The sequence below is a fragment of the Tropicimonas sp. IMCC34011 genome, assembly GCF_003390865.1.
In the GTDB taxonomy this organism is placed as follows: Bacteria; Pseudomonadota; Alphaproteobacteria; order Rhodobacterales; family Rhodobacteraceae; genus Tropicimonas_B.
This window is the reverse complement of record NZ_QMEJ01000006.1, coordinates 167,085-251,138: the sequence shown is the minus strand read 5'-3', so window position 1 is coordinate 251,138 and position 84,054 is coordinate 167,085. Positions and strand designations below refer to the sequence as shown.

The window sequence follows — 84,054 nt, the reverse complement described above, 5'->3', positions numbered from 1 at the left end:
ACGCTCTGCCCACGGAACCGTCAGCGGGAAATCGGAAATGGCCGAGAACGGCTCGACGCCAGCATGCGGCGCTGCCGCGTGCTGGAAGCCCAAGTGAGTGGGTCTGCGTGGCAGAGGCGGCCCAAAGGAGACACTCAACTTTGTGGATGAGTGCTGCGGTCGGGGCCTGCAGAGCGGACCTTCGCTGCGCCGCAGTGCGAGGCGCCTGACCGCCCCTAGGGCGGCGTCGCTTCCGGCCCTTAGCTGCCGTTCGCCGGTTAGATCATCGCTGCGGCGCGGCTTCCCCGAGGCGGTCGCCCATGACCTGGTGCAGGATGCTGGGGGGCCAAGGTCCGCAGTGCGGACGAAGCCGCCGTTCGTACACGTGCCCGACCCGCTTAGTGAGCATTCGCCCCGGGTATCCCCGCCGATCTATTTGGAAGGATGAGTACCGAGCTGCGCCGAAGATCACGACACTTCGCCAATGTGCTCCGTCATCCAGCGAGCCTCCTCCATCGCGCTCCGCCCGAAGTGTCTTCGAAAGTCACGACTGAACTGGGAGGCACTCTGGTAGCCGACCATCGCCGCGACACTGGCAACGGAGCCGTGGTTGCGCGCGATCATCAGTCTTGCCTCGTGCAGGCGCATCGCCTTGATGTACCGGACCGGCGAGGTGCCCGTCAGCTGCTTGAAGTGGGCATGATAGGACGGGACGCTCATCCCGGCCTCGGTCGCCAGATCGGGCACCGCGAGGCTCGTGGTGAAACTTTGCCGGATCCGCCCCAAGCTTTCGAGAATTCGTCCCGCGGGGCCCCGTTGCCGCAGGGCGGCGCGGAGGGCACCACCCTGCGGCCCGACGAGCACGCGGTAATGCAGTTCCCTTAGCAGCCCCTGGCCCAGGATCGCCGCTTCCTGCGGATCCGCGAGTGCGGCCAGGGTCCGGCCCAGAAGCGCGTAAATCCGCGGGTCCATCGGGCTGGAGACGAGGCTCCGGGCCTGCGCTGGCGCCGCCCCTCCCACGGCGTCCAGAGCGACGGCGATCTCGGCGGCCAGCTGCAGGTCGAATTCGAGGTAGAGCGCCAGCAGCGGCCGTTCGGGATCGGCCTGCGAGGCCATACGGAACGGCACGGGAACCGAAACGGCGAGATAGTGATCCGCATCGTAGCGATAGACCGTCCCGCCCAGAAAGCCCTGCTTGGCGCCCTGCAGCACGAAGACCGCGCCGGGCCGATAGAGGACCGGCACATCCTCGAGAACGGCTTCCGAGCGCAGGATGCGCAGGCCTTGTAACGTCGTGCGGTTGTACCCCGCGCGGGGCGCGAGGGCTGCCGCTTGGGAGACGAGATCGTTGCAGTTCATAGGATCGGACAAAGATGAGAGAGGATCAGCCGTGTACGGCGGGTTCGATCGAGACAATCTGTCAATACATCGAAACACGCAAGCGAGGGCCTCCTCATGTCAGGCAAGACTTTCTTCATTACCGGCGCCAATTCGGGGTTCGGATATGCAATCGCCAGCGCAGCTTTGAAAGCCGGCCACAACGTGATCGGCACGGTCCGCTCCGATGCAGCGCGGGCCTCGCTCCTCGAACGCCTTCCCGACGTTCACCCGGTTCTTTGCGACGTCACCGATTTTGATCGTATCGACGCGGTGGTCAGCCGGACGGAGGCAGACTTCGGCCCGGTCGATGTCCTCGTGAACAATGCCGGTTATGGGCACGAGGGTGTGCTGGAGGAATCCCCCCTGTCCGAGTTGCAGCGCCAGTTCGACGTCAACGTCTTCGGAGCGGTCGCGGTGGCCAAGGCCTTTCTGCCCCGGTTTCGCCAGCGCCGAGCCGGTTTCATCCTTAACGTCACTTCGATGGGAGGTCTGATCACAATGCCCGGGATCGCCTATTACTGTGGTAGCAAGTTCGCGTTGCAGGGCATCTCCGAGGTCATGCGCAGCGAGATGGCGCCATTCGGGGTGCATGTAACGGCACTCTGCCCCGGCTCCTTCCGCACCGACTGGGCAGGTCGATCCATGGTTCGGAGCGAACGCTCCATCAGCGATTACGACAGCATCTTCGACCCGATCCGCCAAGCGCGGCAGGAAAAGCACGGCGCTCAGCTCGGCAACCCCGATAAGCTGGCCGAAGCTGTTCTCGGCCTCGTGATGTCGGACACTCCCCCGCCGCAGCTCCTGCTCGGCAGTGACGCACTCGGCCTGGTGCGCAAGCGGCTTCATGCGATGCTCCAGGAAATCGATGTCTGGGAAGCCGTCACCTGCTCGACAGACGGCTGACGGCACGCGACGGCCGACTCGCTACGGGCCCGGAGCCGCTCTGCCACTGGGCCCGACTTCGCCTTTCGAAGCACAAGGAAGATCGACTGGTGTGGGCCCTAAGCCAGCGTCGGTGCGCATGCCGCTGCGTGTCCGGTCTCGGATGGCGAACGGCGTAAGCCGTTCGCCAAGATTATCAGATGTCGACCGACCCGGCGATGCTCAGAGCATCCTCGAGTTCATGATCGTCCGGGTGAACCTACTGCTCGGATCGGTCATGCGGCAGCGCGATGACCGAGGTCACTACCTTGGCAAAGGCCTCCGTCCCTCCCGGCCCAAAGCTGACGTTCGCCAGACTGGCCATCGCTGCGGTGCAGCTTCACAAGACCGGCCATTCGTCCATCGCGCAGCATTTTCGGAGGGTGAAGGTCCGCTGAGCGGACGAAGCTGCCATTTCCCGCCGTTTAGGCAAGGATGGAAGCAGCCCCAAAGCTGCCGAACGCCCTGACGCACGACTCGGGCCACCGAAGATCTCAAGTATTACTCGCCAAGGATCACCCGGATAAGACCAGCGACATAGCTTATCCCAGGATCATTCACGTTCCTTTGGTGCCACGCGAGATGAAGAGGAAAGCCATCGACCGCGAGCGGCGGAGGGACCCCGATGAGGTTGTCGTTGCGCCGTTCCTCAAACGACTTGCGAGGCAACATGGCAAGTAAATTGGTCGACGAGAGTATATCCGGGACAAGTTGAAAGGACGGGACCACAAGGCCGACCTGACGGGACAGGCCCATCGCACGGAGGCTCTCGTCAAGGGGCGTGTACCGCTCGCCTCGCCCCGACACGACAACATGCGGCCACGCCAGCCAGCCATCGAGATCGAAGCTTTCGGCGACCGGGTGCTCTCGGCGCATGGCAACGATGTAGCTGGTCTCCAGCAACGTCTCCGTTTCGATAGTGTCGACCCGTCTGGCGAAGAGCGCGACGCCAAGCTCGGTATCTCCGGTCCTAAGCTCCCGCTCGAGTGCATCCGGTCCCAGCCAAGGCTTGAAAACAACCGAGATACCAGGCGCGGTTTGGCCGAGCTTCTCGAGCAGGGGGCGCGCCAGAAGAGCCGTCGGAGCGTCGGCGGCACTGATCCGCACGACCTGCACCAAGTCTGAAAGTTTGGGGATTTGCGGATCGAGCAACTGTTCCACCTGCGCCAGGATGTCACGGATCGGTCCGCGCAACCTCTCGGCCTTAGGGGTCGGTTTCATCTTACCCCGCCCCCGATCAAGAAGCGGGTCGTCGAACAAAGCGCGACAGCGTTGCAGCGCGCTTGAGACGGCTGGCTGCGAGAGGTTCAGCCGCTGCGCGGCACGGCTGACATGCGCTTCCTCCAAGAGTGCATCGAGGATCACGAGCAGGTTGAGGTCGACGGATCGCAAATTCATGAGGCAGATAATACACTATATCTTATATCTTTTTGAGTAATTTATTGTGGGGTGCCATCTTGGGATCAACGCCAACTCAAGAGGCAAGAATGTCCCGCACTATCATCCTCTTATTCCACCGAAACATCGCGAAGTCGTCCGCGAACCGAGCGCTGCGCGACCGCGCCGCCATGATCCCCAACGTCGAGGTCGTCGACGTCCAGAGCCTGTACTCAGACGGCGTCATCGACATGTTCACCGATGCCGGAGCCGAGGCGCAGCGCCTTCTCTCGGCCGACCGGATCGTCCTGCAATTCCCGGTGCAATGGTATTCGACTCCCGCGCTTCTCAAGTCATGGCAGGACAGCGTTCTGACACGGATGTTCTACATCTTCGCCGAAGAGGAAGGCGACCGCTTGACGGGTACCCCACTGATGATCGCGGCGACAGCGGGCAACATTTCCGGCGCCTATGGCCTGGGCGGGGCGAACCGCTTCACGATCGAAGAGATCTTTACCCCTCTCAGGGCCACCGCGCACCGCTGCGGCCTGCCCTGGCACGAGCCCTACGTCGTTTTCACCGCGGACAAGCTGGACGAAGCCGGCTTGGTGGAGGCCGCCGAGGGCTACGCAAATGCGATTGAAACTTTCATCGCGGCCACCCCGTCCGCGTCTGAACAAGAGGCGGAATGACGATGACCGGACACGATCACGACACCTTCATCGATCTTTCAGCCGGCACGCCGGCGCTCTTCACCCTGGCGGCGCGCGGCCTGCCGGTCCTGCTGGGATTGCAGTTCTTGCTTGCGGGACAGGCTTTGTTCGGCGGGATCGGATGGGGAACACACGCCAGCGTTGGCGGTCTTGTCATGCTGCCTGTGGCGGTTCTTTTCGGCTATTCAGTACTCGTGCCACGATTGCGAGGGTTCGCCTGGTGGGCAGGAGTCGTCCTGGTCCTGTATCTCGGGCAGGTCGCTCTCGCCGCCGCCGGACCGGCAGCACTTGCCTTTCATCCCTTGAACGCCGCGCTTCTGCTTGCAGCGTCGCTCATCTTCCTATTCAAGGTCGAACGGCGCAGGGGCCGACACCGCATCGCTGATTAACCCGGGAAGCACAGCATCAAGTACATGGTGAAGGGAAGAGCGGGCTACAGAGCGCGCTCCTCACGCACATCCACGTCGATGGCAGAACCCGTCCCGTGACCTGCCACATCTAGTGCTTCACGGTCATTCGTGATCGGTGCAGAATCGGTCACAATGGGCTCCTTGCGGACCTTCGCTGCGCCGCAGTGCGAGGCGCTTGGCCGCCCCTAGGGCGGCATCGCTCCCGGCCCTGAGCCGACCTTGGCCAGGTTGACCGTTGTCGCAGCGCGGCTTCCCCATACCGGACCTTCATGGCACTCCGCAGCATCGTCCTAGGCCCCGAGGTCCGCAGTGCGGACTTTCCTGCCGTTCACCAAGGTGTCGTGCCTCCAGGCTCGACAAAGCGACCGCTGACCTTTGCATCCAAGGCATATTCGAACGGAAGCCGCGCGCCTTCTTCGGGTGTCATCTCGCCATATCCTCCGGTTAGGTCGGTTTTGACGAAGCCGGGGCTCACCGAATTTACCGTAATGCCGGTGTCCTTCAGTTCCTCGTGGAGCTGGATCGTCAGCATGTTCAACGCCGCCTTGGACGCGTTGTAGCCGATGAAGCGTTGCGGGTAATACGGTGCGCCGGGATCGGCGTTCTCTGTTAGCGAGCCCATCGAGCTCGACATGTTTACGATCCGCGCATTCGGCGCGGCGCGTAGAAGGTGCAGCATGGTCTGCGTAACTGCCAGAGCTCCGATGAAGTTGACATCGATGACCCGGCGGACAGCCTCTATCGAGGCCTTGCCGGGTGCCGCATCGCCGACATCGAAGATGCCGGCGTTGTTGATGAGGATATCCAATCGGCCGAACCGCGCCTCGATCGTGGCCGCTGCGGCTGCGATGGTCTCTGCAGAGTCGAGGTCGAGGTGCAGGCCTTCGGCAGCAAACCCCGCCTCGGCCAGACCGGCCGCTGCCGCGTCGCCGCGCGCCTTGTCGCGGCTGCCAAGCAGCACATGAACGCCAGAGTTCGCCAGCTTGCGGGCGATCTCAAACCCGATTCCCTTGTTGGCGCCGGTTACGAGGGCGATACGTGAATGTGTCATAAGTCTTTCCTTCTTCTGACTTACCCTAGTTATATGAAGGAAAATTCATATTTTGGATTCGCATATGCCGCCGACCGTGACGAAAGCCCTGAAGCCCCGGAAAACACCGTCGCAATCGCGCTCCCGCGTGACTGTGGATGCGATTTTCGAGGCGACGATTCAGGTTCTGCTGTCACAGGGCATGGTGGGGCTGACGACCACCGGCGTGGCTGAACGCGCAGGCGTTTCGGTCGGCTCGATGTATCAGTATTTTCCCAACAAGCAGGCGCTCGTCTACGCGTTAAATGACCGCTTCCTCACGCGGCTTGCCGAGCGGGTCGAAGAGACCTGCGCCCGGATGCTGGGGCGCCCGATCGCTGAAGCAACCGACGCCCTGATCGATACATACTGGGCGGTTAAAACAGAGCGAGCCGAGCTGACCCAGGCGCTTTACCGCTCCGTGGCTGAGTTGGACAATGATGCGCTGATCTATGCCTTTGCCGCACGCGTGGACAGGGCGACGACAGACATGTTCCGCCATGCCCCCGACATCCCAGACGATGAGGTCGAGCAGACAAACTTGCTATTGACGACCGTGATCTACGGCTCCGTGCGCAACGCATTCGAGCGTGGGCTCGGTCCACAAGAGATCGCGGTGTTGAAAACCGGCCTCAAAGCAATGTGCCAAGATCACCTGCGAAGTATTGGAAGTTGATCGCGCCTGATTGAGAGCGTCCGCTTCAGGTCTCGGGTTCCAACGGCGAGCCTCAAGATTCCTCAAATGCGTGGGGCGACCACAATGGGCTCAAAGTAGACATGCGGCGCCGCAGGGCCAGGAGACTGGTCGCCCTTCGCGTGGCATTGCTCCCAGCCCAGAGCTGACCTTCACGCCAAGCTCAGCGGGTGACCGGTCCCGGCCCAAAGCTGCCGTTCGCCTCCGCTTTCTATGCCGCAGTGCGGTCCCCCGAACCAGCCATTCGCCGCAACCACGAGATCGAGACCAACGCGAACTCACACAATGCGGACAGAGCAGCCACTCATGAATCTGACAGCTAGGCGAAACTGAGCTGAGAGTGAAGCTAGTGACCAGTCAAGCAAATAGATCGTGCCTGTCTATCCGTAGTCGCCGATCCAACCAGGTGCTGGCCCACTCGGAAACGACCACTTGTAGCCTGTCTTTCTCGTCAAGCGGTCCAGTATTTTGAAAAGTCGTTCGTGCACATGAGCGTCTATAAAGGCAATAAGCTCCCTCCACTCATCTCTACCGCCTAAACACAACCCAATACTGATTTGCGGCCGCAGAAGGAAACCATCATCATTAAAAATTACTTCTATTTTAGTGCTTACCGTTTGATGAACGTCGTTGTGGGCATACCTTTTATGTCGAAGATCCATGATTTCGTCATGAACCGATTTCAAATGATTTGGTATATCAGACTTTGAAAGCTTTATGGCTCCATTGCCGCTCGCGAATAGGCGAGCATAGGTCACGATGAACGCCGTCGTGAGAACGTCTTGTTCCATCAATGTCGCTGGCGTAACCTCGGCGATGGAGGTTCTTAGGCGATGATAGATATAGCTGAGGCTTGATGTGGACGGTATGGCATTGATGAGCCTGATGAGCCCTTGGATATCCTTATCTCCAATTCGAAGCACATCCTCACCTTGCTGCTTACGAGCTTGGGCAGCATCGCGATATTCTTTCGGCAGATACTTAAGGAGTTCTTCCGTTACGTAAACGAACTCATCGTCTTCCCGTAGTTCGTATTGTTTTGGTGGCATTGCGATACACTCATCTTCGATGTAAGGGCGCAGTTCGTATATAGGATTAAAATATAATATACGCTATCTTTGAAAAAATGAAGTTAAGCTGCGGCCCTGAAGCAGAAGAATTAAAAACTGGCTGTTCGATGTTTTGTCAGAACTGGCTAGAAGGCCTCGAACCGGACCTGCGGCGGCGCAGCGGACAAGATGGCATGCCGCCACCGATCGTCGCTTCCGGCCCTGAGTCGACATTCGCACCAAGGCTAGCGGATGCCTGGTCCCCACCTCGGAGTGGCCGCTCGTCTGTGCCGGAAAAATCTTGAACGAAGTAAGGTGGAAAAACCGGGCATAGGACGACATGAGCAAGACAGAACTGCGATTCTCCTGTCCGTCAGTAGAGCCTGAATAGCTCAAATTGGAAGCCCACATGAGAATTTGCGAATTTGAGCTAAATCCTAAAAATTTTATCCGTGTTTCTTCGCCGCTCCGGGCCACGTCGTATTGCTTTCATAACCGCATCCGAGAAGGCGGATCATGGAGAGCCATTTGCGCTCCATTTCCTCCTCCTCCTTTCCACCCACCCCCAGGCATAAGGCTGTTGCTCTAATCCTGATCTAAAAGTGCTTCTTCGACACCGATTTCGGGGACATTAGACACATTATCCGAAAGCCAGGCTACAGTAAGAATGGGGGCAGACCTCATCTTATCTTTGGCTTGCCGATCTGAGACATCTATTTCGTTGAAGCGGCCAGATAGCTTTCGAAGGTGGGCGTAACATCCGATGTCAATCGCGAATGCTTGATACGTTCCCTCTTGGGATTTGTGGGTCAGCGCCGAGCCGCAATTGTGAATTATCCTATAGTCAAGGAGCCTGTACATTAGCCCACGAACTTGATCGTTTCTCTTGAGAACCTCTTCGCTGACGTTGAAAACATTCGTCTTTCGATCAAGGCAAAATTCCCTGATGAGGTATATTCCCTTTAAGAGGCCTTCTTGTTCGTAATCTTGCGAGTCTTGCTTCAGCTCCTCAATGCGCCTTTCAAAGTTAGACCTGCTACTGATGCGCACTTCATCCTTTCCAATTTTTCCACCGTCCCTCGTTGCTTGCGGCAGGATCTCAAGGAAGAGCGACATTACATCCCGCGGGACTCCCCCCCCTGCCATTACTAGGCGCGAAAACCCCTCACCTTTGAACAGGTCATTAACCTCACCTGCGCTCATGGAAGCCTGCTTTCCAAATCCCGTAAGAATATCGAGATTTCGTCTTCTGGTCTTCGCAAAGTCTCCGAAGTCATAGTCGATGCTTACTGGTTGAAAATCATGTCTTTCTTGTGCGCCGAAAGGTTGTCCGTTTCGATCGACATAAAGCGTGCTCGCATGCCTGAGGGTTGCGATCTTAAAAAACATCGGAAGGTCTTTGCATAGTCGATGCACGTAGTCGACTACAAACGCCTGGTGCACCCTGTCCAAATGGTAGAGATCATCTAGCTGAATAAATACAAACTTCACTTTACTAGAAATTTCAAAAAACTCTCGAATCTTCCGCTTGTACTCAGGGAGTTTTTTGTCCAAATCTTTTAGCTTGGATTGATGTTCTTCGAAGGTTTGCTCAACGCGCAATGAGGCTGTCGCAGAACGGTCAGATCTAATTCCCAAATTCAGCCCCTCATATTCACCGCTGGCACTGACCTCACGTCCCTTACTCTTTCCTCTCGCTGCCTCTACAGAAACTGATTTGGTCTGCTCGTCAGGCTGTTTATTAATTTTCTCGATATCAGCTATAACTTCACTTAAAATTTCGCGAAGTCTTTTCTTTCTCCCAAACCAGCCTGTGCAATTTTGCTTAAGCTCAAGAAATACAGATTCAAGTATTACCAGTAAAACATCAGGGAAACTATGCCGCTTGAAGTCCTCACAGTTTAGGTAGATAGTTTTCACATCTTCTGACGTCGCTTCGGCCGACTTAAACATTAACAGGGTTTTCCCGCAGCCTCGCCTAGCGAAGATTGTGTGATTCTGCTTGGCTTTCAGATCGAGAATAAAAGAATCTGTATCAACGTACTCGACGCTTTCGCTATTTCTTTGTATGCGCAAGTTCTCAGTGATGATCTCTCTTAGTTTTTGGCTTTTATCCTGCATTGCAACCCTGCCTTAACCTCACTGAGCAAAGATTACCTCCTTTAGTTGCGCGTGCAACCCTATCATTACTCAGTACTGCCTGTAGCACATGCGCCTAACCCCAGCTGTTTGGATGATCTCGACAGCCAGATTTGTCTTCGTTGCGTCGGGTGAGCGCGCGCCGAAGTCCGCTTTCTGCGCTTTGCGGTCATTGCTCCAGAACGCAGCGAACGGCCGCTAACCGCCCTTCCGCGACCTCCGTGCCTGGCGCGGCGAATGACGGCTTACCGCCCTTCCGGGACCTAAGTCGCGGCCGCAACTAAGGCCTGCTTCCCGCCCTACATGTCGATCAACCTCGCACCGAGTGGCCCAGCCTGGCCGAATGTTGGGTTCGTCGTCCGGACTTGGCTTCGCTCGGACGGCCGGACTGCGCTGCGACGCGGGCGAAGGCATCCAACAACACGTCCACAGGGAACAACCGCCACCTGTCGCCCAGCAGGTTCCGCTTGGACCGTCCCCCGTCACGCGACGAGGAGGGCCAGCAGACGGCAACCTCGCCCAGATGTGCCTCGGCCCTCCGCAAGCTTGACATGGCTGTGAGAGGAAAGCATGGCGAACCTGATGGAGGCATCCGTGCGTCAATCCTCCCATGCAGCCGTGATAGGCGACGATGCGCTACTCCCTGGGGGACAGATATCGGCGCAACTCTGCATCGGTTTCGGACACGAGGTAGCTGCCGGTCGTGTTCTTGATATCGGTCATCGCATTCATGCCGCGGCACCAATTGCGCGCCGGCCTTTGAAGGCGCGACGATCCTGCCCGGTCCCTGTCGGGCTCGAACCGGCTGCGGCAGAAGCCGGGCCAGCAACCTCGGCAGGTGCGCCGGTCATCCATGGTTCAGACCGTAGCGCATTGCCGCGATTGCCCCTTCGGCGCCGGTTCGCGGCATCGCGACACTGTGGGCAATGTTGGATGCGGTGGAGCGCAGAATGTCGCCAAGCGTCAGTCCGGGGCGCGATGAGAGGTAGAGGGGTTTCCCGGGCGGTTCGATCATGGGTCAGTCCTCCGGAGTGGCTGTGATGGGAGCCTTGGTCCTTGCGGCGCAGATGTCGTTGATGAGTGCACCGAGTTCTCCGCCCGCCTCGATCTAGGTGGGCGCGTGAAGCCGCTTCATCTTGGCCAGCTCCTTGAGCGCGGCGAGCTTGTCGTGGAGCTTGATCTTCACGCGGCGGACGTCTCGGGCGTCCTCCCCCCGACCGTCGGTAAAGTCCTCGACGGTTGCCTCGGAGAGGAGGGAGAGGTCAGCCCCGGGGCCGCTGAGGCCGATCATGGCATCGCCGTCAGAGGTGACGCGGACGAAGCTGCCCAGCGAGCCGAACGCGATCCTGGCGAGCTCGTGCAAGATGCGGTCGCCGCTGATCTCCAGCGTCTCGAAACGCTTCTCGGTGTGCTCGGAGATGAAGCCGGCGACTTCAACATTCTTCAACAATCGCTGTCCGGTCGAGTAGGCGGTTCTATCGCTGTAGCCGGCGCGGGTGGCGGCCTGCGTGGCGTTTCGATCCACGAGGTATTCGAGGGCAAACGCGTGCTGCTTGTCGTTCATTTCTGGATTCGGCTTCGGTGGCATCCGGCGCGGGCAATATGCAGCCGACTGCGCAACTTGAGCAAGAGGTCGATCAGGCGAATGCTCAATCGCTCGCGCGCCTGCGCTCCACTACTACGACTACCCTTATACATATGTGATACGTAAGGCAGGGTCCGCGGCCATATCCGCGGCGGTAGCCGTGGCCGGTGCCGTGGCTATATCCGCGGCTTATGCCCGACAACTAGATTACAACGACTTATCCGATTTTACCCCGCCCAAAGTTGCACAGCTTAGGTGAGTAAAAGATCGCGAGATAAAGTCGACTTAAAGTCGAGAACTTTGGGAAAGGGTAATCAAGCCGCTGATGGAAAGCCGTGCTGTGCGCCGACATTTCGCTCTATCGCTGCCGGGAGATGTGCGGTGACATCGGGTGTGCTATTGCTCAGTCTTGATCGGACAGCCCCGCTGCGCCTGCCGTCGTAACCCTGAGCGACTGACCCTGGAGGTACGAATGGCAGAATGGGATGCTGCCGGTCCCGTGGACACGACGATAAGATCGTGACCATGGATTGGAGTTTTCCGATGAAGAGACGAACGTTCAGCCGCGAGTTCAAGATCGAGGCTGTGAGGCTGGTGACCGATCGCGGCGTTGCCGTGGCGGAGGCCTGCCGGGATCTGAAGTTGTCGGAGAGCGTGCTGCGCCGTTGGATGCGCGAGTTCGAAGGCGCGCCGTCCGGCGCATTTCCGGGACATGGCCGACTGGGCCAGGAGCAAGCGGAGATCGCGGCGCTGCGGAAGGAGGTCGCCCGTCTCAAGGCGGAGCGTGACATCTTGAAAAAGGCGACCGTGTTCTTTGCGCGGGATGCGACATGAAGTTCGCCTTAGTCGCACGGCACCGCCATGTCTGGCCCGTCAGCTGGATCTGCGCCGCCCTGCACGTGTCCCGTTCCGGCTTCCACGCCTGGCTGAAGGCGCCGCCGAGCGCGCGTTCGACCGAGGACGAGCGCCTCGGCGCGGTCATGCGCCGGAGCTTCAAGGACAGCGACCGGACCTACGGCGCGCGCCGGATCTGGCGCGACGTTCTCGAGGAGGGGCTGCCCTGCGGCCTCCATCGCATCGAGCGTCTGATGAAGGAGAACGGGCTGCGCGCGCGGCCCCGCCGTCGGGGTCTGCCGAAGGACGACGGGCACGATCCGTCATCGCCGACAACCTGCTGGCGCGGGAGTTGCGGGCGGATCGCCCCAACCAGAAATGGCTGGCGGGCTTTACCTACATCTGGACCGCGGAAGGCTGGCTCTATGTCGCCGCGGTACTCGACCTGTTCTCCCGGCGCATTGTCGGCTGGTCGATGAAGGCCGAGCGGGACGCCACCTTGGTCATGGACACCCTGATGATGGCCGTCTGGCGCCGCGGAAAGGCTGTCGCTCTACTGCATCATTCCGATCAGGGCAGCCAATACAGCAGCGACCAGTTCCAGAGGCTTCTCGCCGACCACGGCATCACCTGCTCGATGAGCCGGGCGGGCAACGTGCGGGACAACTCCGCGATGGAAAGCTTCTTCTCCACGCTGAAGACCGAGCGCACCGCCCGCAAGGTCTACCGCAGCCGGGACGCCGCACGCAGCGACGTCTTCGATTACATCGAGCGCTTTTACAACCCGAAGCGCCGCCACTCGAAACTGGGCTATCTCAGCCCGATGGGGTTCGAGGAACGCTCGGTGCTACCTCAACCTTCTGTCCACGGGACCGGCAGCATCCCACGCCGCCGACGAACGCGCGGCGGCGATCTTCGAGCGGTCGGATCGGGAAGTGCAGGCACGGGAGCGAGCCGGAGATGACATGCTCGAGCGAACAGGCAATCCGAGCTCTGGTCGACATCGCTATCGAAAGGCTGGACCGGATGATCAGACTCAGAGCGAAATGGCTCGCAGCGCCTTCAGCTTCTCATCGAGAGTAGTCTCGCCATATCGCTCACGGTCCAACGTGTGGCCGTGTAGATCGCGGCGCACGCGATCGTCGATCCCGGCCTGGCGCAGCCGATCCTCGAACGAGTGTCGAAGCCCGTAGAGCGTGTGTTCAGCGCTCTCCATGAGGCCATGCTCGCGCAGGTACTTGTTCACGGTTGCCGTCAGGCCGGGCTTGTCGTGGTAGCGCGGAAAGCCCCGCGGACACATCCGGAACGCATCGAGGCTGACGCCGACGAGGGGGATGGTCCGGATCGCACTGGCGGACTTCACCTCCCGGCCGTCCTCTTCGATGCTGATATGGGGGATCTCCGCATCGAGCCTGATGGCGCCCGGCAGCAGGTTCGCACCTTCCGACGGTCGGTAGCCGGTGTTCACCATGCCCAAGAGAATGCAGCGTGCCTCCACGTTCAGACCGTCGAGCGCCCCCGGCTTCAGGAGCACGGCCCGGATATGCGCGACCGAGAAGGGCTTGCGCGTCTTGGCGCCCCGCTCCTTGAAGGCGTGGCCGCTGAGAAAGCTGAGGTCGATCCGCAACCGCTTTGCACTTTCAACGCGGCGCAGCACCTTGCTGAAATGGATGAAGTCCTTGTTCGCCGAATTGGAGGTCAGGCCATCGGCGACGAGCCGCTCTGCCCACCACTGCCGCCAATCGAGCATGTGATCGGAACCGAGCTCCTGAAGCGTGACAGTGCCGTTCACCGCCTCGAAATTGCGGAATGCCTTGAGGATCGGGTTCCGCCATCGCCGAAGCTGATCCTTCGACTTGCCCCGGTGATCTGGCTCCGCAAGCGGCCAGTATTGCGCAAGAGCATCGGCCACCGTCATCTCCGGCTGATCGACGAGACCAAGGGCGGCATCTGCCTCCCGTGCATCGAGGCGGCCCCTCGGGAACGCCTGCTCGACGCGGGCGACGATCTCCACCGCCGGCAGCCTGGCGACCTCGGCCGCATTCATGAAACGGTAACCGCGCTTGTCGGCGAGGGACCGGGCCGCGGCGAACCGTTCCTCGGCAACGTCCGTCTCGCCGGCGAGCTTCGCTTCCCATGCCTCGAGCATCTCGTTCCAGACCTGCTCGGCCTTTCGCCGGGCGATCGGGAGGGAATCCGTGTGCAGGCTCTTCTCGATAAGAGTGCGCGTCTCGATCGAGGAGAAGCGCGCCGGCACGCGGCGGATCAGCCTGTACCGGCCATTGCGCTGGAAGATGCCCGTCGTCATGGCGAAAGTTAACGCCTCCTCTGCACCCGAACGGCAACGAGCATCATCGCTCATGATTGGGCAAAATGTTAAGCAAAAAGTAACGCAGATCAACCCCGGCGACGGACTGCGAAACCCTCGACCTGACCTAATTTTTTTGGGAAAAAGGGCCTTGACCGATGATCGCTAAGGGGAAATTGGCGGAGGAGGTGGGATTCGAACCCACGGTACGCTTTCACGCACGACGGTTTTCAAGACCGTTGCAATCGACCACTCTGCCACTCCTCCGGGCGGCCTTGGGTAGCGCCGTCGGGGGCTTGGTGTAAAGGCGGTATGCGCGGCCTTGGGAGGCAGGCGCAGCTACGCTCTTTGCAGATGGGCGCTGAAGGGCTATGCTCGGCGCCAATATCGAGCGAAAGGCCGTCATAAGGCCATGCTGATGCGCGGGTAGGTCGCTTCCTGCGCAAGAGGGGCAGAGAATGGGCAGAGTTGCTTTGATCAGGGTAGCTGGCGTCTCGGCGCTCGCGCTTCTGGCCGCCGGATGCGGCGAGAAGGCCGAGACCGGACTGGACGGGACGACCGCCGCGGCGGAGCGGCCGGCATCCGGGCGCCTGGTCGAGCGGGACGTGGAAGCGCCGGAGATCTTCTCGGTGACCGAGGAGGGTCTCTGGGACGGGCGTCCGTCCCTGGGCGGCGTCTGGGTCGCGCATCCGGATGTCGACGATCCCGAACGGGTCATCATTCGCAACGAGGCCAACGGCAAGTTCGTGATCGGTGCCCTCTTCAAGCGCGAACGCGAGAATCCGGGGCCCCGGCTCCAGGTCAGTTCCGATGCGGCCTCCGCCATCGGCCTGATCGCGGGGGCCCCCCAACGACTGAACGTGACCGCGCTCCGCCGCCAGGACGAGGCCCCCGCCTCCGCAGGCGATGCGGTGGCTGCGATCCCGGAGCCCGGCGCCGTCGCGACCACGAGCCTCGATCTGCCGGACGCCGAGGCCGCCATCGAGCGCGCCGAAGGAACCACATCTGCCGTGCCCGGGAGCACCAGCGTCGCGGCGGCTCCGCAGCCTGCAGCCGAACCGGCCCGCACGCGGCGCAGCTGGAATCCCTTCCGCCGCAAGTCCGCGCCCGAGGCCGTCGCCGTCTCCGCTCCGGCGACGGTCCTGCCGGCGTCAGTGGCAGGGGCCGAGCCTGCCCCGGAGGCCGCCCGCCCGCCGCAGACGGCATCTGCTCCGGCAAGTGAGCTCGGCCGGCCCTACGTTCAGATCGGCATCTTCAGCGTGAAGGAAAACGCCGACAATACCGCCACCGCGATGCGCGCCAACGGGATGGTGCCTGACGTGCTGGAACAGCAGAGCCAGGGCGCGACCTTCTGGCGCGTCGTCGTCGGACCGGCGGCCAGCGAAACGGATCGCTCGGCCATTCTCGACAAAGTGAAAGATCTCGGGTTTACCGATGCCTACTATGTTTCGGGCTGACCGATTAGAGGAGCGCGCATGAAACAGATCCTCACCGCCCTCGCAGTGCTGGTCGTGGCTGCGCTGCCGGCCGCCGCCCAGTTCGACACCCGCGCCACCGCCGCCTGGATCTACGATCAGACGACGGACACCGTTCTGCTCGAGAAGAACTCGGACACCCCCCTTCCGCCGGCGTCCATGTCCAAGCTGATGACGCTGAACATGCTGTTCGAGGCGCTGCAGGACGGCCGTGTCACGCTCGATACGCGGTTCAACGTCTCGTCCCGCGCCAAGGACATGGGCGGCTCCTCGATGTTCCTGACCGAAGCCGATCGGCCGCAGGTCGAGGAGCTGATCAAGGGGATCGTCGTCCAGTCCGGCAACGATGCCTGCGTCGTCGTGGCCGAGGGGCTGGCGGGAACCGAGGAGAGTTTCGCCCGGCTGATGACCGAGCGGGCGCAGGCGCTGGGGATGGAGAATTCCACCTTCGCCAACGCCTCCGGATGGCCGAACCCGAACCAGCGGATGAGCATGGAGGATCTGGGCATCCTCGCGGACCGGATCATCAGCGAATTCCCCGAATATTACGGCTATTTCGGCATGGAGGAATGGGGCTTCGACGGCCGCGTTCCCACCAACCACCGCAACCGCAACCCGCTTCTGACCCTCGGGATCGGCGCGGACGGGCTCAAGACCGGGCACACCACCGAAGCGGGCTACGGCCTCGTCGGCTCCGCCGTCCAGGGCGACAGGCGCATCGTTTTCGTCATCACCGGGCTCGACAGCGAGGATGCACGGGCCGAGGAAGCCGAACGCGTGGTCAACTGGGCCTTCCGGCAATTCGTGCAGAAGACCGTGGTCGAAGGCGGATCCCGCCTGGCGACGGCGGATGTCTGGATGGGCAACGCGCAGCATGTCGGCCTCGTGGTGCCGGAGGACGTGGAGCTTCTGGTCCCGGCGCTCGTCCAGGGCGAGATGGAGGCGCATATCACTTACGAATCCCCGGTACATGCACCGGTGGAAGCCGGAGCGCGGCTCGGCACGCTGCATATTCAGCTGCCGGACATGGAGGCCCGCGAAGTGCCCCTCGTCGCCGAAGCGCCGGTGACGCGCGGCGGCTTCGTGCCGCGTGTGCGGACGGCCGCGATGGTGCTCTACGAGCGGATCCGCGAGGAAACCGCCTCGGCGCCCGAGCCGAGCGCCGAACTGGAGGCCGAACCGGCCAGCTGAGACAGGCGCGCCGCGGGGGAATGATGGAGACAGGACCAGGCGCGACGGGCGTCTTCATCACCTTCGAAGGGATCGACGGCTCCGGCAAATCGACCCAGGCCCGCCGCCTCCATGACAGCCTGACATCGCAGGGCCGGGACGCGATCCTGACGCGCGAGCCCGGCGGCTCTCCCGGCGCGGAACGGATCCGCCGCCTCCTCGTGGAGGGCGCGGCGGAGGATTGGTCCCCGATCTCGGAGCTCCTGCTGTTCAACGCCGCGCGGCGCGATCACCTCGAGCGCCTGATCCACCCCTCCCTCTCCCGCGGAGCCGTCGTCGTGTCGGACCGTTTCGCCGATTCGACGCGCGTCTATCAGGGTGCGGCGCGGGCCGACCTGCGGGCGCTGGCGGACCGGCTTCATGCCGACGTGATCGGCATCGAGCCGGACCTGACCTTCATCATCGATGCGGACCCCGGAACCGCCCTGTCCCGCGGCCTTGCACGCAACAGCGCGGAGGATCGCTTCGAGGGCCTCGGCCTCGCGTTCCAGGAGCGCCTGAGAGAAGGGTTTCTCGAGCTCGCCGCGGGCGCGCCGGAGCGCTGCGTCGTGGTCGACGGCAACCGCCCCGAGGACGAGATCGCCGCGGACATCGCCGCCCGTGTCGCCCGCCACCTCGGCTGAGGCGGTCGCTCCCTCACAGGACGACAGCGCTTTTCCCCGTGCGACGGCTCGGCGACATGCCCCGTCCGTCGAGCCGTCATCACATCTTGCGGGTCTCACGGGACCCGACGCCGCGCGCGCCCTTGCCCCCCGGCGCCAGTCGCCTAGGCTGCGCGGCATGGCCAGATCCCCCAGCGCAATCGCCCCCGACGACCAGAACGACTCCGACCGGATGGACGGCGCCCCGCATCCACGGGAGGCGGCGGAGGTCTTCGGTCACGACCTGGCCGAACGCGCCGTCCTCGACGCCTTCGGCTCGGGCCGGATGCACCACGCCTGGCTGATCACGGGGCCGCGCGGCATCGGCAAGGCGACGCTTGCCTGGCGGGTCGCGCGCTTTCTGCTGACCGCACCGGAGATGGAGGAGACCTCCCTCCTCGGCGCCGCCGCGCCACCTGACACGCTCGAAACGGACCCCGGCCACCCCGTCGCCCGCCGCATCGCCGCAGGCGGCGAGGGGCGGCTCGCGGTCCTTCGCCGTCCCTGGGCCGAGGGGGACAAGCAGCCGAAGCAGGAAATCCCGGTGGACGAGGTGCGCCGCCTGAAGCGTTTCTTCTCGCTCTCCGCGCCGGATGGCGGCCGCCGCGTGGTCATCGTGGACAGCGTGGACGATCTCAACAAGGCCGCGGCCAACGCCCTCCTGAAGCTGTTGGAGGAGCCGCCGGAGAACACCTTCCTGCTCCTCGTCTCACATCGCCCTGCGGGCCTTCTGCCCACCATCCGCTCCCGCTGCCGCATCCTGCGCCTTTCGCCTCTCGCACCGGGAGACCTTGGCCGCGCGCTGCGGCAGGCCGGGATCGGGGAGGAGACCGAAAGCGATGCGCTCGCGATCCTCGCCGCGGGCTCCGTCGGCGCGGCAATCCGGCTTGCGGGGGAGGATGGTGCGGCACTCTACGGTGAACTCGTCGGGCTTCTGTCGCAGGCGCCGGGCATGGACCGGACGCGCGCCATCCGGTTCGCCGAGAAGGCCGCCGCCCGGGGTGCGTCCGACCCCGCCGGGACGATCCTGGACCTGACCGAGATCCTGCTCGGCCGGCTCGCCCGCGCCGGCATCGATGGGCCGCCCCGCAGCGAGGCCGCCCCCGGCGAAGCGCGAACGCTGGCGAGACTTTCCCCCGGCTCCGGGGCCGCGCGGGCCTGGGCGGAACTGGCGCAGACCGCGCTCGACAAGGCGCGGGCCGGGCGGGCGGTCAACCTTGACCCGGCCGCCCTCGTCCTCGATATGCTCCTTGCCATCGACGGGACGGCCTCCTCCGTTCCCTCCCCTGCCCTCGACCCGAGTGCCGCATGACCTCCGAGACCTCTCTTCTGGTGGACAGCCACTGCCACCTCGACTTTCCCGATTTCGCGGATGAGCTGCCCGATGTCATCGCCCGCGCCCGCGCTGCCGGCATCGGACGCATGGTGACGATCTGCACCAAGCTGGAGAACGAGCCCCGCGTGCGCGCCATCGCCGAGGCGCATGACGGCGTCTTCTACGCCGCGGGCACCCATCCGATGAGCGCCGGCGAGGCTCCCATGGCCACCGCGGAGGAGCTGATCGCCCTTTCGGATCATCCCAAGTTCGTCGGCATCGGCGAAACCGGGCTCGACTATCACTACACCGCCGAGACGGCGGCACGGCAGCAGGAGAGCCTCAGGATCCATATCGAGGCGGCGCGGCAGACGGGCCTTCCGCTGATCATTCACGCCAGGGATGCCGACGAGGACATGGCCCGCATCCTCACAGAGGAACACCGCGCCGGCCCCTACCAGTGCGTCATGCACTGCTTCTCCTCGAGCGCCGAACTGGCGGAGGCCGCGCTCGCCCTCGGGTTCTACCTCTCCATCTCCGGCATCGCGGCCTTCCCGAAATCGGGCGCGATCCGGGACATCTTCGCCGCGGCGCCCCGGGACCGGCTCCTCGTCGAGACGGACAGCCCGTACCTCGCGCCGCCGCCCCATCGCGGCAAGCGCAACGAGCCGGCCTATGTCGCCCGCACCGCCGAGATCGTCGGCGAGGCTTTGGGGATGAGCCTGCCGGAGATCGCCGCGCAGACCTCCGCCAATTTCGACCGGCTCTTCTCCAAGGCGGCGGCATGAGCACGCTGCGCGCGACGATCCTGGGCTGCGGCTCGTCCGGCGGCGTCCCCCGCATCGGCGGGCATTGGGGCGACTGCGACCCGCAGAATCCAAAGAATGTCCGTCGCCGCTGCTCCATGCTTCTGGAGAAGGAGGGGCCGGAGGGAACCACGCGCGTCCTGATCGACGCCTCGCCGGATCTGCGATCGCAGCTTCTCTCCGCCGGGGTCGGCGCGCTCGACGGGGTCGTCTTCACCCATTCCCACGCGGACCACACCCACGGTCTCGACGATCTGCGGATGATCGTCATCAACATGCGCAAGCGTCTCCCGGTCTGGGCCGACGCGCCGACGCAGGCGGACCTCCTGCACCGCTTCGCCTACGCCTTCATTCAGCCCGAGGGCTCCGACTATCCGCCGATCCTCGAGATGAACGACATCGGGGAAGAACCGGTGGAGGTCCCTGGCGCTGGCGGAACGATCTCGCTGGCGCCCTTCCGCGTGCCCCATGGCAACATCACCGCGCTCGGCTTCCGCATGGGCACGCTGGCCTACCTGCCGGACATGGAGCGCCTGCCGGACGATGTGCTGCCTGCGCTGGAGGGGCTGGACTGCTTCGTGGTGGACGCGCTGCGCCGCACGCCCCACCCCTCCCATTCGCATCTGGAACAGACGCTGGGCTACATCGAGCGCCTCGCGCCCGCCCGGGCGGTCCTGACCAACATGCATGTCGATCTCGACTACGAGACCCTGCGCGGCGAAACACCGGACCACATCGAGCCCGCCTTCGACGGCATGGTCCTGAATGTCGAGGGCTGACATCCCCTCCGCGCATCAAGGGCGCCTGACATGGGAACGTTGATCGGGGTCGTCCTTCCGGTCTTTCTCGTCATCGGGTTCGGCTTCGCCGCGGCGCGCTTCGGCAAGATAAGCGAAGGGGCGGTGGACGGGCTGATGCGCTTCGCGCAGAACTTCGCCCTGCCCTGCCTGCTCTTCCGCGCGATCTCGGAACTGGACCTCGCGGCGGGCTTCAACCTTCCGCTTCTTGCCTCCTTCTATGCCGGTGCCCTCGCGGGCTTCGTCGTGGGCATTGCCGGCGCACGGATCCTCTTCCGCCGACCATGGGAAGATGCAGTCGCGATCGGCTTTCTGGGGATGTTCTCGAACTCTCTCCTCCTCGGCCTGCCGATCACCGAGCAGGCCTATGGCACGGGCGCGCTGACCGGGAACTTCGCGATCATCTCCGTCCACTCCCCCTTCTGCTACGCGGTCGGGATCACCGTCATGGAAGTGGTGCGCAACCGCGGGCAGTCGAAGCGCCTTCTGACGCTGCACGTGCTGCAGGGCATGGCGAGCAACGCCCTCATCATCGGGATCGCCTGCGGCCTTGTCGTCAATCTGTCCGGCATCCCGGTACCGACCGTGCTGTCAGAGGCGGTGGACCTGATGGCCCGCGCGGGGCTTCCCGCGGCGCTCTTCGCGCTCGGCGGCATCCTCATGCGGTACAAGCCCGAGGGGGACATGCTGACGATCTGCTTCGCCTGCTCCCTGTCGCTTCTCCTCCACCCGCTCATCACCTACGGGCTCGGCCGCTCCTTCGGACTGGATGTCGACGCTCTCCGCTCCGCCACCGTCACGGCCGCCATGGCCCCGGGGGTGAACACCTACATCTTCGCCAACATGTACGGCGTCGCCAAGCGCGTGGCGGCCTCCTCGGTGTTGATCGGAACCGCGCTCTGCGTGCTCACGGCGTGGTTCTGGCTGTCGGTCCTGCCCTAAGCCCGCGCTTCAGAGAACGCCCTTCCAGATGAGCACCGCAACCGCGGCACCGAAGAGCAGCAACAGATTGAAGGACAGCGCCGCGAGGACGTTCAGGATCAGGCCCTTCCGGCGGTCCCACGGATCGACGGAGCGCAGGTAGCGCCGCAGATCGGCCTCGGCCTGCCGGATGCGCACGGGATCCGCCTGTCGCGAAAGGCGGGGATGGGCCGACATGGCCTCCACCTCCGCGAGATAGGCCGCCTGCGCGCGCAGGCGCCGCGGGAGATGCCGCCCGCTGCGGCGGAGTTTGTCCCCGAGGCTGCCGCCCCGCATTCCGAGCCGCGCGCCCATCAGCGCCGCAAGGCTCGCATTCCTGTCAGTGATGCTCTTCTCAGCCATGGGAGCATGCTACCCAGCTCCCCGGCGCGCCGAAAGTGCCCGCTGGCCAGAGCCGCATCGGGGCGTTATCTCGGCAACATGCTGTCACTCACCCGCCTCGGCCCGGACCCCGCCTCCGACCCCCGCCCGCCGCTCCTGATCGTCCACGGTCTCTTCGGTTCCGCCCGGAACTGGGGCGCCGTCTCCCGCCGCATCGCCGAAAGCCGCCCCGTCGCTGCCGTGGACATGCGCAATCACGGCGACAGCTTCCACGCGCCGCGGAACGATTACGAGGCCATGGCGGAGGATCTGGCGGAGGTGATCGAGGAGCTCGGGGGCACCGCCGACGTGCTCGGCCACTCCATGGGCGGAAAGGCCGCGATGGTGCTTGCGCTCACGCGCCCGGAGCTGGTTTCCCGCCTGATCGTGGCGGACATCGCGCCCGTCGCCTACGACCATTCACAGGCCCACTACATCCACGCGATGAAAGGCTTGGACCTGACCGGCCTCTCGTCCCGCTCCGATGCCGACGCAAGGCTTGCCGAGACGATCGATGAGCCGGGCGTCCGGGCGTTCCTGCTGCAATCGCTGGACCTGCGCGCGGATCCCCCGGCATGGAAGCTCAATCTCGACGTGCTGGAAGCGGAGATGGACAAGATCACCGGCTGGCCCGGAACCGAAGGCCGGTTCGGGGGCCCGTCGCTCTTCCTGTCAGGCGAAAAATCGAACTACGTGACAGCCGAGGGACGGAGAAGGATCGAGGCGCAGTTCCCGGAAGCGCGCTTCGAGACGGTGGAGGGCGCGGGACACTGGGTCCACGCGGAGAAGCCGCGCGAGGTTCAGGCGGCGGTCGAGGCTTTCCTCAGCGAAAGCGATCCCGCCTGATCCGGCGCCAGTTCAGCAAATCCGCGATCTGCCATGCCAAGGCCGTGGCGCAGGCCAGCGTCGCCAGCATCGGCAACCATGCATCGAACCCGGTCTGTACGGCGGCCGCCGTCATGGCGCCGGTCGCAAGCGGCAGGATCAGTATGAAGAGGATGAGGGTCTTTCGCGTCATGGTGCCTGCCTCCGGCCTCGGGGCGGCCCGTTTCCCGGGCCGTTCTGATCGGACAAGGCGCGACACCTCCCCCTCGTTCCCCTCCGGGGGCCAGAGGACCCCGCCCTGTTGCAGCGGGGTCACGCATTCGGCGGGCGGCCCGCGTCCCTAGCTGCCTGCGGCGAGCCGCTCGAGTGCGGCCATCGCCTCTTCGTCCTCGGCGCCGTAGCTGATGGACCCGGCATAGTCGGCCTTCTCGTCGAGAAGGTAGATCATGCTCGAATGGTCCATCGTGTAGCCGCCATCCTCCAGCGGAACCTTGTTCCAGTAGACCCGCCAGGACCGCGCCATCTCCCAGACCTCCTCGGGCGTGCCCGAAATGCCGGTGACCCGGTCGGTCTGCGCGGTGAGGTATTCACTGAGGATCTCGGGCGTGTCGCGTTCGGGATCGATACTGACGAAGTAGAACTCGATACCGTCGGCATCCTCGCCCATCTGCTGCGTCCACCAGTCGATATCGGCGATCGTTGTCGGGCAGACCTCCGGGCAATGGGTGAAGCCGAAGAAGAGGGCGGACGGGTGGCCTTCGAGATCCGCCTCGGTGATCGTCGCGCCGTTATGATCGGTGAGCGTGAACGGGCCGCCGAGATTGGCGGGATGCCCGCCCGTTCCCCCCTGCCCTTGCCCCTGCCGCATGGCGAGAAAGCCCAGCGTGCCGCCGATCACGGCCACGGCGACTACGGTTGCGGCGATGGCCGAATAGACCGTCAGGCGATTGGTGCGCATTATCGTCTCCGTTCATCGATGGCCGTACGGCACCGATACGTGGTGTCTGTTCCATCCATAGGATCGCTCCGCAGACATGGACCGCTCCGCCCGCCGCGGAACCCGCCCGCGTGGACTGCGGGCGCGGCGGGGAGCGGAAGCGGCCCGGGGGGAACATCGAGCGGGCCTCGAAGAGGATGATCGATGGAGAGCATCGCCGCTTCTGTGGTCCGGATCAACGGCACGGCTTGCGGTGAGACGTCGCGGCGGGGTGGGCTGGGCTCAGATCCGCCCGGGAGGGTCCTGCCTCCACATCCGGGCGGTGGTCTTGTCCGTCTTGCGGAACAGGTGCCACAGGGCGCCGCCGATATGCGCGACGATGAGCAGAAGCAGCAGTTTCGTCGTCAGCATGTGAAGCCAGCCCAGGACCCCGGATTGCAGGAAGACCGCCAATGCGCCGAAGACGGGCAGCGACAGCAGGACGACGTAGAAGGCCCAGTGCACCGCGCGGCTCGCGATCTGGATCGGCCGCGGCTCCGTGGACGGAGCCGGCGGTACGCCGCGCGTCAGACGCTCGTAGAGGCGAAAGGCCATCACGATGAAAATGAGCGCGCCCATGAAGCCGTGCACGTAGATCGGCCCCAGTCCGGAGGGCGTCGCCTCTCCCTCGAGGAGCCCCCCGAACCAGCGGGCGACATCGTCACCCATCATGTATTGCATCAGCACGAACAGGACGATCATCCAGTGAGCGACCATTTGCTCGCGTGAATAGTGGTCGGGGTGGCCGGCCATGTGGCTCTCCTGCTGCAGGCACTTCTGACTGACGGAACGGCAGGCGGGCCAACCGGTTCCCGCAATCGCATGGAACCGGCCTTGGGGCCCGGAGTTGCCCGGCGCTATGATGAATTGGATCTACGAACACCAGGTTCTCGTCTCGGCCGGGACCAGCATCGTCACCGCCTTCATCTGGGTGGTGTACCTGCACGTCCTGGTCCTCGGCCAGCGGCGGCAGCGGCGCTCGGAAATCCTGATTTCCATCGGCGCGGGAACGGGTCTGAACGCGCGCTGCTTCATTTCGAATCTCGGGTTCGAGCCGATCTACATTCACGACCTCCTGCTGACGCTGGAGAACGGTCACGTCGAGACGTCGAACATCACGGACCGGTCGGAGCTGTCGGCAGAGGAATTGAATAACCCTGCCGAGGCGACCAACCAGGGCCCGCTGAAATCCGGCGATTTCATCGACATCGGCAGCTACGGTCAGCTTATCAATCGAGTCAGGGAGTTCGGTTCCGACAAGGAGATGGCGGGCGATCTGTCGAACGTCACTCTTACCGTCATCGCAGCCAACGCAGCCGAAGCCCAGCTCGTCGCGGCAAAGCGGACATTCCGCATCGAATGGAACGGCGAGACGGCCGTACTGCGCGCCGCCACACTGACGGCCCAGCAGATCCGCGGCTGGTTCGCCAAGCGCCGACTGCGCAAATTCCTGGAAGCGAGATTGTGATGGAACGTGAAGCAATTGGGGAACGCGGCAAGCCGTCTCGCGTTGTCCTGCCAATCACCACGGGAGACATCACATGCGCATGACCATTGTGGCCCTTCTCGGCCTCTTCGCCCTTTCCGCCTGCGAAACAGTCGGCGGTGCCGGCGAGGACATCCAGAGCGCCGGCCGGGCCGTCGAAGGCGCAGCTCAGGACGTCCAGAACGACCTCTGAGGCCGCCGACAGCGTCAGACGCGAAAAGCCCCGCCCCGGATCACCGGAGCGGGGCTTCTTGTATCTAATGCCAGTACGGCGTCAGGCGGCGCGCGGTCCTGCGGGAGCGCTCAGCCGTCCATCTTCAACGCGTTGATGAAGGCTTCCTGCGGGATCTCTACCTTGCCGAACTGCCGCATCTTCTTCTTGCCGGCCTTCTGCTTCTCCAGAAGCTTCTTCTTCCGGGTGGCGTCGCCGCCGTAGCACTTGGCCGTCACGTCCTTGCGCATGGCGGAGAGGGTCTCGCGGGCGATGACCCGACCTCCGATGGCCGCCTGGATCGGGATCTTGAACATGTGGCGCGGGATCAGCTCCTTGAGCTTCTCGCACATCGCACGGCCCCTGCCCTCGGCGCGGTCGCGGTGAACCATGATGGAGAGCGCGTCCACCGGCTCGTCATTCACCAGCACCTGCATCTTCACGAGGTTGTCCTCGCGGTAGCCCAGCATCTGGTAGTCGAAGGAGGCGTAGCCCTTGGTCACCGATTTCAGGCGATCGTAGAAGTCGAACACCACCTCGGCGAGCGGAAGGTCATAGACCACCATCGCCCGCGTCCCGGCATAGGTCAGATCCATCTGGATGCCGCGGCGGTCCTGGCAGAGCTTGAGCACGTCGCCGAGATACTCGTCCGGCACGAGAACCGTCGCCTTGATGCGCGGCTCCTCGATATGGTCGATCGTCGCCGGGTCCGGCATGTCTGCCGGATTGTGCAGTTCGGTCATCTCGCCGTCGCGGCTGTAGACGTGGAAGATGACGGAGGGCGCCGTGGTGATCAGCTCGATGTCGTACTCGCGCTCCAGCCGGTCCCGGATCACCTCGAGGTGCAGCAGACCGAGGAAGCCGCAGCGGAAGCCGAACCCGAGCGCGGCGGAGGTCTCCATCTCGTATGAGAAGGAGGCGTCATTGAGTGCAAGCTTCTCGATGGCGTCACGCATGTCGTCGAAGTCGTTCGTATCGACCGGGAAGAGGCCGCAGAACACCACCGGCACGGACGGCTTGAAGCCCGGCAGCGCGGTCTCGCATTGCCGCTTCTCCAGCGTGATCGTGTCGCCGACCCGCGTGTCCCGCACCTGCTTGATCGAGGCGTTGAGATAGCCGATCTCCCCCGGCCCGAGCGACGGAACCGAGGTCATGGCGGGGCGGTAGACGCCGACATCGTCGACGTCGTAGGTGCCGCCGGTCTTGATCATGCGGATGCGGTCGCCCTTCTTCAGGGTGCCGTCGATGATCCGCACGATGACGATGACGCCGAGATACTGGTCGTACTTCGAATCGACGAGCATCGCCTTCAGGGGCGCGTCGGGATCGCCGGCCGCAGGCGCCGGCAGGCGCTGCACGATGGCTTCGAGAACATCCGGAATGCCGAGGCCGGTCTTGGCCGAGATCTCCACCGCATCGTGCGCCTCGATGCCGATCACGTCCTCGATCTGCTCCTTCACGCGCTCGGGCTCCGACGCGGGCAGGTCGATCTTGTTGAGGACGGGGACGATCTCGTGGTTCGCGTCGATGGCCTGGTAGACATTGGCGAGGGTCTGCGCCTCGACGCCCTGGGTCGCGTCCACCACGAGAAGCGAGCCTTCGACGGCCTGCATCGATCGGGAGACCTCGTAGGCGAAGTCCACGTGTCCGGGTGTGTCGATCAGGTTGAGGACGTAGGTATGTCCGTCCTGCGCCGGATACTCGATGCGGACGGTGTTCGCCTTGATGGTGATCCCGCGCTCCCGCTCGATGTCCATCGCGTCGAGGAGCTGCTCCTTCATGTCGCGCTCGGCGACGGTTCCGGTCAGCTGGATCAGCCGGTCGGCCAGGGTGGATTTCCCGTGGTCGATATGGGCGACGATGGAGAAGTTGCGGATGCGCGAAAGCTCGGTCATCGCGTGGATATGCGGGCGTTTTGGCGCACGGTCAATGCCCTGCACATCCGGCCGCGGGACCTGCCGGGGGGCTTGCGGCGTTCGGCCTTGATACCGAAGCAGCACGGGAGCGGCCGATGGAGGAGTTGTGGAGCGCGGAGCGCGATTTCTGGCTGAGCGGCCAGAAGCATTACGCCGAGGCTATGTCCGAAGGCGCCGTGATGGTCTTTCCCGACCCGGTCGGCATTCTCACCGGCCGCGCCATCATCGAGGGGCTTCAGGCCGCGCCGCGCTGGTCCGAGATCGCGTTCTCGGAAGAATCGGCGCATGTGGAGGACGGCACCGCCGTTCTGGCCTACCGCGCCGAGGCAAGCCGGGAGGGGGGTGAGCCCTACCGCGCGCTCTGTACCTCCTGCTACCGCCGCTCGGAGGATCGCTGGTGCCTCGTCTCCCACCACCAGACCCCGGCGGATTAGGCGCTCAGCCCAGCATCGCGGGGATCAGGGACGCGACCATCAGGACTGCCATGGTCCGGTTGAAGAGCACCAGCCGCCGCCGGCTCGACAAAAGGCGCGTGGCCTGCTGCCCGATGACGGTCCACCCCGTGGTGGAGACGCAGCCCGCTATGGCGAAGATCAGCGCGATGCCGAGAAGCATGGGCAGGTCCTGCGCGCCGTAGGCCGCGACGACGGAGAGCGCGATGGCCCAGGCCTTGGGGTTCACCCACTGGAAGGCCGCCGCCTGGAAAAACGAGAGCGGCCGGCCCTTCTCGGCGCCCTCTTCCGGGGGAGCGGCGGTCGCAATCTTCCAGGCAAGATAAAGCAGGTAGGCGAAGGACACCGCCTTGAGGATCGCCGCCAGTGTCGGCAGCGCCTCGAACACCGCCGACAGCCCCAGCCCCATCGCCAGCACCATCAGCGGAAAGCCGAAAGCGACGCCGGCCATGTGCGGAAGCGTGCGCCGGAAGCCGAAATTGGCGCCCGAGGCGAGGAGCATCGTGTTGTTCGGCCCCGGTGTACAGGCGGAGGCCAGAGCGAACCCGAAGAGGGCAAGGAGGAGGTCGATTGGCATGCGCAATCTATGCCGCAACCCTCGTTACGGCACCAGAGGCTGCACATCGGCGCGAGCGATTAACGGAATCGTTGAAAATTGGCAGTATCTGGGGCACGACTATGGGCACGTTGATACGGCATCCCCGCGCAAAAGACGGGGGGCCCAACCGAACGAGGCGATGACATGAAGATTATCACGACAGCAGCGCTCTCGATGGCGCTGGCCCTGCCCCTTGCAACCACCATGCCCTCCGAGGCCGGTGCAAAGCAGATCGAGCGCGCCTGCATGACGGGCGAACGCCCCGGCTCCCGCCCGCTCTGCGGCTGCATCCAGCGTGTTGCGGACCAGATGCTGACCCGCGGCGATCAGCGGATGGCGTCCAAGTTCTTCAAGGACCCCCAGAAAGCGCAGGACACGCGTCAGTCCGGCCGGGCCGACCACAGCAGCTTCTGGCTTCGCTACAAGGCGTTCGGCAACACGGCCGCCTCCGTCTGCCGGAGCTGATACGCCCTTCGCGCGAATCACGCCGGTCGAATACGGGCGCGCCATTCCGCGTGACAGCGGGGCGCGCCTTTCGTCTTGCGTAAGGGCCTGACCGGCAGGACCGGTTGCCGACCCGCGAACCGGACGGGCCGTGCCGGGGCACGGCTGCGATCCCGGCACATGCCCTTGCGGAGCCGAAGCGCGGGCCGCAGCCCGCGGCTAATCAGAGGCTCGTGCAGATGTATTTCATCTCGAGGTAGTCCTCGATGCCGTGACGGCTGCCCTCGCGCCCGAGACCCGATTGCTTCACGCCGCCGAACGGGGCGACCTCGGTCGAGATGACGCCGGTATTCACGCCGACGATGCCGTATTCCAGTGCCTCCTGAACGCGGATGATCCGGGCATAATCGCGAGCATAGAAGTAGGCGGCGAGGCCGAAGATCGTGTCGTTGGCGAGGGCGATCGCCTCTTCCTCGGTCCTGAAACTGAAGATCGGCGCCAAGGGCCCGAAGGTCTCTTCCGTCGCGAAGGCCATGTCCTGCGTCGCGCCCGACAGGATCGTCGGCTGGAAGAACAGGTCGCCCTTCTCGTGGCCCGCGCCGCCCATGACGATCTCGGCCCCCTTGGACGTGGCATCCGCGATATGCGCCTTGACCTTGTCCACCGCCGCGCTGTCGATCAGCGGGCCGAAATCGGTGCCCTCCTCGAACCCGTCGCCGACCTTCATTTCCGAGAGCCGCGCCGCGAGCTTCTGCGAGAAGGCGTCGCGCACGCCTTCCTGGACATAGATCCGGTTGGCACAGACGCAGGTCTGGCCGTTGTTGCGGAACTTGCACATGATCGCGCCCTCGACCGCCGCATCCAGATCGGCGTCGTCGAAGACCAGGAACGGCGCGTTGCCGCCAAGCTCCATGGAACACTTCATCACCTGATCCGCCGCCTGCCGCAGCAGGATCCGGCCGACCTCGGTGGAGCCGGTGAAGGTCAGCTTGCGGACCGCGGGGTTCTCGCAGAACTCCTTGCCGATCTCGCTCGCGCTGTTCGACGGCAGCACGCTGAAAAGCCCCTTCGGCATTCCGGCCCGCTCGGCCAGGACCGCGATGGCCAGAGCCGAGAGCGGCGTCTGCGACGCGGGGCGCACGACGAATGCGCATCCCGCCGCGAGCGCGGGCCCGCACTTCCGGGTGATCATCGCGTTCGGGAAGTTCCAGGGCGTGATCGCCGCCGCGACGCCGATGGGCTGACGGATCACGGTGATCCGCTTGTCGGGCGCGTGGCCGGGGATCGTCTCGCCGTAGATCCGGCGCCCCTCTTCGGCGAACCACTCGATGAAGGACGCGCCGTAGGCGATTTCCCCCATCGATTCCTTGAGCGGCTTGCCCTGCTCGGCGGTCATGATCGCGGCGAGGTCGTCCTGCGCCGCCATCATGAGGTCGAACCACTTGCGCAGCACCTGGGCGCGATCCTTGGCGGTGCGCGCGGCCCATGCCGTCTGCGCCGCGTGGGCGGCGTCGATGGCGCGGGCGACGTCCGCGCGGGAGAGGTCGGCGACCTCGGCGATCGTTTCTCCCGTCGAGGGGTTGGTCACGGCGAACGTCTTGCCGCCCTCGGCGTCCGACCACTCCCCGGCGAGGAAGGCCTGCTCCCGCAAGAGGTCGGCATCGGACAGTCGGTTTTTCAGGGTGCTTGCAGCGTCGAGCATTCTTCGGCCCTCTCCAGGGGAAATCTTGGCAGGCAACCTAGCAGGGGACGTCCGCAATGCCAGCCGCCGCAGAAGGACCGGTCCGCTCCCCGCGTCAGGACAGATCGGACCAGCACGGCAGGGGATCGCCGGGGCGCGGGCGTGCGGCATGGACGCCCCGCGCAATGGCGCGGGCGAGGCAGGTCGCGGCGGCGTGGCCGAGGTCGAGCGCACCGATGACGGGATCTGGGAGCGACACCATCCCCGTCGCCGCGGCGAAGACCAGATCCCCGTCGAGCGGTGTATGGGAGGGGACGAGCGCGCGGGCCATGCCGTCATGCGCCGCGATGGCCATGCGCTGCGCCTGCGCCTGGGTGAGCTTCGCATCCGTCGCGACGATGGCGATCGTGGTGGAGGCGCCCTGCCCGCCGCCTGCCGCCCCGTCCGCCTTTGTCGCGGGGCGCGCCGCCGGATCCGAGGGGACCGCCGGCCCGAGCCCGCCGAACTCCCCGCCAATTTCCCAGGGTGCCGCGTAGAAGTGTCGCCCGCCATCCACGGTGGCGCTGCCCAGCGCGTTGACCGCGACCAGCGCCCCCACGGTCGCGCCCCAGGGCAGGACGAGGGAGGCGGAGCCGAGCCCGCCCATCGTTGTCGCCGTCATCGCGCCGAGCCCGGCGCCCTCGCGCCCGAGGTCGAACCTGGTCCCCGCCCCCTCGAGGGCAGCGCGGCCAAGGGCGGTATAGGGGCTCAGGGTCCAGTCCTTGTCCCCGCCATTCGCGAGGTCGAACAGGATCGCCGCGGGCACGATGGGCACGTGCTGCCCCGCCACCGCGAACCCCCGCCCTGCCGCACGCAATCCGGCCATGACGCCGCCCGCCGCATCGAGACCGAAGGCAGACCCGCCCGACAGGACCAGCGCGTCGACCTCCGTGACCAGCTTGTCCGGCGCCAGCAGGTCCGTCTCCCGCGTGCCGGGCGCGCCTCCCATGACGTGGACCGCCGCGGTGAAGGGCTGGTCGCCGGTGAGGACCGTGACGCCGGATTTCAGCGCGTCGTCCCCGGCATTGCCGACGAAGAGACCGCTCACGTCCGTGATGAGGTTGAGCGGCCCGGGCCGCGCCTTTGCGTTCATCCGGGGCGCCTCCGGCTGCCGGGGAAGGTACCGAGGCAGACGAGCCGGGCCGTTCCGTCCGGAAGAATGACAGAACCCCGTATCGCCTCGGGAAAGATCAGCACGAGCGCGGTGAAGAGCCCCATCGCATCCTCGATGGCCTCCGCCGTGGATACTTCGAATACATGGCGCAGGCGCGGTCCCGGATCGGCCTTGCAGATCACGTCCACCTCGCCGGGATCGATGCCGGGCATCGCATCGCCCAGATGCGCGAAGACAAGCGGCTGGCTGTCGAACTCGCCCATGTAAACCGTCACGTCCGCCGCCTGTCGCATAGCCTCAAAGGATCACCGGGACGACGCGGGCGCAAGGGGGCCGCGCAGCGGGGGAGCCGGGGCGGACGGACGTCACGTTCCCGGAGGCGTCTCTGGCGGACGTTTCGAGCGGCCGTCGACCGACAGCCGATCCCTCGGAAAGGACAGGCCGGACATCGCGAAGGAGATGAGATCGACGATCTTGCTCCGGAGCCCCTTCGGGCGGGGCTCGCCGCACTCGCTCGCATCCATTTCGGCGGCCTCCTCCGCCCCGTCCCCCGGCCCCTCGCTTCCGCCGGGCCGGGTCGCTTCGAGAAGGGACCGCGCGGCCTCGGCCTCCGCGTCCGGAACGAGGATCGGGATGGGCCCGAAGGCCATCGCGTTCATCGGCACGACCTGATGGAGGTTCAGGCCGGGGGTCAGAACGGTGAAGCCGGCACCTTCCAGCAGGGCGACGGCCATCGTGACCTCGAGCGGGTCATAGGCGGAGGCGACGCGCGCAAATCCGGTGAACCCTGACATTGCGAAGACTATCCTCAATCGGGGCGCCACCGGGAACGGTCCGTCCCGCAGCATCCTGAAAGGCAGATATAGACCGCACGCCCCGCTCTCCCAGCAGAGGGAACCCGCGCGCTACGGGCGGCGCAGCCGCGCCCCGTCTCCAAGTGCCGGTGCGGCGGCGAGCAGCTCCTGCGTGTAGGGATGCTGCGGATCGCCGAAGACGCGCTCCGCCGGACCTTCCTCCACGATCCGGCCCGATTTCATCACAACGACCCGGTCGGAGATCGCACGGACGACGGACAGGTCGTGCCCGATGAAGAGATAGGCGAGGCCGAGCTCGCCTTGCAGCCGCGCCAGAAGGTCCAGGATCTGCGCGCGGACGCGCACATCGAGGGCGGACACGGCCTCGTCCAGCACCACGAGCCGGGGCCTCGTCACGATGGCACGGGCGATGGCGATACGTTGCCGCTGGCCACCGGAGAATTCGTGCGGATACCGCCCGGCATCCTGCGGCGACAGGCCGACACGGGTCAGCACCTCTCGCACCCGCTCCATCCGCGCCTCCCCCGTCGGGGCATCCGGCACGAGGTGGAACGGCTCGGAGACCAGCCGGTGCACGCGCCAGCGGGGGTCGAAGCTGGCGAACGGATCCTGGAACACGATCTGAGCCCCGGCCCTGAGAGCGCCCGGGAAGGACGGGCCCATCGCCTGCCCGAAGAGCTCGATCCGTCCGGCGTCCAGTGGCTCGAGGCCGAGGATCGTGCGGGCGAGGGTCGACTTGCCGCAGCCGGATTCGCCGACGAGCCCCAGCGTCTCCCCCTCTGCCAGCGAGAACGAAACCCCGTCCACCGCACTCACCGGCGCACCGCGCCCGAAAAGCCCGCGGCGCGGGCCGGGGTAATGCCGCTCGGCACGATCGACGCGCAGGATCTCTCGTGTCGCCGCCGGGCCGGACCGGCGGGCCGGCGCATGGCCCGCCGCCTCCAGAAGCGCCTTCGTGTAGGGCTGGCGCGGCGCGCTCAGGACATCGGCGACCGGCCCGGCCTCCACGATCCGGCCGTCCTTCATCACGGCGACGTCGTCCGCAATGCGGGAGATCACCGCGAGGTCGTGGGAAATGAAGAGGCACCCCATCCCCTCTTCCCGCACGAGGCCGTACAAGAGATCGAGGATGCGCGCCTGCGTGGTCACGTCGAGGGCGGTGGTCGGCTCGTCCGCGATCAGCAGATCGGGACGAAGCGCGATGGCAAGGGCGATGCAGACCCGCTGGCGCTGGCCGCCAGACAGCTCGTGCGGGTAGCGCGAGAGGGGAAAGCGCTCCGGATCGAGGCCGACGCGGGCGAGCCGTTCGGCAGCGCGCTCCAGCGCTTCTCCGCGCCCCGCGCCGTGGATGCGCAGGGTCTCGGCAACCTGCCGGCCGATGGTCTGGACCGGGTTCAGGGCGGTCATCGGTTCCTGGAAGATCATCCCGACCTTCGCGCCGCGAACCCTGTTCAGCCGCCGCTCGGATGCTGTCACCAGATCCTCGCCGCCAAGCCGCACCGACCCCGCCAACCGCGCGTCTCCGGGCAGGAGCCGCATCACCGACAGCGCCGTCAGCGACTTGCCGGATCCGCTCTCGCCCACCAGCCCCAGCACCCTGCCCGGCTCCACCCTCAGCGACACGCCGGACAGGATCCGGGACGCACCGATATCGAGGTGTAACGCGTCGATCTCCAGCAGGCTCATAGCGCGTCCCGCCTCAGGCGCGGATCGAGCATGTCCCGCAATCCGTCCCCCATCAGGTTGAGGCCCAGGACCGTGAGGACGATGGCGAGGCCGGGCAGGACGGCGAGACGGGGATCGGCGTAGAAGTAGGTCTGCGCCTCGGCCAGCATCCGCCCCCAGGAGGGAACCGGCGGCTGCGCCCCGAGGCCGATATAGGACAAAGCCGCCTCGGCGAGGATGCCGAGGGAGAACTGGATGGTCGCCTGGACGATCAAGAGGTTCGCGATATTGGGCAGGATGTGCTCGGCGGAGATGCGCGCCGCGCCCTTGCCTGCCGCCCGCGCGGCCATGATGAAGTCCCGCGGCCAGATCGACAGCGCCCCACCCCGCGCCACGCGGGCGAAGACCGGGATGTTGAATATGCCGATGGCGATGATGGCGTTGATGGCGGAGGGGCCGAGGACGGCGGTGATCAGGATCGCGATGACGAGGGACGGAAACGCGAAGATCAGGTCGTTCCCCCGCATCACCACCTCGTCGAGGAGCCGCCCCCGTCCGGCAGCGGCGAGAAGCCCCAGCGGCACGCCGATCCCGGCTCCGATCCCCACCGCCACGAGCGCGACCGCGATGGAGGTCCGGGCGCCCGCCATCAGGAGCGAGAGGACGTCCCGCCCGAGGTGATCCGTTCCGAAAAGATACCCCCCGCCCGGCGCCTGCAGCTTTTGCGATACCGCGATCTGGGTCACGTCATGCGGCGTCCAGACGAAGGAGACGAGCGCGGCCAGTGCGAACACCGCCGTCAGCGCGGCGCCCACCCCAAGCTGGACCGGAACCCTCATGCCCGCCGCCTCAGCCGCGGATCGGCAAGAGCGTAGGCGAGGTCCACCGCGAACGTGACGAGGATGACGGAGAAGACGAGCAGCATGACCACGCTCTCGACCACGATCAGGTCCCGCTGGGTGATGCCCTGGAAGATCAGCCGCCCGAGGCCGGGAAGGTAGAAGACGTTCTCGATGATCACCGCGCCCGCCAGCAGGAAGGAGAACTGGAGCCCGACGATGGTGAGAACGGGGATCAGAGCGTTGCGCACCCCGTGGCGACGCACCGCCTGCCCCTCGCTCAGGCCCTTGGCGCGGGCGGTGCGGATGTAATCCTGCGACAGCGTCTCGATGAGCGCGGAGCGCATTACGCGGGCGAGGATGGAGGCCTGCGGAAGCGCAAGCGCGATGGCCGGGAGGGTCAGCGCCCGAAGTCCGGGCCATAGACCGCCCTCCCATCCCGGAAATCCGCCTGCCGGAAAGAGGGGGACAAGGATCGCGAAGGCGACGACGAGGAGCATGGCGAACCAGAAATTCGGCACCGCGATGCCGATCTGCGTCGCACCGATCACCGCCCAGTCCGCAGGGCGGCCCCGGCGGGACGCGGCGAGAATTCCGACGGGAAGCGCCACGAATGTGGAGAGCGCGAGGGCGTAGAGCGTCAGCGGGACGGACACCCACAAGCGCTGTGCCACCAGCTCCGCCACGGGCACGCGGTAGGTATAGGAGATGCCGAAGTCGCCCCGGACCATGCCGGACGCCCAGCCGAGATACCGCTCCACGATCCCGCCGCCGAGGCCCAGTTCCGCCCTCAGGGCCGCCGCCGCCTCGGGGGACGCGCCCATGCCCATCATGTAGGAGACCGGATCGCCGGGAATGACCTCGATCACGAGGAAGATGGCGATGCTCGCCGCAACGAGCGACAGCACCAGCGACAGCAGGCGTGAGGCGACGAAGCGCAGCATGGCCTCAGGCTAGCGCCGGAGCACGGCCGGGGCCATCCCGCCGGCATGGGTGCGGTCTCACGCCCCCTCGCTCTCACCGCCGGACGCCTTGGCCTTCTCCATCCTCGCTGCGAATTCCTTGCGCAGGGACTGGCGGACATTGGCCGCGCGCCAGCGGCGGTCGTCGTTCTCGGTCTCGATCTCCAGCGCGGGCACCTCGATCGGGCGGCCGAGCTCGTTCACCGCGACCATGGTGAAATAGCAGGAGTTGGTGTGCCGCCGCGTGCCTTCCCGGATGTTCTCCGCCTCGACGCGGATGCCGATCTCCATCGAGCTGCGGCCGGTATGGTTGACCGTGGCGCGGAAGGTGACGAGCTCGCCCACGAGGATCGGCTCCTTGAACGTCACCTGATCGACCGAGAGCGTCACGACATACTTGCCCGAGTACCGCGAGGCGCAGGAGAAGGCGACGCGGTCGAGAAGGTTTAGAAGCGCACCGCCATGCACCTTGCCGCTGAAATTCGCCATGTCCGGCGTCATCAGCTCCGTCATCTCCAGCGTCTTGTCGCGCGTCATCCGGATCCCCTTCACCTTTGCCCGGGAAACAGATCCGGACAGGCCGGCTTCGATTACAGGCCCCTCGCTCATTTTGAAAGTCCCGCCTGCAAGGGGTCCGTGGCGGCGCGCGTCCAGGGCGGGGGAGACGGCCCGGCCGCGGGAAGGAGTTGCCCGATGGCCGGCGGCCCCCTACGCTTCAGGCCCAGCCGGCCGCGATCCGAGCGCAGGAGCGGGGCCGTTTCCGAGGAACAGGGCCAATGACCATCGCGACGCGGCACGCTCCCCTGGTCGACACGGCGCCGATGCATGCACGGCAGCGGCCGGTCGAGGAGTTCTCCAGCACGATCCGCGAAATCTGCGGAAATTTCGGCATCGAGCCCAGCCTTCGGGGGCAAGGTCTCGTCGCCGGGACGGCCTCCCGCCTGCACCTGTCGCGGTTCGAGACCGCGGTGGTCTCGTGCGACGCCGAACGGGTGATACGGGACGCGCGGATGATCCGCGACGATCCCGGCGGGCACCTCTTCCTCATCGTGCAGGACAAGGGGATCTGCCGCATCCACCAATCGGGCAAGTCGCACCTGCTCGAGCCGGGAGACATGTTCCTCGTCGATTCCGCAGAGCCCTCCGATTTCGTCTATGCAGGTCAGCACGCCCGGCAGGTATCCCTCCACCTGCCGCGGGAGGAGATGCTGCATCGCTTCGGCCCGGCCTGCACCGGGGGGCTCGGGATCGACCGGGACGACCCCCTCTTCCTCGCCATGCGGGCGGTCCTCGCCAAGCTCTTCATGGAAGACGGCGTGGCGGCCCCGCATCTCGGCGAAGCGCTCCTCAGCCTTCTCGGTGCATACCTCCGCTGCATCGAGACCCAGACCGGCATGGCGGAGAAGCGCGAGGAGGCGGTGCTCTCCCGCGCGCTGGCGATCATGGAGCGGCGCTGTCACGATGCCGGCTTCGGCCCGGCCGAGCTCGCGGACGATCTCGCTGTCTCCCCCCGCACGCTGCAACGCCATTTCTCGGCTCTCGGCGAAACGGCGAGCGAGCGGCTGATGGCGATCCGGCTCGACATGGCGCGCGCCCGGCTCGAGGCGCCCGCCTCCCGCGGGGACAGCGTCTCGACCATCGCCTTTGAGGCAGGCTTCAACGATCTGTCCTACTTCTACCGCACGTTCCGCAAACGCTTCGGCGTCTCTCCGGGCGCGGTCAGGCCGCCCGTGTCGCCCTAGGCCATCTCATATGGCGCCGGAGTCCAAGACCAGACCCGTCGCCTCCCTAGACTGCTCCCCAGGAGGAGCCCGCATCGCGGCGGGCCCGATGCTTTGGGAGGAGCATGAATGCTGAGTTTCGAGCTGACCATCGACGGGAAGGCCCATGCCACCGGCGAGACCTTCGATGTGCTGAACCCCTCCACGGGTGAGGTCGCCGGACGTGCGCCGATTGCCGGCAAGGCGGAGCTGGATGCAGCCGTGGCCGCCGCCGAGCGGGCCTTCAAGACATGGTCGCAGACGGCCGATGACGAGCTGAAGGCAGCCTGCGAAGCGGTCACGGCGAAGATCGCGGAGCATGCCGATGAGCTGGCGCAGATCATCACGGCCGAGCAGGGCAAGCCGCTCAACGGCCTCGGCTCGCGCTGGGAAGTCGGCGGCGCGCAGGCCTGGGCGGGCTACACTGCCGGCCTCTCCCTGCCGATGAAGGTGCTTCAGGACAACAACGAGGGCCGCGTCGAGCTGCACCGCAAGCCCGTCGGCGTCGTCGGCTCGATCACGCCCTGGAACTTCCCGCTGATGATCGCGATCTGGCACGTCATCCCGGCGCTTCGGACCGGCAACACCGTCGTCATCAAGCCCTCGCCGCTGACGCCGCTGTCCACGCTCCGGCTGGTGCAGATCATGAACGAGGTGCTGCCCGCCGGCGTCGTCAACGTCGTCACGGGCGACGACGGGGCCGAGAACCTCGGCGGCCTGATGTCCGCCCATCCCGGCATCGCCAAGATCGTCTTCACCGGCTCCTGCGCCACCGGCCAGAAGGTCATGCGCTCCGCCGCGGAAACGATGAAGCGCCTGACGCTGGAACTCGGCGGCAACGATGCGGGCATTGTCCTGCCGGACGCCGACCCGGCGCAGATCGCCGAAGGCCTCTTCTGGGGCGGCTTCATCAACAACGGCCAGACCTGCGCCGCGATGAAGCGCCTCTACGTGCACGAGAGCATCCACGACGAGGTCTGCGCGGCCCTCGTGGAATTCGCGAAGACGATCCCGGTGGGGGACGGGATGGACGAGGGCTCCATCCTCGGTCCGGTCCAGAACCGGATGCAGCACGAGAAGCTCTCCCGCCTCGTCGCAGAGGCCAGCGAAAAGGGAGACGTGCTGCTCGGCGGCGCGCCCGGAGAGGGCCTGTTCTTTCCGCCCACCCTCATCGCCGGGCTGCAGAACGGCGATTCCCTCGTGGACGAGGAGCAGTTCGGCCCCGCCCTGCCCATCATCAAGTACAGCGACGTGGAGGACGCGATCGCGATGGCCAACGCCAATCCCGCCGGCCTCGGCGGCTCCGTCTGGTCGAGCGACATCGAGGCGGCCCGCAAGGTCGGCCAGCGCCTCGAATGCGGATCCGTCTGGATCAACAAGCATGGCATGGTCCAGCCGAACGCCCCCTTCGGCGGCGTGAAGGCCTCCGGCATCGGCGTCGAGTTCGGCGAGGAGGGACTCGAGGAATACACCAACATTCAAGTGCTGTTCAGCTGAACGGCTATAACAGGGAGACCGCAATGAGACTGAGATCACTTCTTGCCGGCAGCGCGGCGACGCTGCTGATCGGCGCGACCGGCGCCATCGCGCACCCGCTCGACGGCCTGTCGGGCGAGGAATACGGGCGGATAGGCGAGATCCTCCGCGATGCCGAGATCGCCACGGACGAGACGCTCTATCCGCTGATCGAACTGATCGAGCCGGAGAAATCGGCCGTCCTCGATTGGGAAGAGGGCGACGACCTCGCCCGCCGCGCGATGGTCCACATGAGCGCCCCGGACGGCGACGGGTTCGTCGAGGCGACCGTGAACCTCACCACCGGCGAGGTGGAAAACACCGAGCCCGTCACCGGACAGCCGATGATCCTGTTCCAGGAATTCGTCTCGGCGATGGAAGGCGCGCTCTCGCATCCGGACATGGTGACCGGCCTCGAGTCCCGCGGCCTGACGCCCGAGGATGTCTTCTGCCTGCCGCTCACCGCCGGCAACTTCTTCACCGGCGAGGAAGACGGCAACCGCCTGATGAAGGTGCCGTGCTACCTCAACCCCGAGGGCTCCAACTTCTACGCCAAGCCCGTGGAAGGCCTCTTCGCCGTGGTCGACCTGAACACCGGCGAAGCGATCCGCGTGGTCGACGAGGGCAACGTGCCGATCCCGGAGGATCCCTGGGGGTACACCGAAGAGGAGATCGCCGAGCGCATGGAGCTGCGCCCGGCCGGCAATCCCGCCAAGCTCTCCCAGGAGGGCGGGCCCAACTTCACCATGGACGGCAGTCAGGTCGAGTGGGACATGTGGCGCTTCCGTCACCGCATCGACAAGCGCCCCGGCCCGGTCCTGTCGCAGATCGAGGTGCGCGACGGCGACGAATGGCGCTCCGTGCTCTACCAGGCGCATCTCTCCGAGGTCTTCGTGCCCTACATGGACCCCACGTCCGGGATGTACTGGCGGACCTACATGGACAGCGGCGAATACGGCTTCGGCCTCTTCCTCACGCCGCTGACGCCGGGCGTCGATTGTCCCGAATACGCCACCTACATGCCGGCGCTCATCGCCGACGACATGGGCAACCCGCTGGAGATCCCGGACGCGATCTGCATCTTCGAGCGCAACATCGGCGATCCCGCCTGGCGGCATTACGAGGTCTTCGCCCAGACACCGGACCACCCGGTCCCCGCCGAGGGGCGCCCGGCCACCGAGCTCGTCTATCGCACCGCCTCCGAGGTCGGGAACTACGACTACCTGATCGACTACCGGTTCGAGCAGAACGGCCAGATGCGGATCATGATCGGCGCCACCGGCCTCGACGCGGTCAAAGGCGTTGCCACGGAGCACCTGGACGACGAGACCGCTGCCGAGGATACCGAATGGGGCACCCTCATCGCTCCGAACCTCGTGGCCTCCAACCATGACCACTACTTCAACTTCCGCCTAGATTTCGACATCGACCAGCCGGTGAACGAATTCGCCACGCTGGACATCGTGCCGGCGGAGATTTCCGCGGACAGCCCGCGTCGCTCGATGTGGGAAGTGCAGAAGTCGGTTCCGGCCTCGGAAATGGAAGCGCGCTATCGCATCAGCGCCATGAACAAGCGGTACTTCACGATCTACAACACCGATCGCGAGGGACCGCTGGGGCATATCCCGTCCTACATGATCCACCACGGCAGCATCGCCTACGGGCCGTACGACTTCGAGAACGATCCCCCGATGAAGCGCAACGCCTACATCGAGTACTCGGTCTGGAACACGGTCTACGATCCCGAGCAGCGCTATGCCGGCGGCAAGTTCGCCCTGCAGAGCGACGGCTCCGACACGCTGGCCGAGTGGGTGAAGGAGGACAAGCCGCTCGCGGGCGAGGACGTGGTGACGTGGTTCACCGCAGGCTTCCACCACATCCCGCGGCTGGAGGACTGGCCGGTGATGTCGACCGAATGGAAGCAGGTCCACATCATCCCGAACAACTTCTTCTCGCTGAACCCCGCGATCAACACCCGCAGGGACTGACGGAAGAGGCAGACCGGTGAGCGAGGGCGCGCGGGAAACACCCGCGCGCCCTTTGCCATTCCTGGGACCGGCGCGCCTCCTTCATCTTTCTAGAAATACCCCCGCCGGAGGCGGTCCCGGACCGAAAGAGGGGCGCGCCGGGCCGCACGGACTCCGCGCACCCGCCCTTGACAGCATCCGCCCCGTCCACGTCTTCTAAGTGAGTCCGATGCAAAGGGACCCTCGACATGCCGGAGCCGTGGCACGGGCGCCTGCGACCGCTCTTCGAAAACGCCCCGTCCCTAGCGTTTTTCGCACTGCTGCGGCAGACCGGGGACCTTCGGATCGCCGGGTGGTGCGGCGCCCTGCTCGCGGCAATCGTCTCGGCCGCCTACCTGTCGCGCCGGCTCCGGCCGCACCCGATCGTCCTTGGGATCAACCTCTACCTTATCGTGATCACGCCTCTTGCCGAAGGGATGCTGCTTCTCGGCCGGGACGCTCTGGCGGACAGCCTCGTTGCGCAGTCGCAATCTCTGGTCCTCGTCGCGATCTTCGCGACGGGCCTTGTCCTGACATTGCGTGAGGGCGGCGGCTTCGTCGGCGTCCCCGGGCCGGACGCCCGTCGCCGGTCGTTGATCCTGCTCGCCGTCAGCCTCGCCGGGATTGTCTGGACCTTCACGGCCGAGGCGACGCGCTTCGTCGAGACCGGCCTGCCGATCCTCGCCCTCTTCGCCACCCGCCACGTCCTCATCGCGCGCTCAGGCGGGCAAAGCGGGCTCCATGTCCTCGCCCTCGCAGCGCAAGGGCGGGAGCCGGAACCGGGGGCCTGACCCGTCAGATCGGCACGCTGCCCACGCTCGCGCCGCCGCAGACATAGAGCGTCTGCCCCGTCACGAAGCCGTTCAGCGGATCGCAGAAGAAGAGGAACGCGCGGGTCACGTCGTCCACGGTTCCGAGGCGCCCCACCGGGATGCGGCGGGCCAGATCGTCCTCCTGCTGGCTGCCCTTCTCGACGATACCCCAGAAGTTGTCCGTCAGGATCGGTCCCGGTGCGACCACGTTCACCGTGATCCCGTACGGCGCCAGTTCGAGAGCCCATGTCCGCGCCATGCCGATCATGCCGGCCTTGCTCGCGCCATAGGCCGTCCGCGTCGCGGCCCCGAGCGCCGCGCGGGAGGAGTTGAACATCACCCGCCCGAAGCCCCGCGCCTTCATCGCCGGCAGGAAGGCCTGTACGAGCGTGAGCGCGGAGCCGAGATGCAGCTGCGCAAGGCCGGTGATGTCGGACGGCTTCGCCTCCTCGACGAGGTTCGGCCAGATGACGCCGGCATTGTGGACGAGATGCGTGACCTCGTGCCGCGCCGCGATGTCCGCCGCCGCGCGCTCCACCGCCTCGGGATCGAGAAGGTCGCATTCGACATGCTCGAGCCCCTCCATCTCCGTCTCCGGCGCATTGCGTGCGACGGAGATCACCTTGTAGCCCTCTTTCAGGAGCCGCTTCGCGAGATCGGCGCCGATCCCCTTGTTTCCGCCCGTGATGACGGCCGTGTACCCGGTCATGCGCTGTCCTTCTCGATGAGCGCCAGCACCCTCAGGGGGCTGCCGGTGCCGTTCCTGATCTTGAGAGGTGCGGCCATGAGGACCGCGCCGGTCGGCGGCAGACGGTCCAGCCCCTTGAGGCACTGCAGACCGTACTTGCCGGCACCGTGGAGCGTGTGATGCGCCGGAAACGGCGGATCGTAATGGCTCCCCTGCCCGGCATCGGTGCCCACCGTCTCGGTGCCGAAGCCGCGGATGTTCCGCTCCTCGACGAGAAGGCGGATCGCGGCGGGGGTCGGCCCCGGCGAATGGGCGCCGTCCTCGCGCAGGTTGATGTAGGCCGCGCCCGTGCGCTTGGACCAGTCGGTACGCATCAGGACCCAGGCATCTTCGGGGATGCGGCCGTGCCGGGCCTCCCACGCCTCGATCACATCGGGGGTCAGTTCGTAGTCCTCGTCACCTGCCGCCCCCTCCGAGCAGTCGATCACGCAGACCGGCCCGACGAAGGCGGAGGGCGGGATCTCGTCCACGCTGCCGTGGGGGACGTTGCGGCCGGAAATCCAGTGGGACGGCGCATCGAAATGAGTGCCGGTATGCTCGGACATGGAGATGTCGTGCCATTTCCACGACGGCCCGCGGTGATCGTAGGCGGAGATCTCCTCCATCCGGAACCGCGCGCATTGGCCGAATTCTGGTGGCAACACGATGACCGGAAAGTCGGGATCGAGGGTGTGGGTCAGGTCCACCACCTCGACATCGCCGCCGGAGAGGGCAAGCGCCAGGTCCGCAAGCACGCTCATGTTGCGCCTCCTGTCAGTTCTCGTTCGAGGACCTTTGGGTTCTGCCTCCAGCGGTCGCGCAGGTCGCGGGCGACGTCGCCGCACCAGACCTCCTCGAGACCGTCCTGCAAGCCCTCGACCACCGAGCGGGCAATGGCGCCGCCGGTGACCTTGGGTGGCGGAACCGCCTGGTGCCAGTCGTCCTCGGTGGGACCGGCGAAGACGTTGAGGACCCTGAGCCCGCCCGGCCGAAGGTCCGCTCGGAGGGTTTGCGACAGCGACAGCGCCGCGGCATTCGCGGCGGAAAAGGTGCCGTAGGCGGGGTCGCTCGAGAGGGCGTGCGCCGACAGGATGTTGACCCAGGCGACGGCGCTGCGGACCCCGTCGCTCCCCCGTGCGCGCATCGCGGGCCCGAAGGCCTGCGCAAGCCGCATCAGCCCGAAATAGGCGACCTCCATCTCCTGCCGCGCGAAGCCGGGATCGCCGCCGAGGAGCCCGCCCGGCCGCACGAACCGGGCATTGTTGATCAGGATGTCCGTCTTGCCGCCGATCTCGCCGGCCAGGGTCTCCACCGAGGCGGTGTCGGTCACGTCGAGCGGCAGGAGCGTCACGCCCTCCATCGCCGCGAGCCGCTCCCGCCCCGGCCAGGGCCGCCAGCCTTCCGCCTCGCCCACCATGATCTCCGCCGCGCCGGCGGCGAGGAGCGCGCGGGCAAGCGCGGGCGCGGTGTCCTGACGGGCATCGGTGATGAGAATGCGCCGGTGCTTCGGGTCCGCCGTCAGCTCGCGGAGCTGGGGGTCGTCGGCCATGTTCGGGGTCTCCTCCATCGGCAGCGCCATCAGGACGCCTTGCCCGGCCCGGTCGAGCCGGCTTGTCAGCCGCACCCGCGCGCCCCGCTCGCAATCGCCATGGACATGCACGACGATCGAGGGCCCGGCATCGAGCCGCACCGTCCCCGTCCGCCACGGCACCCGGTCGCGGAAGTAGAGATTGGGCGAGGCGCGCACGACGGTATCGGCCAGAAGCGTGCCCACAGGATCGGTGTCCCTCCAGGGCAGGTCCACCGAGAGGCAGGCATGGCAGGCATCGCGCGGCGGGTACTGCACCCTGCCGCATTCCGCGCAGTGCTGGAGCGCGAAGCGCCCCTCGGCGGCCGCGGCGGTCAGGCCCATCGCGGCGCGGCTGCGCGCCTCTGGCGGCAGGGCGGGGACGCGGAGCGGCGTCTGCGGGTTCGTCTTCGAAGGGCGCGAGAGGGGATCGCTCATGCCGCGCCTCCATCCAGAACCGCCGCGCCGGAGCACAGGCCGCGGTCGTAGTTGATCATCCCGAAGCCCGAGACGAGGGCGCGCCGGGCGCCCGGAACCTGCGTCGGCCCCGCCTGCCCCGTCACCTGCCGGAGCGCCTCGACGAGGCCGATGAAGCCCCCTGCCGCGCCCGCCTGCCCTGCCGAGAGCTGCCCGCCGGAGGTGTTGTGCGGCAGATCGCCGGTCACGGTCAGGTCCCGCCCGCGCAGGAAGGCCGGCGCCGCGCCCTTGGCGCAGAAGCCGAGATCCTCGAATTGCATCATCGAGATCACCGGGTAGTCGTCGTAGGTCTGGACGAGATCCATGTCCTCGGGCCCCGCGCCGGCCATCTCCCAGAGCTCGGGCGCATCCATCGCCCAGCCCCCGCGGAGCTGCATCGGATCATCGGGGAATGCGTTGTGCCGCTCGATGGTGGCGGCGAGATGCGCATGGGGCAGCCCCCGGCGCTCCGCCTCCTCCTGCCGCATCACCAGAAGCCCCTCCGCTCCGGCGCAGGGCATCACGCAGTCGAAGAGCGCGATCGGATCGGCGATGGGGCGCGCGGCGAGATACGCCTCGAGGCTCAGCGGCTTTCGCATGATCGCCTGCGGGTAGCGCAGGGCGTTCTGCCGCTGCGCCACGCAGATCCGCCCGAAATCCTCGCGGGTCGCGCCGTACTCCTGCATGTAGCGGTCCGTCAGCAGCGCGAACATCGCGTTCGGCCCGCCGTAGCCATAGGGATAGGCCGCATCCATCGCGAAGCGGGAGAAGCTGGACAACAGCTTGCGGAAGCTGTCGATCTGGTTGGTGTCCCCCGCGATGCAGGCGACGATATCGGCGTCGCCCGCTTGGACCGCCCGCGCCGCCCGGCGCAGCGCCACCACGCCGCTCGCCCCGCCCATCGGGATGCTGTCGAGCCAGCGCGGGGTCAGCCCGAAATGCTGGGTGAGGCCGACGGGGGTGTCCGGAAACAACGTGAAGGAGGCGACCGAGAAGCCGTCGATCTCCTCCTTGGCGAGGCCCCCGGCGTCCAGCGTCCCCTTCAGGGCGCGGGCGAGCCAATGATGCGCCGTCTCGGTCGAGTAGCGGACGTACGGAACGCTGCAGGGCGCGGCGAGAACGACGCCGTCATAGGGCCGGCGCCGGCTCATGCCGTCTGCCGCTTCTTCAGGGCGCGGGTATCGGCGGTGGCGGGATCGGCGAGCAGCTCCGCGGCGAGGGATTTCAGCGCCGCCCGCTGGATCTTGTTGGTCGCGGTCAGGGGCAGCTCCTCCACGAAGGCGATGTAGCCCGGCACCTTGTAATAGGCGATCCGCTCCAGCGCCCAGGCGACGATCTCCTCCGCCCGCGCCCCGGATCCGCCCGCCGCCACGATGCAGGCGAAGACCTCGTCGCCCCTCACCTCGTCCGGCACGGCGGCCACGCCGACGGCGTCGATGCCGGGGTGCCGCATCAGCACCGATTCCACCTCCACGGCGGCGATGTTCTCGCCCGAGCGGCGGATGACGTTCTTCTTGCGGTCGACGAAGACCATGTCCCCCGACGGCTCCTGGCGGACGATGTCCCCGGTGTGGAACCAGCCGCCCTCCCAGACCGAGGCGGTCTCCCCGGGGTTCTTCCAGTAGCAGGTGAAGAAGCCGTGGCGGGGATCGGCGCCCGCGCGCCGCACCAGCAGCTCCCCCGGCGCGCCGGGATCGACCGGCGCTCCGTCCTCGCCCGCGATCAGCACCTCGAGATCCGGGCCGGGGCGCCCGAAACAGGCCTCCCCCACCCGGCGAGGCTCCCGGTTGGCCGCGATCACGGCGCCCGCTCCCGTTTCCGTCATCGCCCAGGCTTCCATCAGCGGAAAGCCGAAGCGGGCTTCGAACGGGGCGTGCAGCTTGGGATCGACGCCCGCGCCGAAGCCGAAGCGCACCTTGTGGTCCCGGTCCCCTGGCCCCTCCGGCGCGCCCATCAGCATGGACGGCATGACGCCGAGATAATGCAGGCAGGTGGCCTCGCTCTCGCGCACCGAGGCCCACCAGCTCCGGGGGTGGAACCGGTCGAGCGCGATCAGGCAGCCACCGACAGCCATCATCGCCATGAAGGAATAGGCCATCGCGTTCATGTGGAAGATCGGCAGCGGCGTCAGCATCCGCTCGCCCGCCCCGTCCACCTCGTCCCGCAAAGCGCAGACCCCGCCGGCCCCGGCATACCACCGGCCGGCCTCGAGGAAGTACGTGTTGGGCAGGACGCAGCCCTTGGGCCGGCCCGTGGTGCCCGAGGTATAGAGCATCGCCGCCTCGCGATCCTCGAGCGCACCGCCCGCGTCGAAGACAGGCGTCCCGCGCGGCGCCGGCAGCGGCTCTCCCGGGGAGGCCACGCCGAATGGCACACCCGCAGCCTCGCCCGCCGCCCGCAGCTCGTCCGCGCGGGAGGGGACCGCGATGGCGAGCGCCGGCTCCGCATGGGCGGCCATGTATTCGAGCTCCGCCGCGCGCAGATCGGGGTTCACCGGCACCACGGAGAGCCCCAGCGCGTTCAGCGCCAGCCAGTAGAGGAAGAAGTCCGGGCGGTTCTCGAGAAGCAGCATCACCCGCTGCCCGGCCCGATACCCCGCCGCCTCGAACGCCGCGCGTAAGTCCTCCACCCGCTCCGCCGCGGCGCGATACGTCATCTCCCCCGGCGCGATCCCGTAGATCCCGGCCGTCTCCGGCAGAACCTGCAGGACAGGCCGCTCCGCCCACCGCTCCGCCGCCGCCGAAAAAGCCGCCGAGACGCTCTTCCCCTCGACCGGCCTCATGGCAGGAGCTGGATATTGCCGAAGGGCGCATCGCAATTCAGAAGATCGACCCGCTTGCGCTCGATCCTGAGCGCGCCGTCTTCCAGAACGAGATGGTGCTGTGCGGTACAGGCCAGCATGAACTGCTCGTCCATCCGCGTCTCGACGTAGTGCATCTGCGTCTTGGTGACGTACCGCCCGGCCTCGTGATCCATCTCGTCCACGAAGGGGCGCTGGATCACGTGATGGCAGCGGCTCTTGGGCTTCTGGCTGAAGGTGCGGGCGCCGTTCAGCCGGTCGACCCGGAGGCGGAGCATGAACTGATCTTCGTACATCAGGGAAGTTTCGTGGATCGGATCCTCCTGCCTGTAGTCGAGCGGCATCCAGTAGATCCCGTCCTTGCACCAGAGCTTGAGCCACTCGTCGAACCGGCTCTCGTCCAGCATCCGGACCTCCTCGTAGAGAAAGTCGATCAGATCGTCCTTCGTGAGATTGCTCATTCCGCGGCCTCCAGGGCTTCGGGCATGCTGGCCGTCATGAACTTCACCCAGGCGTGGAACTGGTTTCGCATCTGCCGCTCGGTGGTGCCGTTCTCGACCGCTTCCTCCTCGAAGTTCTCCCCTTCCTCGAAGAGGCGCTGGATGTTCACCCATTCGAGCCCGTCGGCGGCGAGACCCTCCTGTGCGCGCTCGTACATCTCCAGATCGTCGTGGCCGACGATGGAGGTCGGCGCATTGATCATGCGGTTGTACATCGCCGTGCGCGCCACCAGCTCGTCCGGGGCATCGACGAGGCGGAAGATCCAGCTCTCGACCAGCGTTTTGTCCGGGCCGAGGGGGATGAAGTTCCGCAGCTGCTGGATCGGCCCCTTGATCATGATGTTGGGGAAGTAGACCGTGTTGTGCCGGTTCTCGCCGAGGATCTCCTTCGCACGCTCCTCCCCGTAGGCCTCAGTCATCTGCTCGAAATAGCCCGGGATCTCCGAGTAGTCCGAATGGATGGAATGGTGCACGCCGGTATGGCCATGGCCGTTCGGCCAGGTGCGGATGCCCATCTCCTCGAAGAATTCATAGGGGCTCATGAAGGGAGCGATGATCTGCATCGCGGGGGGCTTGGGCGTGCCCTCCGGCATGTCCATCTCTTCCCAGATCTGCACCGCGGTCCCGGCCGAGCTTTCGTGCGCAACCATCGGATGGCAGGTATCCGTCTGGTTCTCGACCAGCATCTTCCAATTGCAGCGATGCATGTAGCGCAGGGGCTGCCCGGCGACTTTGAGGCGCCCGGCGGGGGAGCGGTCCACCATGTTGTCGAAGGAGGAGAGGCTGTCGCCGAAGTACTCCTCGAACGAGATCCCCTCCTCGGCGAGCCGCGCGAAGACGAAGCCGCGATAGGTGTGAACGGCGCCGACCGCCTTCATGCCCTTCGCGCTTTCGGTCTGATCGAGACCGGTCCCGTTGTATCCCTTCTTCAGCGGGATCGCGAGAAGGCAGCCATCTGTCTTGAAGGACCAGGCATGGTAGGGGCAGCGGAAGAACTTGCCGGTGTTTCCCTGCCGGTCGATGGCGATCTTGGTGCCCTTGTGGGGGCACCGGTTGTACAGAACCTTCACCTCGCCATCCGAGTGGCGCACCATGATGACCGGCTGATCGCCGATCTGGGTGGTGTAGTAATCGCCCTTGTTCGGCACCTGGCTGTCATGGCCGACCCAGACCCAGGTATTCGCGAAGAGATGATCCATCTCGAGGCGGAAAACTTCGGGATCGATGTAGACGTCCCTGTGCACCTGATAGGGCGTGACGAGCCCTTCGACGGCGCTGCGGCTGGTGTAGCGTGTCATCGTGCGGTCCTCCTCAAAGATCCAGTTTCAGGCGGGCGGACCTGGCGCGGCTCACGCAGATCTGCATGACCTTGCCCCCGGCGCGCTCCTCTTCCGACAGAACGACGTCCCGGTGATCCGGCTCGCCCTCCAGAACGTCGGTCTGGCAGATGCCGCAATCGCCGCGCTGGCAATCGTAGATCAGGTCCTCGCCCTCCTCCTCCAGCACGTCGATGATGCTGCGACCGGGCGGAATGGTGTAGACCTTGCCGCTGGAGGCGATCTCGACCTCGAAGGCCGTGTCCCCCTCCTGATCCGCCGGCGCGTCGAACAGCTCGAAATGGATGCGCCCGGACGGAATTCCGGCGGCTTCGGCGGCGGAGCGGGCGGCCTCGATCATGGGCTTCGGGCCGCAGACGTAGAGATGCGCGCCATCCTCGGCCCCCTCGACGAGGCCGGAAAGATTCAGCGGCCCGCCGGCCTCGTCGTCGAAATGAAGGGAGACGCGGTCACCGTGGAGCTCTGCGAGCCGGTCCGTGAAGGCGGCGGCGCCCCGGTCCCGCATGGCGTAGTGCAAGCGGTACGGGCGGCCGGCGGACTTGAGCGCCGCGGCCATGGAGATCATCGGCGTGATCCCGATACCGCCCGCGATCAGCAGCGACGGCGCATCGTCCGTCGCAAGCGGAAAGTCGTTCATCGGAGCGCCGGCGGTGACGGTATCGCCCTCGCTGAGACCATGCATGTAGGACGAGCCGCCGGTGCTCTCCTCCTCGAGGCGAACCCCGAAGCGATAGCTTTTCGGTGCCGCGCATTCCCCCTCGAAGTCGATCAGGCTGTAGGACCGCGTCGTGCCGTCCGGCAGGTGAATTTCCATGTGCGCGCCGGCGTCATAGGGGGGCAGCGCGTCGCCGCCCGCAGAGACGAGGACAACCGAGCGGATACGCTCCGCCGGCGCGTCGATGCTCTCCACTTTCAGATCGATAGACGTCATTTCGCCTCCCGTTGCGACTGCTTCGTGGGCACTTCTGACTGGAAGCATGAAATATCATGCAATGATCCGTCAAGGTTCAAGCATGAAAAGATGCAAAAACATGTTTTCCTTGTCAGATCCGAAATCCGTCGCTTACGCTTGGGCAAAATATCGCAACAGGGAGCGAACAAAATGAACCGAATCATGAGCCACCTGACCCTGGGCGCCATCGCGCTCGCGGCCCTCACCGGAAGCGCTGCGGCGCAGGAAACGACGCTGCGCCTGTCGAACTGGCTGCCCGCTTCCCATGCCATCGTGAAGGACATCGTGATGCCTTGGGCCGAGCAGGTCGAGGAGGCGACGGACGGCCGCGTTGCGGTTCAGATCCTCGATGCCCCGCTCGGGCCCCCGCCCGCGCATTTCGACCTCGCCGCAACCGGTGCGTCGGACCTCACTTTCGGCGTTCACGGCTACACGCCGGGCCGGTTCGCCCTCACCGACATCGCCGAACTGCCGTTCCTCACGCCGAGCGCCGAGGCGCTGTCCGTCGGCCTCTGGCGGCTGCACGAGTCCATGCTGGCCGAGCAGAACGAGCATGCCGGGGTCAAGGTTCTCGGTCTCTGGGGGCACGGGCCGGGCCACCTGTTCACCACCGGCGGCGACGTGACCCCGCTGTCTGAACTGGAGGGCTCCAAGGTCCGTGTCGCGGGCGCCGTGACCAACCAGCTCGCGACGGAGATGGGCATGGTCCCGCTTCAGGCGCCCTCCCCGCAGACCTACGAGGTCCTGTCGGGCGGCGTCGCGGACAGCATCTTCTTCCCCTACGAGTCGATCCTGTTCTTCAACCTCGACTCGCTCATCGAAAAGGGCTTCCGGGTGCCCGGTGGGCTTTACAACGTGTCGTTCTTCTTCGTGATGAACGAAGGCAAGTGGGACAGCCTGTCCGAGGAGAATCAGGCCGCCATCGACAGCGTGTCGGGCGAGGCTCTGGCACGGATGGCCGGTCAGGCCTGGGATGCGGTGGATGCAGAGGGGCTCGCGGCGCTCGAGGGCAGTGTGGAGTTCCACGACGCCACGGACGAGGAGATGGAGGAGATCCGCGCCGAGGCGCAGGCGATCTACGACACCGTCCGCGAGAAGGTCGAAGCCAAGGGCGTGGACTTCGACGCCGCCCTGCAGATGCTCGAAAACGAGACCGCCAAGGTCGCGGCCGAATGAGCCTGTCCGAACCTGACGCAGGGCGCCGCGCGCGCGCCCTGCGCTCCAGCTTCCGCCGCATCACCGCCGTCCTGACCGGGGTGATGCTGCTGGCGCTGACCGGCGTGACCCTCGTCGACGTGCTCGGCCGCTACTTCTTCTCGAGCCCCCTTCCGGGCGCGACCGAGATGACCGAGCTTCTCGTGATGGCCGTGGTCTTCGCCGGACTGCCCGCGATCTGCCTCGATGACGGGCACATCACGGTGGACCTCTTCACCGCCAATCTCGGGGGACGGGCCGCCGCGATCCAGACCGCCGCCGCCCGCCTCGTCGGTGCCGTCATTCTCGCGCTCGTGGCCTGGCAGCTCTGGGAGCATGGCAGCCGCCTTGCCTCCTACGGCGAAACGACGATCTACCTGCGCTTCCCGCTCGGCCCGGTGGCCAAGGCCGCCAGTGTCCTGTGCGCCGCCTCTGCGCTCCTCCTTCTCGCCATGACCCTGCTGCGCCTGCCCAAGGGCACCTCCGAGGACATCTGACATGGATTGGCCGATCGGACTGGTCCTCCTTCTGGGCCTCATCTTCCTGGGCGTGCCCATCGCCTTCGCCCTCTCCGCCATCGGACTGATCGGGGTGATCTCCATCATCGGGCTCGACCCCGCGCTTGCGATGTTCGGGCAGGTCTATTTCGACAGCGGCCGGAGCTACACGCTCTCCGTCGTGCCGCTGTTCCTTCTGATGGGCAACTTCGTGGTGCAGTCCGGGATCGCGGGGGAACTCTACGACGCCGCGAATGCCTGGCTGAGGCACCGCAAGGGCGGGCTTGCCATGGCGACCATCGTGGCCTGCGGCGGCTTCTCGTCGGTCTGCGGCTCGTCGCTTGCCACCACGGCGACGATGGGCCGGATCAGCCTGCCGGCGATGCGGCGCTACGGCTACTCGGACCGGCTCGCCGCCGCCTCCGTCGCCGCCGGTGGCACGCTCGGCATCCTGATCCCGCCCTCGGTGATCCTCGTGATCTACGGGATCCTGACGCAGCAGGACATCGGCAAGCTCTTTCTCGCAGGGCTCATCCCCGGCCTGATCGGGATCCTGTTCTACATGGGCGCGGTGCGCCTGTCGCTCCTGATCCACCGCGAGACCATCGAGACGATGCCGAAGCTCTCCTTCGCCGACCGCCTGAAGGCGACGCGCGGCGTGGCCGGCGCGCTCATCCTCTTCGTCTGGGTTCTGGGCGGGATCTATCTGGGGGTGTTCACGGCGACGGAGGCGGCCGGCATGGGGGCCGGCGGCGCGATCCTGATCACGGCCCTGCGCGGGCAGCTCACGTGGAAGCTCACGCTCGCCACCCTCTTCGATACCGCCAAGACCACCGCCGTCATGTTCTTCATCCTGTTCGGCGCGCTCTACTTCCTGAACTACGTGAACCTCTCGGGCCTGACGACGGACCTCAGGGGCTGGATCATGGGGATGGATGTGGGGCGGATCGGCGTCATCCTGATGCTGATCGTGCTGTTCCTCGTGCTTGGCTGCCTTCTCGAAAGCCTGTCGATGATCCTGCTGACGGTGCCGGTCCTCTATCCGATCGTGGCCGATCTGGGGTTCGACCTGATCTGGTTCGGCATCTTCGTCGTCGTGGCGACGGAACTGAGCTACATCACGCCGCCCATCGGGATGAACGTCTTCGTCATGCGGATCGTGGCGCCGGACATCCCGCTCCAGCGGGTCTTCGCGGGGGTCCTGCCCTTCGTCTTCGTTGACATCCTGCGGCTCCTGCTGCTCATTGCGGTCCCCGCCCTTGTGCTGTTCGTGCCGAACTCGATGTAGATGGACCATCCAGACCAGACCGACGCTCTCGAAGAGGCCGCCATCGAGCGGCCTTTTCTGTCAAATTACCTGCTGTTCCTTCTCGCCTCCACGAGTGCGTCGGCGAGCGAGGAATTCCATGCGACCGTCCGCGCAAACGGGCTGCGCGTGCCTGAATGGCGCGTGCTCGCCTGCCTGCACGAGGAGGACGGCCAGATGGTCACGCGGCTCGCGCCGCTGGCGCTGGCGGAGCAGTCCCGCCTGACCCGCATCATCATGCAGATGGACGCGCGCGGCCTCGTCGAGCGGCGGAGCGACCCCGAGGATCGCCGCCGCGTCCGCATTTATCTGACCGACGAGGGACGCGCCCTCGCCGAAGACATGATCGCCCGCGCCCGCGACCACGAGGCCGAGCTGCTGAGCGTCCTGCCCGCCGGCAAGGGAGAGGAACTGCGCAAGCTCCTCAAGGAGGTTCACGCAAAGCTCACGGCGAGAGACTGACGCGCACCGCCGGACAGGAGGAGGGCCCGGCGGGATCAGTCCGCGTCCGCACGGCGTGCGATGACGCCCAGCGGGATGCGGGTGCGCTGCGAGCGTCGGCAGGTGGCCCGCCCACCCCGGGATCCGCGCGGAACTCCCCGCTCCGAAACCCGAAGCTTTAGAGCATCCCCGCCGCGCGTGGCAGCCAGAGCGACAGCGCCGGGAAGAATGTCAGCAGCATCAGCATGAAGATCAGGAGCGCCATGAAGAACCACGTCTCCCGGATCATCTCTCCGAGCGGAATCCCGTTCAGCGCCTTGATGATGAACAGCAGGATCCCGTAGGGTGGCGTGATCAGGCCGATCATCATGTTGAAGACGAGAACCACGCCGAGGTGATGCAGGTCGATCCCCATCGCGGCGGCGGTCGGGATGAACAGCGGCGTGACGACGAGCATGATGGTCGAGACGTCGAGCACGCAGCCCATCAGCAGGTACAGCAGATTCATCAGCAGCAGGAACTGCCAGGTCTCCATTTCGATGGACTGGAACAGCGAGAAGACCGCCTGCGGCACCTGCTCGACGGTGACGACATAGTTGAAGATGAACGCGCCGCACAGGACGATGGTGACGACGCAGGTCGTCTGCACCGTGTCCCGAACCACGCCCATCAGCTCGCGGAACCCGAGCACCCGGTAGGCGAAGGACGCAAGAAGTAGGGCGTAGAAGGCGGAGACGGCCGCGGCCTCGGTCGGCGTGAAGGCGCCCGAGTAGATGCCGCCGAGAAGGATCACCGGCATCAGGAGCGCCGGGAAGGCCCGGACGATGATCAGCGGGATCGCCTTGAGCGCGGTCGGCGCCTCGACGGGGAAACCGCGCACCTTGGCCATGATGGCGACGGCCACGCCGAGGATGACGCAGAAGAGAAGCGCCGGAACGACGCCGCCGAGGAAGAGAGCGCCGACGGAGGTCGATGAGATGAGGGCGTAGAACACCATCGGGATCGACGGCGGGAAGATCGGGCCGACCACGGCCGAGGCCGCCGTCATGGCGCCGGCGAACCCGCGGGGATAGCGGTTCTCCCTCATCATCATGTCGGTGATGATCTTGCCGACGCCCGCGGCATCGGAGATCGCCGAGCCGCTCATGCCGGAAAAGATGAGGGAAGTCAGGATGTTGACCTGGGCCAGACCGCCCGGAAGGCGGCCGACCATGGCGAGCGCGAAGTTCAGGAGCCGGTCCGAGATCTTGCCCGCGTTCATGATGTTCGCGGCGAAGATGAAGAGCGGCACGGCAAGCGCGACGAAATTGCCGAAGACACCGTTGAGCACGTTCTCCGCGGCCAGTCCGACGTCCCGGCCCGCCATGGCGAGGTAGAACACGCTGGAGACGATCATTGCCAGCCCGAAGGGCAGGCCCGTGATCGTGATGCCCACCATGATGACGAGCATGATGAGCAAGGCGTTATCGGCCAGGAACTCCATGGGGCGGTCTCCGGATCAGATTTCGTGGCGCCAGTGCGGGCCGAACAGCCGCGCGAGCCGGTACACCGCCTGGATGGTGAAGCCCACGAGGAAGAGGATGTAGCAGCCGTAGACGAGGTTCATCGGGATCCGGAGAACCGAACTGTCCCGCCGCGCCATGAAGGACAGGTAGTCCCACGTGTAGGGCACGAGCAGCACGAAGGCCGCGATGGCTGCGGCCAGCGAGATCATCGAGAAGATGCGTTTCGTCCGCTCGGACACGACATCGTAGACCACGTCGAAGGAGACGTGTTCGCGGACCGGAACGGTGAACGCGGCGGCCCAGAACACCGTCCAGATGAACGCGATCATCACGAACTCTTCCGTCCAGAGGAGCGGACTGTTCAGCGCGTAACGATAGAACACCTGGATGATGAATCCGCAGAAGGCGGAGAGGAACAGGACGATCCCCACCGCATCTGCGAAGAACTTGGCCCGCGCCCCCCAGACGTGGAGGGCGCGGCGCCCGTCCTTGGTCGCCGCGTCCGTCACCGATCAGTCCTCGGAGCCGGGGGCCAGCTCGTTGATCCGCTCGACCCAGCCCTCGGGCCAGTCGTTGGAGCGGTCGCTGTCCATGTAGACCTGCTGGACATGGGTGCGGAAGGCGTCCACGTCGGGCTCGGTGATGGTCAGACCCTCATCCTCGAAGAAGCCGACGAGACGCTCTTCCTCGCTGAGACGCTGCTCGTTGTTCCACGCGCAGGCGGCATCGCCGGCCTCTTCGACAGCGGCCTGCTGTTCCTCGGTGAGATCGTTCCACACCTCGTTGGAGATCACGAGGTTGATCGCGTCGACGAGGTGACCCGTCATCGTGATCTGCTCGGTCACCTCGTAGAACTTCGCGGCCTCGATGGTCGGAAGCGGATTGTCCTGCGCGTCGATCGTGCCGGTCTGAAGGCCGAGATAGACCTCGCCGAACGGCAGCGGCGTCGGGTTGGCGCCGAGCGACTGCCCCATGAAGAGCCATGCATCGGAGCTCGGCATCCGCAGCTTCAGGCCGGCCAGATCCTCCGGCGTCTCGATGTCCCGCGCGTTGCGCAGGTTGAGCTGGCGCGTGCCGAGGTAGCATTGGGACAGCAGCTGCATGTTCATCTCGTCGGAGACGGTGGCGCGGACCTCTTCGCCGATCTCGCTGTCCATTACCGCGGCGTAGTGTTCGGGGCTCCGGAACAGGTAGGGCGACGGGAAGAGACCGTATTGCGGCATCCGGTCGGCGATGAGCTGGAACGACAGGTAGGTCAGCTCGGCATTGCCGCGCTCGACGGCATCGACGTCGGCGCCCTGCCCGAAGAGCGAGCCCGAATCGTAGATCTGCACGTCGAACGCGCCGGGCATCGCGGCTTCGAGGTTCGACTTGAACTCGCCGAGAGCGCGGGTGTGGATGTCGCTCGGCACGCTCGGCACCGAAATCTTCAGCTCGATGGCGTCCTGCGCGGTGGCGGCGCCCGTCAGAGCGGTGGTGCCGACGAGTGCGGCAGCGGCGAAAGTCCTGATCATGTAAAACCTCCCTGGGGTCTTCTGAAGCACAACCCGACCATGCGGCGAGCCATGTCTGAAAGCGAGGATGACATTGCAAGACCCGGGAATTGATGTAAAGAGTGATTGTATCAGTTATACACTCACTTGATCAGCCAGTGAGCCGACGGCATGGGAGCCCCCGAGATGATTGACCAGACGGACCTGCGGGGCGTGATCGCTGCCTGCATCACGCCGGTGACCGAAGACTACCGGATCGACGTGGCCCGACTGGGATCCCACGCCGCGTCCATGCTGGACGGCGGTTGCAGCTTCGTGACTCTCTTCGGGACCACGGGCGAAGGCGCGTCGTTCTCCTCGGAGGAAAAGCTCGCCGCCCTGACGGGGCTGCGCGATGCCGGCCATGACATGCGCCGGCACGTGCCCGGCGTCATCGCCTCCTCGATCGACGAGGCCGCCAAGATGGTCGCCGGCATCGCAGCGCTCGGCTGCCGAGCCGCCCTCGTCCTGCCGCCCTTCTATTATGCTCCCGCGAGCGTCGAGGCCGTGGCCGACTTCTACCGGGCGGTCATCGAGCGGGCGGGATCGCCCGCGCTCGACATCGTGCTCTACAACATTCCCGCCTTCAGCGGCGTGGGCCTCACCCCCGATCACGTGGCGGCGATCCAGGGCGTCCTCGGCGGGCGCGTGGCCGGCCTGAAGGATTCCACGGGCGATCTGGACAACACGCTTGCGATCGTACGGGGTTTCCCAGATCTCTCCATCTTCACCGGTGATGACCGGATCCTGCCGGACGTCATCGCCGAGGGTGGCGCGGGCCTCATCGGCGGAACGCCGAACCTCTTCCCCGAAACCGGTCTCAAGCTCGCGTCGCCCTCCCCCGACGCCGCGGACCGGACCCTCGCCGCCCGTCGCATCGAGGCGATCGACGGCAATGGCGGCCTGACGGTCATCAAGAGTGTCCTCGCGCACATGAAGGGTGACGATGCCTACGCCCGGGTGGTACCACCCCTCGCAGCCACACCCGCGGACACGCTGGCATCCCTGCTCGGCGCCCTGACCGCATCCCCGGAGGAAGTACCCGTCGAATGAGTTCACCGTCCGCCCCTCTGCGCGGCAAGGCCGGCCCGCCCGGCACCAGCAGCGTCCGCACCGCGGGGTACCAGCGCTTTCTCGATGCCCTGAGGACCGGCGAGCTCAAGCCCGGTCAGATGGTGTCGCAGAAGGCGCTGTCGGAGAATCTCGACCTCTCGGTCGGGACGCTGCGGGAGCTTCTGCCGCGTCTCGAATCCGAGGGGCTCATCAAGGTCCTGAATCAGCGCGGCATCCTGATCCCGGCGATCGACCTGACGATGATCCGGGAGACCTTCCAGCTTCGCATGGCGCTGGAGCGCGAAGCCGCCGCACAGGCCGCCGACGACATGCCGCAGGAGGCGCTCGACGCCCATCGCGCCAGCCACGAGGCGATGATGGTGGCGATGCGCGAATGCCCGACGGAGGCAACGCTCGCCGAGGCGGAGGAGATCGACGCCGCGTTCCACGACGCCCTCATGGATGCGACGGGGAACGCTCTGCTGATCCGCACCTACGAGATGAACACGACGCGGATGCGGCTGATCAAGCTCTACCGCCATGCCCTCTCCGCGGCCTACATGCTGGATGCCTTCACCGATCATCTGGCCATCATCGACGCCATCGGCTCGCGCGACCGGGCCGCCGCCATGGCCGCGATGGAGAGCCATATCCAGAGCGCCCGGAGCCGGGCCGTTCACCTCTGACGTCAGTAGGTCCATGTCCGACGCCCCGTCCGCGCTCCGCGCGATCCGCCTCAGATGCGAGCATCTGAACCCGACGCTCGGCCTGAACAGCGCCCGCCCCCGCTTCACATGGTCCCTCGGCGGACAGGCCCTCGGTCAGAGCGCCTGTCGCCTCCTCATCGGCGAAGACCGGGACGCCGTCGCCTCCGGCCGGGCCGATCTGTGGGACAGCGGACGCCGCGAAATGTCCGGTCTCGGCGCCTCCTATGACGGGCCGCCCCTGCCCTCGGACAGGCATCTGTGGTGGAGCGTGCAGCTTTGGGACGAAGCGGGCCGCCCCGCCCCGATCCCCGATCCGGCCGAGCTCTTTACCGGGCTCTTCGCGGAGGATTGGCAGGCCGAGTGGATCGCCCGTCCCTTCGTCCCCGCCGCGGGCCGCCCGGTGCCGCAGGATGACGCGTACGACAACCGCTTCCAAGCCCGCCCCGTCGATTACCTGCGCCGCGAGCTGCACCTTCCGAACGCTCCGGTCCGAGCCACGGCCTACACGACGGCGCTCGGCCTCTACGAATTTTACGTCAACGGCACGCGCATCGGCTCCGACGTCCTCGCCCCCGGCTGGACCGATTACCACACGCGGGCCGAGTACCAGGTCCACGACGTGACCGGGCACCTGCGCGCGGGCGGGAACGCCCTGGGCGCGATCCTCGGCGAGGGATGGTACAGCGGCCGGGTCGGCCACAACCAGCGCCGTGCAGGCAACCATTACGGCGGTCGGCCCGCCTTTCTCTGCCAGATCCACCTGCATTACGCGGACGGAACACGTCAGGTCCTGCGCAGCGACGACGGCTGGACCTGCGCCCGCGGCCCCATCCTCTACAGCGACTTCCTCGCCGGCGAAGCCTTCGATGCCCGGAAAGAGATGTCCGGCTGGTCGGCTCCCGGATACGACGATGCGGACTGGCAGCCCGTCGAGACCGGTGATCCAGAACCCCGCGCGCCCGAGCTGAACGCCGCCCGCGCACAGCCCATCCGCGAGGTCGAACGGCTTGGGGCGCGGGAACTCGGTCCTTGCGGGTCCGAACGCATCTACGACCTCGGCCAGAACATCGCCGGCTATTGCGAACTCAAGATCACGGCGGAGCCCGGAACCCGCATCCGCCTGCGCCACGCCGAGCGCCTGACGGAAGACGGCGCGCTCTATACCGAGAACCTGCGCTACGCGGTCTCCGAGGACGTCTACATCGCCAGGGGCGGCGGCGAGGAGGTCTATACCCCCCGCTTCACCTTCCACGGCTTCCAGTATGTCGGCCTCACGGTCGAGAGCGGCGCCCTTCTTGCAGAGCCTGCCCTCACCGGCATCGCGCTGCAGACGGACATGCCCCGCACTGGAGAGATCGACACCGGCAACGCGCTTCTGAACAAGCTTCTGTCCAACATCTTCTGGAGTCAGCGGGACAACTTCATCGCCGTTCCCACCGATTGCCCGCAGCGGGACGAGCGGTATGGCTGGACGGCGGATGCGCAGGTCTTCTGGCGGACCGCCGGCTTCAACATGGAGACGACGGCTTTTGCGACGAAGTACTTGGAGGACTTGATCGACGGTCAGTCCCCCGAAGGCGCCTTCCCGGATGTCGCCCCGACGAAGCCGCTCAATCCCTATCGCCTGACACCGCAGCCGGGCGCGCCGGGCTGGGGGGACGGGCCGATCATCATCGCGTGGCACGACTATCTCAGAACGGGCCGGACGGACCTTCTTCACCGCGCCTGGGAGCCGTTCGTGGCGTGGATGGACTATATCGAGGCCGCCAACCCGGATGGCGTCCGCCTGAACCGGGTGAACAACAATTACGGCGACTGGCTGAATGTCGGCCCGCGCAGCGATCCCGCCCTCGTCGCGAGCGCCTACTGGGTCCACATCGCGGATCTGATGGGAAAGATCGCGGGCGTGCTCGGCCGCGACAGAACGCGCTGGCACCTGCTCGCCGCCCGCCTTCGCGCGTCGTTTCGCGGCGCCTTCGCGGATAGCGAGGGTCGCCTCTCGGGAGACACGCAGACCGCCTACCTCCTCGCGCTCGACTTCGGTCTCCTCGAGGACCGGTCCCCGGCCGTCGCCCGTCTCGGCCAGCTCTTAGAGGAGGCGGGCTGGCATCTGCAGACCGGCTTTCTCGGCGTGCGCCATGTCTGCCCGGTCGTCGCGGACGAGCTCTCGGAGCGCCGCGCGGTGGATCTGCTCCTCAAGGAGAGCTTTCCCTCCTGGGGCTTCTCGATCCGTCACGGCGCCACGACGACGTGGGAACGCTGGGATGGCTGGACGCCCGAGCGCGGCTTCCAGAGCGCCAGCATGAACTCGTTCAACCACTACTCCTTCGGCTCGGTCGGGGAGTGGATCTGGTCCCGCCTCGCCGGCATCGACTGGGATGAGGCGGCGCCGGGGTTCGCGTCCATCCGGATGCGCCCGATCTTCGACGAGCGCATCGGCCATCTCGCCGCCCGCTACGACGCGCCCTCCGGCAGGATCGAAAGCGCCTGGCAGATCGACGGTGCGACGGGGCGGTGGACCGTTTCGATACCGCCGGGGGCGACGGCCGCGATCACCCTGCCCCGCACCGCAACGGATCCGACCTTGGCAGGAGCACCCCTGCAGTCCGCCCCTCTCGGCCCCGGCGCGCATGTGATCGAGTTCGGTTACAAAGCGGACCAAGACTAACGCGGAGCAAGGGGCCGGCCCCGCGCTCGGTCTCGTCACGATCCATGAGGGCGCCCTGCGGCTCCGTCAGATCCCCCGGAAGATCTTCGACTCGCCGATGGTCTTTTCCAGCGCGGAGATCCGGTCGGCGCTGCTGTCCGAGAGCCGGCTCTGCACCTCGGCGATCAGCGCCTCGACGAGCAGGTTGATGGCGAGCGTCGAGTCCCAGCTCGACGGCACCTCGATCGCCGCGCGGAAACAGACCGAAGCATGCGGCTCGATGGGCGAGCCCCAGACATCGGTAAAGAGCACTATGCTCACGCCCTGCTCGACTGCAAAGCCGGCGAGCTTCTCCAGCTCCTTCTCGTAGCGACGGATATCGAAGATCACGAGCGCGGAATGGGGGCCCATGTCGAGCAGCGATTGCGGCCAGACGCTCGGGGAGCTGTCCATCAGGAAGACGCGCGGGCGAATGATCTGAAGGTGATTGAAGAGATAATGCGCGTTGGAGCGGGTGATCCGCCCGCCCATGATATGCAGCTCCCGCGCCGTGTCGGACAGGATTTCCGCCGCGCGGTCGAACTCCGCAAGGTCCAGACGCTCCAGCGTGCGGTTGATGTTGGCGGTGGCGCTGGCGACGAAGCGGGAGACGATGTGATCGCGCGGCGCATCGGGCGAGACCGGCTCCAGTTTGGCGAGCGGCTCCTTGATGCGCGCCGCGATATCCTCCCGGATCGCGTCCTGAAGGTCGCCGAACCCGTCGAAGCCGAGCTTGCGCGCAAGGCGGATGACGGTCGGCGTCGAGACCTGTGCGCTGTCCGCCAGCCGGGTGATCGATTGCAGGCCGGCGACCATGGCGCCGTCGATCAGAACGGCCGTGAGCTTCCGCTCCGACGCCGTCAGATCGACCTCCTTCTCCTTCAGAAGATCGCGGACCAGGGGGCGTTTGCTCAAGGGTGGCGTTCCTTCCGCTACAGCCGTCTCTTCGATGTACCCAAGGATACAGAATAAATCTTGACACAAGCCAGTCGGCTGTAATGATATTTTCACAAATGGCATGGACGGGACAAGAGAAATGGCCCGAGACGACTGGACAGCGGCACATGTGATCGGCCCCGAACGGCCGGCCGCCCTCGTCGTCGCCTGCGAACACGCCTCCTGCCACGTCCCCCCGGAGCTGTCGGATCTCGGTCTCGATGCCGGGGTCCTGCAATCCCACGTCGCCTGGGATATCGGCGCGGCGCCGGTGGCCCGTCTCCTGGGCGAGCTCCTAGACGCTCCCGTGGTCGAGGGCGCGATCTCTCGCCTCGTCTACGATTGCAACCGCCCGCTCTCGGCGCCCGATGCGATCCCCGCGCAGAGCGAGATCCACGCCGTTCCGGGCAACGCGTCCCTCGCTGAGGACGCGCGGCGGGAGCGCTTCGACCGGGTCCACACGCCCTACCACGACGCTCTGGCCGGCGTATGCAGCGCGCAGGAGGAGAAGACGGGGCGGACCGCGACGCTTCTGACGATCCACAGCTTCACGCCAATCTACAACGGCATGGCGCGCGAGCTGGATCTGGGCTTCCTCCACGATGCAACCCCGGACCTCGCCGAGGCCGCCTGCCGTGCTGAGACCGCGCGCGGCATCTGGCGCGCGGCGCTGAACGAGCCCTACTCGGCGGCGGACGGCGTGACCCATACCCTGAAGCTCCACGGCGAGGACAAAGGGCGCCCGGCCCTGATGATCGAGATCCGGAACGACCTCATCGCGGACGATGCGGCGGCGGAGCGGATGGCGCGGCATCTGACGGAGACGCTCAAGGAGCCGCTCGCCCGGACCGGTGCGGGAGAGGTCCGCGCATGAACCTCCTCCGTCTCTTCGTCGCGGCCGTCGACCGCATGAATTACGGCCTCGGCCGGCTGGTGATGTTCGGCATCTTCGCCCTGATGGGCGTGCTGATGTGGTCCACCGTGTCCAAGGTCTTCTTCATGCCGTCGCTCTGGACGCTGGAGATGGCGCAATTCATCATGATCGCCTACTTCGTCCTCGGCGGCCCCTACGCGATGCAGATGGGCACCCATGTGCGCATGGACCTGATCTACGGATCGCTCTCGCCGCGCAGGAAGGCCTGGACGGATGCCGTGACCGTCCTCGTCCTGATCGTCTATCTCGGGATCATGCTCTGGGGCGGGATCGACAGTACCCGCTATTCCTTCCAGTACGGCGGCGAACGCAGCCCCTCGGCTTGGCGCCCCTATCTGTGGCCGATCAAGGTCACGATCTGCGTCGGCATCGCGCTTTTGCTGCTTCAGGCGTTGAGCGAGCTTGCCAAGGACGTGTTGTTCCTGCGCACCGGACGCCCCCTCAGACACCAGGACGAGGAGCCGGGCGATGCCCTATGAGCTGATCGCCGCCCTCATGTTCTCCACGATGATGCTGATGCTCTTCACCGGGCAGCGCGTCTTCGGCGCCATCGGCTTCGTCGCCGTCATCGCTGCGGTACTCCTCTGGGGCGACCGGGGCGGCTACGACCTCGGCTTCTCCGCCATCATCAAGGTGATGCGGTGGTATCCGCTTCTGACGCTGCCGATGTTCATCTTCATGGGCTACGTGCTGTCCGAGTCGAAGATCGCCGACGATCTCTACCGCATGTTCCACGTCTGGACCGGCGGGACGCCCGGCGGCCTCGCGATGGGCACGATCGGCCTCATGGTGCTGATCTCCGCGATGAACGGGCTGTCGGTGGCCGGCATGGCCATCGGGGCGACCATCGCCCTGCCGGAACTCCTGAAACGCAACTACGACAAGCTGATGGTCACGGGGGTGATCCAGGCAGGCTCCTCCCTGGGTATCCTCGTGCCGCCATCCGTCGTCCTCGTCCTCTACGCGATGATCGCGCGGCAGCCGGTGGGTCAGCTCTGGCTCGCGGGCGCCCTTCCGGGACTGATGATGGCGGGGCTCTTCATCCTCTACATCTGGATCCGCTGCCGCATCACGCCGGAGCTCGGACCCACGCTGACCGAGGCGGAGCTGGCGGAGATCACGCGGGAGGAGAAGATCCGCCTCCTCTGGGCCGGGCTCCTGCCCGTCGCGATCTTCGCGGTGATGATGGTGCCGTTCGTCAACGGCTGGACCAGCCTCGTCGAGAGTTCCGCCATCGGCGCAATCGCCGCCTTCGTTGCCGCGGTTCTCAAGCGCCGGATGACGTGGACCGTCTTCGAGACGACGATCCGGCAGACCCTCGGCATCACCTGCATGTTCATGTGGATCATCACCGCCGCCCTCGCCTTCGGCGCCGTGTTCGACGGGCTGGGCGCGGTGCGGGCCATCGAATCCCTGTTCACCGAGCAGCTCGGCCTGAACCCGTGGATGATCCTCATCCTGATGCAGCTCAGCTTTCTCGTCATGGGCACGTTCCTCGACGACACGGCGATGCTGGTCATCGTGGCGCCGCTCTACGTGCCGCTCGTGGGCGAACTCGGCTTCGATCTGGTGTGGTACGGCGTGCTCTACACGATCACCTGCCAGATCGCCTACATGACGCCGCCCTTTGGCTACAATCTCTTCCTGATGCGCGCGATGGCCCCTCCGGAGATCGGCCTGCGGGACATCTACCGCTCCATCGTGCCCTTCGTCTTCGTCATGATCCTCGCGCTCGCGCTGGTGATGATCTTCCCAGAAATCGCTCTGTGGCTGCCGAGCAAGGTGTACGGTCTCTGAGCGACCAGACAGAGCCGGGAAAACCGGCCGTTTCCCCCCACCAAGGAGATACTTCAGATGACGACCACGAGACGCAAGTTCCTCCAGACCGCGGCCGTTGCCGGCCCCGCGACCCTCGCCGCGCCCTCCATCGCGCGGGCGCAGGAGCCGATCCGCTGGCGCTTCCAGACCTATGCCGGCGCCGCCCTCGGCGAACAGGTCACGAAGCCCATCATCGACTACATCAATGCCGCCTCGAACGGCGAGATGGAGATCGAGCTGTTCTATGCCGACCAGATCGTGCCCACGGGCGAACTCTTCCAGGCGCTTCAGCGCGGGACGATCGATGCCGTGCATTCCGATGACGACAGCATGGCCTCGCCGACCCCGCTCCGGGTCTTCGGCGGCTACTTCCCGTTCGCGACCAAGCACATCCTCGACGTGCCGGTGCTCTTCAACCAGTACGGTCTGAAGGAGATCTGGGACGAGGAGTATTCGAAGGTCGGCGTGAAGTGGCTCTCCGCCGCCGGACAGGATCCCTGTAACTTCAACACGACGCGGGAAATCACGTCGGTCTCCGATCTGGACGGGCTGAAGCTCTACACCTTCCCGACGGCCGGACGCTTCCTGTCCCGCTTCGGCGTGGTACCGGTGAACATCCCCTACGAGGACGCCGAGGTCGCCGTGCAGACGGGCGAGCTCGACGGCATGGCGTGGTCCGGCATCACCGAGGATTACACCGTCGGCTGGGCGGACGTGACCGACTACTTCCTGACCAACAACATCTCGGGCGCTTGGATCGGCTCCTTCTTCGTCAACCAGGAGCGCTGGTCGGAGCTGCCCGATCATCTCAAAGAGCTGGTCATGGCCGCGATCGAGGCCGGCCACACCTACCGCAACCAGTGGTATTGGGGCGGCGAGGCGCGGCTGAGGGCGACCGGCGAGAAGCTCGAGCTGCGCACCGTTCCGGCCGAGGAATGGGCCGAGGTCGAGAACGCGGCCAAGGAGTTCTGGGACGAGATCGCCCAGGAGGGCGAGGTGCACCAGAAGGTCGTCTCCATCTTCCGCGAGTACAACGACATCATCAACCAGGCCGGCCCCCCCTACACCAACGGCTGAGCCAGACCATGAGGGGGCGGCCTGGGTAGAACCGGGCCGCCCCTTCCCCCGCGCACGCACTCCAAGGATCGATCCAGATGCCCGGAAACCTGACGTTCGACGCCCTGAAGAAAAAGGCCGAGGCCGGGGAGATCGACACCGTCCTCGCCGCCATGGTGGACATGCAGGGGCGCCTGATGGGCAAGCGGTTCCACGTCTCGAACTTCATCGAGCACGCCCACGAGGAGACGCATTGCTGCAATTACCTCCTCGCCACCGACCTCGTCATGTCCACGCCGGAAGGCTACGCCTCGACGAGTTGGCGGACGGGATACGGCGACTACGTGCTGAAGCCGGACCTCTCGACGCTCCGTCTCGTGCCCTGGCTGGAGGGAACCGCGCTGGTCCTCGGTGACGTGCTCGATCACCACGATCACGCCCCCGTCCCCCATGCCCCGCGGGAGATGCTGAAAGCGCAGGTCGCGCGGCTCGCCGAAATGGGCCTCGATGCCGCGATGGCGACGGAGCTGGAGTTCTTCCTGTTCGAGGGCGATTACCGCACGCTCCAGAAGGACGGGTATCGCAACCTCGTCCCCTTCAACGGCTTCAACGAGGACTACAACCTCTTCCAGACGACCAAGGAGGAGGCCGTGATGCGGCCCCTTCGAAACCACCTCGTGGCCGCCGGCATCCCGGTTGAGAACACCAAGGGCGAGGCGGAGACCGGCCAGCAGGAGCTCAACATCCGCTACGCCTCCGCGCTCGATTGCGCGGACCATCACACCATCGCCAAGCAGGCGACGAAGGAGATCGCGTGGCAGAACGGCTGCTCCGCGAGTTTCCTGCCGAAATGGGCGCCGGACAAGGTCGGCTCCTCCAGCCACGTCCACCTGTCGCTCTGGAAAGACGGCGAGGCGGCGTTCTACGACGACGCGGACCCACACGGCATGTCGGAGCTGATGCGCATGTTCGTGGCGGGGCTTCTGGCCTACGCGCGGGACTACACCTTCTTCCTCGCGCCCTACGTCAACAGCTACAAGCGCTTCGCCCCCGGCACCTTCGCGCCCACCAAGGCCGTGTGGTCGGTGGACAACCGCACCGCCGCCTTCCGCCTCTGCGGCGAGGGAACCAAGGGGATCAGGATCGAGTGCCGCACCGGCGGGTCCGACATGAACCCCTATCTCGCGCAGGCCGCGCTGATCGCGGCCGGCATCCGCGGCATCGAGGAAAAGCTGACGCTCTCCCGCCCCTACGAGGGGGACGCATACGCGGAGGACGACGTGGAGGAGATCCCGCGCACCCTGCGCGATGCGATCGAGACCTTGCGGAACTCGACCATGTTGCGCGAAGCCTTCGGCGATGCCGTGGTCGACCACTACGTCCGCTGCGGAACATGGGAACAAGAAGAATACGACCGCGCCGTGACCGACTGGGAGCTCGCGCGCGGGTTCGAGGGAGCCTGACCAATGACGACCAAGCTGACATGCGTCTCGCCGATCGACGGATCGGTCCTTGCCGAACGCGAGACACTCTCGCCCGAGGCCGCACGAGATGCCGCCGCCCGCGCCCGCACCGCCCAGACGGAGTGGGCGGCACGGTCCATCGCCGAGCGCGCGGCCCTCGTGCGCGCGGGGATCGAGGCCGTGGGGGAGATGAACGACGAGATCGTCGAGGAGCTGGCGCGGATGATGGGCCGCCCGGTGCGCTACGGCGGCGAGTTCGGAGGCTTCCGTGAGCGCGGCAGCCACATGGCCGACATCGCCGAGGCGGCCCTTGCGGATATCGAGGTGGGGGACGACGACACCTCCCGCCGCTACATCCGCCGCCTGCCCTGGGGCGTCGTCCTTGTCGTCGCGCCCTGGAACTACCCTTGGATGACCGCGATCAATACCGTCGCGCCTGCCCTCATCGCCGGCAACACCGTGCTTCTGAAGCATGCGACGCAGACGCTTCTCGTGGGGGAGCGGATGGCACGGGCCTTCCACTCCGCCGGCATCCCGGAGGACGTGTTCCAGAACGTCTTCATGGACCACGATACGACCAGCGCCCTCATCTCCGCCCGCGCGGTGGACTTCGTGAACTTCACCGGATCCGTCGGTGGTGGCCAGGCGATGGAGAAGGCGGCTGCGGGGACCTTCACGCCCGTCTCGACCGAGCTCGGCGGCAAGGATCCGGGTTATGTCCGCAAGGATGCCGATCTGGATGCGGCGGTGGACGGGCTGATGGACGGCGCGATGTTCAATGCCGGCCAGTGCTGCTGCGGGATCGAACGCATCTACGTCCACGAAAGCCTCTATGACGCGTTCGTCGAGAAGGCGGTGACCTGGGCCAAGGCCCTGAAGCTCGGCGATCCGCTCGATCCCGAAACGACGATCGGCCCGATGGCGAACGTCCGCTTTGCCCGGACGGTGCGGGAGCAGATCGACAAGGCGGTGGCGGAGGGCGCGACGGCGCATCTCGAGACCTCGCCGGCGGACGATGGCGGCGCCTATCTCACGCCGCAGGTCCTGACCGGCGTCACCCACGACATGGACGTGATGCGGGAGGAGAGCTTCGGTCCCGTCGTCGGCATCATGCCGGTCAAGGATGACGATGAAGCGGTCCGGCTGATGAACGACAGCCGCTTCGGCCTCACCGCCAGCATCTGGACCCGTGACCTCGATCGCGCCGCCGAACTCGGCGACCGGATCGAGACCGGGACCGTCTTCATGAACCGCGCCGATTATCTCGACCCCGCCCTCTGCTGGACCGGCTGCAAGGATACCGGCCGCGGCGCGGGGCTCTCCATCCTCGGCATCCAGGCGCTCACCCGCCCCAAATCCTACCACCTGAAGAAGTCGTCCTGATGAGTCCTACCGCCAACTGGTCCTACCCCACCTCGATCCGCTTCGGCGCCGGCCGCATCTCCGAGCTGCCGGGCGCCTGCACGGCCGCCGGGATCACCCGCCCGCTTCTCGTCACCGACAAGGGGCTTGCAGGGCTCGAGATCACCGAGCGCGCTTTGGAGATCCTCGACACGGCGGGCCTCGGGCGCGCGATCTTCTCGGACGTCGATCCGAACCCGAACGAGAAGAACCTCGCGGCAGGCGTGAAGGCCTACCGCGACGGCGGACATGACGGCGTCATCGCTTTCGGTGGCGGCTCCGGCCTCGACCTTGGCAAGATGGTCGCCTTCATGGCCGGCCAGACCCGGCCCGTCTGGGATTTCGAGGATATCGGCGACTGGTGGACCCGCGCCGACGCGGACGCCATCGCGCCGAACATCGCCGTTCCCACCACCGCCGGGACCGGCTCGGAGGTGGGCCGCGCCAGCGTCATCACCAATTCGGTGACGCACGAGAAGAAGATCATCTTCCACCCCAAGGTCCTGCCGGCCGTCGTGATCGCGGACCCCGAGCTGACCGTTGGCATGCCGAAGGCGATCACCGCCGGGACCGGCCTCGACGCCTTCGCCCATTGCGTGGAGGCTTTCTCCTCCCCGCATTATCACCCGATGAGCCATGGCATCGCGCTCGAGGGGATGCGGCTCGTGATCGAGAACCTGCCGCGGGCCTACGACACGCCCGGCGACATCGAGGCGCGGGCGAACATGATGTCCGCCGCCGCGATGGGGGCCACGGCCTTCCAGAAGGGCCTCGGCGCGATCCATGCGATGAGCCATCCCGTCGGCGCCATCTGGGGCACCCACCACGGCACGACGAATGCCGTCTGCATGCCCGCCGTGCTGGAGCTGAACGCCCCGGTCATCGCCGAACGCTTCGACCGCGCCGCGGGATATCTCGGGATCGACGGCGGCTTCGACGGATTCCGCAAGTTTGTGGACGACTTCAACGCGCGCTTTGCCATTCCGGGGAAGCTGCGCGACCTCGGCGCGACGGGCGACCGCATCGACGATCTCGTCGCGATGGCCCTCCGCGATCCGTCCTGTGGCGGCAATCCGGTGGAGCTGACGGAGGCCAACATGCGGGCGCTGTTCGAGGCGACGATCTGACACCGCCCGGGACGGGAGCGCCGCTCCGTCAGACCCGCGCAGTATACCATATCAGACAAAAGGAGCGCCGCCCCATCGGGCGGCGCTCCTCTTTTCTTGCGCTTTCGGGCGTTCACTCCGCGGCAGCGGCGAGCCTCGGCTCAAGGGACGCTGCCTCCGCCCGCGCCTCGGCCTCCCGCACCTTCCGGCGTCCGAAGAGGCTCATCACCATCACGAAGAAGAGCGGCACGAGAAGCACGCCGAAGATCGTGGAGGACAGCGTGCCGCCCAGAACGCCCGCGCCGATGGCGTTGCGGCCCCCGGCGCCGGCCCCGGTGCTGATCACCAGCGGCAGCACGCCGAGCGAGAAGGCCATGGAGGTCATGATGATCGGCCGGAACCTCTGGACCGAGGCTTCCCGGGTCGCGACCATCAGGGTCTCGCCACCGTTCATCCTCTCGCGCGCGAACTCGACGATCAGGATCGCGTTCTTGCCGGTCAGGCCGATGACCGTCAGGAGGCCGACCTGGAAGAAGACGCCGTTCTCGTACCCTCCGAGCCATGCGCCGACGAGCGCGCCCAGAACGCCGATGGGCATCGCGAGCATCACGGCGAACGGGATGGTCCAGCTCTCATAGAGCGCGGCAAGGGACAGGAACACCGCCGCCAGCGACAGCGCATAGAGCAGCGGAGCCTGACTGCCCGATTCCTGCTCCTCCAGCGACAGGCCGGTGAAGGCGACCTCGAAGCCGGGAAGCTGCTCCGCCAGGCGCTCGATCTCCGCCAGTGCCTCGCCGGAGGTCACGCCGGGCGCGGGATCCCCCTGAAGCTGCATCGCCGGGAAACCGTCGTAGCGATAGACGCCCTGCGGACCCTGCTGCCAGTTGCCCTCGGCGAAGTTGCCGAAGGGCACAAGGCCGCCCGACGAATTGCGCACCCGCCACTGGTCGAGATCCGACGGCGTCGCCCGCGAGTCCGCCCGGCCCTGCACGTAGACGCGCTTGATCCGGCCGGCATCGACGAAATCGTTCACGTAGCGCCCCGCCCAGGCGACGGAGAGCAGATTGCTGACGTCGCTCGCGGAGAGGCCCATCGCGCCGGCCTTGCGCCAGTCGATGTCGAGGTTGAACTGGGCGGCATCCTCCAGTCCGTTCGGCCGCGCGGAGGCGATCAGCGGGCTTTGCGCAAGGAGGCCGAGCATGGCGTTGCGGGCCTGTAGAAGCTCGTCATGGGTCTGCCCTCCGCGCGCCTGAAGGTAGAAGTCGAAGCCCGAGGCGTTGCCGAGCTCGGGAATTGCCGGCGGCACGATCGGGAAGACCATGGCGTCGTTGATCTGGCTGAACGCCCCGAAGGCGCGCCCCGCGACGGCCTGCGCGCTCTGAGCCGGAGAGGGACGCTCCTCCCAGTCCTTCAGCCGCACGAAAGCGAGCGCCATGTTCTGGCCCTGCCCGCCGAAGCCGAAGCCCGCCACGCCGAAGACGGACTGCACGTTCTCGCTTTCGTTCTGCAGATAGTGGTCCTCGATCTGGCTGACGACGTCGAGCGTGCGGTCCAGCGTCGCCCCGGTGGGAAGCTGCACGATGGTGAAGAGGACGCCCTGGTCCTCCTCGGGCAGGAACCCCGTCGGAGTCCGCAGGAACATCAGGACCATCGCGACCGCGATGCCGACATAGGCCAGGCCCGAGATGATGCGATGCCGCGTGATCCAGCCCACCATGCTGCCGTATCCGCGCATGACGCCGTTGAACCCCTTGTTGAACCAGCCGAAGGGCCCGCGTTTCGCGGCGCCGTGACCGGGCTTCAGAAGGGTGGCGCAGAGCGCAGGGGTCAGGGTCAGGGCGACGACCACGGACAGCACCATGGCGGACACGATGGTGATCGCGAATTGCTGGTAGATGACGCCGGTCGAGCCGCCGAAGAACGCCATCGGCACGAACACCGCCGACAGCACCATCGCGATCCCGATCAGCGCACCGGTGATCTGGCCCATCGACTTGCGGGTGGCCTCCCGGGGGGAGAGCCCCTCCTCCTCCATGACCCGCTCGACATTCTCGACCACGACGATCGCATCGTCGACGAGAAGACCGATCGCGAGCACGAGGGCCAGCATCGTCAGCGTGTTGATGCTGTATCCGGCCACGGCGAGGATGCCGAACGTGCCGAGGATGACGACCGGCACGGCCAGCGTCGGAATGAGGGTCGCGCGCAGGTTCTGAAGGAAGAGGAGCATCACGAAGAAGACGAGGACGATGGCCTCGACCAGCGTGTGAACCACCTCCTCGATGGAGATCTCGACGAACGGCGTCGTGTCGAAGGGAATGACGTAGTCCATGCCCTCGGGGAAGAACGCGGCAAACTCCTCCATCCGCTCCTTGACGGCCTCGGACACGTCGAGGGCATTGGCCCCTGGCGCAAGGCTGACGGCCATGCCCGCCGAGGGCTGCCCGTTGAAGCGGGATTCGAAAGCGTAGCTTTCCGAGCCGATCGCCACCTCCGCGACATCGTCGAGAAGCACGAGGCCGCCGTTCACGTCCGAGCGCAGCACGATCTGCCGGAAATCCTCCGGCGTGCTCAGGAGCGACTGCGCCGTGATCGTGGCGTTCAGCATCTGCCCTTCGGGGGCGGGGCGGGTGCCGAAAGCGCCGGCGGAGATCTGCGAGTTTTCGGCGCTGACCGCCGCGACGACGTCGCTCGGCGTCAGTTCGAAGGCCGCGAGCTTGGCGGGATCGAGCCAGATCCGCATGGCATATTGCCCGCCGAAGACCTGCACGCTGCCGACCCCCTCGATGCGGCTCAGCTCGTCCACGATATTGGTCGAGAGGTAATCGCCGAGATCCGCCTGGTCGAACGTGCCGTCCTCCGAGATGAGCGACAGGACCATGAGGAAACCGGCGGAGGATTTCTGTACCCGGACGCCCTGCCGCTGCACGGGTTCCGGCAGAAGCGGCGTCGCTTGGCTGAGCTTGTTCTGCACCTGCACCTGCGCGATGTCCGGGTCGGTGCCCGTCTCGAAGGTGAGGGATACGCTCGTCGTGCCGGCGGAGGAGGAGTTCGAGGAAATGTAGCGCAGCCCGTCCAGCCCGGTCATCTGCTGTTCGATGACCTGCGTCACCGTGTTGGCCACGGTCTGCGCAGAGGCGCCGGGATAGGACGCCGAGACGCTGACGCTCGGGGGCGCGATCTGGGGATACTGGGCGATGGGGAGGGTCGTGACCGCAAGGAACCCGATCCCCATGATGAGGATCGAGATCACCCAGGCGAAAACGGGACGGTCGATGAAGAAGCGGGACATGTTATTCGCTTTCGTCGCCGGAGGCTTCGGGATCGTCGCTGCCTGCAGCGGGTCCGGTATCGGTTTCGGACCCGGCCTCCGCCGGGGCGGCATCAAGGTCGGCGGGAGCGGCCTCGGCGCCTTGCGAAGGAGCCGCCTCCTCGTCCGCGGTGTCGCCCTCGGCGGTTGCCTCCGCGGCGTCGTCCGCAGGGGCTTCGCTTCCCGACGCCTCGTCGCCGGGGCCGGCCGTGCTGTCCTCGGCGCCGCGCTCCTGCGGCGTGACGGTCGCGCCTGGCGCTGTGTTCTGGGAGCCGGCGACGATCACCCGGTCGCCGGAGGACAGTCCATCGGTGACCACCCAGTCCGCACCGAGATCCTGCAGGATCGTCAGGGGTCGCTGCTCGACCGTGTTCTCGGCGTTCACGACGAGCGCGAGCGGGTTGCCGCGACGGTCCCGCGTGACGCCTTCCTGCGGGACGAGAAACACGTCCTCGGCGGTGCTGGTGGGCATCTCGACCTGAACGTACATCCCGGGCAGGAGCAGCCCGTCCGGATTGTCGAAGGACATGCGCAGGACGATCACGCCCGTCTGCTCGTCCACATGCGGCTCGGCAGCGCGCAGGGTGCCCGACTGGTCGTAGGAGCTGCCGTCGGCGAGCGTCAGCGTGGCCTCCTGGCCGGTTCCGGGCGTGCCGCCCTGCGCCGCATCGCGCCGCCAGCCTATGAGATCCGCTGCGGACTGGGTCACGTCCACGTCGACCGGATCGAGTTTGCGGATCGTGGTCAGGGGGTTGGCCTGGCTGCCGGTGACGAGTTCGCCGACGCTCGCGAGGGAGAAGCCCACCTCGCCGGTGATCCGGGCCCGTACATCCGTGCGGTCGAGGTCGATGCGCGCGGAGCTGAGCTGCGCCTCCGCCATCTTGAGCTGAGCGATCGCGCCGTCCCGGGTGGAGACCGCCGCGTCCTCGTTGGACTGACTGGAAATTCCACGTTCCGACAGCGTCTGCATCCGTTCCGCCTCGCGCTCGGCGGCCCTGAGCTGAGCCTCCGCCTGCGACACGGAGGCCTCGGCAGAGGCGAGCGCCGCCTCATAGGTCGCGCGGTCGATCCGGTAGAGGACGTCCCCCTCTTCGACATGCGTCCCTTCCTCGAACAGACGCTCGATGATGATGCCGCTGACCTGGGGCCTGACCTCCGCCTGCGCCGAGGCACGGACGCGGCCCGGCAGCGTTGAGGTGAGGACCACGTCCTGGGCCTGCACGGTCTCGACGGTGACGGCGGCTGGCGGGCGCCCCTCCTGCGCAGGGGCCGCGGCGGCGGTGACCGCGAGGAACAGAACGAGGGCCGATCGCGCGAACAGTGCCGGACGGGACATGGAAAAGCTCCTGCTGTACGAAATGGAGCGGAGTAGAACTTGCCGCCCAGACAGCGGCTCATTACAAAACCATCGAGTTTTGTAAATGCCGCATTCGCGCAGTTCCGGTGCATTGCTGCACGGTGGCATCAGGGGAGGAGAAAAATTGACCGAGGACGACAGCATTCGCCGCAAACGTGGGCGACCGGTGGTCCTGTCGGCCGAGGACAGGCGCGATATCGTGCTCGGCGCCGTGGGCGAGGTCTTCGAGACGAGCGGCATGGATGGGCTGACGATGACGGCGGTCGCCGCCCGTGCCGGCATGTCCAAACGCACGCTCTACGATCTCTTCCGCAACCAGGACGAGCTGATCTCGGCCTATCTCGATCGCCTCCGGAACGTCTTCCTGCGCCCCCTGTCGCCCGGCGATACGGAGCTGCCACTAGAGGAGCGGCTGCGCAGGATGCTGGAGCCGCGCCCGGAATTCCCGCTCTCCGGCCTGCCGCTCGAGGTCCTGCGCGCCGGGATCGCGAATGCGGGATCCGAATCGCTCCTCGCCCGCATATGTTCGGAGCGCGGCCCCGAGGCTGTCCGCCGCATGATCCGTGCCGAACTCGACCGGGCCGTCGCACGCGGCGAGATCCCGCGGATGGATACCCACGCCGCCGCGTCGCTCCTGAAGGACATGGTCCAGGTGTCCGCAGTCGAGATGCTGCTCGACCGGTCCCGCCTGCCCGATCTTGCGCAGCTCCGCGCACGGTTCGACCTGGGCCTGCGGATCTTCCTGGCTGGCATCAAAGACGAGGGCAGCGCGGGCGTCTGACATTCGCGCCCTTGCGCATCGGCGAAAGCCGCTGCGATCCAAGAGGCACCACGGCTCGCCGTCCCCCGCGACCGTCCCTCGGTTCTTGCAACCGCACCGCACGACGGCGCAACTTGGACCGACCGCCGCTTACCATGGAAGTTCCGACATGACCGACCCTGCCGACCGTGCTGACCGTGCTGACCGTGCCGCCCTGCGCGACCTGGCCATGTCTCTCTACGATAGCGCCATCGATGCTGCCCGGCCGGATCTCGCGGTCAGCGCGGCGCTGGATGCAAGCCCGGTCGAGCTGCCTGCGGGCGGCGCCTGCCACGTGATCGCCGTCGGCAAGGCCGCGGGACCGATGATGCGCGCAGCGCTGGACAAGCTGCCGGCCGGAGCGCGGGGCGAGCGCCTGATCGTCACGAATTACGAGAACGACACCGAGATCGCTGGCGTTCAGGTCTTCCTTGCGGGCCATCCCGTTCCCAATGAGGCGGGGCTGACGGCGGCGCTCGAAGTCGAACGGATCGCGGCGGGCGCCGGACGGGACGACGTCCTTCTGTGCCTGATCAGCGGCGGCGGCTCCGCGCTTCTCCCCGCGCCGGTGGAAGGGATCGGACTGCCCGAGAAGGCGGAGGTGAACCGCCTCCTTCTGGGATCCGGCGCGGACATTCGGCAGACCAATCTCGTGCGTCAGTGCCTCTCCCGCCTCAAGGGCGGCGGGCTTGCGGCCCTGGCGGCGCCCGCCTCCACCCGGAGCCTGATCCTCTCGGACGTCATCGGAGACGATCTCCGCGTGGTGGCCAGCGGTCCGACCGTCGCCCCCATCGGAACAGCGGCCGAGGCCATCGAGACGCTGGAGGACCTCGGCATCTGGGCGTCCGTGCCCTCGTCCGTGAAGGACGTCCTCAGCTCCGGGACTCGCCCTGCACCGGCGTCGGCGGGCGAGGCCCAGCTCATCGGCAGCAACCGGATGAGCCTTTCTGCCATGCGGGAGGCAGCGGACGGGCCGGCCGAGATCGTGTCGGAGGAGCTGATCGGGCCGGTGGAGGACGCGGCGGCGTTCATCGTGGGCGCGCACCTGGCCTCTCCCGCCGCGCCCGTGCTGATCTTCGGCGGCGAGACGACGGTCAGACTACGCGGCCGCGGTCTCGGCGGGCGCAACCAGGAACTCGCCCTCCGCGTTGCACTCGAGGCGAAGCGGCGCGGCGTCGCCGGACCCTGGGCCTTCCTCAGCGGCGGCACGGACGGACGCGACGGCCCGACCGACGCCGCTGGCGCCTGCGTGGATGACGGGACGCTGGACAGGCTCCTCGCGGCGGGGCTGGACGCGGAGACGTTTCTCGACACGAGCGACAGCTACCACGCCCTCGAGGCCTCGGGCGACCTGATCCCGCAGCGGCCCACCGGAACGAACGTGGCGGACGTGCAGGTCTTCCTTGTCGGCGAGCGTCCCGCTTGAGTGGCCCCTTCCGTTAAAGTGAATGCCTTGTCTCTTCGGCTATAGCCGGCGGAACGTCCTCGCCGGAACGCGGTGCGGTTACAGTCCGAACGCCTGTCCAAGGAACCTCTCGTATTCTTCGCCTCCACGTCTCCACGCTTGCGGAACTTGAGGTGACGCGAGCGTCGGGGGCGATGTGCTCGATAAGGAACCGGATCGTCTCATCGATCGCTTACCTCCGACGTTCTCAGCCCGGTCATGCGATCAGTCTTCCGTCCAGGCGGCGAGCTTCACGCCGCCCGAGGCGGTGAAGTGAAAGCGCCGCCCGCCGGGGAACTCGAAGATACCTTGTGTGATCTCCGACCCTGCCTCGCTGACCTTCCCGAGCGCCCCTTCGAGATCGTCCGTCTTCAGGGTTACGAGCGGCGGACCGGCTTCCTCGTCGTGGACGCCGTACTCCGTGAACGTCCCCCCCGAACACGTCGCCGAAGAACGCCTGCGTCGCTGGCAGGTCCGACAAGCCAAACTCTGGGACACAGCCCATTATTAGCCTTATTTGTAAGGGGTAAGTGCCAATGTACCATAAGTTTGCACAGCTGGATGATTCGGGCCCAGCGTATCTGCAAAATATTACTTTTATATCAATGCGCCGACCTTCACTGCGCCGCGGTGCGAGGCCCCTGGACGCCCCTAGGGCGGCGTCGCTTCCGGCCCTCTGCGAACCTTGGCCAGGATAACCGTTGCCGCAGCGCGGCTTCCCCATACCGGACCTTCATGGCACCGTGCAGCATCGTCCAGAGCCCCGAGGTCCGCAGTGCGGGACGAAGTTGCCATTCGATAGGTCCTACCCAATTACTGCTTTTTAAAATGAGTGTAGGCGATAGTGACGACTTCAATTGGTGTTCATCGACCAGTACGTCTCGACCGCAGCTAAGCATGCCTCATCGAACCAGCACGCTTGACTATCTACACTGTGAGATTGCGCAACTGCGGCAGCTGCATCCCTCAAGCTGTCATCGTCTGACACGCTAATGAAGAAGGTTTGGTCCTTCAGTGTAACAGCCTCGCCAACATTTAGAACTTTCCCTCTTGGCCCGCCCGGGAAAACGGGTTGCCCTGCTTTGCCCAACTGATTTCTCAACTCTCGAATTTTCTGAGATATTTGATCACGCTCAAAATTGTGCTCAGTGGCGCAAGCTACGACGGCGTCGTAAGGTTGACCAGAAATGACAACACGAACCGTTCTCACATCGTCATGAGTAATGGCGTCTTGCGGTGCAGGATTGATTACAACGTTTGGTTCAAAATCTAAGTGTTTTGCCAGAAGAAACACAAACTGAGAATTAAGCGCGGGCAAATTGGAGCAAATGATATCAAAACTCTCGGCCCGGCAACCTGTTGCGGCTAAGGCGAAACCTAGTGCCGTTACAAAACGGGTAAAAAATCCCTCGAGCATCATACCGGTCCACGATTTCGTTCCGTTTGCCAGAGTACTTTAACGCTGAAAAAGATTAATTCATACCTGCATGAAAGGATAGCCGTCATTCGCTGCACGTTCATTTAGCGGTAGGTATGGGCCCCAAGCCGACCTGCGGCGGTGCCGCGAGCCCCACCGCCTCGTCGGCTAGCCAGGTCGTCGCTTCCGGCCCATTGCGAACCTTCATTGTGTCCGGTCAAGCTTCAGCGCGGCTTCACCAAACCGGACTTTCGCTGCACCCGCGAGATTGACCTGCGGCTCGAGGTCGGCTCCGCGCACAAATCTGCCGCTTAGCGCTTGCTTTGCAGGTATGCTTTCAAGCCTGTCGGATAGAGTTGAGGCTGGCCGGGACCGTCCAGCTCTCCTAGAGCAAACCATTCGGCGAAACACTCCACACCGCTATCCTCTCGAAATGCGATACGGGTCTGTCCTGCGAAAGCCTCAGGCGGAAACGTCACGTCGAAGATTGCCAGCACCTCATGCCCGAGGCTCCCCTCGTGTACGTAGATGTTTTCAATGAAGGTCGGGCTTCCAGCGATTTTCACCGTTATCTCAAGTTCTTCCTGAAACTCTCGGATGACAGCGGTCTGTGCTGTTTCGCCAAACTCCACCGTACCGCCAAGCGGACGCACACCCTTTAGCCGCCCTGAGTCCTCATATACTTCGGAAGCGAGCAGCCGATTGTCTCGCCAGTGCAGACCCAAAGCCTTAAAGCGAATTCCGGATGCAGGGCGCCATGTGTTCATCTTAGCGGGATACGCCCAGGACTAAACGACTGCAATGGGCTCGGAGCAGACCTGCGGCGACGCGGCCTGGCGGACGCCTAGGAGAATGGGGCTGCTCGGCAGCGAACGGCCCAGAACCGACCATGGGGCTGGGTGACCTTGCCGCGGCACATCTTCACTGAAGCAGCCGTTCGCGCTTCGCGCCGCATTCTTGGACAGCCAAGGTCGGCTATGCGGGACGCATGTGTGATTTCGCGACACTTGCGCCAATGTCAGCTTTCATACGGTTCGAGTTCTTGAGATTGATGAGTACCAGCGTGTATAGAAATCCTAGCAACCATAAAGCCGGTGGTAGCAAATGGTCGCAGCTCTGAAATTCTCCTAAAGGCTGGAAAGATGGCACGAAGTACGAAGATCTTTGGATATTGGACATCATCTGTTGATGAGGAGAGTGCCAAGGAAGCTATCAAAATGGCTGGCCTCCCCGTTCTGCTCATGGGCTTCAATGCCGCTCTGACAGCTCTGATTGCGCTCTCTCAAACGACACCAGACCTAACCCTCGCCGCATGGTGTGCCGCTATTTCACTGGCCCTATTCGTTGTTGCTTTTCGCATCCGGGCTGAGAAATCGGGGTGGACACCCTTGGCGGTGGGTTTGTTCGCCGCCTTTCTCGTCATTAGTGTAAGTTCCGCTAGCATCGCCTTGAAACGCGTTGGGGTGATAGAAATCAGCAGCATTCAGATCGTCACAGGTTGGATTGTGCCGTTAATCTGCACTATTTTGGTTGTGGCTGGCTTCAAGGGCTGGTTATGGTTGAGGGAAAATGATGTCCGGAGGCCGCTCTGACCTGCTTGTGGGGTCGATTGCTCTTCCATTTCGGAATGCCGGACATTCGCAGAGAGCGCAGCATTCGAAATTTTGGGTCCGTAGCCGACCTTCGCTGCGCCGCGGGATCGAGAGCTTGGTTGCCCATCGCGTGGGGGCGCTCCCAGCCCATTGCTGACGTTCGCCGGGTCATCATTCGCCGCAGTGCGGCGTCCCCGTAGCGGTCGTTCGAGCGTCGCGCAGCATTTCTATCGCCTGGATGACCGATATGCGGACCAAGTGAGCTTTCGTTGCGGCTGGGTCGAGGTCGGCTTGAGGTGGTGAGAGGCCCTATTCTGTCCGCACATCAGGACCGTGACCAAAACTGATCGCGAGGCGGTTCCAAGCATTCATCTGGGCGATAATGAGAGTAAGGTCGACAACCTCCTCGTCTGAGAAATGTTCAGCAAGAGCATTGTACAGATGCGCTGGAGCACCATTCGTTAAAGCCGTGGTAATTGCCTCGGCCCATTCAAGCGCGGCTTTCTCGGCGCTATTAAAAAACGTCACCTCGCGCCATACGGTAAGGCAGTCTAATCGCTGGGTTGTTTCCCCCGCCCGTCTTGCTTCTGTTGTGTGAAGATCAACGCAGTATGCGCATCCGTTGATCTGTGACACGCGCAGTTCGACTACCGCCCGCAACTTCTTATCAATCGACGGCATATCGTTCTTTGCCTTCGCCATACTGGCTATAGCTGGGCCGTTGATAGAAGTATAATCGAGGCGTTCAATCACTGAGTTCTCCTTTTGCTCATTGGGGAATGACACGCCCAGCAGTTGCTGGCCAGTTGACTACTTTTAGGCCAGTATTGGAGCGAGTGTAGGCGTTCGTTCGAATTGCAGCATTAAACACTCTGGGCTCGTAGCTGACGCTCACAGCAGTAAAGCATGACCGATGTTTCCGGGGCCAGCTTGTCCGTCTCCCGTGGTTCACACTGAACTTCTAAGCCTGCGACGGATGCGAGCCGCCGGAGATGTCGTTCGCTCTCACAAGGCCCTCATGGCCTCCTCGATCGGCGGCAGGAACCAGACGGCCAGGCCGGCCAGCGGCAAGAAGGAACATAGGCGGTAGACGGCCTCGACCCGGTAGCTTTCCGCCATGACGCCGAGCAATGCGGCCGCAATCCCGCCGAGGCCGAAGTTCAGGCCGTAGAACAGCCCCCCGATGAGGCCGATGCGGTTCGGCAGCAGGTCCATGTAGTAGATCAGGCTCGAGGCGAAGGCGCTCGCCATGATGAGATTGATCGCGACCGTCAGCACCCCGGTCCAGAACAGGTCGGCATAGGGCAGGATCAGCGTGAGTGGCAGCGGTCTGAGCACCGAGATCCAGATGATCCGCCGCCGCCCGATCGCGTCGCCGACGACGCCGCCGATCAGCACGCCCACGGCCGCGGCCATCAGGAAGACGAACAGCATCATCTGCGAGGCCGGGATCGACAGGCCGAACCTTTCGATGAGGTAGAAGGTGTAGAAGGAGCGGAAGCTCTCGCCGTAGGTGTTCTTGGTGAACATCAGGAAGGTGAGGACGATCAGCCCCACCGCCATGGTCGCTGTCCCGTGCTGGACCGATGGCGTCTCGGCCCGGCGGCGGGCGGAGCGGTCGGTAAACTCCGCCCGGATCCGGTGCTGCTGGCTGCCGATCCAGGTCAGGAGCGTCATCGCGAGGAGGGCGAGCGCCGCGAACCAGGCGAGGCTCGGCTGGCCCCAGGGCACGATGACCAGCGCAACGAGGACGGGCCCGAGCGCGCCGCGCGCCTGTCCACCGACCTGGAATATGCCCTGCGCCAGCCCCTGCCGGTCACCGGCGGCATAGCGCGCCATACGCGTCGCCTCGGGGTGGAAGATGGAGGAGCCGATGCCGATCAGCGCCACCGCGACGAGGATCGCGGCATAACTTCCGGCGAAGGCAAGGCAGACCAGCCCGGACAGGGTGAAGGTCATGCCGGCGACCGGAGAGTAGGGCGCGGGATAGCGATCCGTCACCAGTCCCATCACCGGCTGCAGCAGGGACCCCGCGATCTGGAAGGTCAGCGTGATGAGGCCGATCTGCACGAAATCGAGCCCGTATGTCTCCTTCAGGATCGGATAGGCCGCGGGGATGAGCGACTGCATCAGATCGTTAAGAAGATGCATCGCGCCGAGCGCGGTCAGCACGACGAGTTAGGTCCGTGCAGGTGTAGCGATGGTCAAGGCGTTCACTCGCAGAGGGCTGTGGCGGTTCTCAGCGCGAATGGTCCGCGCTACAAGGCAGATGTGGCGCGAACGGCGTCTGTGACATCCCGAGCGGAGCGAAGCATCGAGGGCTGAGGGGAGCTCGTCGCGGTCGGACGGCTGAGCGACCGACTGGTCTTTCCGGATTCGGTTCACCTCCAAGCTGCCGTTCGATGCATCTGCGCGGATGATGTTGCCCCCCGGCAGGACGGGGGATCGTTCTGCCTTTGTCCTCGGCAGATCCCCATTGACGCTGCCCAATGCGGCCTTCGATCGGACGTGACCCGTTGAAGGGATCCGGGAGGTCGGGCGCACCCGAATTTGCCACCCCGGGACATTTTTTTTGGCCGGACCATCGCGCACGGCCGGCATTTAATCCGAAGGTAAGGTTCCGCGCTTATTCCTCCGCCCGATTACACCAACCGGTCGGCCCAAATGCGCTTCTTTTCTCTGACACTCCTTATTCTTGGGCCGCTGCTTGCGGCGCCTGTCCTGGCGGCCGCCGGTCGCCCGGTCGAGGGGGCGCGAACGCTCCTGGTCGTCGGGCCGTCCCACGGGCTGACCGACATTCTCCGGCGCGCGGGCGGTCGCCCCATCGGCCCGACCCAAGCGCCGATGGCGCTGCTCGCCGTGGCCGAGACACACCCGGAGACGTTTGCTGAACGGCTGAAGACCGAGGGCGCTTGGCTGGTCGTCGACGGCGCGATCGCGGCGCGAATTTGTGGAGCGTAGGATGACGGACAGCATATCGTCGCTGGAGGAGGACCGGGCGAAGGGTCTGTGCCTGATCGGCTATCTCAACATGCTGATGACGCCGGTTCCGGCGATCGGGGCTTGGCTGGCGGGTCTGTCGCCTTGGCCGTTCCTCGCGATGTCCCTCCTCATCGCGGCCCTGACCATCGGCCTGCAACGCCAAGGCGGGGCCACGGGGCGCATCGCCGTGGCGCTTGGCGTTATGGGGCAGCTACCCCTTCTGACTGCCGCACTCGCCGGTCATGCCTGGCAGCTGGATACCCATCTCATCTACTTCGCCGTGCTGGCCGTGCTGGTCATCCTGCAGGACCCGCGGCCGCTCCTCGCCGCGTCGGGCATCGTGATCGTCCACCACGTTATGCTGACCCTACTTCTGCCGACCCTGATCTATCCGAGCAGCGGCCTGCTCGTCGACCTGAGCCGGCTGACGCTTCATGGAACCGTCTGGGTCGCCGAAACCGCCGGGCTCTACTACCTGCTGATGACGCAGCTTCGCCAACGGCAGCAGATTGAGGCGGAGACGGACCGGCTGTCTGAGGCGCTGTCGCGCTCCCACGACCTGCAGACGAACCTGGGCCGGAAGGACAAGGAGCAGATCGCCATCGTGGAACAGGTCATCGCGGCCCTGACCCGACTGGCGCGGGGCGATCTGACGGCGCGACTGGACACCCCGTTTCCAGAGCAGTTCGAGCCGCTGCGGACAGAGTTCAACAGCGCGGTCCGTTCCCTGTCCATCGCCATGGCCAATGTCCAGGACAACACGGCCTCGATCCGCACGGATACGGGCAGCATCGCCGCCGCCACCGAGAAGCTCGCGCAGCGGACCGAGGACCAGGCGCACGCCCTGAGTAGCGTAACGACGCGAATCGACCAGATTAGTCAGCTCATGGCCATCGCCTCGGACAATGCCCGGCAGGTGGCGACGACGACAGCCAGCACGCGGGACGATGCGGAAAGCGGCATGGCGGTCGTCGACGGCGCGCTGGATGCCATGCTGAAC

81 protein-coding genes, 1 tRNA gene and 1 pseudogene (1 of these 83 cut by a window edge) are annotated in these 84,054 nt (G+C 65.7%); 41 read left to right on the top strand and 42 right to left on the bottom strand.

The annotated features are described in order from the left end of the window. Window positions 1-447 precede the first annotated feature (447 nt). Window positions 448-1,338, bottom strand: a complete 891-nt coding sequence (locus DQG15_RS17810; protein ID WP_116087688.1) for an AraC family transcriptional regulator — start codon at window positions 1,336-1,338, stop codon at window positions 448-450. Window positions 1,339-1,434: 96 nt separating this feature from the next. On the opposite strand from DQG15_RS17810, the gene DQG15_RS17805 reads away from it, so the two are divergent. Next, complete coding sequence (locus DQG15_RS17805) at window positions 1,435-2,262, top strand: oxidoreductase (RefSeq protein WP_116087686.1); 828 nt, start codon at window positions 1,435-1,437, stop codon at window positions 2,260-2,262. A 269-nt stretch (window positions 2,263-2,531) separates the two neighbouring features. Next, window positions 2,532-2,678 (top strand): hypothetical protein, encoded by a 147-nt coding sequence (locus DQG15_RS18690; protein ID WP_232830918.1) that lies wholly within the window; start codon window positions 2,532-2,534, stop codon window positions 2,676-2,678. Between the two features lie 103 nt (window positions 2,679-2,781). On the opposite strand, the gene DQG15_RS17800 is transcribed toward DQG15_RS18690, so the two are convergent. After that, window positions 2,782-3,678 (bottom strand): LysR family transcriptional regulator, encoded by an 897-nt coding sequence (locus DQG15_RS17800; RefSeq protein ID WP_116087684.1) that lies wholly within the window; start codon window positions 3,676-3,678, stop codon window positions 2,782-2,784. Between the two features lie 59 nt (window positions 3,679-3,737). Between DQG15_RS17800 and DQG15_RS17795 the strand changes: the two genes are divergently transcribed. Together DQG15_RS17795 and DQG15_RS17790 are read left to right on the top strand one after the other, a co-directional pair. Continuing rightward, on the top strand, window positions 3,738-4,349 hold the full coding sequence (locus tag DQG15_RS17795; protein ID WP_232830917.1) for an NAD(P)H-dependent oxidoreductase: 612 nt from the start codon (window positions 3,738-3,740) through the stop codon (window positions 4,347-4,349). Next, window positions 4,346-4,759: a DUF6220 domain-containing protein gene (locus tag DQG15_RS17790; RefSeq protein ID WP_116087680.1), complete on the top strand. Its 414-nt coding sequence runs from the start codon at window positions 4,346-4,348 to the stop codon at window positions 4,757-4,759. Before DQG15_RS17795 ends, DQG15_RS17790 begins: the two co-directional genes overlap by 4 nt. Window positions 4,760-5,108: 349 nt before the next feature. Here the strand turns inward: DQG15_RS17790 and DQG15_RS17785 are convergent, their stop codons facing one another. Beyond that, window positions 5,109-5,831 (bottom strand): SDR family NAD(P)-dependent oxidoreductase, encoded by a 723-nt coding sequence (locus DQG15_RS17785; protein WP_116087678.1) that lies wholly within the window; start codon window positions 5,829-5,831, stop codon window positions 5,109-5,111. 64 nt (window positions 5,832-5,895) lie between these two features. On the opposite strand from DQG15_RS17785, the gene DQG15_RS17780 reads away from it, so the two are divergent. Next, the gene (locus tag DQG15_RS17780) at window positions 5,896-6,525 is read left to right on the top strand and encodes a TetR/AcrR family transcriptional regulator (protein WP_116087676.1); all 630 of its coding nucleotides are present in this window, start codon (window positions 5,896-5,898) and stop codon (window positions 6,523-6,525) included. Between the two features lie 398 nt (window positions 6,526-6,923). On the opposite strand, the gene DQG15_RS18315 is transcribed toward DQG15_RS17780, so the two are convergent. The 4 genes from DQG15_RS18315 to DQG15_RS17770 all read right to left on the bottom strand — a co-directional run bounded on the left by DQG15_RS18315 (window position 6,924) and on the right by DQG15_RS17770 (window position 11,295). Beyond that, window positions 6,924-7,592 carry a hypothetical protein gene (locus tag DQG15_RS18315; protein ID WP_157969048.1) on the bottom strand — a complete coding sequence of 223 codons (669 nt, stop codon included), beginning with the start codon at window positions 7,590-7,592 and terminating at the stop codon, window positions 6,924-6,926. Between the two features lie 585 nt (window positions 7,593-8,177). Then, window positions 8,178-9,713 (bottom strand): hypothetical protein, encoded by a 1,536-nt coding sequence (locus tag DQG15_RS17775; protein ID WP_198665190.1) that lies wholly within the window; start codon window positions 9,711-9,713, stop codon window positions 8,178-8,180. Between the two features lie 865 nt (window positions 9,714-10,578). Next, on the bottom strand, window positions 10,579-10,746 hold the full coding sequence (locus DQG15_RS18310; protein WP_157969047.1) for a hypothetical protein: 168 nt from the start codon (window positions 10,744-10,746) through the stop codon (window positions 10,579-10,581). A gap of 93 nt (window positions 10,747-10,839) precedes the next feature. After that, window positions 10,840-11,295, bottom strand: coding sequence for a terminase small subunit (locus DQG15_RS17770; RefSeq protein ID WP_157969046.1), 456 nt, complete (start codon window positions 11,293-11,295; stop codon window positions 10,840-10,842). A 564-nt stretch (window positions 11,296-11,859) separates the two neighbouring features. On the opposite strand from DQG15_RS17770, the pseudogene DQG15_RS17765 reads away from it, so the two are divergent. Beyond that, a pseudogene (locus DQG15_RS17765) lies at window positions 11,860-12,991 on the top strand (IS3 family transposase); the annotation flags it as partial. A 195-nt stretch (window positions 12,992-13,186) separates the two neighbouring features. On the opposite strand, the gene DQG15_RS17760 reads toward DQG15_RS17765, so the two are convergent. Both DQG15_RS17760 and DQG15_RS17755 read right to left on the bottom strand, forming a co-directional pair. Further along, the gene (locus DQG15_RS17760; protein ID WP_116087672.1) at window positions 13,187-14,458 is read right to left on the bottom strand and encodes a DUF6538 domain-containing protein; all 1,272 of its coding nucleotides are present in this window, start codon (window positions 14,456-14,458) and stop codon (window positions 13,187-13,189) included. Between the two features lie 177 nt (window positions 14,459-14,635). Continuing rightward, window positions 14,636-14,725: transfer RNA gene (locus tag DQG15_RS17755), tRNA-Ser, on the bottom strand. A 191-nt stretch (window positions 14,726-14,916) separates the two neighbouring features. On the opposite strand from DQG15_RS17755, the gene DQG15_RS17750 reads away from it, so the two are divergent. The 7 genes from DQG15_RS17750 to DQG15_RS17720 all read left to right on the top strand — a co-directional run bounded on the left by DQG15_RS17750 (window position 14,917) and on the right by DQG15_RS17720 (window position 21,664). Further along, complete coding sequence (locus DQG15_RS17750; protein WP_116087669.1) at window positions 14,917-15,915, top strand: SPOR domain-containing protein; 999 nt, start codon at window positions 14,917-14,919, stop codon at window positions 15,913-15,915. 18 nt (window positions 15,916-15,933) lie between these two features. Continuing rightward, a complete protein-coding gene (locus DQG15_RS17745) occupies window positions 15,934-17,124 on the top strand; it encodes a D-alanyl-D-alanine carboxypeptidase family protein (RefSeq protein ID WP_116087667.1) in 1,191 nt (396 codons plus the stop codon). Between the two features lie 23 nt (window positions 17,125-17,147). Beyond that, window positions 17,148-17,786, top strand: coding sequence for a dTMP kinase (tmk, locus tag DQG15_RS17740; protein WP_116087733.1), 639 nt, complete (start codon window positions 17,148-17,150; stop codon window positions 17,784-17,786). A gap of 157 nt (window positions 17,787-17,943) precedes the next feature. Beyond that, a complete protein-coding gene (locus tag DQG15_RS17735; protein WP_116087665.1) occupies window positions 17,944-19,116 on the top strand; it encodes a DNA polymerase III subunit delta' in 1,173 nt (390 codons plus the stop codon). Next, window positions 19,113-19,907, top strand: coding sequence for a TatD family hydrolase (locus DQG15_RS17730; RefSeq protein ID WP_116087663.1), 795 nt, complete (start codon window positions 19,113-19,115; stop codon window positions 19,905-19,907). The genes DQG15_RS17735 and DQG15_RS17730 overlap by 4 nt, the downstream gene beginning before the upstream one ends. Beyond that, window positions 19,904-20,704: an MBL fold metallo-hydrolase gene (locus DQG15_RS17725; protein ID WP_116087662.1), complete on the top strand. Its 801-nt coding sequence runs from the start codon at window positions 19,904-19,906 to the stop codon at window positions 20,702-20,704. Before DQG15_RS17730 ends, DQG15_RS17725 begins: the two co-directional genes overlap by 4 nt. A gap of 30 nt (window positions 20,705-20,734) precedes the next feature. Beyond that, window positions 20,735-21,664: an AEC family transporter gene (locus tag DQG15_RS17720; RefSeq protein WP_116087660.1), complete on the top strand. Its 930-nt coding sequence runs from the start codon at window positions 20,735-20,737 to the stop codon at window positions 21,662-21,664. A 9-nt stretch (window positions 21,665-21,673) separates the two neighbouring features. Here DQG15_RS17720 and DQG15_RS17715 read toward each other — a convergent pair whose 3' ends face one another. Next, window positions 21,674-22,045 carry a hypothetical protein gene (locus DQG15_RS17715; protein WP_116087658.1) on the bottom strand — a complete coding sequence of 124 codons (372 nt, stop codon included), beginning with the start codon at window positions 22,043-22,045 and terminating at the stop codon, window positions 21,674-21,676. A gap of 78 nt (window positions 22,046-22,123) precedes the next feature. Here DQG15_RS17715 and DQG15_RS17710 point away from each other — a divergent pair, with 78 nt between their 5' ends. Then, on the top strand, window positions 22,124-22,909 hold the full coding sequence (locus tag DQG15_RS17710; RefSeq protein ID WP_116087656.1) for an alpha/beta fold hydrolase: 786 nt from the start codon (window positions 22,124-22,126) through the stop codon (window positions 22,907-22,909). Here DQG15_RS17710 and DQG15_RS17705 read toward each other — a convergent pair. The 3 genes from DQG15_RS17705 to DQG15_RS17695 form a co-directional block, all read right to left on the bottom strand. Beyond that, window positions 22,887-23,081, bottom strand: coding sequence for a hypothetical protein (locus DQG15_RS17705; protein WP_116087654.1), 195 nt, complete (start codon window positions 23,079-23,081; stop codon window positions 22,887-22,889). The genes DQG15_RS17710 and DQG15_RS17705 overlap by 23 nt on opposite strands. A gap of 147 nt (window positions 23,082-23,228) precedes the next feature. Then, window positions 23,229-23,846: an SCO family protein gene (locus tag DQG15_RS17700; RefSeq protein ID WP_116087652.1), complete on the bottom strand. Its 618-nt coding sequence runs from the start codon at window positions 23,844-23,846 to the stop codon at window positions 23,229-23,231. A 261-nt stretch (window positions 23,847-24,107) separates the two neighbouring features. Next, a complete protein-coding gene (locus DQG15_RS17695; RefSeq protein WP_116087650.1) occupies window positions 24,108-24,617 on the bottom strand; it encodes a cytochrome b in 510 nt (169 codons plus the stop codon). Window positions 24,618-24,723: 106 nt separating this feature from the next. Here DQG15_RS17695 and DQG15_RS17690 point away from each other — a divergent pair, with 106 nt between their 5' ends. Further along, entirely contained in the window at window positions 24,724-25,332 is a 609-nt protein-coding gene (locus DQG15_RS17690) for a hypothetical protein (RefSeq protein WP_116087648.1), read from the top strand. Between the two features lie 73 nt (window positions 25,333-25,405). Further along, entirely contained in the window at window positions 25,406-25,543 is a 138-nt protein-coding gene (locus DQG15_RS17685) for an entericidin A/B family lipoprotein (RefSeq protein ID WP_116087646.1), read from the top strand. Window positions 25,544-25,653: 110 nt separating this feature from the next. Here DQG15_RS17685 and lepA read toward each other — a convergent pair whose 3' ends face one another. Further along, complete coding sequence (lepA, locus tag DQG15_RS17680; RefSeq protein WP_116087644.1) at window positions 25,654-27,456, bottom strand: translation elongation factor 4; 1,803 nt, start codon at window positions 27,454-27,456, stop codon at window positions 25,654-25,656. A gap of 116 nt (window positions 27,457-27,572) precedes the next feature. On the opposite strand from lepA, the gene DQG15_RS17675 reads away from it, so the two are divergent. After that, complete coding sequence (locus DQG15_RS17675; protein WP_116087642.1) at window positions 27,573-27,911, top strand: nuclear transport factor 2 family protein; 339 nt, start codon at window positions 27,573-27,575, stop codon at window positions 27,909-27,911. 4 nt (window positions 27,912-27,915) lie between these two features. On the opposite strand, the gene DQG15_RS17670 is transcribed toward DQG15_RS17675, so the two are convergent. Next, window positions 27,916-28,506, bottom strand: a complete 591-nt coding sequence (locus tag DQG15_RS17670) for a LysE family translocator (RefSeq protein ID WP_116087640.1) — start codon at window positions 28,504-28,506, stop codon at window positions 27,916-27,918. A 165-nt stretch (window positions 28,507-28,671) separates the two neighbouring features. Here DQG15_RS17670 and DQG15_RS17665 point away from each other — a divergent pair, with 165 nt between their 5' ends. Further along, complete coding sequence (locus DQG15_RS17665) at window positions 28,672-28,992, top strand: hypothetical protein (protein WP_232830916.1); 321 nt, start codon at window positions 28,672-28,674, stop codon at window positions 28,990-28,992. A 202-nt stretch (window positions 28,993-29,194) separates the two neighbouring features. On the opposite strand, the gene DQG15_RS17660 is transcribed toward DQG15_RS17665, so the two are convergent. The 8 genes from DQG15_RS17660 to DQG15_RS17625 all read right to left on the bottom strand — a co-directional run bounded on the left by DQG15_RS17660 (window position 29,195) and on the right by DQG15_RS17625 (window position 36,623). After that, entirely contained in the window at window positions 29,195-30,673 is a 1,479-nt protein-coding gene (locus DQG15_RS17660) for an NAD-dependent succinate-semialdehyde dehydrogenase (RefSeq protein WP_116087638.1), read from the bottom strand. Window positions 30,674-30,767: 94 nt separating this feature from the next. Continuing rightward, complete coding sequence (locus DQG15_RS17655; protein WP_116087636.1) at window positions 30,768-31,784, bottom strand: P1 family peptidase; 1,017 nt, start codon at window positions 31,782-31,784, stop codon at window positions 30,768-30,770. Beyond that, complete coding sequence (locus DQG15_RS17650) at window positions 31,781-32,098, bottom strand: hypothetical protein (RefSeq protein ID WP_116087634.1); 318 nt, start codon at window positions 32,096-32,098, stop codon at window positions 31,781-31,783. The genes DQG15_RS17655 and DQG15_RS17650 overlap by 4 nt, the downstream gene beginning before the upstream one ends. 72 nt (window positions 32,099-32,170) lie before the next feature. Beyond that, window positions 32,171-32,599: a putative signal transducing protein gene (locus DQG15_RS17645; RefSeq protein WP_116087632.1), complete on the bottom strand. Its 429-nt coding sequence runs from the start codon at window positions 32,597-32,599 to the stop codon at window positions 32,171-32,173. Window positions 32,600-32,710: 111 nt separating this feature from the next. Beyond that, complete coding sequence (locus DQG15_RS17640; RefSeq protein WP_116087629.1) at window positions 32,711-34,306, bottom strand: ABC transporter ATP-binding protein; 1,596 nt, start codon at window positions 34,304-34,306, stop codon at window positions 32,711-32,713. Continuing rightward, on the bottom strand, window positions 34,303-35,124 hold the full coding sequence (locus DQG15_RS17635) for an ABC transporter permease (protein WP_116087627.1): 822 nt from the start codon (window positions 35,122-35,124) through the stop codon (window positions 34,303-34,305). Before DQG15_RS17635 ends, DQG15_RS17640 begins: the two co-directional genes overlap by 4 nt. Beyond that, a complete protein-coding gene (locus DQG15_RS17630) occupies window positions 35,121-36,068 on the bottom strand; it encodes an ABC transporter permease (RefSeq protein ID WP_116087625.1) in 948 nt (315 codons plus the stop codon). Before DQG15_RS17630 ends, DQG15_RS17635 begins: the two co-directional genes overlap by 4 nt. A gap of 57 nt (window positions 36,069-36,125) precedes the next feature. Next, the gene (locus DQG15_RS17625) at window positions 36,126-36,623 is read right to left on the bottom strand and encodes an acyl-CoA thioesterase (protein ID WP_116087729.1); all 498 of its coding nucleotides are present in this window, start codon (window positions 36,621-36,623) and stop codon (window positions 36,126-36,128) included. A 239-nt stretch (window positions 36,624-36,862) separates the two neighbouring features. Here DQG15_RS17625 and DQG15_RS17620 point away from each other — a divergent pair, with 239 nt between their 5' ends. The 4 genes from DQG15_RS17620 to DQG15_RS17605 all read left to right on the top strand — a co-directional run bounded on the left by DQG15_RS17620 (window position 36,863) and on the right by DQG15_RS17605 (window position 42,158). Further along, complete coding sequence (locus tag DQG15_RS17620; protein ID WP_198665189.1) at window positions 36,863-37,828, top strand: helix-turn-helix domain-containing protein; 966 nt, start codon at window positions 36,863-36,865, stop codon at window positions 37,826-37,828. Between the two features lie 108 nt (window positions 37,829-37,936). Continuing rightward, a complete protein-coding gene (locus DQG15_RS17615) occupies window positions 37,937-39,343 on the top strand; it encodes an aldehyde dehydrogenase family protein (RefSeq protein ID WP_116087623.1) in 1,407 nt (468 codons plus the stop codon). Between the two features lie 23 nt (window positions 39,344-39,366). After that, on the top strand, window positions 39,367-41,349 hold the full coding sequence (locus tag DQG15_RS17610; protein ID WP_198665188.1) for a tyramine oxidase: 1,983 nt from the start codon (window positions 39,367-39,369) through the stop codon (window positions 41,347-41,349). A 227-nt stretch (window positions 41,350-41,576) separates the two neighbouring features. Beyond that, on the top strand, window positions 41,577-42,158 hold the full coding sequence (locus tag DQG15_RS17605) for a hypothetical protein (protein ID WP_116087621.1): 582 nt from the start codon (window positions 41,577-41,579) through the stop codon (window positions 42,156-42,158). 4 nt (window positions 42,159-42,162) lie between these two features. Here DQG15_RS17605 and DQG15_RS17600 read toward each other — a convergent pair whose 3' ends face one another. The 8 genes from DQG15_RS17600 to DQG15_RS17565 are packed head-to-tail and all read right to left on the bottom strand — an operon-like array spanning window position 42,163 to window position 50,497. Then, the gene (locus DQG15_RS17600; RefSeq protein WP_116087618.1) at window positions 42,163-42,888 is read right to left on the bottom strand and encodes an SDR family NAD(P)-dependent oxidoreductase; all 726 of its coding nucleotides are present in this window, start codon (window positions 42,886-42,888) and stop codon (window positions 42,163-42,165) included. Beyond that, window positions 42,885-43,667, bottom strand: a complete 783-nt coding sequence (locus DQG15_RS17595) for a cyclase family protein (RefSeq protein ID WP_116087616.1) — start codon at window positions 43,665-43,667, stop codon at window positions 42,885-42,887. Before DQG15_RS17595 ends, DQG15_RS17600 begins: the two co-directional genes overlap by 4 nt. After that, window positions 43,664-44,911, bottom strand: coding sequence for an SDR family oxidoreductase (locus tag DQG15_RS17590; RefSeq protein ID WP_116087613.1), 1,248 nt, complete (start codon window positions 44,909-44,911; stop codon window positions 43,664-43,666). Before DQG15_RS17590 ends, DQG15_RS17595 begins: the two co-directional genes overlap by 4 nt. Next, complete coding sequence (locus tag DQG15_RS17585; protein WP_116087611.1) at window positions 44,908-46,080, bottom strand: thiolase family protein; 1,173 nt, start codon at window positions 46,078-46,080, stop codon at window positions 44,908-44,910. The genes DQG15_RS17590 and DQG15_RS17585 overlap by 4 nt, the downstream gene beginning before the upstream one ends. Beyond that, complete coding sequence (locus tag DQG15_RS17580) at window positions 46,077-47,711, bottom strand: AMP-binding protein (RefSeq protein WP_116087610.1); 1,635 nt, start codon at window positions 47,709-47,711, stop codon at window positions 46,077-46,079. Before DQG15_RS17580 ends, DQG15_RS17585 begins: the two co-directional genes overlap by 4 nt. Beyond that, on the bottom strand, window positions 47,708-48,190 hold the full coding sequence (locus DQG15_RS17575) for an aromatic-ring-hydroxylating dioxygenase subunit beta (RefSeq protein ID WP_116087608.1): 483 nt from the start codon (window positions 48,188-48,190) through the stop codon (window positions 47,708-47,710). Before DQG15_RS17575 ends, DQG15_RS17580 begins: the two co-directional genes overlap by 4 nt. Continuing rightward, window positions 48,187-49,527 (bottom strand): aromatic ring-hydroxylating dioxygenase subunit alpha, encoded by a 1,341-nt coding sequence (locus tag DQG15_RS17570; protein WP_116087606.1) that lies wholly within the window; start codon window positions 49,525-49,527, stop codon window positions 48,187-48,189. The genes DQG15_RS17575 and DQG15_RS17570 overlap by 4 nt, the downstream gene beginning before the upstream one ends. Window positions 49,528-49,540: 13 nt before the next feature. Continuing rightward, a complete protein-coding gene (locus DQG15_RS17565; RefSeq protein ID WP_116087603.1) occupies window positions 49,541-50,497 on the bottom strand; it encodes a PDR/VanB family oxidoreductase in 957 nt (318 codons plus the stop codon). Between the two features lie 171 nt (window positions 50,498-50,668). Here DQG15_RS17565 and DQG15_RS17560 point away from each other — a divergent pair, with 171 nt between their 5' ends. Genes DQG15_RS17560 through DQG15_RS17545 form a run of 4 tightly spaced genes read left to right on the top strand, consistent with a single transcriptional unit; the run spans window position 50,669 to window position 53,977 of the window. Further along, a complete protein-coding gene (locus tag DQG15_RS17560; RefSeq protein WP_116087601.1) occupies window positions 50,669-51,694 on the top strand; it encodes a TRAP transporter substrate-binding protein in 1,026 nt (341 codons plus the stop codon). After that, a complete protein-coding gene (locus tag DQG15_RS17555; protein ID WP_116087599.1) occupies window positions 51,691-52,209 on the top strand; it encodes a TRAP transporter small permease in 519 nt (172 codons plus the stop codon). The genes DQG15_RS17560 and DQG15_RS17555 overlap by 4 nt, the downstream gene beginning before the upstream one ends. Window position 52,210: 1 nt before the next feature. Further along, window positions 52,211-53,497, top strand: a complete 1,287-nt coding sequence (locus DQG15_RS17550) for a TRAP transporter large permease (RefSeq protein WP_116087597.1) — start codon at window positions 52,211-52,213, stop codon at window positions 53,495-53,497. Beyond that, window positions 53,498-53,977, top strand: coding sequence for a MarR family winged helix-turn-helix transcriptional regulator (locus DQG15_RS17545; RefSeq protein ID WP_116087595.1), 480 nt, complete (start codon window positions 53,498-53,500; stop codon window positions 53,975-53,977). It abuts the gene before it with no gap. 157 nt (window positions 53,978-54,134) lie between these two features. Here the strand turns inward: DQG15_RS17545 and DQG15_RS17540 are convergent, their stop codons facing one another. Genes DQG15_RS17540 through DQG15_RS17530 form a run of 3 tightly spaced genes read right to left on the bottom strand, consistent with a single transcriptional unit; the run spans window position 54,135 to window position 56,975 of the window. Continuing rightward, complete coding sequence (locus DQG15_RS17540; RefSeq protein WP_116087593.1) at window positions 54,135-55,439, bottom strand: TRAP transporter large permease; 1,305 nt, start codon at window positions 55,437-55,439, stop codon at window positions 54,135-54,137. 15 nt (window positions 55,440-55,454) lie between these two features. Further along, complete coding sequence (locus DQG15_RS17535) at window positions 55,455-55,970, bottom strand: TRAP transporter small permease (RefSeq protein WP_116087591.1); 516 nt, start codon at window positions 55,968-55,970, stop codon at window positions 55,455-55,457. 3 nt (window positions 55,971-55,973) lie between these two features. Then, window positions 55,974-56,975, bottom strand: a complete 1,002-nt coding sequence (locus DQG15_RS17530; RefSeq protein WP_116087589.1) for a sialic acid TRAP transporter substrate-binding protein SiaP — start codon at window positions 56,973-56,975, stop codon at window positions 55,974-55,976. A 165-nt stretch (window positions 56,976-57,140) separates the two neighbouring features. Between DQG15_RS17530 and DQG15_RS17525 the strand changes: the two genes are divergently transcribed. Genes DQG15_RS17525 through DQG15_RS17515 form a run of 3 tightly spaced genes read left to right on the top strand, consistent with a single transcriptional unit; the run spans window position 57,141 to window position 61,421 of the window. Further along, the gene (locus DQG15_RS17525) at window positions 57,141-58,046 is read left to right on the top strand and encodes a dihydrodipicolinate synthase family protein (protein ID WP_116087722.1); all 906 of its coding nucleotides are present in this window, start codon (window positions 57,141-57,143) and stop codon (window positions 58,044-58,046) included. After that, entirely contained in the window at window positions 58,043-58,732 is a 690-nt protein-coding gene (locus DQG15_RS17520; RefSeq protein WP_116087587.1) for a GntR family transcriptional regulator, read from the top strand. The genes DQG15_RS17525 and DQG15_RS17520 overlap by 4 nt, the downstream gene beginning before the upstream one ends. A 13-nt stretch (window positions 58,733-58,745) precedes the next feature. Beyond that, window positions 58,746-61,421 (top strand): family 78 glycoside hydrolase catalytic domain, encoded by a 2,676-nt coding sequence (locus DQG15_RS17515; protein WP_198665187.1) that lies wholly within the window; start codon window positions 58,746-58,748, stop codon window positions 61,419-61,421. Between the two features lie 66 nt (window positions 61,422-61,487). On the opposite strand, the gene DQG15_RS17510 is transcribed toward DQG15_RS17515, so the two are convergent. Continuing rightward, entirely contained in the window at window positions 61,488-62,354 is an 867-nt protein-coding gene (locus DQG15_RS17510; RefSeq protein ID WP_116087582.1) for a MurR/RpiR family transcriptional regulator, read from the bottom strand. A 121-nt stretch (window positions 62,355-62,475) separates the two neighbouring features. Between DQG15_RS17510 and DQG15_RS17505 the strand changes: the two genes are divergently transcribed. From DQG15_RS17505 to DQG15_RS17475, 7 genes are all read left to right on the top strand, one after another. After that, window positions 62,476-63,249: an N-formylglutamate amidohydrolase gene (locus tag DQG15_RS17505; protein WP_116087580.1), complete on the top strand. Its 774-nt coding sequence runs from the start codon at window positions 62,476-62,478 to the stop codon at window positions 63,247-63,249. Next, entirely contained in the window at window positions 63,246-63,788 is a 543-nt protein-coding gene (locus DQG15_RS17500) for a TRAP transporter small permease subunit (protein WP_116087578.1), read from the top strand. The genes DQG15_RS17505 and DQG15_RS17500 overlap by 4 nt, the downstream gene beginning before the upstream one ends. After that, entirely contained in the window at window positions 63,778-65,106 is a 1,329-nt protein-coding gene (locus tag DQG15_RS17495) for a TRAP transporter large permease subunit (RefSeq protein ID WP_116087575.1), read from the top strand. Before DQG15_RS17500 ends, DQG15_RS17495 begins: the two co-directional genes overlap by 11 nt. A 57-nt stretch (window positions 65,107-65,163) precedes the next feature. Continuing rightward, a complete protein-coding gene (locus tag DQG15_RS17490; protein WP_116087573.1) occupies window positions 65,164-66,204 on the top strand; it encodes a TRAP transporter substrate-binding protein in 1,041 nt (346 codons plus the stop codon). A gap of 77 nt (window positions 66,205-66,281) precedes the next feature. Next, window positions 66,282-67,646: a glutamine synthetase family protein gene (locus DQG15_RS17485; RefSeq protein ID WP_116087571.1), complete on the top strand. Its 1,365-nt coding sequence runs from the start codon at window positions 66,282-66,284 to the stop codon at window positions 67,644-67,646. A gap of 3 nt (window positions 67,647-67,649) precedes the next feature. Continuing rightward, complete coding sequence (locus DQG15_RS17480) at window positions 67,650-69,029, top strand: aldehyde dehydrogenase family protein (protein WP_116087569.1); 1,380 nt, start codon at window positions 67,650-67,652, stop codon at window positions 69,027-69,029. Next, window positions 69,029-70,174, top strand: coding sequence for an iron-containing alcohol dehydrogenase (locus DQG15_RS17475; RefSeq protein WP_116087567.1), 1,146 nt, complete (start codon window positions 69,029-69,031; stop codon window positions 70,172-70,174). Before DQG15_RS17480 ends, DQG15_RS17475 begins: the two co-directional genes overlap by 1 nt. Window positions 70,175-70,286: 112 nt before the next feature. On the opposite strand, the gene DQG15_RS17470 is transcribed toward DQG15_RS17475, so the two are convergent. Then, complete coding sequence (locus DQG15_RS17470; RefSeq protein WP_116087565.1) at window positions 70,287-73,445, bottom strand: efflux RND transporter permease subunit; 3,159 nt, start codon at window positions 73,443-73,445, stop codon at window positions 70,287-70,289. 1 nt (window position 73,446) lies between these two features. Continuing rightward, window positions 73,447-74,799, bottom strand: coding sequence for an efflux RND transporter periplasmic adaptor subunit (locus DQG15_RS17465; protein WP_116087563.1), 1,353 nt, complete (start codon window positions 74,797-74,799; stop codon window positions 73,447-73,449). Between the two features lie 145 nt (window positions 74,800-74,944). Between DQG15_RS17465 and DQG15_RS17460 the strand changes: the two genes are divergently transcribed. Together DQG15_RS17460 and DQG15_RS17455 are read left to right on the top strand one after the other, a co-directional pair. Continuing rightward, on the top strand, window positions 74,945-75,601 hold the full coding sequence (locus DQG15_RS17460) for a TetR/AcrR family transcriptional regulator (protein ID WP_198665186.1): 657 nt from the start codon (window positions 74,945-74,947) through the stop codon (window positions 75,599-75,601). Between the two features lie 148 nt (window positions 75,602-75,749). Then, window positions 75,750-77,045 carry a glycerate kinase gene (locus DQG15_RS17455; protein WP_116087559.1) on the top strand — a complete coding sequence of 432 codons (1,296 nt, stop codon included), beginning with the start codon at window positions 75,750-75,752 and terminating at the stop codon, window positions 77,043-77,045. Window positions 77,046-77,288: 243 nt separating this feature from the next. Here DQG15_RS17455 and DQG15_RS17450 read toward each other — a convergent pair whose 3' ends face one another. The 3 genes from DQG15_RS17450 to DQG15_RS17445 form a co-directional block, all read right to left on the bottom strand. Next, the gene (locus DQG15_RS17450) at window positions 77,289-77,561 is read right to left on the bottom strand and encodes a VOC family protein (RefSeq protein WP_232830915.1); all 273 of its coding nucleotides are present in this window, start codon (window positions 77,559-77,561) and stop codon (window positions 77,289-77,291) included. A gap of 355 nt (window positions 77,562-77,916) precedes the next feature. After that, window positions 77,917-78,480: a hypothetical protein gene (locus tag DQG15_RS18305; protein ID WP_157969043.1), complete on the bottom strand. Its 564-nt coding sequence runs from the start codon at window positions 78,478-78,480 to the stop codon at window positions 77,917-77,919. Between the two features lie 311 nt (window positions 78,481-78,791). Then, entirely contained in the window at window positions 78,792-79,247 is a 456-nt protein-coding gene (locus DQG15_RS17445; protein WP_116087557.1) for an NUDIX hydrolase, read from the bottom strand. 375 nt (window positions 79,248-79,622) lie between these two features. Here DQG15_RS17445 and DQG15_RS17440 point away from each other — a divergent pair, with 375 nt between their 5' ends. Then, window positions 79,623-80,072, top strand: a complete 450-nt coding sequence (locus tag DQG15_RS17440; RefSeq protein ID WP_157969042.1) for a hypothetical protein — start codon at window positions 79,623-79,625, stop codon at window positions 80,070-80,072. Window positions 80,073-80,381: 309 nt separating this feature from the next. On the opposite strand, the gene DQG15_RS17435 is transcribed toward DQG15_RS17440, so the two are convergent. Together DQG15_RS17435 and DQG15_RS17430 are read right to left on the bottom strand one after the other, a co-directional pair. Next, window positions 80,382-80,825, bottom strand: a complete 444-nt coding sequence (locus tag DQG15_RS17435; RefSeq protein ID WP_116087553.1) for a carboxymuconolactone decarboxylase family protein — start codon at window positions 80,823-80,825, stop codon at window positions 80,382-80,384. Window positions 80,826-81,077: 252 nt separating this feature from the next. Beyond that, window positions 81,078-82,223 (bottom strand): MFS transporter, encoded by a 1,146-nt coding sequence (locus DQG15_RS17430; RefSeq protein WP_116087720.1) that lies wholly within the window; start codon window positions 82,221-82,223, stop codon window positions 81,078-81,080. Between the two features lie 513 nt (window positions 82,224-82,736). Here DQG15_RS17430 and DQG15_RS17425 point away from each other — a divergent pair. Continuing rightward, window positions 82,737-83,033: a hypothetical protein gene (locus tag DQG15_RS17425; protein WP_116087551.1), complete on the top strand. Its 297-nt coding sequence runs from the start codon at window positions 82,737-82,739 to the stop codon at window positions 83,031-83,033. A 1-nt stretch (window position 83,034) separates the two neighbouring features. Continuing rightward, window positions 83,035-84,054: the 5' portion of a methyl-accepting chemotaxis protein gene (locus DQG15_RS17420; RefSeq protein WP_116087549.1), read on the top strand. Its footprint extends 540 nt past the window's final position; 1,020 of the gene's 1,560 nt are visible here — the first part of the coding sequence; the start codon lies at window positions 83,035-83,037; the stop codon falls past the right edge of the window.

What these genes read in the sequence shown, in the direction of transcription:
- DQG15_RS17810 (WP_116087688.1), bottom strand. Translation starts at nt 1,338, where the DNA reads ATGAACTGCAACGATCTCGTCTCCCAAGCGGCAGCCCTCGCGCCCCGC.
- DQG15_RS17805 (WP_116087686.1), top strand. Translation starts at nt 1,435, where the DNA reads ATGTCAGGCAAGACTTTCTTCATTACCGGCGCCAATTCGGGGTTCGGA.
- DQG15_RS18690 (WP_232830918.1), top strand. Translation starts at nt 2,532, where the DNA reads ATGACCGAGGTCACTACCTTGGCAAAGGCCTCCGTCCCTCCCGGCCCA.
- DQG15_RS17800 (WP_116087684.1), bottom strand. Translation starts at nt 3,678, where the DNA reads ATGAATTTGCGATCCGTCGACCTCAACCTGCTCGTGATCCTCGATGCA.
- DQG15_RS17790 (WP_116087680.1), top strand. Translation starts at nt 4,346, where the DNA reads ATGACGATGACCGGACACGATCACGACACCTTCATCGATCTTTCAGCC.
- DQG15_RS17785 (WP_116087678.1), bottom strand. Translation starts at nt 5,831, where the DNA reads ATGACACATTCACGTATCGCCCTCGTAACCGGCGCCAACAAGGGAATC.
- DQG15_RS17780 (WP_116087676.1), top strand. Translation starts at nt 5,896, where the DNA reads ATGCCGCCGACCGTGACGAAAGCCCTGAAGCCCCGGAAAACACCGTCG.
- DQG15_RS18315 (WP_157969048.1), bottom strand. Translation starts at nt 7,592, where the DNA reads ATGCCACCAAAACAATACGAACTACGGGAAGACGATGAGTTCGTTTAC.
- DQG15_RS17775 (WP_198665190.1), bottom strand. Translation starts at nt 9,713, where the DNA reads ATGCAGGATAAAAGCCAAAAACTAAGAGAGATCATCACTGAGAACTTG.
- DQG15_RS18310 (WP_157969047.1), bottom strand. Translation starts at nt 10,746, where the DNA reads ATGATCGAACCGCCCGGGAAACCCCTCTACCTCTCATCGCGCCCCGGA.
- DQG15_RS17770 (WP_157969046.1), bottom strand. Translation starts at nt 11,295, where the DNA reads ATGAACGACAAGCAGCACGCGTTTGCCCTCGAATACCTCGTGGATCGA.
- DQG15_RS17760 (WP_116087672.1), bottom strand. Translation starts at nt 14,458, where the DNA reads ATGACGACGGGCATCTTCCAGCGCAATGGCCGGTACAGGCTGATCCGC.
- DQG15_RS17750 (WP_116087669.1), top strand. Translation starts at nt 14,917, where the DNA reads ATGGGCAGAGTTGCTTTGATCAGGGTAGCTGGCGTCTCGGCGCTCGCG.
- DQG15_RS17745 (WP_116087667.1), top strand. Translation starts at nt 15,934, where the DNA reads ATGAAACAGATCCTCACCGCCCTCGCAGTGCTGGTCGTGGCTGCGCTG.
- tmk (WP_116087733.1), top strand. Translation starts at nt 17,148, where the DNA reads ATGGAGACAGGACCAGGCGCGACGGGCGTCTTCATCACCTTCGAAGGG.
- DQG15_RS17735 (WP_116087665.1), top strand. Translation starts at nt 17,944, where the DNA reads ATGGCCAGATCCCCCAGCGCAATCGCCCCCGACGACCAGAACGACTCC.
- DQG15_RS17730 (WP_116087663.1), top strand. Translation starts at nt 19,113, where the DNA reads ATGACCTCCGAGACCTCTCTTCTGGTGGACAGCCACTGCCACCTCGAC.
- DQG15_RS17725 (WP_116087662.1), top strand. Translation starts at nt 19,904, where the DNA reads ATGAGCACGCTGCGCGCGACGATCCTGGGCTGCGGCTCGTCCGGCGGC.
- DQG15_RS17720 (WP_116087660.1), top strand. Translation starts at nt 20,735, where the DNA reads ATGGGAACGTTGATCGGGGTCGTCCTTCCGGTCTTTCTCGTCATCGGG.
- DQG15_RS17715 (WP_116087658.1), bottom strand. Translation starts at nt 22,045, where the DNA reads ATGGCTGAGAAGAGCATCACTGACAGGAATGCGAGCCTTGCGGCGCTG.
- DQG15_RS17710 (WP_116087656.1), top strand. Translation starts at nt 22,124, where the DNA reads ATGCTGTCACTCACCCGCCTCGGCCCGGACCCCGCCTCCGACCCCCGC.
- DQG15_RS17705 (WP_116087654.1), bottom strand. Translation starts at nt 23,081, where the DNA reads ATGACGCGAAAGACCCTCATCCTCTTCATACTGATCCTGCCGCTTGCG.
- DQG15_RS17700 (WP_116087652.1), bottom strand. Translation starts at nt 23,846, where the DNA reads ATGCGCACCAATCGCCTGACGGTCTATTCGGCCATCGCCGCAACCGTA.
- DQG15_RS17695 (WP_116087650.1), bottom strand. Translation starts at nt 24,617, where the DNA reads ATGGCCGGCCACCCCGACCACTATTCACGCGAGCAAATGGTCGCTCAC.
- DQG15_RS17690 (WP_116087648.1), top strand. Translation starts at nt 24,724, where the DNA reads ATGATGAATTGGATCTACGAACACCAGGTTCTCGTCTCGGCCGGGACC.
- DQG15_RS17685 (WP_116087646.1), top strand. Translation starts at nt 25,406, where the DNA reads ATGCGCATGACCATTGTGGCCCTTCTCGGCCTCTTCGCCCTTTCCGCC.
- lepA (WP_116087644.1), bottom strand. Translation starts at nt 27,456, where the DNA reads ATGACCGAGCTTTCGCGCATCCGCAACTTCTCCATCGTCGCCCATATC.
- DQG15_RS17675 (WP_116087642.1), top strand. Translation starts at nt 27,573, where the DNA reads ATGGAGGAGTTGTGGAGCGCGGAGCGCGATTTCTGGCTGAGCGGCCAG.
- DQG15_RS17670 (WP_116087640.1), bottom strand. Translation starts at nt 28,506, where the DNA reads ATGCCAATCGACCTCCTCCTTGCCCTCTTCGGGTTCGCTCTGGCCTCC.
- DQG15_RS17665 (WP_232830916.1), top strand. Translation starts at nt 28,672, where the DNA reads ATGAAGATTATCACGACAGCAGCGCTCTCGATGGCGCTGGCCCTGCCC.
- DQG15_RS17660 (WP_116087638.1), bottom strand. Translation starts at nt 30,673, where the DNA reads ATGCTCGACGCTGCAAGCACCCTGAAAAACCGACTGTCCGATGCCGAC.
- DQG15_RS17655 (WP_116087636.1), bottom strand. Translation starts at nt 31,784, where the DNA reads ATGAACGCAAAGGCGCGGCCCGGGCCGCTCAACCTCATCACGGACGTG.
- DQG15_RS17650 (WP_116087634.1), bottom strand. Translation starts at nt 32,098, where the DNA reads ATGCGACAGGCGGCGGACGTGACGGTTTACATGGGCGAGTTCGACAGC.
- DQG15_RS17645 (WP_116087632.1), bottom strand. Translation starts at nt 32,599, where the DNA reads ATGTCAGGGTTCACCGGATTTGCGCGCGTCGCCTCCGCCTATGACCCG.
- DQG15_RS17640 (WP_116087629.1), bottom strand. Translation starts at nt 34,306, where the DNA reads ATGAGCCTGCTGGAGATCGACGCGTTACACCTCGATATCGGTGCGTCC.
- DQG15_RS17635 (WP_116087627.1), bottom strand. Translation starts at nt 35,124, where the DNA reads ATGAGGGTTCCGGTCCAGCTTGGGGTGGGCGCCGCGCTGACGGCGGTG.
- DQG15_RS17630 (WP_116087625.1), bottom strand. Translation starts at nt 36,068, where the DNA reads ATGCTGCGCTTCGTCGCCTCACGCCTGCTGTCGCTGGTGCTGTCGCTC.
- DQG15_RS17625 (WP_116087729.1), bottom strand. Translation starts at nt 36,623, where the DNA reads ATGACGCGCGACAAGACGCTGGAGATGACGGAGCTGATGACGCCGGAC.
- DQG15_RS17620 (WP_198665189.1), top strand. Translation starts at nt 36,863, where the DNA reads ATGACCATCGCGACGCGGCACGCTCCCCTGGTCGACACGGCGCCGATG.
- DQG15_RS17615 (WP_116087623.1), top strand. Translation starts at nt 37,937, where the DNA reads ATGCTGAGTTTCGAGCTGACCATCGACGGGAAGGCCCATGCCACCGGC.
- DQG15_RS17610 (WP_198665188.1), top strand. Translation starts at nt 39,367, where the DNA reads ATGAGACTGAGATCACTTCTTGCCGGCAGCGCGGCGACGCTGCTGATC.
- DQG15_RS17605 (WP_116087621.1), top strand. Translation starts at nt 41,577, where the DNA reads ATGCCGGAGCCGTGGCACGGGCGCCTGCGACCGCTCTTCGAAAACGCC.
- DQG15_RS17600 (WP_116087618.1), bottom strand. Translation starts at nt 42,888, where the DNA reads ATGACCGGGTACACGGCCGTCATCACGGGCGGAAACAAGGGGATCGGC.
- DQG15_RS17595 (WP_116087616.1), bottom strand. Translation starts at nt 43,667, where the DNA reads ATGAGCGTGCTTGCGGACCTGGCGCTTGCCCTCTCCGGCGGCGATGTC.
- DQG15_RS17590 (WP_116087613.1), bottom strand. Translation starts at nt 44,911, where the DNA reads ATGAGCGATCCCCTCTCGCGCCCTTCGAAGACGAACCCGCAGACGCCG.
- DQG15_RS17585 (WP_116087611.1), bottom strand. Translation starts at nt 46,080, where the DNA reads ATGAGCCGGCGCCGGCCCTATGACGGCGTCGTTCTCGCCGCGCCCTGC.
- DQG15_RS17580 (WP_116087610.1), bottom strand. Translation starts at nt 47,711, where the DNA reads ATGAGGCCGGTCGAGGGGAAGAGCGTCTCGGCGGCTTTTTCGGCGGCG.
- DQG15_RS17575 (WP_116087608.1), bottom strand. Translation starts at nt 48,190, where the DNA reads ATGAGCAATCTCACGAAGGACGATCTGATCGACTTTCTCTACGAGGAG.
- DQG15_RS17570 (WP_116087606.1), bottom strand. Translation starts at nt 49,527, where the DNA reads ATGACACGCTACACCAGCCGCAGCGCCGTCGAAGGGCTCGTCACGCCC.
- DQG15_RS17565 (WP_116087603.1), bottom strand. Translation starts at nt 50,497, where the DNA reads ATGACGTCTATCGATCTGAAAGTGGAGAGCATCGACGCGCCGGCGGAG.
- DQG15_RS17560 (WP_116087601.1), top strand. Translation starts at nt 50,669, where the DNA reads ATGAACCGAATCATGAGCCACCTGACCCTGGGCGCCATCGCGCTCGCG.
- DQG15_RS17555 (WP_116087599.1), top strand. Translation starts at nt 51,691, where the DNA reads ATGAGCCTGTCCGAACCTGACGCAGGGCGCCGCGCGCGCGCCCTGCGC.
- DQG15_RS17550 (WP_116087597.1), top strand. Translation starts at nt 52,211, where the DNA reads ATGGATTGGCCGATCGGACTGGTCCTCCTTCTGGGCCTCATCTTCCTG.
- DQG15_RS17545 (WP_116087595.1), top strand. Translation starts at nt 53,498, where the DNA reads ATGGACCATCCAGACCAGACCGACGCTCTCGAAGAGGCCGCCATCGAG.
- DQG15_RS17540 (WP_116087593.1), bottom strand. Translation starts at nt 55,439, where the DNA reads ATGGAGTTCCTGGCCGATAACGCCTTGCTCATCATGCTCGTCATCATG.
- DQG15_RS17530 (WP_116087589.1), bottom strand. Translation starts at nt 56,975, where the DNA reads ATGATCAGGACTTTCGCCGCTGCCGCACTCGTCGGCACCACCGCTCTG.
- DQG15_RS17525 (WP_116087722.1), top strand. Translation starts at nt 57,141, where the DNA reads ATGATTGACCAGACGGACCTGCGGGGCGTGATCGCTGCCTGCATCACG.
- DQG15_RS17520 (WP_116087587.1), top strand. Translation starts at nt 58,043, where the DNA reads ATGAGTTCACCGTCCGCCCCTCTGCGCGGCAAGGCCGGCCCGCCCGGC.
- DQG15_RS17515 (WP_198665187.1), top strand. Translation starts at nt 58,746, where the DNA reads ATGTCCGACGCCCCGTCCGCGCTCCGCGCGATCCGCCTCAGATGCGAG.
- DQG15_RS17505 (WP_116087580.1), top strand. Translation starts at nt 62,476, where the DNA reads ATGGCCCGAGACGACTGGACAGCGGCACATGTGATCGGCCCCGAACGG.
- DQG15_RS17500 (WP_116087578.1), top strand. Translation starts at nt 63,246, where the DNA reads ATGAACCTCCTCCGTCTCTTCGTCGCGGCCGTCGACCGCATGAATTAC.
- DQG15_RS17495 (WP_116087575.1), top strand. Translation starts at nt 63,778, where the DNA reads ATGCCCTATGAGCTGATCGCCGCCCTCATGTTCTCCACGATGATGCTG.
- DQG15_RS17490 (WP_116087573.1), top strand. Translation starts at nt 65,164, where the DNA reads ATGACGACCACGAGACGCAAGTTCCTCCAGACCGCGGCCGTTGCCGGC.
- DQG15_RS17485 (WP_116087571.1), top strand. Translation starts at nt 66,282, where the DNA reads ATGCCCGGAAACCTGACGTTCGACGCCCTGAAGAAAAAGGCCGAGGCC.
- DQG15_RS17480 (WP_116087569.1), top strand. Translation starts at nt 67,650, where the DNA reads ATGACGACCAAGCTGACATGCGTCTCGCCGATCGACGGATCGGTCCTT.
- DQG15_RS17475 (WP_116087567.1), top strand. Translation starts at nt 69,029, where the DNA reads ATGAGTCCTACCGCCAACTGGTCCTACCCCACCTCGATCCGCTTCGGC.
- DQG15_RS17470 (WP_116087565.1), bottom strand. Translation starts at nt 73,445, where the DNA reads ATGTCCCGCTTCTTCATCGACCGTCCCGTTTTCGCCTGGGTGATCTCG.
- DQG15_RS17465 (WP_116087563.1), bottom strand. Translation starts at nt 74,799, where the DNA reads ATGTCCCGTCCGGCACTGTTCGCGCGATCGGCCCTCGTTCTGTTCCTC.
- DQG15_RS17455 (WP_116087559.1), top strand. Translation starts at nt 75,750, where the DNA reads ATGACCGACCCTGCCGACCGTGCTGACCGTGCTGACCGTGCCGCCCTG.
- DQG15_RS18305 (WP_157969043.1), bottom strand. Translation starts at nt 78,480, where the DNA reads ATGCTCGAGGGATTTTTTACCCGTTTTGTAACGGCACTAGGTTTCGCC.
- DQG15_RS17445 (WP_116087557.1), bottom strand. Translation starts at nt 79,247, where the DNA reads ATGAACACATGGCGCCCTGCATCCGGAATTCGCTTTAAGGCTTTGGGT.
- DQG15_RS17440 (WP_157969042.1), top strand. Translation starts at nt 79,623, where the DNA reads ATGGCACGAAGTACGAAGATCTTTGGATATTGGACATCATCTGTTGAT.
- DQG15_RS17430 (WP_116087720.1), bottom strand. Translation starts at nt 82,223, where the DNA reads ATGCATCTTCTTAACGATCTGATGCAGTCGCTCATCCCCGCGGCCTAT.
- DQG15_RS17425 (WP_116087551.1), top strand. Translation starts at nt 82,737, where the DNA reads ATGCGCTTCTTTTCTCTGACACTCCTTATTCTTGGGCCGCTGCTTGCG.